At 53.5% G+C, this 115,343-nt stretch carries 93 protein-coding genes, 2 pseudogenes and 2 CRISPR repeat arrays (1 of these 97 running past the window's edge); of the genes and pseudogenes, 54 read left to right on the top strand and 41 right to left on the bottom strand.

Annotation, left to right across the window (positions count from 1 at the left end):
- Positions 1-164 (top strand): IS1 family transposase (locus BL249_RS00005; protein ID WP_241898819.1); only part of this gene is annotated, 164 nt, incomplete at its 5' end.
- Here the strand turns inward: BL249_RS00005 and BL249_RS00010 are convergent.
- The 6 genes from BL249_RS00010 to BL249_RS00040 all read right to left on the bottom strand — a co-directional run bounded on the left by BL249_RS00010 (position 161) and on the right by BL249_RS00040 (position 7,361).
- A complete protein-coding gene (locus BL249_RS00010) occupies positions 161-598 on the bottom strand; it encodes a hypothetical protein (protein ID WP_099706380.1) in 438 nt (145 codons plus the stop codon). The two genes, BL249_RS00005 and BL249_RS00010, sit on opposite strands and share 4 nt — an antisense overlap.
- The gene (gene fimD / locus BL249_RS00015) at positions 591-3,218 is read right to left on the bottom strand and encodes an outer membrane usher protein FimD (protein WP_099706381.1); all 2,628 of its coding nucleotides are present in this window, start codon (positions 3,216-3,218) and stop codon (positions 591-593) included. Before fimD ends, BL249_RS00010 begins: the two co-directional genes overlap by 8 nt.
- A 34-nt stretch (positions 3,219-3,252) precedes the next feature.
- Positions 3,253-3,945: a fimbria/pilus periplasmic chaperone gene (locus tag BL249_RS00020; RefSeq protein WP_099706382.1), complete on the bottom strand. Its 693-nt coding sequence runs from the start codon at positions 3,943-3,945 to the stop codon at positions 3,253-3,255.
- Between the two features lie 37 nt (positions 3,946-3,982).
- A complete protein-coding gene (locus BL249_RS00025) occupies positions 3,983-4,576 on the bottom strand; it encodes a fimbrial protein (protein WP_099706383.1) in 594 nt (197 codons plus the stop codon).
- A gap of 67 nt (positions 4,577-4,643) precedes the next feature.
- Positions 4,644-5,228, bottom strand: coding sequence for a type 1 fimbrial major subunit FimA (gene fimA, locus BL249_RS00030; protein WP_158233104.1), 585 nt, complete (start codon positions 5,226-5,228; stop codon positions 4,644-4,646).
- 1,791 nt (positions 5,229-7,019) lie between these two features.
- Complete coding sequence (locus tag BL249_RS00040) at positions 7,020-7,361, bottom strand: putative quinol monooxygenase (RefSeq protein WP_099706385.1); 342 nt, start codon at positions 7,359-7,361, stop codon at positions 7,020-7,022.
- A gap of 450 nt (positions 7,362-7,811) precedes the next feature.
- Between BL249_RS00040 and parC the strand changes: the two genes are divergently transcribed.
- The 3 genes from parC (at position 7,812) to ftsP (ending at position 12,480) form a co-directional block, all read left to right on the top strand.
- Positions 7,812-10,091: a DNA topoisomerase IV subunit A gene (parC, locus tag BL249_RS00045; protein WP_099706386.1), complete on the top strand. Its 2,280-nt coding sequence runs from the start codon at positions 7,812-7,814 to the stop codon at positions 10,089-10,091.
- Positions 10,092-10,217: 126 nt separating this feature from the next.
- Positions 10,218-10,955 carry a 1-acylglycerol-3-phosphate O-acyltransferase gene (locus BL249_RS00050; RefSeq protein ID WP_099706387.1) on the top strand — a complete coding sequence of 246 codons (738 nt, stop codon included), beginning with the start codon at positions 10,218-10,220 and terminating at the stop codon, positions 10,953-10,955.
- Positions 10,956-11,058: 103 nt separating this feature from the next.
- Positions 11,059-12,480, top strand: coding sequence for a cell division protein FtsP (gene ftsP / locus BL249_RS00055; protein WP_099706531.1), 1,422 nt, complete (start codon positions 11,059-11,061; stop codon positions 12,478-12,480).
- A 122-nt stretch (positions 12,481-12,602) separates the two neighbouring features.
- Here ftsP and dkgA read toward each other — a convergent pair whose 3' ends face one another.
- A complete protein-coding gene (gene dkgA / locus BL249_RS00060; protein WP_099706388.1) occupies positions 12,603-13,430 on the bottom strand; it encodes a 2,5-didehydrogluconate reductase DkgA in 828 nt (275 codons plus the stop codon).
- 223 nt (positions 13,431-13,653) lie between these two features.
- Here dkgA and BL249_RS00065 point away from each other — a divergent pair, with 223 nt between their 5' ends.
- Together BL249_RS00065 and folA are read left to right on the top strand one after the other, a co-directional pair.
- A complete protein-coding gene (locus BL249_RS00065; protein WP_099706389.1) occupies positions 13,654-14,565 on the top strand; it encodes an AraC family transcriptional regulator in 912 nt (303 codons plus the stop codon).
- Positions 14,566-14,688: 123 nt separating this feature from the next.
- Positions 14,689-15,171: a type 3 dihydrofolate reductase gene (folA, locus tag BL249_RS00070; RefSeq protein WP_099706390.1), complete on the top strand. Its 483-nt coding sequence runs from the start codon at positions 14,689-14,691 to the stop codon at positions 15,169-15,171.
- A 79-nt stretch (positions 15,172-15,250) separates the two neighbouring features.
- On the opposite strand, the gene apaH is transcribed toward folA, so the two are convergent.
- From apaH to lptD, 6 genes are read right to left on the bottom strand one after another with little or no spacing between them, the layout of a single operon-like run.
- Positions 15,251-16,081: a bis(5'-nucleosyl)-tetraphosphatase (symmetrical) ApaH gene (apaH, locus tag BL249_RS00075; RefSeq protein ID WP_099706391.1), complete on the bottom strand. Its 831-nt coding sequence runs from the start codon at positions 16,079-16,081 to the stop codon at positions 15,251-15,253.
- A 58-nt stretch (positions 16,082-16,139) separates the two neighbouring features.
- Entirely contained in the window at positions 16,140-16,517 is a 378-nt protein-coding gene (apaG, locus tag BL249_RS00080; RefSeq protein WP_099706392.1) for a Co2+/Mg2+ efflux protein ApaG, read from the bottom strand.
- Between the two features lie 4 nt (positions 16,518-16,521).
- The gene (rsmA, locus tag BL249_RS00085; RefSeq protein ID WP_099706393.1) at positions 16,522-17,340 is read right to left on the bottom strand and encodes a 16S rRNA (adenine(1518)-N(6)/adenine(1519)-N(6))-dimethyltransferase RsmA; all 819 of its coding nucleotides are present in this window, start codon (positions 17,338-17,340) and stop codon (positions 16,522-16,524) included.
- The gene (gene pdxA, locus BL249_RS00090) at positions 17,333-18,325 is read right to left on the bottom strand and encodes a 4-hydroxythreonine-4-phosphate dehydrogenase PdxA (protein ID WP_099706394.1); all 993 of its coding nucleotides are present in this window, start codon (positions 18,323-18,325) and stop codon (positions 17,333-17,335) included. Before pdxA ends, rsmA begins: the two co-directional genes overlap by 8 nt.
- Positions 18,315-19,610, bottom strand: a complete 1,296-nt coding sequence (gene surA / locus BL249_RS00095) for a peptidylprolyl isomerase SurA (RefSeq protein WP_099706395.1) — start codon at positions 19,608-19,610, stop codon at positions 18,315-18,317. Before surA ends, pdxA begins: the two co-directional genes overlap by 11 nt.
- A gap of 52 nt (positions 19,611-19,662) precedes the next feature.
- Positions 19,663-22,035: an LPS assembly protein LptD gene (lptD, locus tag BL249_RS00100; protein WP_099706396.1), complete on the bottom strand. Its 2,373-nt coding sequence runs from the start codon at positions 22,033-22,035 to the stop codon at positions 19,663-19,665.
- Between the two features lie 179 nt (positions 22,036-22,214).
- Here lptD and djlA point away from each other — a divergent pair, with 179 nt between their 5' ends.
- Positions 22,215-23,033 carry a co-chaperone DjlA gene (djlA, locus tag BL249_RS00105; RefSeq protein WP_099706397.1) on the top strand — a complete coding sequence of 273 codons (819 nt, stop codon included), beginning with the start codon at positions 22,215-22,217 and terminating at the stop codon, positions 23,031-23,033.
- Positions 23,034-23,051: 18 nt separating this feature from the next.
- Here djlA and rluA read toward each other — a convergent pair whose 3' ends face one another.
- From rluA to polB, 3 genes are all read right to left on the bottom strand, one after another.
- The gene (gene rluA / locus BL249_RS00110; RefSeq protein WP_446717706.1) at positions 23,052-23,705 is read right to left on the bottom strand and encodes a bifunctional tRNA pseudouridine(32) synthase/23S rRNA pseudouridine(746) synthase RluA; all 654 of its coding nucleotides are present in this window, start codon (positions 23,703-23,705) and stop codon (positions 23,052-23,054) included.
- A gap of 110 nt (positions 23,706-23,815) precedes the next feature.
- Positions 23,816-26,722, bottom strand: a complete 2,907-nt coding sequence (gene rapA, locus BL249_RS00115; protein ID WP_099706399.1) for an RNA polymerase-associated protein RapA — start codon at positions 26,720-26,722, stop codon at positions 23,816-23,818.
- Between the two features lie 140 nt (positions 26,723-26,862).
- Complete coding sequence (gene polB, locus BL249_RS00120; RefSeq protein ID WP_099706400.1) at positions 26,863-29,223, bottom strand: DNA polymerase II; 2,361 nt, start codon at positions 29,221-29,223, stop codon at positions 26,863-26,865.
- Between the two features lie 194 nt (positions 29,224-29,417).
- On the opposite strand from polB, the gene BL249_RS00125 reads away from it, so the two are divergent.
- Entirely contained in the window at positions 29,418-30,185 is a 768-nt protein-coding gene (locus tag BL249_RS00125; protein WP_099706401.1) for a DedA family protein, read from the top strand.
- Here the strand turns inward: BL249_RS00125 and thiQ are convergent.
- The 8 genes and pseudogenes from thiQ to leuA all read right to left on the bottom strand — a co-directional run bounded on the left by thiQ (position 30,172) and on the right by leuA (position 40,335).
- Positions 30,172-30,873, bottom strand: coding sequence for a thiamine ABC transporter ATP-binding protein ThiQ (gene thiQ, locus BL249_RS00130; protein ID WP_099706402.1), 702 nt, complete (start codon positions 30,871-30,873; stop codon positions 30,172-30,174). The genes BL249_RS00125 and thiQ overlap by 14 nt on opposite strands.
- Positions 30,857-32,467 (bottom strand): thiamine/thiamine pyrophosphate ABC transporter permease ThiP, encoded by a 1,611-nt coding sequence (thiP, locus tag BL249_RS00135; protein WP_099706403.1) that lies wholly within the window; start codon positions 32,465-32,467, stop codon positions 30,857-30,859. The genes thiQ and thiP overlap by 17 nt, the downstream gene beginning before the upstream one ends.
- Entirely contained in the window at positions 32,443-33,429 is a 987-nt protein-coding gene (gene thiB, locus BL249_RS00140; protein WP_446717707.1) for a thiamine ABC transporter substrate binding subunit, read from the bottom strand. The genes thiP and thiB overlap by 25 nt, the downstream gene beginning before the upstream one ends.
- Before the next feature lie 337 nt (positions 33,430-33,766).
- Positions 33,767-35,428 (bottom strand): annotated as a pseudogene (sgrR, locus tag BL249_RS00145) (HTH-type transcriptional regulator SgrR).
- Positions 35,429-35,654: 226 nt separating this feature from the next.
- Complete coding sequence (gene leuD / locus BL249_RS00150) at positions 35,655-36,260, bottom strand: 3-isopropylmalate dehydratase small subunit (RefSeq protein ID WP_099706404.1); 606 nt, start codon at positions 36,258-36,260, stop codon at positions 35,655-35,657.
- Positions 36,261-36,270: 10 nt separating this feature from the next.
- The gene (gene leuC / locus BL249_RS00155; RefSeq protein WP_099706405.1) at positions 36,271-37,671 is read right to left on the bottom strand and encodes a 3-isopropylmalate dehydratase large subunit; all 1,401 of its coding nucleotides are present in this window, start codon (positions 37,669-37,671) and stop codon (positions 36,271-36,273) included.
- Positions 37,672-37,675: 4 nt separating this feature from the next.
- On the bottom strand, positions 37,676-38,767 hold the full coding sequence (gene leuB / locus BL249_RS00160) for a 3-isopropylmalate dehydrogenase (RefSeq protein ID WP_099706406.1): 1,092 nt from the start codon (positions 38,765-38,767) through the stop codon (positions 37,676-37,678).
- Positions 38,767-40,335, bottom strand: coding sequence for a 2-isopropylmalate synthase (leuA, locus tag BL249_RS00165; protein WP_099706407.1), 1,569 nt, complete (start codon positions 40,333-40,335; stop codon positions 38,767-38,769). Before leuA ends, leuB begins: the two co-directional genes overlap by 1 nt.
- 894 nt (positions 40,336-41,229) lie before the next feature.
- Here leuA and ilvI point away from each other — a divergent pair.
- The 19 genes from ilvI (at position 41,230) to lpxC (ending at position 63,038) form a co-directional block, all read left to right on the top strand.
- The gene (gene ilvI, locus BL249_RS00170; protein WP_099706408.1) at positions 41,230-42,954 is read left to right on the top strand and encodes an acetolactate synthase 3 large subunit; all 1,725 of its coding nucleotides are present in this window, start codon (positions 41,230-41,232) and stop codon (positions 42,952-42,954) included.
- 2 nt (positions 42,955-42,956) lie between these two features.
- The gene (ilvN, locus tag BL249_RS00175) at positions 42,957-43,448 is read left to right on the top strand and encodes an acetolactate synthase small subunit (protein ID WP_099706409.1); all 492 of its coding nucleotides are present in this window, start codon (positions 42,957-42,959) and stop codon (positions 43,446-43,448) included.
- A 185-nt stretch (positions 43,449-43,633) separates the two neighbouring features.
- Complete coding sequence (gene cra, locus BL249_RS00180) at positions 43,634-44,644, top strand: catabolite repressor/activator (RefSeq protein ID WP_099706410.1); 1,011 nt, start codon at positions 43,634-43,636, stop codon at positions 44,642-44,644.
- A 572-nt stretch (positions 44,645-45,216) separates the two neighbouring features.
- The gene (gene mraZ / locus BL249_RS00185) at positions 45,217-45,675 is read left to right on the top strand and encodes a division/cell wall cluster transcriptional repressor MraZ (protein ID WP_099706411.1); all 459 of its coding nucleotides are present in this window, start codon (positions 45,217-45,219) and stop codon (positions 45,673-45,675) included.
- A gap of 2 nt (positions 45,676-45,677) precedes the next feature.
- Positions 45,678-46,619, top strand: a complete 942-nt coding sequence (gene rsmH / locus BL249_RS00190; protein WP_099706412.1) for a 16S rRNA (cytosine(1402)-N(4))-methyltransferase RsmH — start codon at positions 45,678-45,680, stop codon at positions 46,617-46,619.
- Complete coding sequence (ftsL, locus tag BL249_RS00195; RefSeq protein WP_099706413.1) at positions 46,619-46,936, top strand: cell division protein FtsL; 318 nt, start codon at positions 46,619-46,621, stop codon at positions 46,934-46,936. Before rsmH ends, ftsL begins: the two co-directional genes overlap by 1 nt.
- 15 nt (positions 46,937-46,951) lie before the next feature.
- Entirely contained in the window at positions 46,952-48,712 is a 1,761-nt protein-coding gene (locus tag BL249_RS00200) for a peptidoglycan glycosyltransferase FtsI (RefSeq protein ID WP_099706414.1), read from the top strand.
- A complete protein-coding gene (gene murE, locus BL249_RS00205) occupies positions 48,699-50,186 on the top strand; it encodes a UDP-N-acetylmuramoyl-L-alanyl-D-glutamate--2,6-diaminopimelate ligase (RefSeq protein WP_099706415.1) in 1,488 nt (495 codons plus the stop codon). Before BL249_RS00200 ends, murE begins: the two co-directional genes overlap by 14 nt.
- Positions 50,183-51,544, top strand: a complete 1,362-nt coding sequence (gene murF / locus BL249_RS00210; protein WP_099706416.1) for a UDP-N-acetylmuramoyl-tripeptide--D-alanyl-D-alanine ligase — start codon at positions 50,183-50,185, stop codon at positions 51,542-51,544. The genes murE and murF overlap by 4 nt, the downstream gene beginning before the upstream one ends.
- On the top strand, positions 51,538-52,620 hold the full coding sequence (gene mraY, locus BL249_RS00215; protein ID WP_099706417.1) for a phospho-N-acetylmuramoyl-pentapeptide-transferase: 1,083 nt from the start codon (positions 51,538-51,540) through the stop codon (positions 52,618-52,620). The genes murF and mraY overlap by 7 nt, the downstream gene beginning before the upstream one ends.
- A 2-nt stretch (positions 52,621-52,622) precedes the next feature.
- Positions 52,623-53,939 (top strand): UDP-N-acetylmuramoyl-L-alanine--D-glutamate ligase, encoded by a 1,317-nt coding sequence (gene murD, locus BL249_RS00220; protein ID WP_099706418.1) that lies wholly within the window; start codon positions 52,623-52,625, stop codon positions 53,937-53,939.
- On the top strand, positions 53,939-55,159 hold the full coding sequence (gene ftsW / locus BL249_RS00225; RefSeq protein WP_099706419.1) for a cell division protein FtsW: 1,221 nt from the start codon (positions 53,939-53,941) through the stop codon (positions 55,157-55,159). The genes murD and ftsW overlap by 1 nt, the downstream gene beginning before the upstream one ends.
- Before the next feature lie 3 nt (positions 55,160-55,162).
- Complete coding sequence (murG, locus tag BL249_RS00230) at positions 55,163-56,221, top strand: undecaprenyldiphospho-muramoylpentapeptide beta-N-acetylglucosaminyltransferase (protein ID WP_099706533.1); 1,059 nt, start codon at positions 55,163-55,165, stop codon at positions 56,219-56,221.
- A gap of 80 nt (positions 56,222-56,301) precedes the next feature.
- Positions 56,302-57,780, top strand: coding sequence for a UDP-N-acetylmuramate--L-alanine ligase (gene murC / locus BL249_RS00235; RefSeq protein WP_099706534.1), 1,479 nt, complete (start codon positions 56,302-56,304; stop codon positions 57,778-57,780).
- Positions 57,770-58,690, top strand: coding sequence for a D-alanine--D-alanine ligase (locus tag BL249_RS00240; RefSeq protein ID WP_099706420.1), 921 nt, complete (start codon positions 57,770-57,772; stop codon positions 58,688-58,690). The genes murC and BL249_RS00240 overlap by 11 nt, the downstream gene beginning before the upstream one ends.
- A gap of 1 nt (position 58,691) precedes the next feature.
- The gene (gene ftsQ / locus BL249_RS00245; protein ID WP_099706421.1) at positions 58,692-59,531 is read left to right on the top strand and encodes a cell division protein FtsQ; all 840 of its coding nucleotides are present in this window, start codon (positions 58,692-58,694) and stop codon (positions 59,529-59,531) included.
- Positions 59,528-60,784: a cell division protein FtsA gene (gene ftsA, locus BL249_RS00250; RefSeq protein WP_099706422.1), complete on the top strand. Its 1,257-nt coding sequence runs from the start codon at positions 59,528-59,530 to the stop codon at positions 60,782-60,784. Before ftsQ ends, ftsA begins: the two co-directional genes overlap by 4 nt.
- A gap of 77 nt (positions 60,785-60,861) precedes the next feature.
- Positions 60,862-62,019, top strand: a complete 1,158-nt coding sequence (ftsZ, locus tag BL249_RS00255) for a cell division protein FtsZ (RefSeq protein ID WP_099706423.1) — start codon at positions 60,862-60,864, stop codon at positions 62,017-62,019.
- A gap of 101 nt (positions 62,020-62,120) precedes the next feature.
- Positions 62,121-63,038: a UDP-3-O-acyl-N-acetylglucosamine deacetylase gene (gene lpxC / locus BL249_RS00260; protein ID WP_099706424.1), complete on the top strand. Its 918-nt coding sequence runs from the start codon at positions 62,121-62,123 to the stop codon at positions 63,036-63,038.
- A 13-nt stretch (positions 63,039-63,051) separates the two neighbouring features.
- Here lpxC and BL249_RS00265 read toward each other — a convergent pair whose 3' ends face one another.
- Positions 63,052-63,570: a DUF721 domain-containing protein gene (locus BL249_RS00265; protein ID WP_099706425.1), complete on the bottom strand. Its 519-nt coding sequence runs from the start codon at positions 63,568-63,570 to the stop codon at positions 63,052-63,054.
- Positions 63,571-63,591: 21 nt separating this feature from the next.
- Between BL249_RS00265 and secM the strand changes: the two genes are divergently transcribed.
- The 3 genes from secM to mutT are packed head-to-tail and all read left to right on the top strand — an operon-like array spanning position 63,592 to position 67,318.
- A complete protein-coding gene (secM, locus tag BL249_RS00270; RefSeq protein ID WP_099706426.1) occupies positions 63,592-64,098 on the top strand; it encodes a secA translation cis-regulator SecM in 507 nt (168 codons plus the stop codon).
- A 60-nt stretch (positions 64,099-64,158) separates the two neighbouring features.
- The gene (secA, locus tag BL249_RS00275; RefSeq protein WP_099706427.1) at positions 64,159-66,864 is read left to right on the top strand and encodes a preprotein translocase subunit SecA; all 2,706 of its coding nucleotides are present in this window, start codon (positions 64,159-64,161) and stop codon (positions 66,862-66,864) included.
- 55 nt (positions 66,865-66,919) lie between these two features.
- Positions 66,920-67,318 carry an 8-oxo-dGTP diphosphatase MutT gene (mutT, locus tag BL249_RS00280; RefSeq protein WP_099706428.1) on the top strand — a complete coding sequence of 133 codons (399 nt, stop codon included), beginning with the start codon at positions 66,920-66,922 and terminating at the stop codon, positions 67,316-67,318.
- Positions 67,319-67,341: 23 nt separating this feature from the next.
- On the opposite strand, the gene yacG is transcribed toward mutT, so the two are convergent.
- From yacG to coaE, 3 genes are read right to left on the bottom strand one after another with little or no spacing between them, the layout of a single operon-like run.
- Positions 67,342-67,548, bottom strand: a complete 207-nt coding sequence (gene yacG, locus BL249_RS00285) for a DNA gyrase inhibitor YacG (RefSeq protein ID WP_099706429.1) — start codon at positions 67,546-67,548, stop codon at positions 67,342-67,344.
- A gap of 8 nt (positions 67,549-67,556) precedes the next feature.
- A complete protein-coding gene (gene zapD / locus BL249_RS00290) occupies positions 67,557-68,300 on the bottom strand; it encodes a cell division protein ZapD (RefSeq protein ID WP_099706430.1) in 744 nt (247 codons plus the stop codon).
- Complete coding sequence (gene coaE, locus BL249_RS00295) at positions 68,293-68,916, bottom strand: dephospho-CoA kinase (RefSeq protein ID WP_099706431.1); 624 nt, start codon at positions 68,914-68,916, stop codon at positions 68,293-68,295. Before coaE ends, zapD begins: the two co-directional genes overlap by 8 nt.
- A 224-nt stretch (positions 68,917-69,140) precedes the next feature.
- On the opposite strand from coaE, the gene BL249_RS00300 reads away from it, so the two are divergent.
- On the top strand, positions 69,141-70,181 hold the full coding sequence (locus BL249_RS00300; protein WP_099706432.1) for a GMP reductase: 1,041 nt from the start codon (positions 69,141-69,143) through the stop codon (positions 70,179-70,181).
- Between the two features lie 29 nt (positions 70,182-70,210).
- On the opposite strand, the gene hofC is transcribed toward BL249_RS00300, so the two are convergent.
- The 4 genes and pseudogenes from hofC to nadC all read right to left on the bottom strand — a co-directional run bounded on the left by hofC (position 70,211) and on the right by nadC (position 74,333).
- Positions 70,211-71,407 carry a protein transport protein HofC gene (gene hofC, locus BL249_RS00305; protein WP_099706433.1) on the bottom strand — a complete coding sequence of 399 codons (1,197 nt, stop codon included), beginning with the start codon at positions 71,405-71,407 and terminating at the stop codon, positions 70,211-70,213.
- Positions 71,400-72,794: a type II secretion system protein GspE gene (gene gspE, locus BL249_RS00310; RefSeq protein ID WP_099706434.1), complete on the bottom strand. Its 1,395-nt coding sequence runs from the start codon at positions 72,792-72,794 to the stop codon at positions 71,400-71,402. The genes hofC and gspE overlap by 8 nt, the downstream gene beginning before the upstream one ends.
- Positions 72,791-73,237: pseudogene (gene ppdD, locus BL249_RS00315) on the bottom strand (prepilin peptidase-dependent pilin). Before ppdD ends, gspE begins: the two are co-directional and overlap by 4 nt.
- Positions 73,238-73,442: 205 nt before the next feature.
- A complete protein-coding gene (gene nadC, locus BL249_RS00320; protein ID WP_099706435.1) occupies positions 73,443-74,333 on the bottom strand; it encodes a carboxylating nicotinate-nucleotide diphosphorylase in 891 nt (296 codons plus the stop codon).
- Positions 74,334-74,502: 169 nt separating this feature from the next.
- Between nadC and ampD the strand changes: the two genes are divergently transcribed.
- Both ampD and ampE read left to right on the top strand, forming a co-directional pair.
- The gene (gene ampD / locus BL249_RS00325; RefSeq protein WP_099706436.1) at positions 74,503-75,072 is read left to right on the top strand and encodes a 1,6-anhydro-N-acetylmuramyl-L-alanine amidase AmpD; all 570 of its coding nucleotides are present in this window, start codon (positions 74,503-74,505) and stop codon (positions 75,070-75,072) included.
- Positions 75,069-75,923, top strand: a complete 855-nt coding sequence (gene ampE, locus BL249_RS00330; RefSeq protein ID WP_099706437.1) for a beta-lactamase regulator AmpE — start codon at positions 75,069-75,071, stop codon at positions 75,921-75,923. Before ampD ends, ampE begins: the two co-directional genes overlap by 4 nt.
- 69 nt (positions 75,924-75,992) lie before the next feature.
- On the opposite strand, the gene aroP is transcribed toward ampE, so the two are convergent.
- Positions 75,993-77,351, bottom strand: a complete 1,359-nt coding sequence (gene aroP / locus BL249_RS00335; RefSeq protein WP_099706438.1) for an aromatic amino acid transporter AroP — start codon at positions 77,349-77,351, stop codon at positions 75,993-75,995.
- A gap of 500 nt (positions 77,352-77,851) precedes the next feature.
- Between aroP and pdhR the strand changes: the two genes are divergently transcribed.
- From pdhR to yacL, 16 genes are all read left to right on the top strand, one after another.
- Positions 77,852-78,616, top strand: coding sequence for a pyruvate dehydrogenase complex transcriptional repressor PdhR (gene pdhR / locus BL249_RS00340; protein WP_099706535.1), 765 nt, complete (start codon positions 77,852-77,854; stop codon positions 78,614-78,616).
- Positions 78,617-78,847: 231 nt separating this feature from the next.
- Positions 78,848-81,511, top strand: coding sequence for a pyruvate dehydrogenase (acetyl-transferring), homodimeric type (aceE, locus tag BL249_RS00345; protein WP_099706439.1), 2,664 nt, complete (start codon positions 78,848-78,850; stop codon positions 81,509-81,511).
- 14 nt (positions 81,512-81,525) lie between these two features.
- A complete protein-coding gene (aceF, locus tag BL249_RS00350; protein WP_099706440.1) occupies positions 81,526-83,406 on the top strand; it encodes a pyruvate dehydrogenase complex dihydrolipoyllysine-residue acetyltransferase in 1,881 nt (626 codons plus the stop codon).
- A gap of 296 nt (positions 83,407-83,702) precedes the next feature.
- A complete protein-coding gene (gene lpdA, locus BL249_RS00355) occupies positions 83,703-85,127 on the top strand; it encodes a dihydrolipoyl dehydrogenase (protein ID WP_099706536.1) in 1,425 nt (474 codons plus the stop codon).
- A gap of 226 nt (positions 85,128-85,353) precedes the next feature.
- A complete protein-coding gene (gene cas3 / locus BL249_RS00360) occupies positions 85,354-88,008 on the top strand; it encodes a CRISPR-associated helicase/endonuclease Cas3 (protein WP_099706441.1) in 2,655 nt (884 codons plus the stop codon).
- 183 nt (positions 88,009-88,191) lie between these two features.
- A complete protein-coding gene (casA, locus tag BL249_RS00365; RefSeq protein WP_099706442.1) occupies positions 88,192-89,730 on the top strand; it encodes a type I-E CRISPR-associated protein Cse1/CasA in 1,539 nt (512 codons plus the stop codon).
- Positions 89,702-90,175: a type I-E CRISPR-associated protein Cse2/CasB gene (gene casB, locus BL249_RS00370; protein ID WP_241898818.1), complete on the top strand. Its 474-nt coding sequence runs from the start codon at positions 89,702-89,704 to the stop codon at positions 90,173-90,175. The genes casA and casB overlap by 29 nt, the downstream gene beginning before the upstream one ends.
- Before the next feature lie 16 nt (positions 90,176-90,191).
- The gene (gene cas7e / locus BL249_RS00375; RefSeq protein WP_099706443.1) at positions 90,192-91,292 is read left to right on the top strand and encodes a type I-E CRISPR-associated protein Cas7/Cse4/CasC; all 1,101 of its coding nucleotides are present in this window, start codon (positions 90,192-90,194) and stop codon (positions 91,290-91,292) included.
- A 1-nt stretch (position 91,293) separates the two neighbouring features.
- Positions 91,294-91,959: a type I-E CRISPR-associated protein Cas5/CasD gene (gene cas5e / locus BL249_RS00380; protein WP_099706444.1), complete on the top strand. Its 666-nt coding sequence runs from the start codon at positions 91,294-91,296 to the stop codon at positions 91,957-91,959.
- Positions 91,950-92,552 (top strand): type I-E CRISPR-associated protein Cas6/Cse3/CasE, encoded by a 603-nt coding sequence (gene cas6e, locus BL249_RS00385; protein WP_099706445.1) that lies wholly within the window; start codon positions 91,950-91,952, stop codon positions 92,550-92,552. Before cas5e ends, cas6e begins: the two co-directional genes overlap by 10 nt.
- A gap of 29 nt (positions 92,553-92,581) precedes the next feature.
- Positions 92,582-93,496 (top strand): type I-E CRISPR-associated endonuclease Cas1e, encoded by a 915-nt coding sequence (cas1e, locus tag BL249_RS00390; protein ID WP_099706446.1) that lies wholly within the window; start codon positions 92,582-92,584, stop codon positions 93,494-93,496.
- A 5-nt stretch (positions 93,497-93,501) separates the two neighbouring features.
- Entirely contained in the window at positions 93,502-93,795 is a 294-nt protein-coding gene (cas2e, locus tag BL249_RS00395) for a type I-E CRISPR-associated endoribonuclease Cas2e (protein WP_099706447.1), read from the top strand.
- Between the two features lie 84 nt (positions 93,796-93,879).
- A CRISPR array of direct repeats spans positions 93,880-96,531; the repeat unit is 29 nt; unit sequence GTGTTCCCCACATGCGTGGGGATAAACCG.
- 629 nt (positions 96,532-97,160) lie between these two features.
- On the top strand, positions 97,161-97,919 hold the full coding sequence (locus tag BL249_RS00400; protein WP_099706448.1) for a helix-turn-helix transcriptional regulator: 759 nt from the start codon (positions 97,161-97,163) through the stop codon (positions 97,917-97,919).
- Between the two features lie 357 nt (positions 97,920-98,276).
- A complete protein-coding gene (locus BL249_RS00405; protein ID WP_099706449.1) occupies positions 98,277-98,966 on the top strand; it encodes a thermonuclease family protein in 690 nt (229 codons plus the stop codon).
- A gap of 360 nt (positions 98,967-99,326) precedes the next feature.
- The gene (acnB, locus tag BL249_RS00410; RefSeq protein WP_099706450.1) at positions 99,327-101,924 is read left to right on the top strand and encodes a bifunctional aconitate hydratase 2/2-methylisocitrate dehydratase; all 2,598 of its coding nucleotides are present in this window, start codon (positions 99,327-99,329) and stop codon (positions 101,922-101,924) included.
- A 401-nt stretch (positions 101,925-102,325) separates the two neighbouring features.
- Positions 102,326-103,330: a CRISPR direct-repeat array (repeat unit 29 nt; unit sequence GTGTTCCCCACATACGTGGGGATAAACCG).
- Between the two features lie 279 nt (positions 103,331-103,609).
- On the top strand, positions 103,610-103,984 hold the full coding sequence (yacL, locus tag BL249_RS00415; protein WP_099706451.1) for a protein YacL: 375 nt from the start codon (positions 103,610-103,612) through the stop codon (positions 103,982-103,984).
- Between the two features lie 53 nt (positions 103,985-104,037).
- On the opposite strand, the gene speD is transcribed toward yacL, so the two are convergent.
- The 3 genes from speD to BL249_RS00430 form a co-directional block, all read right to left on the bottom strand.
- Positions 104,038-104,847 carry an adenosylmethionine decarboxylase gene (gene speD / locus BL249_RS00420; RefSeq protein WP_099706452.1) on the bottom strand — a complete coding sequence of 270 codons (810 nt, stop codon included), beginning with the start codon at positions 104,845-104,847 and terminating at the stop codon, positions 104,038-104,040.
- Between the two features lie 26 nt (positions 104,848-104,873).
- The gene (gene speE, locus BL249_RS00425; protein WP_099706453.1) at positions 104,874-105,731 is read right to left on the bottom strand and encodes a polyamine aminopropyltransferase; all 858 of its coding nucleotides are present in this window, start codon (positions 105,729-105,731) and stop codon (positions 104,874-104,876) included.
- 96 nt (positions 105,732-105,827) lie between these two features.
- Positions 105,828-106,175 (bottom strand): YacC family pilotin-like protein, encoded by a 348-nt coding sequence (locus BL249_RS00430; protein ID WP_099706454.1) that lies wholly within the window; start codon positions 106,173-106,175, stop codon positions 105,828-105,830.
- A 162-nt stretch (positions 106,176-106,337) separates the two neighbouring features.
- On the opposite strand from BL249_RS00430, the gene cueO reads away from it, so the two are divergent.
- From cueO to BL249_RS00455, 5 genes are all read left to right on the top strand, one after another.
- On the top strand, positions 106,338-107,963 hold the full coding sequence (gene cueO, locus BL249_RS00435; protein ID WP_099706455.1) for a multicopper oxidase CueO: 1,626 nt from the start codon (positions 106,338-106,340) through the stop codon (positions 107,961-107,963).
- A gap of 185 nt (positions 107,964-108,148) precedes the next feature.
- On the top strand, positions 108,149-108,685 hold the full coding sequence (gene hpt, locus BL249_RS00440; protein WP_099706538.1) for a hypoxanthine phosphoribosyltransferase: 537 nt from the start codon (positions 108,149-108,151) through the stop codon (positions 108,683-108,685).
- A 153-nt stretch (positions 108,686-108,838) separates the two neighbouring features.
- Positions 108,839-109,765 (top strand): ABC transporter ATP-binding protein, encoded by a 927-nt coding sequence (locus BL249_RS00445; protein ID WP_099706456.1) that lies wholly within the window; start codon positions 108,839-108,841, stop codon positions 109,763-109,765.
- The gene (locus BL249_RS00450) at positions 109,762-110,532 is read left to right on the top strand and encodes an ABC transporter permease (RefSeq protein WP_099706457.1); all 771 of its coding nucleotides are present in this window, start codon (positions 109,762-109,764) and stop codon (positions 110,530-110,532) included. Before BL249_RS00445 ends, BL249_RS00450 begins: the two co-directional genes overlap by 4 nt.
- A 394-nt stretch (positions 110,533-110,926) precedes the next feature.
- Positions 110,927-111,937 carry an acyltransferase family protein gene (locus BL249_RS00455; RefSeq protein ID WP_099706458.1) on the top strand — a complete coding sequence of 337 codons (1,011 nt, stop codon included), beginning with the start codon at positions 110,927-110,929 and terminating at the stop codon, positions 111,935-111,937.
- A 53-nt stretch (positions 111,938-111,990) separates the two neighbouring features.
- Here the strand turns inward: BL249_RS00455 and panD are convergent, their stop codons facing one another.
- The 5 genes from panD to pcnB all read right to left on the bottom strand — a co-directional run.
- The gene (gene panD, locus BL249_RS00460; protein WP_099706459.1) at positions 111,991-112,371 is read right to left on the bottom strand and encodes an aspartate 1-decarboxylase; all 381 of its coding nucleotides are present in this window, start codon (positions 112,369-112,371) and stop codon (positions 111,991-111,993) included.
- A 100-nt stretch (positions 112,372-112,471) separates the two neighbouring features.
- Positions 112,472-113,326 (bottom strand): pantoate--beta-alanine ligase, encoded by an 855-nt coding sequence (gene panC, locus BL249_RS00465; protein ID WP_099706460.1) that lies wholly within the window; start codon positions 113,324-113,326, stop codon positions 112,472-112,474.
- A gap of 16 nt (positions 113,327-113,342) precedes the next feature.
- Complete coding sequence (panB, locus tag BL249_RS00470) at positions 113,343-114,137, bottom strand: 3-methyl-2-oxobutanoate hydroxymethyltransferase (protein ID WP_099706461.1); 795 nt, start codon at positions 114,135-114,137, stop codon at positions 113,343-113,345.
- 45 nt (positions 114,138-114,182) lie between these two features.
- Entirely contained in the window at positions 114,183-114,662 is a 480-nt protein-coding gene (gene folK / locus BL249_RS00475) for a 2-amino-4-hydroxy-6-hydroxymethyldihydropteridine diphosphokinase (RefSeq protein ID WP_099706462.1), read from the bottom strand.
- Positions 114,659-115,343, bottom strand: the 3' portion of a protein-coding gene (gene pcnB / locus BL249_RS00480) for a polynucleotide adenylyltransferase PcnB (protein ID WP_206746961.1). The gene runs 710 nt beyond the window's last position; only the last 685 of its 1,395 coding nucleotides appear in the window; its start codon lies off the right edge, out of view; its stop codon occupies positions 114,659-114,661. Before pcnB ends, folK begins: the two co-directional genes overlap by 4 nt.

A 115,343-nucleotide genomic window follows, 5' to 3' on the forward strand; every position in this document is an offset into this window, starting at 1 on the left:
AGCATCTGACGGGCAAAATTTTCACCCAACGCATTGAACGTAATAACCTGACGCTCCGCACCCGCATTAAACGGTTGGCTCGTAAAACAATCTGCTTTTCGCGCTCAGTTGAGATCCACGAAAAAGTCATTGGAGCGTTTATCGAGAAACACATGTTCTACTAATTGGAGGCATCACCCCCGCAGTTATCCTGTTCTTTTATTGCCACCGAAATATAATCATCGACTTTATTGAATTGCCAGGTGGAAGGTATAGTGCCGGCTGCTGGAATTGACTGGCCAGGATAGATAAACCATTCCTCACCACCATGATAGATTCCCTGGCGATAGTTTATGGTAATATAGTTTCCTATAATTTCCTGACTATTGATCTGATAGCCAGTTTTATTCTCTTCATGGGTTAAATTTGCGGTAATTTGCGTACTTAAAGGACCACACCCCTTGACGCAATAGCCTCCGCTTGTCCCCCTGGCAGAAGGTATTGCGCTAAAAAGCGTGACGATAGCCGTTAAAAGCAGAGCGCTTATTTTTATTGCAGTGTTGTGGCAGGAAAGAGCAGTAATACGCCTGAGCAATAGCATATCTTTTTCCTTATTCATTAATTGTCATCTGCGCGACCGCTTTTTTTTCACTGCCGGCAGGCAGCTGGTAGGTCATGTTACATCGCTCTGCAGGACCTTGGCCCCACACTACCTCCAGCTGGCCAGACAGAGCGATGCCAGTAAGATAGACCTGGCCGGATTCGTTGACTATCCCGCTGGCACCGGATGGTTTTTCGGTGACGACGGCGCCGAAAGGTAGCGGACGACCATGATGTAAGAGCGTCAGCAGGGCGCGTACGCCGGTATGCGTCCCGTATACCACGCGCACCAGTGCACCCAGTGTCGGTACCACGCTTTTTACGTTGTCATCCACTTCGGTGTGCATATCCAGGGAGTTGACATCCAGCGCCACCCGATTACGGCGGTACATCATGGCATAAGGCAGCACGGTGTAGCCTCGCCAGTCGGTTTTCACGCCGTTGGCATTTTCTACCCGCACGTCTTTAGCACCAGGCGCTTTAATCAGAACGTTGGTATCACCGAGTTCCTGGCTAAAGGTCAGTCCGTTGGCATGGGCCACTATGCCCCCCGAGAGACTCCAGTTTATATGGTGGTTATGACGGCTGTAACTGTAGGCTGCACTGCCCTGGCCGTAGCCGCCTCGCAGTGAAGCACTGGCAGTGCCACTGTTACCCGTCCTGTTACTGTGTTCCTGCATCACGCTGTAATTAAGGTTATGCGACTTTAACAATGAACCGCTTACCCCGGTCTGCATGCGTGTGACGCCATCCTGATCGCGGGTGGTTTGTGCCGTTGCGTACATGCTGTCCATTGCCCCATGTTCAGAACTATCCGGGAAGAGGAAATGGTTCAGCGGGATCGAGAGGTTGATCGAGAGCAGACGACTGTTTTCGGCCAGCCCGGTGCTGTGACTCACCGCATAGGAAAGGTTATAACTGATGCCGTGCCAGTCACTGGAGAAACCCGCCTGATACCATTGGTCTTTTCCAGCGTAATTCCAGTAGGTTTGTTGACTGCCCGACAGGTACAGCGACCCCAGTTTGCCAAGCTGCTGGGAAATGTTTACCTGAAAGCGGCCTTTCCGGCTACGGCGCAGATTGTGGTAACTCTGTGGGGCATAGTTATAGCCTTCATCGTCCTCTTTCCAGGCATACTGATAACCTTCCATTGCATTCCAGGCGACTTCATCAAGGGTGTAAAATCCGCGGGTGGAGTAGCGATAGCCCAGTAACTGGAAGTTGGTACCGAGGCTATTCAGGGATTTGTTATACAGAAAACGCAGCGATTGTCCCTGATGGCGGCTGTTATCGGCCAGTCTGCTCCAGGCGCTGGTCAGGTCGGCGGAAACCGCGCCCCAGTTACCGAGATTCTGCCCGATACCGGCGACAAGCGACTGGTAACGATTGGCCTGTTGCGTGCCGCCATACAGGGTATAACCCCCGCTGAAACCCCGTGCCAGGGTACCCTGCAGGAATACCGGTGCGTTTTTGCCCTGTGCGCCACTGCGGTAGCGTCCGGCAATCAGCTCGTATTTAATCCGTCCCTCACGCTGCAGCAACGGGACCGTGGAGTAGGGCACCGTATAGTGCTGGACGTCACCGGCGTCGCTTTCTACCGTGACATCGAGGTCACCGCTCGCGGAAGTGGGATTGAGATCGCTGATTTCAAAGGCGCCGGCCTGCACCGTGTCCTGATAAATGACATAGCCATTCTGGCGGATAGTGACTTTTGAGCGGCCGGAGGCGACGCCTCTGACAGTCGGCGCGTAACCCTGCTGGCTATCGGGATACATCGGGTCGGAGGTAAAAAGCCGCACACCGCGAAAGCCGAGGCTGTCAAAAATCGCGCCGTCACTGTTGCTATCGCCTATCACCAGCTCGCTTTTCAACGGCACCACCGCCCGCTGAATAAAAGTGGAAATATTCTGCCATCTGTTGCTGCGATGGCCCTGGTAATCTGAGTAGCTCCAGGAAGCGTTGTGGCGCAGGCGCCATGGGCCGAGGTTCAGTCCGCCGTTAAGATTGAGAAAATAATTTTTACCGCCAGTTCCCTGGTCGCCGTTCAGGGTGTAGTTCAGCAGCGCGGCGTTAATCCCCTCATCCCATTCTGCGGGAGGAATGTAACCTTCTACGCTATTGCGGATAACTGCCTGAGGAAATGACAGATTAAGACGCTGAGTGGAAAAATCGTAGTAGGATTGTGCACCGGGAAACAGCGTTCTGAAGTCGAGACACTGTGGATCATCGTCGTGCAGATTTTGTAATGCCGCCACCTGCTGGCTGTTTATTCCCAGTCGTTTCAGCCATTTTAGTGTCAGACAGGGCACCAGTCCGGTATTATCGCCGTTGGCTTTTGTTTTTTCCTGGCTGGTTTTCTCCGACGCGAGCGGCGGTTTTTCTGCCTCAAAGCGAACGCTGTGGGTGGTGATAAACCGATCGTTTAGCCACACATCCACCCGGTATACCCCCGGTGCCTGGCCGGCCCCGCTTTCAAAACGTGACAGATCGGCGACTTCCTGTCCGTTTCCCGACAGGAAGGCCGGGTTGAACCAGTCAGCGCCCTGGGCACATCCGGCGATAATCGCCAGCGCAAGCGCGGACAAGCGACAGCGCGAATTAACGCGTCTGACTCTGTCATGTACGGCGGAATGGTTCACTGCTGATTACTCCGGATGGCCGTTTCAGGCCGCGTTATGGCTGGCCAATTTGCGGGCTGGTCAGTGCGCCATAATCGTTGACGCTCTGAAAGCGAACGCTGCCTGTCGTACCGGCTGGTAGCGTCAGCGTTTTCTGTGACCGGGGCGAGACCATGGTATTTGGCAATTTTTTACCCGCGACCGTTAAATTGACCAGGGTTTCGTAGTAAGGCGTCGGATTGGTGATGGTCAGCCGGCCAGCGCTTTGCTGAAAACGCAAATGCCGGGAGGCTTCTGTTTTACTCATTGCCAGCTTGTCCGGGCGCATAAACAGTTTGATGCGTGACAAAATTGCCAGTTGCAGCGTGTTCTTTCCTTTAATGGCTTCTTTGTCGATGGCCGGTATCGCCTTAACGCTCATCCAGTAGACTTTTTCCCGGTCCTGTGGCAGCGGGCTGCTGGTGTACAGGATACGCAGGGTGTTTTCGCTTTTCGGCGCAGAGGCAAACAACGGTGGCGTAACGATAAAGTCACGAACTTTATTACCTTGCTGGTCTTCAACCCAGGTCTGAATAAGATAACGTTCGTGTGGGTCGCTGTTGGTCACCGACAGTGATGCCTGGTTGGCTGATTCCGGGTAGATCACCCGCGTTGCGCCAAGGCCAATGCCGCCGGCAAAGGCGCTGCTGACGCCAGCCAGACTGACGGTAATCAGTGCCAGAAAAATAACGCTTGTAGTGAACCTCATGATGTTGATACCTGTAAAATAGAATAACGGCTGACCGTCAGGGATAAACCAGCCTGAACCAGACTTCGCTGCGCAATTCACCAGGCCGTGGGTGACGGGCTGTTGCCTGGTAGCGGGCAGTGAAATGCATAATGGTGTTGCCGGCGAGGGGTAACAGAGACATCCCCGCAGTGTGATTTGGGATGATCGGGTCGCCGGCGCTGTCGGATAGCTGCAGACCCAGTCCACTGTCATGGGTGCTGTCACTCAGTCCAGCTGCGTTTCCGTCGTCAGAGGTCACCAGAAACAGATCCGGCGACCTGGGCGCGGTTGCGCCGTAAAAGCTGACGCTGATGTTTCCTGCCAACGGCTGATTACAGGCGGTCAGATGAATATCAAACGGGATCCTCACTGCGGACAAACTTCCAACGCCGGTAAAATCATCAGTACGGTAACGGCCCATATCTATTTGCATATCCCGGCGTTCTGCTGATATCACGCAGGTGCCTTCGGTCAGTGAGCCGCGCAGATGCAGTTCGCCACCTTTGATGGTTACCACGTGGTGACGGATATGACGGCCAGCTGCATTGCCCGTCATTGCTATCAGACTTAACAACACAGCCAGCATGCAGCCAGCATGACAGGGACGCATGGATCACCTCGCCTGAACGCCCCGGCCGGAAAAACATCGACCGGGGACACGCCTTGGTTGCAGCAATTTACTGATACTGCATGATAAAAGTCGCGTCAGCGTTGGCTTCACCTGCCGTCGGCGTTGCGCTGGTGGAAACGTACTGAGCGGAGAAACTCAGGATGTTCATACCATCAATCAGCTTGTGTGGCGTTGAGAAGGTGGCACCATCGGGGGTCAGTGCTTTGGATGATTCATCCAGAATCTGAATAGCGACTCCGGTAGCGGTTGAGGTATTACCCGAACCGGTATCGATAGCCAGCAGATCTTTTTTGACCGAATCCTGCTGTCCGATAAAAGCCATTGCCGCCGTGCTGGCGACGGTGCTGTCACAATCTTCCAGCTTAATTTTGAAGGGAACAGAACCGGATTTATCACCAATTTTCTTGAAATGGTGCAGGGTGTACTGGCCCATTGTGACAATTTGATCGGAGGAGTCAGAGCTGACCGCACAGGCCGCATCCACCAGGCTACCGCGGAAGTGTACGGTTCCACCGCTGACCGTCGTGGTTTTTTTATCGCCACCTCCGCCATCACCGTCTGCGGCGTGCGCGATCCCGGCGGACATTATCATCATGGTGCCAAAAATAACGGCCACTTTATTCAGTTTCATTGTGTATTCCCGTATTAATAAATACATTCCATTAAAAATCCTATTTCGTCCGGCCTGTACCGACGCGAAATAGCCTGAACATCCTGTCAAACAGCCAGCTAACCTTGTCCATAAGGTCAGCAAACAGAAACTGTCGATAGCGGTGAACAACAACAGGGTTATTTCATATTTTTCTTTTTGTGCGATGACGGCGCTAATGCTGCTGACGTGGTAAAACGTATTTGCACCCGTGACAGGCGATAAAACAGGCAGCACTTTCCCCTTAAAATAAAGGTAAAAGATAATGCTCAGTATAAATATACGCACTTCAGCAACGGGAAGCCTGAACAGGTATCCGCTTTATCCTTGAACGATAAATTTATTTTGTCCAGCAGGCCGGGCGCGAAAATTAACGGGGGATACGTGCTGTCATAAATTTACCCCGTAAAAAAAACAACGGCATTACCCAGAGCATGTGCGAAGAAAATCAGTCAGTGTAAAGTATCATTTATGCATCCCGCAGAATGGTCTGTCGGCTCTGTCCATAAAGCCGGTGATATAAATATAGTTAATCATAAGTGCCGCGCTGATGAACTACATCTTTATTTCATGCCTGCCTGATCAGGCATGAAATAAAGGCCTGCGCTGGAAAGGTACAACATTACCATTACCTTTTTTAGTCATTCACCCGGTAATTAACCCGCCGGATGTAACTTCTTATAATACAGTCAAGTTCCGTTGCAAGTTCCCGCAGCGGAATAAAAAAACTGCTTTTATTGTCATGCAAAGACAGGCATAAACCCAACTTGCTTCTGATATAGAGATAGTCACTGTCGTCCGGTTGACTGTGACACACTAACTTGAGAAAAATAAGAATATCATCAATCTCATCAAAATCATAGTTCTGCTTATTCAACCTTTCCGTTATCTGATTACGTGTCAAAATGTAACATGCTGAGGAGTCTTTTGTCACAGTCAAATTACCCCTCCCTGAACGATAACAATCCCTATTCGCCGCGATTTTAGCCTGTAATTAAGAAAAGTACATGCGTCTCAAAATATTGTTAATAACTCAAACTAATAGCTTGCACCCATTAAAATTGACATTTTGAATGTTTTTCTCTTTCAAGTTTTATCGCTCAGCTATTTATAACTATTTGATTGAAATAGATTAATATCAAACCTTTATTTATATGAATATTTCAAAAATTCTGATTTTACAGCCGGCAGATATCTTAGAAATAGAGAAAATTTATGTGATTTGTTTATGTTTTGTTCTTGTTTTTGTGAGAGAAAAGCGTTTTAAGCAAACAAATGATCAACAAGGTTTCCCGTCAGCATAGTTACCTGCTTTTACTGGCAGGTGGCTGTGAATATGAAATAAAGTGAGATGAAAAACTAAAAAATAAGAGGGTTGTATTATTTTACATTGCGTGGGTTATTTATTCAGCGGCGTAACACGCTTATTGAGTCGGCAATATTTTGCCGAGCTGATTGCGTTGATGACTGTTTAAAATTATTTTAGTTTTTTTGTTTTTCGTGGCGTATTCCAGGTCGGATTGTTGCCAGTACTTGGTTTTTTTTGTTTATTACCGGCCCGCGACAGGCATGCATATATTTTTTTATCCTGTTAACTTTTTTCATCAATTAAGTGCAATATTGCAGGTGGTTATGCCGGTGGCGGGTATAACCAGCTGAATGCGCATGTGGCGGGTATTGGCTTTTTTATTGCGCTCAGCTATGTGAAAAGCAAGCTGGGGCCTTCTCTGATGCAGCGTAGCAAACGCTGCATCAGATTGACTGAATTAGTGTTTATCCGCCGGCGACGTGGCTCGCTGGCTCCTGGCCATTCACCGGCTGCAACACGAAAATTTTCACCGCTATCACATCATCTTTGATATTTGCGCGATGGGCTTCCATATGGGGAGCCTGCTGGTGTTTTTCCAGATGGCGCAGTGATTCCCAGTGCTCCAGCATAAAAATGGAATGTGGAGAGTGTTGTTTCCAGGGGACCTGGGAAACGTGGTCTACCAGGAGCTGGTATTTGCTGCAACCTTCTTCATTCAATACCGTCGGCGTAATGTGTTCGATGGCCTGTATTACCCGGGCGCGCTGACCGGGATGAACACAGATTTCGGCAATAACGGTTAACATGGTGAGGCCTCCACGATTGGTTCTGTTTTATTTAAACAAAAATCAGTCTGAGATGAGTCTGATAACGTCAATATCACGTGCCTAGTCCGGTGGTTTGATCTCATCATTGCAGATGAATACTGGCAGAGCGGTCATGGCTGGAAACTGGCGGGCGTTATGAAAGTGCTGATAGACGCCACCAACACCCCTCCCCTGAATACACCGCCGGGGTTTGGTAAAGGCGTCTGACGGGCGCTCCAGCAGAGGAATAGCCTATAATTTTTTGTCGTCTGACCGGGCGCCTGAGCAATAATAACCCCGCTCAGGGTTGCGCCGGTGACCCGCTACGGGTACGAGGATTGTCCCACCGGCGCTGCGGGTAGTTTGTGACTAAGTGCGTCAGATAAGGTACTATCCTCGTCAAATCTGCCAGCGTCGCGCAACCAGCGTTTTGCCGAGGATAAAACAGTAATGAGTGAATTGACGCATGATGGGGGAGAGCGTCTCGCCCTGCATAAGTTTACTGAAAAAGCGTATCTGGATTATTCCATGTACGTCATTATGGACCGGGCGCTTCCCTATATTGGTGATGGCCTGAAACCGGTTCAGCGCCGTATTGTCTATGCCATGTCTGAACTGGGACTGAACGCCAGCGCAAAATATAAAAAGTCAGCGCGTACCGTCGGCGATGTATTAGGTAAATATCATCCGCATGGCGACAGTGCCTGTTATGAAGCCATGGTGCTGATGGCGCAGCCTTTTTCTTATCGCTATCCGCTGGTGGATGGTCAGGGTAACTGGGGGGCTCCGGACGATCCTAAATCGTTTGCGGCCATGCGTTATACCGAATCGCGGTTATCGAAATATGCTGAAGTGCTGCTGGGTGAGCTCGGCCAGGGCACGGTCGACTATGTGGCTAACTTTGACGGTACCATGGACGAACCCCGCATGCTGCCGGCACGCTTGCCTAATATTCTGCTTAATGGCACAACCGGCATTGCGGTGGGGATGGCGACCGATATTCCGCCACATAACCTGCGTGAGATTGCTGCTGCCACAATACAGCTGATTGACCGCCCGGAAACCAGTCTCGAAGCGCTGCTGGATATCGTTCATGGCCCCGATTTTCCAACTGAAGCCGAAATTATTACGCCGCGCGAGGAGATTCGAAAGATCTATCAGAGTGGTCGTGGTTCAGTACGTCAGCGCGCGGTATGGAAAAAAGAGGACGGTGCCATCGTCATTACCGCGCTGCCGCACCAGGTGTCCGGCGCACGCGTGCTGGAGCAGATTGCCAGCCAGATGCGTAATAAAAAGCTGCCCATGGTTGAAGATTTACGGGACGAATCCGATCACGAAAATCCGACGCGGCTGGTGCTGGTACCCCGTTCTAACCGGGTTGATATGGAACCGGTGATGAATCACCTGTTTGCCACTACCGATCTGGAAAAAAGTTATCGCATTAACCTCAATATGATTGGGCTGGATAATCGTCCGTCGGTAAAAAACCTGCTGGAAATTCTGCGTGAATGGCTGGTTTTTCGCCGTGATACGGTGCGCCGGCGTCTCAATTATCGTCTGGATAAAGTGCTGCGGCGTTTGCATATCCTTGATGGTTTACTGGTGGCCTTTCTCAATATTGACGAGGTTATCCATATTATTCGCACTGAGGATGAACCGAAACCGGTGCTGATGGCGCGTTTTGCCATCACCGAAACTCAGGCGGAAGCCATCCTTGAGCTGAAACTACGTCATCTGGCGAAGCTGGAAGAGATGAAAATCCGCGCCGAGCAGGCTGAGCTGGAAAAAGAGCGTGACAGTATCCAGGCAGTACTGGCCTCTGAACGGAAAATGGACGCACTGCTGAAAAAAGAGTTGCAGGCAGACAGCGAGAAATACGGGGACGATCGTCGTTCCCCGCTGCGTGAGCGTGGTGAGGCAAAAGCTATCAGTGAAGCCGAACTGGTGCCTTCAGAACCGGTGACCATTGTTCTTTCGCAAATGGGCTGGGTACGCAGTGCCAAAGGGCATGATATTGACCCGCAAGGGCTGAGTTATAAAGCCGGCGACAGTTTCCGTGCGGCGGCAAGAGGAAAAAGCAATCAGCCGGTGGTATTTATCGATTCAACCGGACGTAGTTATGCCCTTGATCCGGTCACGTTGCCTTCGGCACGCGGCCAGGGTGAGCCGTTAACCGGCAAACTCACGCCGCCGCCCGGCGCCGTTGTCGAACAGGTGTTAATGGAGGCGGAACAGCAGAAACTGCTGATGGCCTCCGACGCAGGCTATGGTTTTGTCTGTACGTTCAGCGACCTGATTTCACGTAACCGCGCCGGTAAAGCGTTACTGACTTTACCTCAGAATGCGAAAGTGATGCCGCCGGTGGCCATTGCCAGTGAGGATATTTTGCTGCTGGCGATCACCAAAGCCGGCCGCATGCTGACGTTCCCGGTGAATGAATTGCCACAGCTGGCGAAAGGGAAAGGCAATAAAATTATCTCTATTCCTTCCGCCCAGGCCGCCTCCGGTGAAGACGGCCTTGCCTGGCTGTTGCTGCTTGCGCCACACAGCGCCATTACGCTGCACGTTGGCAAGCGCAAGCTGACGCTGAAAGCGGAAGATCTGGCGAAGTTCCGGGCTGAGCGCGGCCGTCGGGGTACTCTGCTGCCACGCGGTCTGCAGCGTATTGATCGGGTGGATGTTGAAGATCCGGGACAGCCGGCTGAAATAACCGGTGATGATGCCGGATAACGTCGTGCGTCGGGCAGGGGGGGCTGTGCTCGCCCGCCCGGCAGGGTGGCGTTGATAGCCTGATGCCGTTGGGCAGTCTCTCTGCCCGTCGGCGCCTCCGGATAGCAATAAAAATTGAGGGTTGGAATGCTGGCACTTTTCCGTATTGTCGTCGTGGTTATCTATTCAATTCTGGTGTGCGTTTTTGGTTGTATCTGGTGCTTATTTACACCACGACAGCCTAACCATGTGGCGCGTTTTGGCCGGATGTTTGGCCGGCTGTCGCCGCTGTTTGGTGTGAAGGTGGAAACCCGTTTACCTCCCGGTGCAGGCCATTTTCCTAACGCAATTTATATCGCTAATCATCAGAATAATTACGATATGATTACCGCGGCTAATATTGTGCAACCGAACACCGTCACTGTGGGTAAAAAGAGCCTGTTGTGGATCCCTTTTTTTGGTCAGCTTTACTGGCTGACCGGCAATTTGCTTATCGACCGCGATAACCGTGCCAAAGCGCACACTACTATTACTCAGGTGGTAGAGCAGTTTAAAAAGAAAACTATCTCGTTCTGGATGTTCCCTGAAGGAACCCGCAGTCGCGGACGCGGGCTGTTACCTTTTAAAACCGGGGCTTTTCATGCAGCACTTGCCGCCGGGGTGCCGATTATTCCGGTGGTGGTGACTAATACGCACGAAAAAATAAAGCTGAATCGCCGGCGTAACGGCCTGGTTATTGTTGAAATGATGCCTCCCATCGACACCCGGGCGTTTGAAAAAGAGTCGGTGCGTAAACTTGCCACTCATTGCCGCGAGTTAATGTCTGCCAGACTGGATGCGCTGAACGCTGAAGTCGCCGAGCGTGAAGCCAGTGGTAATATATAAGCGACAGGCGCTTGCTGTGGATTCGTAATAACGCCCAGCTCAGCTTTACTATCTTAGAAAATGGAAGCAGCGCCTGATGGCGCTGTGGCAGTATGGAGTACTTATGTCTCTTAGTCGACGTCAGTTTATTCAGGCATCCGGCACGGCACTGTGTGCCTCGCTGCTGCCTGTTTCCGCGCGCGCCAGTGCCGGGGGCAACCCTTTACCGGTCCCGCCGCTGATTGAGTCGCGCCGCGGACAGCCAATATTTCTGACGTTGCAGCGCAGTCACTGGTCTTTTTCCGGCAGTCACGGCAATAAAACTCTGGTCTGGGGAATTAACGGCCAGTATCTTGGACCGACGGTACGGGTCTGGAGCGGCGATGACGTGAAGTTGGTCTGGAGCAATCGCCTGCCGGAACCGGTCGCCATGAGCGTCAGCGGCCTGCAGGTTCCCGGCGCGCTGGCAGGAGGCGCGCCGCGTCAGATGTCAACCGGTGCGGACTGGGCGCCGGTGATACCGGTGAGTCAGCCGGCAGCGACCTGCTGGTACCACGCCACCACGCCAAATCGTATGGCGCCCCATGTCTACAATGGCCTGGCCGGTATGTGGCTGGTAGAGGATGAGATGAGCCGCGCCCTGCAGCTGCCTAATCACTATGGTGTTGATGATTTTCCGCTGATTATTCAGGATAAGCGACTGGATAGTTTTGGTGCGGCGCTGTATAACCCGCCGTCTGACGGTGGATTTGCCGGTGATACTCTGCTGGTAAATGGCATACAAAATCCTTATGTTGAAGTTTCCCGCGGCTGGGTGCGCCTGCGCCTGCTAAATGCCTCAAATGCCCGCCGTTTTGAACTGACAATGAGTGACAACCGCCCCTTCACCGTGATCACCAGCGATCAGGGCTATCTGCCGGCACCGCTTAACATCCAGCAGCTTCCGCTGGCACCCGGTGAGCGGCGGGATATTCTGGTGGATATGAGTCAGGGTAATGAGGTGTCAATTACCGCCGGAGAGGCGCCCGGGTTGATGGAGCGCCTGCGCGGTTTCTTTCAGCCTTCCACCAGCCTGATGAATACCCTGGTGCTGACCCTGCGTCCGACCGGTTTACTGCCGCTGGTTACCAGCAATCTGCCGATGCGCTTGCTGGCGGACCAGTTGCTGGAAGGGGCGATTAGCCGTACCCGTGAGTTTCGGCTTGGCGATCGCCAGCCCGGCATAAACGGTGCGTTATGGGACATGCGGCGCACAGACGTGCAGACGCAACAAGGGGTTTTTGAACGCTGGATCATCCATGCCGATCTGCCACAGTCTTTTCATATACAAGGGGTCCGTTTCCTGGTGAAAAGCGTGAATGGCGCACCGGCGCTGGCTGAGGACAGCGGCTGGAAAGACACGGTGTGGGTGGACGGTGATGTGGAACTGCTGGTTGCGTTTGATCAGCCTTCGTCAGAGCATTTACCCTTTCTTTATTACAGCCAGACGCTGGAAATGGCCGATCGTGGTTCGGCAGGGCAGCTGCTGGTGATCCCGACGCCCTGAGCCGGCCTGTTGCCGGCAAAAGGTGAGCGGGGAGATCAGACAGCCTGTCGGCAGTCGCTCTGGAAAAAGCATAGCCCAGGACGAAATTGCCGGTCACCGTATTCTGACGCCCGCTCAGCGAATTAATTGAACTCTTCCGGATCGGGGCCGAGGCGTTTGTTGCTGTCGAGGGTGGTTATCTGGCCGATCTCGGTTTTTTCCAGACGGAAATCAAATACCGCAAAATTCTCTTCAATACGCGCCGGCGTTACCGATTTGGGTATTACCACCAGACCACTGTCGAGATGCCAGCGAATCACAATTTGTGCTGGCGTTTTGCCATATTTTTTCGCCAGATTTTTAATCACTGGCTGATCAAACACCCCTTTGCCACCCTGTGCCAGCGGACTCCAGGATTCAGTCTGGATCTGGTGCATGGCATTCCAGGCGTGCAACGTGCGCTGTTGTAACATCGGGTGCAGTTCGACCTGATTAATCACCGGCACCACGCCGGTTTCATCAATCAGGCGTTTGATATGTGACTCATTGAAGTTACAGACACCGATGCTTTTAGTCAGCCCCTGTTTTTGCAGGTCAATGAGCTGCTTCCAGGCGGAGACATACTTATCTTTGCCCGGACAGGGCCAGTGCAACAGGTAGAGATCAACCTGCTCAAGTTGCAGCTTTTTCAGGCTGGTTTCCAGAGCGGCAGGCGCATTGTGCTGATCGTCATTCCATAGCTTAGTGGTAATGAAAATATCTTCCCGTGGCAGGCAGGTCTCCTGTAATGCCTGACCGATACCTTCTTCGTTCTTATAGAAGGTCGCGGTATCTATTGAACGGTAACCGACATCCAGTGCTTTCAGTGCCGCATTTTTTGCCTGTTCAATGCTGGCCTGCCAGACGCCCAGGCCAAGCTGCGGCATCATGCTGCCATCATGCAGTTTGATCATTGGTTGTTCTGTCGTCATTGTCACTCCTTTTTCTGTCATCCGCCCGGCGCATGGCGCCCTGTTATAGCTGAATTAAGTTTAGCTGTGAAATATCCGCCTGTTGGAGAGAACTTTGTTGCGGCGTGTGAACAGTCAGTTTTTGCGATTATTTTGGCCAATAATATTGCCTGATCCTGCTAAGTAAAGCAGAATCAAGAATAGTGATATGATAAGGTTCCAGCCACTGAACAGAGGAACGCGAATGGACAGATCGGAAATTTGCCACCGGCTGGCGCAGCAGGTGGGCAGGCTGATGACACCGTGCCGGCAATCACAGGCGGCGGTGCCGGATGTTACGCTGATCTATGCCGACAGTCCCAGCGCGCGCACTCCGGTGATGTATCAGCAGGGAATTGTCATTCTGTTCCGTGGCCGCAAAACCGGTTATCTCGGTGATACCGTCTTCCATTACAATGCTACGCGCTATCTGATGCTGACGGTGCCGCTGCCGTTTGAATGCGAAACCTTTGCTTCGCCACAGGAGCCCCTGGCCGGTATTTTTTTACGGGTCGATAACCTGAAACTGCAGGATTTGCTGATGGACATTGGCGATGACAGCAGCTTTCATCCACAGCCCTTGTCGCGCGGTATCCATTCTGCCGATTTGACCGAAGAGATGCTGTGTGCCGCCGAACGTCTGCTGGACGTCATGTTTCATCCGCTGGATGCCAGAGTTCTCGGGCCGCAGCTGGTACGGGAAATGCTTTACTATGTCTTACTGGGCCCTTGCGGTGGGGCGCTGCTGGCGATGGTCAGCCGTCAGACTCAGTTCAGCCAGATTGCTCGCGCACTGCGGCGCATTGAAAGTCACTATGCTGATAATCTTAGCGTTGAGCTGCTGGCGTCAGAAGTGAATATGAGCGTGTCGGCATTTCACCATAACTTTAAAGCGGTCACCAGCACGTCGCCGTTACAGTATCTGAAAAGTTATCGTCTCCATCAGGCGCGCACATTGATGTTGCATGAGGGGTTAAAAGCCAGCGCGGCGGCGATGCGGGTTGGCTATGAAAGCGCTTCGCAGTTTTCCCGTGAATTTAAGCGTTATTTCGGTATTACGCCGGGAGAAGAGAGGCTAAGAGCCAGGCAGTCGGGCGAGCTGATGTCTGTGAGGTAGCCACACCATTTTTTGCGCAAAGACAGGTCGCCGCCGCCGGCGGTGTTATCCTCGTACTGGCTATCGACGGCGCTTTCACCTTTGCGTATCATGGCGCGAATTTTTCACCTTGTGAGCTGACGGATGATAATAAGTCTGATTGCCGCGATGGCGGCGGATCGTGTAATAGGTCTGGACAATGCCATGCCATGGCATCTGCCGGCGGATCTGGCCTGGTTTAAAAAACAGACCCTGAATAAACCTGTGATTATGGGGCGACGCACCTGGCAGTCGCTTGGCCGCCCGCTACCAGGCAGAACCAACATTGTTATCAGTCGCCAGCCCGGTGATGACAGTCGGGCGATCTGGGTCCGCTCGCTGCATGATGCGCTGGTGGCTGCAGGAGAGGTGGATGAGGTGATGATTATCGGCGGCGGGGATATTTACCGCCAGTTTCTCGATAAGGCCAGCCGGCTCTACCTGACGCATATTGATGTCGACGTGCAGGGCGATACCCACTTTCCTGATTACAATCCCAACGAGTGGCAGGCTGTTTTTAGCGAATTTCATGATGCCGATGAAAAGAACAGTCATGCATACTGCTGGGAAATTCTGCAACGTCGCTGAAGGCCCGCCTGCGGTGGAGTACCGCAGGCGATTGCGACAGTGAAATAACCCGCCGCCAGAGTTTGTGTCAGCCAGCCAGTTACATATCCATGGCGTCCTGGCGATGAGAAGGCTGGCTGAAATAAGTGCGATCTTCCCAGCGCAGCATGGTGAGCGGCCCGCCCCAGCAGCAGCCGGTATCCAGCCCGATGACACCCGGCGGAGTGCCTTTACCTTCCAGCGATGCCCAGTGACCGAAAATCACAGTATATTCCGGGCTGACCTGGCCGGGGATGGTAAACCACGGTTTCAGTGGCGGTGTTTCCATTCCGGGCGGTTCTTTGCAAATCATATCCAGCTGACCATTAGGAAAGCAGTAGCGCATCCGCGTCAGGGCATTGCTGATAAAGCGCAGGCGTGACAGGCCGGTTAGCTCTTCCGACCAGTTATTCGGCATGTCGCCATACATTGCGCCAAGAAACAGGGGGTAGCTGTCACTGGCCAGCACTTTTTCCACTTCGCTGGCACAGCGTATGGCGGTGGCAATATCCCATTGTGGCGTAATACCGGCGTGCGACATCACCAGTTTTTTTTCATCATCAACCTGCAGCAGCGGCTGGCGGCGCAGCCAGTTGATTAACTGATCGGCATCGCCGGCTTCCAGCAGCAGATTGAGGCGATCCTTGGGTTTATTACGGGTAATGCCCGCGTATACGGCCAGCAAATGCAAGTCATGGTTGCCGAGAACCAGCCTGACGGCTGCTCCCAGTGACCTGACGTAGCGCAGCACGTCAAGGGAGGCGGGGCCGCGCGCTACCAAATCTCCCGTCAGCCACAGCGTATCCTGCTGTGGATTAAAACTTACCTGCTGCAGCAACGATTGCAGTTCATCAAAGCAACCGTGTATATCCCCGATTAAATAAGTACTCATGCGCAAATCCCAATGCGGCAGCGGCGGTCGCTGTACGATGAAAGAAACAGGTTATCTGTTAATGAATGCAGGACGCAATCGCAAGGCGAAATACCGGGATCTCTACCTTGAAGCGCTGGCCCTGCATGTCCTGCATTTCATAATAACCCTGCATAGTGCCGATAGGCGTTTCCAGCACCGCTCCACTGGTGTACTGAAACTCGCTGCCGGCGGCGATATGCGGTTGTTCACCAATCACCCCTTCGCCCTGGACTTCGGTTTCCCGGCCGTTGCCGTTGGTGATAAGCCAGTAGCGGTTAAGCAGCTGAACATCATCGTGCCCGAGGTTGCGCAGGGTAATCGTATAGGCGAATACATAACGCTCTTCGTCTGGTAGCGACTGTGAGGCAACATAAACGCTCTGAACCTGAACACAAATACGGGAGGACTCATTCATGCTGTTATTCTCCTGCCGCCTGGTGGCTGCTTAGCCAGTTTGCTAACTGACAGTATTGCGCGACGCTGAGATTTTCCGCCCGTAAGGTGGCATCGATATTCAGCGCATCCAGCGCGTCAGCACTGAACAGTGTCGCCAGTGAATTACGCAGCGTTTTACGCCGCTGACCAAAGGCCGTCGTGGTAATATGACTCAGCTTACGGATATCCTCGACCGGGTGCGCGAGCGTTGCATGGGGAACCAGGCGTACCACCGCTGAGTCCACTTTTGGCGCCGGTGTAAACGACTCTGGCGGGACTTCAAGTACCGGAATCACCTGACAGTAATACTGGGCCATTACGCTCAGGCGGCCATAAGCTTTGCTGCCAGGTCCGGCCACCAGACGGTTTACCACCTCTTTTTGTAGCATAAAATGCATGTCCTGAATGGCACCAGCATAGCTGAAAAGGTGAAACATCAGCGGCGTTGAAATGTTGTAAGGCAGATTGCCGAATACCCGCAACGATTGCCCTTTTTCACGGGCATAGGCCGCGAAGTCAAAATCCATCGCATCCTGCTGAAAGATGGTTAGTTTAGGCCCGAGAAACGGATGAGTTTGCAGGCGTGCAGCCAGGTCGCGGTCAAGTTCAATGACCGTGAGCGCATCGAGTTTTTCGCCGACCGGTTCGGTCAGGGCGCCGAGGCCGGGACCAATTTCCACCATTGCCTGCTGTTTTTGTGGCTGAATGGCAGCGACGATGCTGTCAATAATATAGCTATCGTTCAGAAAATTCTGACCAAAGCGTTTACGGGCCAGATGGCCCTGATGAACACGATTATTCATGACCGGTTTTTATCATACTGATGGCGAGGTTAAGCGCCGTAATAAAGCTACCCGCGTCTGCTTCGCCCTTAGCGGCCAGCTCAAGCGCTGTACCGTGGTCGACCGAGGTGCGGATAAATGGCAGACCAAGCGTGATATTCACCGCCCGGCCGAATCCCTGATATTTTAGCACTGGCAGGCCCTGATCGTGATACATCGCCAGCACTGCATCAGCATTTTTCAGGTATTTAGGCTGAAACAGCGTATCTGCTGGCAGCGGGCCCGTCAGCTGCATTCCCTGCTGCCGGAGTTCGTTTAACACCGGAATAAGGGTATCGATCTCTTCCCGGCCCATATGCCCCCCCTCGCCGGCATGGGGGTTAAGGCCACACACCAGAATATGGGGCTGGGTTTTAGCAAACTTCACTTGCAAATCGTGATGCAGGATATGAATCACTTCATGCAGCGTCTGCCGGGTAATGGCGGCCGAAACGTCTTTCAGCGGCAAATGAGTGGTTGCCAGCGCCACGCGCAGCTGGCCGCTGGCCAGCATCATGACGACACGTGAGCAGCCAGCACGTTGTTGAAGAAATTCGGTATGGCCGCTAAAAGCAATGCCGGCGTCGTTAATCACGCCCTTATGAACCGGGCCGGTTATCAGGGCGGCAAATTCCCCGGTAAGACAGCCATCGCAGGCGCGCGTTAGCGTGGCCAGCACGTAATGGCTGTTAGCCACGCACAGTTCCCCGGCAACAACCGGACAGGGTAGCTCAACCGGCAGTATCGTCAGGGTACCAGCCTGCTGAGGACGTGGGGCATGTGCAGGCTGATACTCTCGCAGTGTAATGGGAAGGTTCAGCTGTTTTGCCCGCTGACGCAGCAGCTCGGGGGAGGCACAGACTACCAGCTCTACCGGCCAGTCACGCTGCGCGAGTTGCAGCGTCAGGTCGGGGCCAATCCCGGCGGGTTCGCCGGGCGTGATGACTACCCGCGCGTTATTGCGCATTCGGGTCGAGAATTTTCACGTAAGCCCCGGCACGCTGCTCCTGCATCCAGGTTTGCGCTTCTTCGGCAAACTTACGGTTAAACAGCAGGCGGTAGGCACGTTCTTTTTGCGCCGCATCGGTCTTATCAACGCGACGGGTGTCAAGCAGCTGAATCAGGTGCCAGCCGTAAGAAGAGTGTACCGGCGCGCTTAGCTCGCCTTTTTTCAGCTTCAGCAGCGCATCACGGAAGGCCGGATCAAACATTTCCGGTGAACTCCAGCCGAGATCGCCACCCTGATTGGCAGAGCCAGGATCCTGTGAATATTCGCGGGCAGCGTTGGCAAAATCCAGCTTGTGACTGTGAATATCAGCAATGATCTGTTCCAGTTTGGCCCGTGCCTGATCGTCATTCATGACCGGTGAAGTTCGCAGCAGAATGTGTCGGGCATGCACTTCGGTAACCGACAGGCTTTTGCTGTTGTTGCGGATGTCGTTGACTTTAAGAATGTGAAAACCGACGCCGGAACGAATCGGACCGATAATGTCGCCTTTTTTCGCAGTAATCAGCGCCTGAGCAAACAGTGAAGGAATTTCCTGTAAGCGCCCCCAGCCCATGTTGCCGCCTTTAAGCGCTGCCGGGTCAGCAGAATAAGTGATGGCCAGCTTGCCAAAATCGTCACCTTTTTTGGCTTCACCTACCAGCTGGCGAGCCAGCTTTTCCTGATCGTCAACCTGCTGCTGGTTCGGGTTTTCCGGCAGAGGTAGCAGAATCTGGCTCAGGTTAAATTCGGCACCGGCATCGTTCTGGTCGGAAACCTGCTTTGCCAGGGCATCCACTTCCTGTGGCAAAATAGTGATGCGACGGCGAACTTCGTTGTTACGAATTTCGGCAATCGCCATCTCTTTGCGGATTTGCTCGCGGTAGGTGTTGTAATTCATGCCATCGTAAGCCAGCCGGCTACGCAGCTGATCCATTGACATGTGATTTTGTCCGGCGATGTTGGCAATCGCCTGGTCCACCTGGGCATCACCGATTTGAACACCGGCCTGTTTTGCCATCTGTAGCAGAATCTGGTCGATCACCAGCTTTTCCAGGATCTGATGACGCAGCGTACGATCGTCCGGAAGCTGTTGACCTGCTTCACGCGCCTGATTTTTCACTGACTGCATCATGCCGTCAACGTCACTTTCCAATACCACACCGTTATTTACCACGGCGGCAACTTTATCAACTACTTGTGGGGCTGCTAACGCGACGTTAGCGCTAAGCGCCAGGCCGAGAATCAACATTCTCCAGATCTTCATACATTTTCCATTCGTTTGTCTGCACTGCAGGTTAACGGGTCAATCATCACAATCAGAACGCGGGCTGGTAAGGCAGAATGCCCTGACGCAGCATCTTATCCGTGCCCAGACTGTAGTCAGGGCTCAGGCCGCGAAGTTCAATGTTGAACGATATTTTATTGTCATACTTACTTTCATTCCTGGTGTAATCCCAATTGGTGATCTTACGTTCGTAACCGATGCGAATAGCGTAACAGCAGGAGCTGTACTGTATGCCGAGCAGCTGATCGGCAGGTTGCCTTGCTTTCGTGTCATAATACCAGGCACCCACCACCGACCAGGCGTCAGCAATGGGCCAGCTGGCGGTAGTGCCGACCTGCGAAATACCCTGTTGATAGCCCGGGTTCTGGATATTGGGCAACGTCGCCTGAATATATTTCGGGCTGGTATATCGGTAGTTCAGCTGTATCATTCGATCGGCATCGCGACGATACTCCAGCACCGCGTTACCGGTGGTGACGGTACTCAGCCGATCGTCATACTGTAAGCCCCCGCGCGTTGACCAGAAATCACTGATCTTCCAGTAGCTATCACCTGCCCAGACAACGCTGCCAGTGTTGTCTTTGTTGGCATCGTAGTAGCTGTTGCTCACGCCGGTACGCGATGGCGTGAACGAATAGATTTGACCAATGGAAGCGTTAAAACGTTCAACCAGATTGTCATCATAAATTCGGGTGGTGACGCCGCTGGTGAGCTGATTGGCCGAGGCAATGCGATCCAGCCCGCTGTAGGTGCGGTCGCGGAACAGGCCGCTGTAGTCGCTTTGCAGCAGGGTGGAGTCGTAAATATTGATGTTGCTCTGGTTACGATAAGGGATATAGAGATACTGCAAACGCGGTTCCAGCGTTTGAGTGTAGCCCGGTGACCAGTTCATATCGCGGTCAAAAACCAGCTTACCGTCAGTCTTAAATTGTGGCATGACGCGGTTAACCGTGCCACGCAGCTGGTTATTGCTGTCGGTCTGGCTATTGTACCAGTCAATGTCATTCTGCTGATAGTGAGTTGCCATCAGCCGGGTTTCGGTATTCAGGCTTGCCCAGCCATTGGACAGCGGCAGATTTAATGACGGTTCAATATGCAGGCGAGTAGCGTCCGGATAATCACCATTGACGTTGGTGAATTTGACTGCCTGGGCGTAAATATGGCTATCGAACGGCCCGATATTGTTTTTGTAGTAGTTCAGATCAAGCTGAGGTTCGGCACGGTAAACGTTATTGGGGCTGTTAATCTGAAAAACCTGAAATTGCTTGCTGGATAAGGTTGCGTCCCAGTTAGTATCGGCGTAGCCGAGGCTGAATTTTTGCGTGGCATAACCGTCGGTGGAGTTACCGTAGGTTGAGTCCAGATCGCTGAAATAGTAGGGATCGCTGACCCGGGTGTAGTCAACATTCAGCCGCCAGTGTTTGTCGTACACGCCGTTATGCAGCCAGTAGAACATCCAGCGTTTACTGCTGTCGGGATTTCCGGCGTACTGGCCGCTGTTAATGTTGTCGCGATAAACCTTATCCGTTCCCATGTAATCGAATTCCATCAGGCCGGTGCCAAGGCCGGTGAGATAACGGAATTCGTTTTGCAGCTGGAAACCGCGTTTTTCAATATAGTGCGGCGTAATGGTTGCGTCGGCCTGCGGGGCAATATTCCAGTAATAGGGCAAGGCAAATTCAAAACCGCTGGTATTGCCGAACTTGATATTAGGAATTAAAAAGCCCGAGCGACGGCGATCGCCAACCGGCAGCTGCAGGTAGGGACTGTAAAATACCGGGACAGAACCGATTTTAAAGCGGGCATTCCAGATTTCTGCCAGCTGCTCTTCACGGTCGTGAATGATCTCCGAACCCACGACGCTCCAGCTATTGCTGCCAGGCAGACAGGTGGTGAAGCTGCCGTTTTCGAGGATGGTATAGCGATTGTTACCGCGTAGCTTCATCTGATCGCCGTCACCGCGTCCCTGACGACCGACCATCTGGTATTTGCCGTTCCAGACGTTGGTATCTTTGGTGTTCAGATTAGACCAGGCTTTCGGTCCGCGCAGGATCACCTGATTATCGTCGTAATGAACATGGCCCAGCGCATCCACGGTTCGCACCGGCGTGGTCTGGCCAGGCTGCGTTTTCTGATGCAGCTGAATTTCATCGGACTGCAGGCGGCTGTTGCCCTGCTGAACGTCAACGTTGCCATTGAAGACGGCATTATCCGGATAGTTACCGTCGGCTTTGTCAGACTTAATCGTCACCGGCAGGTTATTGGTATCACCCTGCACCAGGGGACGGGTGTATTCCGGAACGCCAAGCATGCACTGTGACATCAGGTCATCGGCAAGTCCGTACTGGCTGTAGATTGCAGAGCCAATCAGCGTGGCCAGCAGGGTAGGTAAACGTTTTTTCATACGCGGTATCAAAATTCCGTGATAACTGGCTTCGGGCCGACAAACGGTCAGAGACTAACTCACTCAACAGCGTTGCGCTAGTGTTAATCCTTGCTTTCCACGTTGCCGTTAGGCACTGCGATAAATGACAGGTATGATAAAGCAATTTTTAGCCGGTTTCATGGCGAATTGAGGAGTTTATGCGCTACTGGGGAAAAGTCATTGGTTTAGTCCTGGGTTCACTCAGCGGAGGCGGTTTCTGGGCAGTGGTGGTCGGGATAGCCATCGGGCATTTTATTGATAAAGCGCTGTCGGGGCCGCGGCAGGGCTATTTTTCCAGCAATCAGACGCGGCAGTCGCTGTTTTTTCGCACCACCTTTCAGGTAATGGGGCATCTGACGAAAGCGAAAGGCCGCGTGACGGACGTCGATATTCAGATGGCGACGCTGCAAATGGATCGCATGCAGTTACATGGTGAGGCACGTACCGCCGCACAGCAGGCCTTTCGCGAAGGTAAACAAAGCGATTTTCCTTTGCGCGAAAAGCTGCGCGAATTAAAAAGCGTCTGTTTTGGTCGTTTTGACCTGATACGTATGTTTCTGGAAATTCAGATTCAGGCGGCCTTTGCTGATGGTCAGCTGCATCCTAATGAACGCCAGGTTCTTTTCGTTATTGCGGAAGAGCTGGGAATTTCACGGCTGCAGTTTGAGCAGTTCCTGCGCATGATGACCAGTGGCCAGCATTTTGGCGCAGGCGGTCAGCAGCAGGGGCATCAGGGCCGCTATCAGCAGTCGTCACAAGGCCCCACGCTGCAGGATGCCTGCAGTGTGCTCGGCGTCAAACCGGATGATGACAATACCACCGTTAAACGCGCCTACCGGAAACTGATGAGTGAACATCATCCGGATAAGCTGGTGGCAAAAGGGCTGCCGCCGCAAATGATGGAAATGGCCAAACAAAAAGCGCAGAAAATTCAGGCTGCCTACGATCTTATCCGCAGAGAACGCGGGCTGAAATAAACCGGCGCTGCCAGCGGATTAAAAGGGCGCGGGCTGACGAAAAGTCATTGGCGTGCCATAGTGGGGATGGGTAATCGTCAGTGATTCTGCGTGCAGCTGCAGGCTGGATGCCATCGCCAGGGCCTGTGGCGGTGCGTAAAAACCGTCACCGAGAATCGGATGACCAATCGCCAGCATATGCACACGTAGCTGATGAGAACGGCCGGTAATCGGTTTCAGCCTGATGCGGGCACTGTTGTCATTATCCCGCGCCAGCAGTAACCATTCAGTCTGGGCAGGCTTGCCGGTTTCAAAACACACTTTCTGTTTTGGCCGGTTTGGCCAGTCGCATATCAGGGGTAAATCAACCTGTCCTTGTTCTGCCTGTGGGTGACCCCAGATTCGTGCAACATAGGTTTTTTGCGGTTCGCGTTCACGGAACTGGCGCTTAAGTTCACGTTCTGCCGCTTTTGTTAATGCGACGACCAGCACTCCGCTGGTGGCCATATCGAGACGGTGAACCGACTCTGCCTGTGGAAAATCCCGCTGGATGCGCGTCATGATACTGTCACTGTGTTCGGCAAGACGGCCGGGGACTGACAGCAAACCGCCAGGTTTATTGACCACCATAATATGCTGATCCTGATAGAGGATGTGTAGCCAGGGATCCTGTGGCGGCCGGTAAGGCTGCATTGTTATTCTCTCTCATTAGTGATGCCGGCTCCCCGCAGGGAGCCGGCATCAGCGTTAATCGCCTGACTGGCGACAGTGCATACGTCTATTTTGCCTGGCAGACCGCCGCGCTACTGGTGGGTCACCACCACCAGCCGCAGTGCGTCCAGTCGCCAGCTGGCTTCACTCAGGCTGGCAAGTACCTGCTGACGATTGGTTTCCAGCGCGGCAACTTCGTCATCACGGATATTCGGGTTAACCGCCCTGAGGGCTTCCAGCCGGTTAAGTTCGGCGCTGAGGGTTTCATCCGCCTCACGACTGGCCTCGTCAATTATGGTCTGCGCGGCGCTGGCTATCCGGCTTTCCCCTTGCGTCAGAATCTGATGAACCTGCTGCTGTAGCGCATTCACCAGCTTGCTGCCGGTATGACGATTAACCGGATTCAGCTGACGGTTGAAGCTTTCAAATTCGACTTTGGCCGCAAGATCGTTGCCGTTGCTATCAAGCAGCAGGCGCACCGGGGTTGGCGGCAGAAACCGTGTCAGCTGTAGCTGCCTCGGTGCCTGGGCTTCTACCACGTAGATCAGTTCGACCAGCAGGGTGCCGACCGGTAACGCTTTATTTTTTAGCAGTGACAGGGCGCAGCTACCGGTTTCGCCAGCGAGGATCAGATCCAGCCCGTTCAGGATCAGCGGATGTTCCCAGCTGATATATTGCGCATCTTCACGACTGAGTGCCTGATTGCGATCGAAGGTTATCGTACAACCTTCTTCCGGTAATCCGGGAAAATCCGGCACCAGCATGTGGTCGGACGGGGTCAGAACCAGCAGATTATCGCTGCGGTCTTCCTGATTGATACCAACAATATCAAACAGATTGAGTGCAAAGTTCACCAGTTCAATATGGTTGTCCTGCTGCGCAATTTGCATGGCCAGTTGCTGGGCCTGTTCGCCGCCGTTTGAATGCAGTTCCAGCAAACGGTCGCGTCCTTGTTCCAGCTGTTGCCTTAACTGATTATGCTGCTGGCGGCAGGTCTGAATAAAGGTATCCAGCCCGGCGTCGTTCTGCGGATCTGCCAGGAAGCCGATCAGTGAGTCATAGACCTGATCGTAGAGGGTACGCCCGCCAGGACAGGTATGTTCAAAGGCATCCAGCCCTTCGTGGTACCAGCGCAGTAACACCGCCTGAGCAGTTTTTTCCAGATAAGGCACCTGGATCTGGATGTCATGTGCCTGTCCGATGCGATCCAGCCGGCCGATGCGCTGTTCCAGCAGGTCGGGATTAAAGGGTAAATCAAACATCACCATCTGACTGGCAAACTGAAAATTGCGGCCTTCCGAGCCAATTTCTGAACATAACAGTACCTGGGCGCCTTCTTCTTCGGCAGCAAACCAGGCGGCCGCGCGATCGCGTTCAATAATAGACAGACCTTCATGGAATACTGCCGCGCGAATACCTTCCCGTTCACGCAGGACTTGTTCAAGCTGAAGTGCCGTTTCCGCCCGGGCACAAATGACCAGAACTTTTTGCTGACGGTTACTGGTAAGAAAACCCATCAGCCAGTCAACGCGGGGATCGAAGTGCCACCAGGTGGCGTTTTCTTTTTCCAGTGCCTGGTATATTTGCTCCGGATAGAGCATATCGCGCGCGCGTTGCTGAAGGTTTTGCGTACCATGCATAATGCCTGAGACGTTCATTGCCGTCTGATACTGGCTGGGCAGCGGCAGCCGGATGGCATGCAGCTGACGGTGTGGAAACCCCTTCACGCCGCTGCGGGTATTGCGAAACAGGACCCGGCTGGTGCCATGGCGATCCATCAGCATGGCAATCAGTTCACGCCGCGCCGCCGTTTTGCCTTCACCTTGTCCATTGGCAACCTGAAGCAGCGGTTCAATGTCCTGCTCGCCGACCAGATCGTTGAGACGGTTGAGTGCCTGCTGATCGAGGGTTTTATCCGCCAGCAGGTCGGCGACGGCATCCGCCACCGGACGGTAATTTTTCTGCTCGGCAATAAACTGCTGAAAATCATGAAAACGATCCGGATCGAGCAGACGCAGGCGGGCAAAATGGCTCTCCATACCGAGCTGTTCCGGGGTGGCGGTTAGCAGCAGAACGCCGGGGATTTGCTGCGCTAGCTGTTCAATTACCTGATATTCCGCACTGGGATTATTGCCTTCCCAGGCCAGATGATGGGCTTCATCCACCACCATTAAGTCCCAGTCTGCGTGGCTTAATAGCGCAAGACGTTGCTGGTTTTCTTTGACGAAATCCAGCGAGCAGATGATCAGCTGTTCGGTATCGAAGGGATTGGCACTGTCCTGCTGCGCTTCGGCGTAACGTTCATTGTCAAACAGCGCAAAGCGCAGATTAAAACGGCGCAGCATCTCCACCAGCCACTGATGCTGTAAGGTTTCCGGGACGATAATCACTACCCGGCTGGCGCGTCCTGCCAGCAGCTGCTGGTGGATTATCATGCCAGCTTCAATGGTTTTGCCCAGACCCACTTCGTCTGCCAGTAATACACGGGGAGCATGGCGACGACCAACATCATGCGCAATATGCAGCTGATGGGGGATCAGACTGGTACGCATACCGCGCAGTCCGCTAATATTCAGCCTGTACTGCTGGCTCTGATAGCGGCGGGCGCGGTAACGCAGGGCAAAGCGTTCCATTCTGTCGAGTTGTCCGGCGAACAACCTGTCCTGTGGCTTGTTAAACATCAACTTGCTGTCGAGCATGACCTCGCGCAATGTCACATGCTGTTCACCGCTATCGCAGCGGGTGCCGAGGTAGGTGAGCACGCCATCTTCCTCTTTGACTTCTTCAACCTCCAGCTGCCAGCCTTCATGGCTGGTAATGGTATCGCCAGGATTGAACATCACGCGGGTCACCGGGGAGTCTTTTCGCGCATACAGCCGGCTTTCGCCGGTGGCGGGAAACAGCAGGGTTACCATGCGCGTATCGACGGCAACTACCGTCCCTAATCCCAGTTCGCTTTCCGTGTCGCTAATCCAGCGCTGACCAAGTGTAAATGGCATAAATAATTAACTCAGTTCTCGTTTTGTCGGTGCAGGCAACGGCCTGAACGCCTGGCATCATTGCCGGCTGATGTGAAAGATGGGGTTATCCGTTGCAGGAAGGGCGCTATGGTACTGGAAGGCAGCGCGTTCGTCACCTGTCAAAAAAGCCCCAACTGACCGGTAATCAGTGTAGCAAAATCTTCGTTTAAGAACGGCAGGATACCGTCAGCAACCGGTTGTAACTGACGGGTCAGATAATGATCATAGTCAATCGGCGTGCTGCGGCGTTCCAGCGGTTCCGGCCCGCTGGTACACATCAGATAGCGGATGCGTCCGCCGTTCTGATACCGCAGCGGCCGCCCCAGCCGCTGATTTTCGTCATCGGCAATGCGGGCGGCGCGAACGTGAGGCGGGACATTACGCTGATATTCGCTCAGCGGGCGACGCAGACGTTTGCTGTATACCAGCCGATCGTCAAGCTTACCGGCAAGTAAATCCTGAACGGTGCTGAGCAGATACGCCTGCCACGGCTCACCGCGAAAAATACGCTGGTACAGGGTCTGCTGGAACTGTTGTGCCAGCGGCGTCCAGTCGGTACGTACACTTTCCAGTCCTTTAAATACCATGCGCTCTTCACCCTGGCGGCGAATCAGGCCGGCATAGCGTTTTTTACTGCCTTGTTCGGCGCCGCGAATCGTGGGCATCAGAAAGCGGCAATAATGGGTTTCATACTCCAGCTCCAGCGCGCTGGTCAGATTCAGCGTCTGGTGCAGATGCTGCTGCCACCACTGGTTAACATGGCTCACCAGCTGCTGGCCGATGGCATCGGCGGCCGCTTCATCGTGTGCCGATTTCAGCCAGACGAAGGTCGAGTCGGTATCGCCATAGATGACGTCAAAACCCTGCTGTTCAATCAGCTTGCGCGTCTGCTGCATGATTTCGTGGCCTCGCAGGGTAATTGATGAGGCAAGACGCGGGTCAAAGAAGCGACAGGCGCTGGTACCGAGTACCCCATAAAAGGCGTTCATAATGATCTTCAGCGCCTGCGACAGAGGTTTATTGCCCTGTTTTTTTGCCTGTTCGCGTCCCTGCCAGATTTGACTGACGATTGCCGGCAGACAGTGATGCTGACGCGAAAAACGGGCGCCACGGAAGCCGGCAACCGAATGGCTGTCGTCAGGCTGGGCCAGCCCTTCGGTTAAGCCGACCGGATCGATAAGAAAAGTGCGAATGATCGCCGGATAAAGGCTTTTATAATCCAGCACCAGCACCGATTCGTAGAGTCCGGGGCGCGAATCCATTACGTAGCCGCCGGGGCTGGCTTGCGGGGCGATTTCACCCAGATTCGGTGCCACGAAACCGCTGCGATGCATGCGCGGCAGATAAAGATGACTGAAGGCCGCAACAGAGCCGCCGTGGCGGTCAGCTGGCAGCCCGTTGACGCTGGCCCGTTCCAGTAAAAAAGGAATAAGCTCAGTCTGCTGAAAAATGCGGGTAACCAGCTCACAGTCTTTCAGGTTATAACGTGCCAGCGCTGGCTTGTCTTCGGCGAAACGGCGATCAATTTCTTCCATACGTTGCCAGGGATTATCAATTGCCTTGCCTTCGCCCAGCAAGGCCTGCGCCACACTTTCCAGACTGAAGGATTCGAAATTCCAGAAGGCCGATCTTAGCCCTTCGATACCGTCAATGACCAGACGTCCTGCGGCCTGTGCAAAAAATACGCCGGGTTTAAAACCGTGTTCACGCCACGCCAGCGGCTGGCCATCGCGGCCTAAATTCAGCGTCACGCCATAGCGGTCAGCCTGTTTTTGTAGCACCCGCAGGTCAAACTGCACCAGATTCCAGCCGATAATTACATCGGGATCGTGGCGAATAAACCAGTCATTCAGTGCGGCCAGCAGTGCCGGACGGCTGGGATAAAAAGTCAGGTTAATTTCACTGTTGCTGTTGCTGCCGTTTGCCGGCCCCAGCATCAACACATCACGCTGTCCGCAGCCTTGCAGACCAATACAGTACAGCTCGCCGTGACGGCTGGTTTCGATATCCAGTGACACCCATTTTAGCGCTGGCCGGTAGTCTGCATTGGCTTTTAGCTGCACTGCGATGCTGCCATCTGCCTGACGTCGCTGGCTGACTGAAACCGGCGCAGTGATAAAACGCTCCATCAGATAGCGATCGGGCGGCCGGATATCCGCTTCATAGACCGTCACACCGGCTTGCCGCAGCTGCTTTTCCAGTCTGAGTAACTGGCGGTACTGGGAGCAGTAAAGCCCGACGACCGGCCTGTGATGAAAATCTTTTAGCTGTAGCGGCGCAAAATGAAAATGGTGTTCATGTTGCAGACATTTTTGCGCTAGCGCCTGCTGGCTGGCGGGAATAAACGCAACGGATTGCTGACCGGGCAGAACCAGCCGTTGTGCACCCTGATCGGTTGCCAGCCAGAACGTCACTTCGGTCCCCGCTGGCGTGTCACGCCAGTGGCGGGTTAGCACAAACCCAGCGAAATCTTGCGTCATGAAAAGGTCATTACACTGTGGATAGATATGGTCTGTTTATTTATACAGTATTATTCGCCGTTGGCAAAGTGGCATCAGGTTACCGCTGACGGCTGGACGATAATCCCACTGACGGGGTTTCTCAGAGTAAGACGGCTTGACCGCCGGACGGCTAGCCGTGACAATTGCGTCCTTATTTTTTGGGGTATGATGTGATGGAAGCCTGGCTCGAACATTTAATTACGCAGTCTGCTGGCTGGGCACTGTTTGCTATTGCGCTGGTGGTTTTTTTCGAATCATTGGCGCTACTGGGGTTGCTGATGCCGGGCACGGTGCTGATGGCCACGTTTGGCGCACTAATTGGCAGTGATAAGCTCGCGCTTTATCCAGCCTGGCTGGTGGCGACCCTGGCCTGTATGGCCGGTGACTGGGTTTCCTGGTTGATCGGTCAGCGCTTTAAAGGGCCACTGCATCGCTGCTCGTTAATCCAGCGCTATCGCCATTTGATGGATAAAGCAGAACAGGCATTGCATCAGCACAGCCTGTTTACCATTATTATCGGGCGATTTGTCGGCCCGACCAGGGCGGTTATTCCGCTGGTGGCAGGGATGCTTGAGCTGCCGGCCTCCCGATTTGTGTTGCCGAATCTGGTGGCCTGCCTGTTCTGGCCGCCGCTCTATTTTATGCCGGGTATTCTGGCGGGCGTGGCGATCGATATCCCTTCTGACGCACAGAGTGGTCTGTTTAAGTGGTTGCTGTTGGTGGTGGCATTACTGGTCTGGCTGGCGCTCTGGTTGTGCTGGCGCTGGCTGCGTGGCGAAAAACAGGCTGACTGGGCCAGCGGCTGGCTTTGTCGCTCGCGCCTGCGCTGGCTTGCACCGCTGATGCTGCTGGTGGCCACCCTTGCGCTGATCGCCGGGGCGTTTCATCCGCTGACCCCGACTTTTTTGCATCTGCTGCGCCAGGTTTTTATCGGCGGCTGATTCCCAGCACGCGCGCGGCATCGCTGTCGGTGCGCAGCAGTTGCTCGCTCGCGCCATCCCAGGCAATACGCCCATCGGCCACCAGCAAGGAACGCGGGGCAATGCGCAGCGCATCATCAATATTATGAGACACCATCAGTAATGTGATGTCGCGCTGCTGACAAACGGTTTCAACCAGCTGCAACATTTCCTGACGCAGCGCCGGATCCAGTGCTGAAAACGGTTCATCCAGTAACAGAATCGGTTGCTGGCGTACCAGACAGCGCGCCAGCGCGGCGCGCTGACGCTGACCGCCGGACAGCTGGCCCGGCAGGCGATCAAGCAGGCCCGCCATACCGATTTGTCCGGCGATATCCGTCACCGTTTGCTTTTGTGCCGGGGTTAATTTCAGCCCCGGATGCAGCCCAAGCCCAATGTTTTCCGCCACACTGAGATGCGGGAAAAGATTATGTTCCTGAAACAGCATTGAAACCGGCCGTTGGGCTGGGGGCGTGTGGGTATGGCGCTGGCCGTTTAGCTGAAGCTGACCCTGGCTTACCGTCAGAAAGCCGGCAATCAGGGATAGCAGGGTGCTTTTCCCCGCCCCGCTGGGGCCGAGTATCGCCACCCGTTCACCCGCGGCCAGATGAAAACTGAAGCGCATCGGTAAATGGTGGTACAGATAAGTTAAATCAGTCAGCGTCAGCATGGCGTTCCGGCAGTTTTTCAATCAGGGTAAATAATAAAAAGCAAATCGCCAGCAGAATAAGGGCGGTGACGGCCGCATCGCTACCGCGATAGGCGCCCATTTGCTGATAGAGGTAAAAAGGCAGAGTACGAAAATCATCGTTGCCAAACAGCGCCACGATGCCAAAGTCGCCGATGGACATGACGCAGGCAAACGCCATCGCTTGTGCTAAGGGGCGGCGCAAGGCGCGCAGTTCAATCAGTCGTAGCCGGTTTATGCCGCTAATATTTAGCGACTGACACAGGCGGTCGTAGCGTGTTGCCAGATCACGCATGGGGTGGTCCAGCACTTTCATTGCATAGGGGATGGCCATCAGCGCATTGGTAAACATCACCAGCGGGGCGGCAGACTGCGGTAAGCCGATAGTGGCATTCAGTAATAAGAACGCACCGGTTGCCAGCACAATCCCCGGCATGGCGAGGATCAGCATACCGCTGGTTTCCAGCAGCTGTCCGGCCAGCAGATAATGACGCAGTCGTAAGCCGCGGCTGCTCCACAGCAGCATCATTGTCAAAATGACGCTCAGTACGCCGGCACCGCCGGCAATACGCAACGAGGTAAAGATGGCCTGCCACAGGGCCGTCTGTTGCATCACCGCGCTAACGCCATGGTGCAGGCCATTGATAATCACTGCCAGTAGCGGCGGCAATAGCAGTAACAGCGCCAGCAGGATAATCAGCGTATCGGCCAGGCGCTGTCCGCAGCTGTCTTCGCGACTGCGCCAGGCTTGCCCCTGGCTTTCTCCGGCGGGGATTGCCTTGCTAAGACGCTGGCTGAGTAGCAATAATCCAAGACAAAAAATAAGCTGTAACAGCCCGAGTAACGCCGCGCGGCCGGTGTCATAGTCAAAGCTCAGTGCCTGATAAATTGCCAGTTCAAGGGTGGTGGCTTTGGGGCCGCCACCCAGCATCAGTACCGTGGCAAAGCTGGCAAAACAGAGCATAAAGATCAACGCGCCGATGGGCAGAATCTGGCGGCGCAGCCACGGCCATTCAACCAGTCGAAAATGATGGATCCCCCGCATACCCAGCTGTGCCGCCAGCTGCCGCTGCTCTCCGGGAATTTGCTCCAGTGCCTGTAGCAGCAGGCGGGTTGCCAGCGGCAGATTGAAAAAAACGTGTGCCAGTAAAATCCCCGGTAATCCATAGGGCGAAAAGTGCCAGGGAATGCCGAGGATGCCGGCCAGCTGTGCCAGCCAGCCTTCGCGGCCATAGACGCTGAGAATACCAAACACGGCGACCAGCGGCGGCAGAACCAGCGTCATGGCACACAGGCGAAGCAGTTTTTGCCGGCCAGGAAAACGGCGCTGGTAAAGCGCCCGTGCCAGCGGTATAGCCGGCAGCAGTGACAGCAGTGCGGAGAGAAATGCCTGTAAAAAGGAGAAACGCACCACGTGCCACAGGTAGCTATCCTGCCAGACGGCCCTGAACGCGCCTGACGGGCTTTGCCCCCAGAGCGCGCCGAGGGTCGTCCCCGCCACAGAGACCAGCAACAGCGCCGCCAGTCCGCCAGGCATCAGCCAGCGGGCAATCAGTGGCTGACGGCGCGTTGCCATGCCGAGACCCATGCTGAACGCTGATTAGCAATCTGCTGTGAACTGTATTGCAGTGCCACATCCGGTTTAATCAGGCGGGTAAAGTCCGCCGGCAGTGCCACCGGGACCACCGGGTACATCCAGTTACCGGTTGGGATGGTTTGCTGGAAGTCGGGTGAGAGTACGAACTGCATAAACCGCTGGGCCAGCGCAGGCTGCTTGCTGGATTTTAGCTGTGCTGCCACTTCCACCTGCAGATAATGGCCTTCGCTGAAGCTGGCTGCCACATAGTTAACTTTTTTCTCTTCAATCATGTGATAGGCCGGTGAAGTGGTATAACTGAGCACCATATCAGCTTCCCCTTTCAGAAACAGCCCATAAGCTTCGCTCCAGCCTTTGGTGACCGTCACGGTTTTTTTCGCCAGCTGTTGCCAGGCCTGTGGAGTTTTGTCACCAAAGACTTTTTGCATCCATAACAGTAGCCCCAGTCCCGGCGTGCTGGTGCGTGGATCTTCATACACCACTTTAATCGGCGCGGAGCCTTCCACCAGCTCTTTCAGGCTCTTAGGGGGGGAAGGCAGCCGGTTTTTGTCATATACAAAGGCGAAATAACCGTAATCAAAAGGGATAAAGGTGTTGTCATGCCAGCCACCGGGCACCTGCAGATTGGTGGTGTTAACGCCGGCAGGAGCAAAAAGCCCGCTGTTACTGGCGGCGGCCAGCAAATTATTATCGAGACCGATAACCACGTCGGCATGGCTGTTTTTGCCCTCCATGCGCAGGCGGTTGAGCAGCGAAACGCCATCTTCCAGCGTGACATACTTCAGCTGGCAGTCACACTGTTTTTCAAACGCTTTTTTAACGGCGGGACCGGGGCCCCAGTCGGCGGAGAAGGCGCTGTAGGTGTAAACCGTCAGAACAGGTTTTGCGGCAAATGCCGGGGCGGATAAAAGAATAGCAGCAGACAGGATATATTTTAACACTTTGCGCTCCATAGTCAGGATATAAAGAGGTCGCAAAGGACTTGAGTAAACAAACTGAGTCTCAAATCCCTACGCCGGTGTTGACCGGATCAGGTTCGACGGGTTTTTTCTCAGCCTGGTTTTAAACTTGCTGCGCGGTATTGATCCGGCGTCGGGCAGTGCGCGCAATCCTCACATACCCTCGTATGCTGTGGTTGCTGTGCGCTGTCCTTCCCCGGCTGAATACCTGCTCGCGACGTTTATATTTTGCTGCGCGGTATTGAACCGACAGTTTTATATTCCAGGCACCCCGTTGAGAACGTCTGATTGTAATCGTTCCGGCGCCCGGCCGAAAGCATTATGGTTGCGGTGGGGCAAACCAGGCAGATTTAAAATCAAACCAGCCCAGTGAATTCATATTGATGCCGCGCATGCTGCGCTGACCCTGTAGTAACAGCCAGTGGTGAAACAGGGGGTGCAGATAGCCCTGTTCAATCAGCTGCTGGCACCACTCCGCCAGCGGCAGACGGCGTTCGCGCCAGCGCTGGACGTCTTCTTCCCAGGGCAAATCAATACAGTGACGCAGCAACGGAATGTCGTAAAGTGAACTGAACAAGGAATAGGTCAACGGTGGCGTGAAGTTAATGCAGCCGAGCCAGAGGTCGCTGGCGACTTCTCCGTGATACCACTGTGAATATTCAACCTGCTGGGTGTGCAGGGTGATCCCTTCAGCCGCCAGCAGCGGGGCCAGCAGGTCAGCAATGGCCTGATGTTCAACATGGTCACGATACCAGGTCAGGGTCAGGCTGTTCAGGTGATCTGGTTTTGTATCATTGCCTATCTGACGGCGATGGTGCCAGCGCGGCAGCAGGCCATAAGCCGGCGACCAGTAGCGCTGATAGTTTATGCCGCTTTGATTAAGAATGGTTATTGGGGTAAAGCGGCTGCTTAGCCAGCGCCGGAGCCGGGCATCACGGCCTTTTTCCGAGCGCTGGTCAAAGAGTAAAAAGTAGCAGCCCTCTTCCAGGCGGCTCTCTTCATCCGTTTTGTCATCCTGTTCACCTTGCAGCGTCACGCCGGCATAAACCAGCTCGTTGCTGATGTCCGGGAGCACCCAGATATTGACCTCATCGAGCAGCGCCCGGTAGCCAAAGTAGTCATCAAACGCGTCGATACGCAGCTGCGTCGCCTGATTACGTACCACCCTATACGGGCCGGTGCCCACCGGCTGACGGGCGAAATTTTCCTGTAAATGCCAGTCGCGGGGCAGGATCAGGGCGCCGACGCTTCCCAGCAGCCAGGGCAACCATTCATCCGGCTGGCTAAGATGAATATCCAGTGTCCAGGGGCCGGGGGAAATCAGCTGATCAATATGGGCCATCAGGGGTTGATTGCGCGCCCTTTGCAGCGTGGCAATGACATCGGCCATTTCCAGTTCTTTTCCCGAATGGAAATGGATGGCCGGACGCAAAAAAAAGCGCCAGTGTAATGGGGATATTTTCTGCCAGTGATGGGCAATATCGGATTCGACTTCCCCGTTTTCCTCATTTATTTGCGTCAGACCGCTAAATATCTGACGAGCCAGATGGGTTTCTGAGCGGCGCAGCGGTGTGCCGGGAAGCAGGTTTAGCAGCGGGCGGTAGTAAAGCACCCGCATAATATGTTTTCCCTGGCGGAAGCTGCGGCCGAGGTGTGACAGCAGCATCTGGCGCACCGCTTGCCGGTCACCAACAAGCTGCACCAGCTGGTCGATGCGATCCTGATCGAGCAGGTCTTCAGCCCGCTGCTGTTGCAGGGCCAGGCCAGTATAGAGAAAACGCAGATGCGAACGTTTGCCACGGCCAGCTTCCGCCTGCCATTCCAGCCAGCCTTCGGTCTGCATTGCGCTAAGCAGATTACGCATGTGCCGGCGCTAACAGTTGAGCTGTTGGGCCAGTTCACTGAGCGTGGTCTCCTGCGCCATGCCGTGACAATATTGCCACAGGCGGATAAATTGCTGCTGCAAACGGGAAGAGGACATAAATAGGGAACCTCGTCACCTAAGTCATCTGTTTTTTATGCCCTATATTACGCTGATAATTAACCGTGATGAAAGGGCCGGCGTTTTTGTCGCCTGGCCTGGACATTCATTAACTGAAAGGGACTTTCCCGATCAGCGTGGACCCTGGTCTGCGCTGGTTTTTTTTATGCTGCAGCTGGCGGATGGGTTGCCAGTACAGCCCGCCGTCACGGCGGGCCAGGCGATATTACTGCAGAAAGGCCGGCTGGTTAGCTTCGTAGCGGGAAATGGCCTCTTCGTGTTGCAGCGTCAGACCAATGCTGTCCAGGCCATTGAGCATACAGTGGCGACGGAAACTGTCGAGATCGAAAGGGTAATGTTTGTCGCCGGCAATGACCTCTTTGTTCTCCAGATCGACGGTAAAACGGATGCCGGGTTGCGCCCCGACCAGGCTGAACAGTTCGTCGACCTGCTGTTCACTCAGAATCACCGGTAACAGCTGGTTATTAAACGCATTGCCATAGAAGATATCGGCAAAACCCGGCGCAATAACCACGTGAAAACCGAAGTCGGTCAGCGCCCAGGGCGCATGTTCGCGCGACGATCCGCAGCCGAAGTTTTCACGTGCCAGCAAAATACTCGCGCCTTTAAATGCCGGTTTGTTCAGAACAAACTGCGGATTGGGCTGCTGGCCGGCATCGTCAAGATAGCGCCAGTCATTAAATAAATGAATACCAAAGCCGGTACGCGTCACTTTCTGCAGAAACTGTTTGGGAATAATTGCGTCGGTATCCACATTTGCGGCATCCAGCGGGGCAACAATCCCGGTGTGCTGCGTAAATTTTTTCGCCATGATTTTTTCCTCAGTTCAGTTGACGAATATCGGCAAAATGGCCGGTAACGGCGGCGGCGGCGGCCATGGCCGGGCTAACCAGATGCGTACGGCCGCCGCGTCCCTGACGACCTTCAAAGTTACGGTTGCTGGTGGAAGCACAGCGTTCACCAGGTGCCAGCCTGTCGTTATTCATTGCCAGACACATGGAACAGCCCGGCAGACGCCATTCAAAACCTGCCTCAAGGAAAATCTTGTCCAGACCTTCGGCTTCCGCTTGTGCTTTCACCGGCCCGGAGCCCGGGACTACCATGGCCAGTACGCCAGGGGCGACTTTACGGCCTTTGGCAATCGCGGCGGCGGCGCGCAGATCCTCAATACGTGAATTGGTGCAGGAGCCGATAAACACTTTGTCGATTTTTATCCCGGTCAGACAGATCCCCGGCTGTAAGTCCATATATGCCAGCGCTTTTTCAGCAGAGGCCCGTTCTACCGGGTCGGCATAGCTCGCCGGATTAGGGATCAGCTGATCAACGGCAATCACCTGACCTGGATTGGTTCCCCAGGTTACCTGTGGGGCGATATCCGCCGCGTTCAGCGTTACTACGCTATCAAATCTGGCCTGTGGATCGGACCTGAGAGTACGCCAGTATTCCACGGCGCGCTGCCAGTTTTCCCCTTTAGGGGCAAACTGACGGCCCTGCAGATAGGCAAAGGTCGTGTCATCCGGTGCCACCAGACCGGCTTTAGCGCCCATTTCAATTGCCATGTTACACAGGGTCATACGGCCTTCCATGCTCAGGGCTTCGATAGCGCTGCCGCAAAATTCCACCACGTGGCTGGTGCCGCCGGCGCTGCCGGTTTTACCGATGATAGCCAGCACGATGTCTTTGGCGGTAATGCCCGGGGCAACCTGACCATTGACCTCAATTTTCATGGTTTTAGCCCGGCCTTGTTTCAGCGTCTGGGTGGCCAGTACATGTTCCACTTCCGAGGTGCCAATACCAAACGCCAGCGCGCCGAAAGCGCCGTGGGTAGCGGTATGCGAGTCGCCGCAGACGATGGTCATACCGGGCAGCGTCATGCCTTGTTCCGGGCCAATGACATGCACAATGCCCTGGAATGGGTGGTTAAGATCGTAAAGCTGAACGCCAAATTCATGGCAGTTTTTGATCAGCTCCTGCATCTGGATACGCGCCATTTCACCGCTGGCGTTAATGTCCCGCGTCTGGGTGGAGACATTGTGATCCATGGTGGCAAAGGTTTTCCCTGGCTGGCGTACCGGACGCCCCTGGGCGCGCAGCCCGTCAAATGCCTGGGGCGAGGTAACCTCGTGTACCAGGTGGCGGTCTATATATAACAGCGGCGTTTCCTGAGGGGCTTCGTAAACGACATGTGCATCAAACAGCTTCTGGTATAAAGTTTTGCTCATTTTTTTATTTTTCCTCGGCAACGAAACGGGCGATGATGCTGCCCATTTCATCGGTACTGACAGACTGACCGCCGCCAGCCAAATCGCTGGTACGGTGACCTTGTTCCAGGGCAAAGTTAATGGCGCGCTCAATCGCATCAGCCGCCGGATCGGCATTCAGGCTGAAACGCAGCAGCAGCGCCAGCGACAGAATTTGCGCCACCGGATTAGCAATATTTTTGCCGGCGATATCCGGCGCCGAGCCGCCAGCTGGCTCATATAACCCAAAGCCATCGGCGTTCAGGCTGGCAGAGGGCAGCATCCCCATCGAGCCGGTTATCATGGCGCATTCGTCAGAAAGAATGTCGCCGAACAGGTTAGAACAGAGCAGCACATCAAACTGGGCTGGATCTTTAATCAGCTGCATGGTGGCATTGTCAATGTACATATGACTCAGCGTTACGTCCGGATAGTCTCTGGCGATTTCATTAACCACCTCTCGCCACATCACCGAGGTTTGCAGCACGTTGGCTTTATCGATTGAGGTGACCACATGGCGTCGCTTACGTGCCGATTCAAAGGCAATGCGGGCAATGCGTTCAATTTCAAAGCGGTGATAAACTTCGGTATCAAAAGCGCGTTCATGTGGCCCGCTGCCGTCACGGCCCTTTGGCTGGCCAAAATAGATGCCGCCGGTCAGCTCACGGACACATAAAATGTCAAAGCCTCTGGCCGCAATATCGCTGCGCAGCGGACAGAAGGCTTCAAGGCCTTTGTAGAGACTGGCCGGACGCAGATTGCTGAATAATCTGAAGTGCTTACGTAATGGCAGTAAAGCGCCGCGTTCAGGTTGCTGAGCCGGTGGCAGGTGTTCCCACTTCGGCCCGCCGACGGAACCAAACAGGATGGCGTCGGCCTGCTCACAGCCTGCTACCGTTGCTGCAGGCAGCGGTTCGCCATGGCGATCGATGGCAATGCCGCCCACGTCGTATTCACTGGTGGTAATACGCATACCGAACCGCTGGCGCACGGCCTCAAGGACTTTCATCGCCTGACTCATTACTTCCGGGCCGATGCCGTCACCAGGTAATACTGCGATATGGTAATTGTTTGACATTACACCGTTTCCTTATGGTTTTTGTTGACTGATTTACGCTGCAGTTCCTGTTCAACCTGACGGGCACGCCAGATACTATTCAGCGCGCTGACCATCGCTTTTGCTGAGGATTCAACAATGTCGGTGGCCAGTCCGATGCCGTGAAACTTGCGGTCATTGTAGTTCACCACAATATCGACCTGGCCCAGCGCATCTTTGCCCTGTCCTTTGGCGGTCAGTTGATAAGTGACCAGAGTGGCATCGTAGCCGGTAATACGGTTAATCGCCTGATAGACCGCATCGACCGGGCCGTTGCCATTGGCGGCTTCCGCCTTGATTTCGCCACCACATTTCAGCTGAACTGATCCGGTAGCGAGGATGGCCGAACCGGACTGGACGCTAAAGCTTTCCAGCTGAAAAAACTCCGGTTCTTCCTGCTGTTTATTAATAAATGCCAGTGCTTCCAGGTCGTAGTCGAACACCTGACCTTTCTTATCTGCCAGCGCTTTAAAGGCGTCATACAGCGTATCGAGATTATATTCTGTTTCCTGGTAGCCCATTTCATCCATGCGATGTTTTACTGCAGCACGGCCGGAACGTGAGGTCAGATTGAGCTGTACCTGCTTCATGCCGATTGATTCCGGCGTCAGGATTTCATAATTTTCCCGGTTTTTCAGCACGCCGTCCTGATGAATACCGGAAGAGTGGGCAAAGGCATTGGCACCAATAATGGCTTTCTGCGCCGGAACCGGCATATTGCAAATCTGGCTGACGGTCTGGCAGGTGCGGTAAAGTTCCTGATGATGGATATTGGTGTGTACATTCATCATCTGGCTGCGGGTTTTAATTGCCATAATCACTTCTTCCAGCGAACAGTTGCCGGCACGCTCTCCCAGTCCGTTCATAGCACCTTCCACCTGGCGTGCGCCGGCCATCACCGCTGCCAGCGAGTTACCCACCGCCATACCTAAATCGTCATGGGTGTGTACTGACAGAATCGCCTTATCAATATTTGGTACGCGCTGACGCACCTGAGTGAAAATATTGGCATATTCATGGGGCAGGGTGTAACCGACGGTGTCGGGAATATTGATAGTGGTCGCCCCGGCATCAATGGCCGCTTCGATAATGCGACACAGGTCATCGATGGGGGTTCGTCCGCCATCTTCACAAGAGAACTCCACGTCATCGGTGTAGTTACGTGCACGTTTGACCATATGCACTGCCCGTTCAATCACCTCCGGCAGCGTACTGCGCAGTTTGGTGGTAATGTGCATGGGTGATGTGGCAATAAAGGTATGAATACGAAATGCTTGTGCCACCCGCAGCGCTTCATAGGCGGCGTCGATATCTTTTTCAACGCAACGCGCCAGCCCGCAAACCCGGCTATTTTTGATTTGCCGGGCAATGGTCTGAACGGATTCAAAATCGCCAGGAGAAGAGACCGGAAAACCGACTTCCATCACATCCACGCCCAGCCGCTCCAGCGCCAGTGCGATCTGCAGTTTTTCTTTAACACTCAGGCTGGCCTGTAATGCCTGTTCGCCATCGCGCAGCGTGGTATCGAAAATAATGACTTGTTGGCTCATTGAATTGTTCCTTGTCGTTTATGTCACCCGTGCAACGAGCATAAAAAAACCCGCGCACTGGCGCGGGTTCTTATAGTGTCTGCAGGTTGAGGATTACCCCGTAAAACCACCCACAAATCTACCGCGCGCAGTGAAGGCGTGTAGTAGTAGATTTGATAGACGGCGGGTAAAACGCATGACCGGCAAACCTTAATTAATTAATGATGGTTAATTGGTACTTGATTTACCGGGTAATGTCAACCACCGCTAAGCGCGGTTCACTGGCTGCGGTTAGCGGAATATGCTGGCAATGCAGGCAAAGAAAAAGTGCCAGGGGTAATTTATTTAACTGATTGATTGATAGTTATTTTAATAATATTCATTGTGAATACTGAGACCATGAAAGTCTGGTGTGCCCTGTAATAGTCTCACGCAGGTAATCAGTATATTTTAAGGGGTTATGGCCGGTTATATGGTGAATTATTTTGTCCCTGTCAGCAGAAGTGGCAGTTCAGACTTTCTTTAGCCAGGAGAATGAAACTACCCAGGCGTAATCCTCCACGCTTATTTCAAAGACAAAATATAATCACTAAATAAATTTTATATTTCGAAATAATTCACTAAAGTCTGCCGGTTTTATTTTCCTGTTGTCCGGTTTTCCACGTGTTCCCCGGAAAAGCCTGCCGGCAAATAAACATCAATTCGCCACGGCAGCGTTTGCCTGCCAGCCCGACAGCGGTTAAGGTAATTCGTCAGGCATTTTCTCATCACGCAGCGTGACTACCCGGTAGCCGGCGTGGAAATGAATTCCGTGCTTATCAATTAAAGATGTCGACCTTGCCAGGCTGCTTTTATCAGCGGTGTGTCATCGTCATTGCAGGTTAGTTCAGTATTCCTAAAAGCCTGGAGGCAAAAATGGAGATGTTGTCAGGAGCGGAGATGGTCGTCCGGTCATTGATTGACCAGGGCGTCAGACATGTGTTCGGTTACCCCGGCGGCGCCGTGCTGGATATTTATGACGCACTGCAAACTGTCGGCGGCGTCGATCATATTTTAGTGCGCCATGAGCAGGGTGCGGTGCATATGGCCGATGGTTATGCGCGTTCTACCGGCGATGTCGGCGTGGTGCTGGTCACCTCCGGCCCGGGGGCGACCAACGCAATTACCGGTATCGCCACTGCCTATATGGACTCTGTTCCGCTGGTTATTCTGTCCGGCCAGGTGCCTTCCACGCTGATTGGCTACGATGCATTCCAGGAGTGTGACATGGTGGGTATCTCCCGCCCGGTGGTTAAACACAGCTTCCTGGTGAAACAGACTGAAGACATTCCCGGAGTACTGAAAAAAGCATTCTGGCTGGCTGCCAGCGGCCGCCCGGGGCCGGTGGTTATCGATTTGCCAAAAGACATTCTGAATCCGGCAAATAAGTTGCCTTACGTCTGGCCTGAAACGGTCAGTATGCGTTCTTATAACCCGACCACCCAGGGCCATAAAGGTCAGATACGCCGCGCGTTACAAACGCTGTTACAGGCACAGCGCCCGGTGCTGTACGCCGGCGGCGGGGTGATCACCTCCGGCAGTGAAAGCGTGTTAGCGCAGCTGGTGGAAAAGCTCAATTTACCGGTCACCACGTCGTTAATGGGACTGGGCGGCTTTCCCGGCACGCACCGGCAGAGCCTTGGTATGCTGGGTATGCACGGTACCTATGAAGCAAATATGGCCATGCATCACGCTGACCTGATTTTTGCCGTTGGCGTACGTTTTGACGATCGTACCACCAATAATCTGGCTAAATATTGCCCGGATGCCACGATACTGCATATTGATATTGACCCGACGTCAATTTCCAAAACCGTTGAGGCGGACATCCCCATCGTCGGTGATGCTTTGCAGGTGCTGGAGCAGATGCTTGAACAGCTACCCCAGAGCGAGGTGACGCAAAATTTCGACAGCCTGCGTGACTGGTGGCAGCAGATTGAGCACTGGCGCAGCCGTCAGTGCCTTGAATTCGATCGTCACAGTGAGACGATTAAACCACAGGCAGTGATTGAAACCATCTGGCGGCTCACCGGCGGCAATGCTTTTGTTGCTTCCGACGTCGGCCAGCATCAGATGTTTGCCGCGCTTTACTACCGCTTTGATAAGCCACGCCGCTGGATTAATTCAGGCGGCCTCGGCACGATGGGTTTTGGCCTGCCAGCAGCATTGGGCGTAAAGCTGGCGCTGCCTGATGAAACCGTCATCTGTGTGACCGGTGACGGCAGTATTCAGATGAATATTCAGGAACTCTCCACCGCGTTACAGTATGACCTGCCGGTACTGGTGCTCAATCTTAACAATCGTTATCTCGGCATGGTAAAGCAATGGCAGGATATGATTTATTCAGGACGCCACTCTCAGTCATATATGGCCTCACTGCCCGACTTTGTGCGCCTTGCTGAAGCCTATGGTCACGTGGGTATTGCGATTGAAAAACCGGAGCAACTGGAAAGCAAGCTGACAGAAGCGCTGGCTCAGCTGGCTAATGGCCGTCTGGTGTTTGTTGATGTGGTGGTGGATGGCAGTGAGCACGTATACCCGATGCATATTCGTGGCGGGGGAATGGATGAAATGTGGTTAAGCAAAACGGAGAGGACCTGATTATGCGTCGAATTTTATCGGTTTTACTGGAAAATGAGTCCGGCGCTTTGTCCCGTGTTGTTGGCCTGTTTTCACAGCGTGGCTATAACATTGAAAGCCTCACGGTGGCGCCGACTGACGATCCGACGCTTTCGCGCATGACTATCCAGACCGTTGGTGATGAAAAAGTACTGGAACAGATTGAAAAACAGCTGCACAAGCTGGTGGATGTTCTGCGCGTCAGCGAGCTGGGGCAGGGGAGCTATGTTGAACGTGAAATCATGCTGGTTAAGTTGCAGGCGACAGGGTACGGCCGCGAAGAGGTCAAGCGCAGCGCGGAAATTTTTCGCGGGCAGATTATTGATGTGACGCCATCGCTTTATACCGTGCAGCTGGCCGGCACCAGTGACAAACTTGATGCTTTCCTCAATACCGTGCGCGAAGTGGCAGAGATTGTGGAAGTTGCCCGTTCCGGCGTCGTTGGCGTGGCGCGTGGTGACAGGATTATGCGCTGACCCGCTGGCAAGGGTGCTGAACCCGGCTATAGCCGGGTTTTTTATGCGCTTTTACGCCAGCCGGCTGCTGACAAAAGCGGTTGCTCATCTGCGCAATCTGCTGTTGAATGTTAACATTGAGTTATCCATAGTTATGCTATGGCTATTGATGGCCTGGGTATACGGGCGAACCATGTGGGGTTAGTGTGAAACTGGATGAAATTGCACGTCTCGCCGGCGTGTCGCGTACCACGGCCAGCTATGTCATTAACGGTAAGGCCAGGCAGTATCGTGTCAGCGAAAAAACCGTTGAAAAAGTGATGGCGGTGGTGCGTGAGCATAATTATCACCCGAATGCGGTAGCAGCGGGTTTGCGTGCCGGACGCACGCGCTCGATTGGCCTGGTTATCCCCGACCTCGAAAATACCAGCTATACCCGGATTGCTAATTATCTGGAGCGCCAGGCGCGCCAGCGCGGCTACCAGTTGTTGATCGCCTGTTCTGAAGACTTACCCGATAACGAAATGCGCTGTGTTGAGCATCTGCTGCAGCGTCAGGTGGATGCCATTATCGTTTCCACCTCATTGCCGCCGGAACATCCTTTTTATCAGCGCTGGGTCAAGGATCCGCTGCCCATTATTGCGCTGGATAGGGCGCTGGACCGTGAGCATTTCACCAGTGTGGTTGGCGCCGATCAGGATGATGCGGAAACCCTGGCGGCGGAACTGCGCAAATTGCCGGTTAATAACGTTCTTTTTCTGGGGGCGTTGCCGGAACTGTCGGTCAGTTTTTTGCGGGAAATTGGATTTCGCCAGGCCTGGCGGGAAGATCCGCGGCCGGTTGAATATCTTTATGCCAACAGTTTTGAGCGCGGTGCGGCTGCCAGCCTGTTTGAGCAATACTTACAGGATAAACCGATGCCGGAGGCATTATTCACCACCTCTTTTGGTTTACTGCAAGGAGTGATGGATACCACCCTGAAGCGCGAAGGTCATCTGCCGAAAAACCTCGCCATTGCCACCTTCGGCGATCACGAACTGCTGGATTTCCTCGAATGCCCGGTGCTGGCAGTGGGTCAGCGCCATCGTGATGTTGCCGAACGGGTACTTGAGCTGGTGCTTGCCAGTCTGGACGAGCCGCGTAAACCAAAACCTGGCCTCACCCGTATCCGGCGCAATTTGTTTCATCGCGGCCTGCTTAATCGCAGATCGCTGTAGATTTTTTTCATCAGTAATACAGATCGCTGTGCAGAGCCGATCCGTTAACCTGTTGTCAGGCTGGCGGTTAAAAAAGGATGCCGGCTCTGCGGTTAATTTTTTTAATCAGTCAGGTTTGAAGAGTTTGATAAAAATGGCCTCAGCAAGCGATTATTTAAAAAAGTAATTAAAAGTTATTGCCTGTCGCCCGGTTTTTCCGTTACCCGCTTGCCTGCCTGAGCACGGTTTTTAACCCCTTGTTGTCGTTTTTGTGCTGGGAAGCGATTCGGAAATGGCTTAAAATGTCGTTGCGATCGCAAACTGAATGTTTTTATTATTTTTCCAGTTATGTCAGAACCGATTCCCATTCTGCTGAGCAATTTCAGAAATTTTTGTCATTATTCATCAGGTTAATTTCCATTTTACCCCGGACAGATCTCATCTCCCAATTTTTACCGTTTAATTCCCCAAATAAATAATCCGGTTTGGCGCCCACTGCGGCTTGACAATGTTTTCCTTCGCTCCGTAAACTCTTTTAGTGGGAATTTGTGGGTTAAAGTGGTGATAAAGGGTAACTGAGGGGTGAGACTGGCATGTTCCGTGGAGCTACGTTAGTCAATCTCGACGGCAAAGGACGACTGGCGGTACCAACGCGCTATCGTGAATTGCTGATCGGGGAATCACAGGGGCAAATGGTGTGTACCATTGACCTCCATCAGCCATGCCTGTTGCTTTATACCCTGCCGGAATGGGAAATAATCGAACAAAAACTGTCACGTTTGTCGAGCATGAATCCGGCGGAACGACGCGTTCAGCGTTTGTTACTGGGTCATGCCAGCGAATGTCAGATGGACAATGCCGGCCGTTTACTGCTGGCAAATACGCTGCGTCAGCATGCCAGCCTGACTAAAGAAGTCATGCTGGTCGGGCAGTTCAATAAATTTGAACTCTGGGATGAGAAAGCCTGGTATCAGCAAGTCAGGGAGGATATTGACGCGGAACAATTGACGCAGACCCCGATGTCTGATCGTTTGCAGGATTTATCGCTTTAGCTATGCAGGATACGTTTAAACACACCACCGTGCTGCTGGATGAGGCCGTGAACGGCCTTAATATTCAATCCGACGGCATTTATATCGATGGCACCTTTGGACGAGGTGGGCATTCGCAACGCATCCTCTCCCAGCTTGGTGAGAGCGGGAAACTGTATGCCATCGATCGCGATCCGCAAGCTATTGCCGCCGCCGCGGCGATAACCGATCCGCGCTTTACCATTATTCACGGCCCTTTTTCGGCGCTGGCTGACTACGTGGAAGAGCGTGGACTTACCGGAAAAATTAACGGCGTGTTGCTCGATCTTGGTGTTTCATCGCCACAGCTTGATGATGCCGACCGCGGGTTTTCGTTTATGCGCGACGGTCCGCTGGATATGCGTATGGACCCCAGCCGTGGGATGTCGGCGTCGGACTGGCTGCGGCAGGCGGAAGAACAAGATATTGCTTTTGTACTGAAAACCTTCGGCGAGGAGCGGTTTGCTAAACGTATCGCCCGGGCAATTGTCGCGCGTAACCGCATTGAACCTATCGTTCGCACGAAAGATTTAGCCGCGGTAATTGATAGCGCCACGCCGGTAAAAGACAAATTTAAACACCCGGCGACCCGCAGTTTTCAGGCTATTCGCATCTGGGTAAACAGTGAACTGGAAGAAATTGACCAGGTGCTGAAAGGTACGCTGAAGGTGCTGGCGCCCCATGGACGCCTGTCGGTTATCAGTTTCCATTCACTGGAAGACCGTATTGTAAAACGTTTCATGCGCGAACAAAGCCGCGGACCACAGGTCCCGGCGGGTTTACCGCTTACCGAGGAACAGCTGCGTCATCGCGGCGGTTTTCGCCTCAAAAGCCTTGGCAAAATGATGCCTGGCGAACAGGAAGTGGCGAGTAACCCGCGGGCACGCAGTTCGGTATTGCGTATTGCCGAAAGGAGCGCCAGCTAATGGCCGGCGAACGCCATAGTCTGCCGGGTGCCATTGCGGGTGACATTCTGCGTCACGGTAAATTTGCGCTGATGTTGCTGGTTGCCGTGCTGGTGACCGCGTTGATGGTGGTTACCACAGCCCATAAAACCCGTTTGCTGACGGCGCAGCGTGAACAACTGGTACTTGAGCGGGATGCGCTCGACATTGAATGGCGCAATCTGATTCTGGAAGAGAATGCGTTGGGAGACCACAGCCGGGTGGAGCGAATCGCGACGGAGAAACTGCAATTGCAGCATGTTGATCCTTCGCAGGAAAATATTGTCGTACAGCCATAAGGAACGACGGACTCTATGAGAGCCGCAAATGCCCTGAAAAAGAAAAAGCAGGAACTGCAGGCCAGCTTCGTGAGCTGGCGTTTTGCGTTGCTGTGCGGCGGCATTTTGCTTGCACTCGGGGGATTGCTGGCTCGAGTGGCATGGTTGCAGGTCATCAATCCGGAAGAGCTGGTGCGCGCTGGCGATATGCGTTCGCTGCGCGTTCAGTCGGTGCCGGCTGCGCGTGGCATGATTAGCGATCGCGCCGGGCGGCCTCTGGCGGTCAGCGTACCGGTGAATGCCATCTGGGCCGATCCTAAAGAGCTAAATGAACACGGCGGGGTGAGCGTTGACAGTCGCTGGAAGGCGTTGTCAGATGCGCTCTCTCTCCCGCTTGACCAGATCGCCACGCGGATAAACAGCAATCCGAAAGGGCGTTTTGTTTATCTGGCGCGTCAGGTGAATCCGGCCATTGGTGATTACATTAAAAAGCTTAAACTGCCGGGGATTTATCTGCGTGAAGAGTCACGTCGTTACTATCCTGCAGGCCAGGTGACTTCGCATCTGATTGGCTTTACCAATATTGACGGCCAGGGCATTGAGGGCGTTGAAAAAAGCTTTGATAAATGGCTGACCGGCCAGCCAGGCGAACGTACCGTACGTAAAGATCGCTTCGGCCGCGTCATTGAGGATATCTCCTCTGTCGACAGTCAGGCCGCGCATAACCTGGTGCTCAGCATTGATGAACGCTTGCAGGCGCTGGTTTACCGTGAACTGAATAATGCAGTTTCGTTCAATAAGGCGGAGTCTGGCACGGCGGTGCTGGTGGATGTCAGTACGGGTGAAGTGCTGGCGATGGTTAACAGTCCGGCATATAACCCGAATAACCTGAGTAATACGCCAAAAGATGTCATGCGTAACCGGGCTATTACCGATATTTTTGAGCCGGGTTCAACGGTGAAGCCGATGGTAGTGATGACCGCCCTGCAACGTGGCGTTGTGCGGGAAAACAGTGTGCTAAATACCGTGCCTTATACCATTAACGGCCATCCGATTAAGGACGTTGCCCGTTATAACGAATTAACCCTGACCGGGGTATTACAGAAGTCGAGTAACGTGGGCGTCTCGCGTCTGGCGTTAGCGATGCCATCCTCAGCGTTAGTAGACACTTACTCTCGTTTTGGACTGGGTAAAGCGACCAATTTGGGGTTGGTCGGAGAAAGCAGTGGCTTATATCCTCAAAAACAACGGTGGTCTGACATAGAGAGGGCCACCTTTTCTTTTGGCTACGGGCTAATGGTAACACCGTTACAGTTAGCGCGGGTCTATGCAACTATCGGCAGTTTTGGCATTTACCGTCCGTTGTCTATTACCAAAGTGGATCCGCCGGTCGCCGGACAGCGCGCCTTTCCTGAAGCGCTGGTGAAAACCGTGGTGCATATGATGGAAAGCGTGGCTTTACCGGGCGGTGGCGGGGTGAAAGCGGCAATTAAAGGTTATCGCATTGCTATCAAAACCGGGACGGCGAAAAAAGTCGGCCCCGATGGCCATTACATCAATAAATATATCGCTTATACCGCCGGTGTAGCCCCTGCCAGTAACCCCCGTTTTGCGCTGGTGGTGGTGATTAACGACCCGCAGGCCGGCAAATATTATGGCGGCGCGGTTTCTGCGCCGGTATTTGGCGCCATCATGGGGGGCGTATTGCGTACCATGAACATTGAACCGGATGCGTTGCCAACCGGAGAAAACGACATTGTGATTAACAGAAAAGAGGGCGCCGGTGACAGATCGTAATTTACGTGCACTGCTGGCCCCCTGGGTGCCTGCAGCACCGGAGCGTCCGCTCCGGGACATGACACTGGACAGCCGCGTTGCGGCTGCCGGCGATCTGTTTGTGGCGGTTAAAGGTCATATGGCGGACGGCCGCCGCTTTATTCCCCAGGCGATTGCCCAGGGCGTTGCGGCCATTATTGCTGAAGCCCAGGGCGTCGCGACCGACGGACAGGTGAGCGAAATGCACGGGGTTCCGGTGATATACCTGGCTGACCTTTCACAACGCCTGTCGGCACTGGCCGGGCGTTTTTACGCTAATCCGGCGGAAAAACTGACGCTGATTGGCGTCACCGGCACCAACGGCAAAACTACCACTACGCAGTTACTGGCGCAGTGGGCAACCCTGCTGGGGGAAACCAGCGCGGTGATGGGAACCGTAGGTAACGGCCTCTATGGTCAGCTGGTTGCCGCGGAAAACACCACGGGGTCGGCAGTGGATGTCCAGCATACCCTGTATGGATTACAGCAGCAGGGAGCCACGCTGGCGGCGATGGAGGTCTCTTCACACGGTCTGGTACAGCATCGGGTTGCTGCGCTGCCTTTTGCTGCCGCCGTTTTCACCAACCTCAGCCGTGACCATCTCGATTACCACGGGGATATGGCCAGTTATGAAGCCGCCAAATGGTTGTTGTTTTCTGAACACCAGGTCGGTGTGGCAATTATCAATGCCGATGATGAAGTCGGCTGCCGCTGGCTGGAAAATTTACCGGATGCTGTCGCGGTAAGCCTGGAACGAAATCTGCAGCCGGGGCAGCGAGGCCGCTGGCTGCAGGCCAGTGGCGTCGACTATCACGATAACGGCGCGCGCATTACCTTTGATTCAAGCTGGGGCGGCGGCACGCTCGATAGCCGCCTGATGGGGGCATTTAACGTCAGTAATCTGTTGCTGGCGCTGGCGACGCTGCTGGCACTGGGATTTCCGCTCAGCGCGCTGGTCAGTAGCGGCCATCGGCTGCTGCCGGTATGCGGGCGCATGGAAGTATTTACTGCGCCTGGTAAACCGACGGTCGTGGTGGATTACGCCCATACTCCGGACGCCCTGGAAAAAGCGCTGGCTGCCGCACGGCTACATTGTCAGGGGAAACTCTGGTGCGTCTTTGGTTGTGGCGGCGATCGCGATAAAGGTAAGCGCCCACTTATGGGAGCGATTGCCGAGCAGTTTGCTGACATTGTGGTGGTGACCGATGATAACCCCCGCAGTGAAGATCCGCAGGCAATCATTAGCGATATTCTGAGCGGCATGCTGGACGCGGGACGTGCCCGGGCAGTAAGCGGCCGGGCAGAAGCGGTTACCCACAGCATTATGCAGGCGACTGAGAACGATATTGTGCTGGTTGCCGGCAAAGGCCACGAGGATTACCAGATAATTGGTAACCGCCGGCTGGACTACTCAGACCGTACCACGGTGGCAAGGTTGCTGGGGGGGATAGCATGATTAGCCTGACTCTGCAGCAACTGGCCGCCGCTGTTGACGGGCGGCTAATTGGTAGCAACCTGACCATCGACCGTGTCACTACCGATACCCGCAAGGTTGAAGCTGGCGCACTGTTTATTGCGCTGCAGGGCGAACGCTTTGATGCCCATGATTTTGTTGGCGATGCGATCGGCGCCGGAGCGGCGGCTTTACTTGTGAGTAAGCACTTACAGGTGGCCGTACCTCAGGTTGTCGTAGCCGATACCCGTATTGCGCTTGGCCGGCTGGCGGGCTGGGTACGCCAGCAGAGCAGTGCCAGGGTGGTAGCACTGACCGGATCTTCAGGTAAAACCTCGGTTAAAGAGATGACTGCGGCGATCCTGCGCTGCTGTGGTGACACCCTGTATACCGCCGGCAATCTGAATAATGACATTGGCGTACCGCTGACGTTACTGCGTCTGACGCAACAACATCGCTATGCAGTGATTGAGCTGGGTGCCAATCACCAGGGTGAAATCGCGTATACCACCCAACTGGTTCGTCCTGAAAGTGCGCTGGTCAATAACCTGGCGGCTGCACATCTGGAAGGCTTTGGTTCACTGGCAGGGGTTGCCAGGGCAAAAGGGGAAATATTTTCCGGACTGAGCGCGACAGGCACCGCAATTTTTAACGCTGACAGCCATGACTGGCACAACTGGCAGCGTGATTTGCAGGTCAGCCGCGTCTGGCGCTTTTCTGCCACACAGGACGCAGACAGTGAATTTTACGCCAGCGACCTGCGTATTAGCGCTGGTGGTACTGCATTCATGCTGCACACGCCGGAGGGAGACATGGCGATACAGCTACCCCTACCCGGCCGGCATAACATCGCCAATGCGCTGGCGGCGGCGGCGCTGGCTTTATCGGTGGGTGCACCGTTAACGGCCATTCAGCAAGGGTTAAAAACCTTGCAGGCGGTGCCGGGGCGCCTGTTCCCGATAGTGTTAAGTGACAGCAAGCTACTGCTGGATGACAGCTATAACGCCAACGTCGGATCAATGATGGCCGCGGTGCAAACGCTGGCGGACATGCCGGGTTACCGGGTGATGATCGTCGGGGATATGGCTGAATTGGGTGAAGAAGCGGAAAGCTGTCATCGTCAGGTAGGTGAAGCGGCACGGCGGGCGGGGATAGATAAAGTTCTGAGCACCGGCCAGCTAAGCCATTTTATTACACAGGCCAGCGGGGTAGGGGAGCATTTTACTGACAGACTTACGCTGGCAGTAAGAGCGCTGGCCTTGTTACATGCAAATCCGCAGGTGACGCTGTTGGTAAAAGGTTCACGTAGTGCTGCCATGGAGCAGGTGGTGCATTACATACAGGAGAATGGATCATGTTAGTCTGGCTGGCCGAGCATATGGTCACTCTTTATTCCGGCTTTAACGTCTTTTCGTACCTGACGTTTCGCGCCATTGTCAGCCTGCTGACCGCTCTGTTCCTTTCACTGTGGATGGGGCCGCGACTGATTGCCCGCCTGCAAAAAATGTCTTTTGGTCAGGTGGTACGCAACGACGGACCGGAATCACACTTCAGCAAACGCGGGACGCCAACCATGGGCGGTCTGATGATTCTGACCTCCATTACGGTTTCTGTATTGATGTGGGCGTATCCGTCAAACCCTTATGTCTGGTGCGTACTGGTGGTGCTGGTGGGCTACGGCGTAGTGGGTTTTGTTGATGATTATCGCAAGGTGGTGCGCAAAGACACCAGGGGCCTGATTGCCCGCTGGAAATATTTCTGGCAGTCGCTGATTGCCCTCGGCGTGGCGTTTACCATGTATGTCGTCGGCAAAGATACGCCGGCGACCGAGCTGGTGGTGCCCTTTTTTAAAGACATTATGCCGCAACTTGGCTTGCTCTATGTTCTGCTGGCCTATTTCGTCATTGTCGGGACCAGCAATGCCGTCAATCTGACGGACGGCCTTGATGGCCTGGCCATTATGCCAACGGTATTTGTTGCTGCCGGGTTCGCGCTGGTGGCCTGGGCGACGGGTAATATGAATTTTGCCAACTACCTGCATATTCCCTATCTGCGCCATGCCGGTGAACTGGTTATTGTGTGTACCGCCATTGTGGGTGCCGGCCTTGGTTTCCTCTGGTTTAACACCTATCCGGCACAGGTATTTATGGGCGATGTTGGCTCGCTGGCGTTGGGGGGCGCGCTGGGCACCATTGCGGTGTTATTACGTCAGGAGTTCCTGCTGGTGATCATGGGAGGGGTTTTTGTTGTCGAAACACTCTCGGTGATTTTACAGGTGGGTTCTTTCAAACTGCGCGGCCAGCGCATTTTTCGTATGGCGCCGATTCATCATCATTATGAACTGAAGGGCTGGCCGGAACCGCGCGTTATCGTGCGCTTCTGGATTATTTCGCTGATGCTGGTGCTGATTGGCCTGGCTACGCTGAAGGTACGGTAATTATGGCTGACTATCTGGGTAAAAAAGTCGTCATTATCGGGTTAGGGGCCAGCGGCCTCTCCTGCGTCGATTTTTTCGTTGCCCGCGGTGTAACCCCGCGGGTAATGGATACCCGTGTCGTTCCGCCAGACATAACCAGATTACCGAAAAATGTCGAGCGCTGGCTCGGCTCCCTGAATCAGGACTGGCTGCTTAACGCTGATTTGATTGTCGTCAGCCCCGGCGTGGCATTGTCCACCCCCGAACTGTCGCTGGCACAGGAAGCCGGTGTGGAAATTGTCGGCGATATTGAACTGTTCTGCCGCGAAGCGCAGGCACCGATTGTGGCAATCACCGGTTCAAACGGCAAAAGTACCGTGACGACACTGGTGGGTGAAATGGCCAAAACCGCCGGCTGGAGCGTTGGCATTGGCGGTAATATTGGCCTGCCAGCCTTGCTGCTGCTTGAGCATCCGGCCCAGCTGTATGTGCTGGAGCTTTCCAGTTTTCAGCTGGAAACCACCAATAGCCTGCATGCGGCGGCGGCAACCATCCTCAACGTGACTGAAGACCACATGGATCGCTATCCGCTGGGTATGCAGCAGTATCGCGCTGCCAAGCTGCGAATTTATGAAAATGCGCAGGTCTGCGTGGTTAATGCCGACGATGCCATGACCATGCCGGTACGCGGTGCCGACCAGCGCTGTGTCAGCTTTGGTATTGATGTCGGGGATTATCACCTTAATCGCCAGCAGGGCAGCGTATGGCTGCGTATCAGAGGCGATAAAGTGCTGGATACCGCTGAAATGAAACTGAGCGGACAGCATAACTATACCAACGCGCTGGCCGCGTTGGCTCTGGCGGATGCCGTTGGTTTGCCGCGCAGCTCCAGTCTGTCTGCTCTGACCCGGTTTAGTGGCCTTGCCCACCGTTTCCAGCTGGCGCATCAGCACAATGGCGTTCGCTGGATTAACGACTCGAAAGCAACCAATGTTGGCAGTACGGAAGCGGCGCTGAATGGCTTACAGGTTGAAGGTACCCTCTGGTTACTACTGGGTGGTGACGGTAAGTCAGCGGATTTTGAACCGCTCAAAGCGCATTTGCAGGGCGACAGGTTACGTCTGTTCTGTTTTGGCCGCGATCGTGCCGAGCTGGCCGCGCTGCGCCCAGAGATTACCACCCAGACTGAAACGCTGGCGCAGGCCATGACACAGATAGCCGCACAGGTTAAAGCCGGCGATATGGTGCTGCTGTCACCGGCCTGCGCCAGTCTCGATCAGTTTAAGAACTTTGAACAGCGTGGTGAAGTTTTCACCCAGCTTGCCAGGGAGCTCGGATAATGCGTATTCCTGGAATGGTACTGGCCGGCGCCCTGACGGGCGGAATCGCCAATCGTCTGAAAGACTGGGTTATGGGGTCGAAGGAGAGCGACGCCAACGTCATTGTTCTTTATGATCGTACCCTGCTGTGGCTCACCTTTGGCCTGGCGGTGATGGGATTTGTGATGGTGACCTCCGCCTCGATGCCGGTAGGACAGCGTATGTCCAATGACCCGTTCTTTTTTGCCCGGCGTGATGCCTTTTATCTGGCTCTGGCGTTCGGACTGGCACTGATAACACTGCGTATCCCGATGGCGATCTGGCAGCGTTACAGCAACGTTATGCTGATGGTATCCCTCGTCATGCTACTGATTGTTCTGGTGGTAGGGAGCTCGGTAAACGGCGCCTCACGCTGGATTGCGCTGGGGCCATTACGCATTCAGCCTGCTGAGCTCTCCAAGCTGTCGCTGTTTTGTTACCTCGCCAGCTACCTGGTGCGCAAGGTTGAAGAGGTGCGCAATAACTTTTGGGGCTTTTGTAAGCCGATGGGCGTGATGGTGCTGCTGGCGGTGCTGCTGCTGGCGCAGCCAGATTTAGGCACCGTGGTGGTACTGTTTGTCACCACGCTGGCCATGCTGTTCCTGGCCGGCGCCAAACTGTGGCAATTCCTTGCCATCATCGGTTCCGGCATCTTTGCCGTGGTGTTATTGATTATTGCCGAACCCTATCGTATGCGCCGCGTGACGTCTTTCTGGAATCCGTGGGAAGACCCTTTCGGTAGCGGCTACCAGCTGACTCAGTCGCTGATGGCATTTGGGCGCGGTGAACTGTGGGGTCAGGGGCTAGGCAATTCAGTGCAGAAGCTGGAGTACCTGCCGGAAGCGCATACTGACTTTATCTTCTCCATTATTGGTGAAGAGTTAGGTTATATCGGCGTGGTATTTACCTTGCTGATGGTGTTTTTTGTCTCTTTCCGCGCGATGTCGATTGGCCGGCGTGCGCTGGAAATTGATCAGCGTTTTTCTGGTTTCCTCGCCTGCTCCATCGGCGTGTGGTTTAGCTTTCAGGCCCTGGTCAACGTTGGGGCTGCTGCGGGAATGCTGCCGACCAAAGGGCTGACATTACCGCTTATCAGCTACGGTGGATCAAGCCTGCTGATTATGTCGACGGCCATTGTGCTGTTGTTACGGATAGATTTTGAAACACGTCTGGCGAAAGCGCAGGCGTTTTCAAGGGGTTAAATGATGAGCGCAAAACGGTTGATGGTGATGGCAGGCGGAACCGGGGGACATGTCTTCCCTGGGCTGGCCGTGGCGCACTATCTGATGGCGCAAGGCTGGCAGGTACGCTGGCTTGGCACCGCTGACCGTATGGAAGCGGATCTGGTCCCGAAAAACGGGATTGAGATTGATTTTATCCGTATCAGCGGCCTGCGTGGCAAAGGGATCAAAGCCCAGCTGCTGGCGCCACTGCGTATTATTAACGCCACCCGTCAGGCGCGCGCAATTATGCGCCGCTGGCAACCCGATGTGGTGCTGGGGATGGGCGGCTATGTTTCCGGCCCCGGCGGCGTCGCAGCATGGAGCCGTGGCATTCCGCTGATATTGCATGAACAAAACGGCATCGCCGGAATGACCAATAAATGGCTTTCGCGCATTGCTAAAAAGGTGATGCAGGCTTTTCCAGGCGCCTTTGCAAAGGCTGAGGTGGTGGGAAATCCGGTCCGTGAAGACGTGCTGGCACTGCCGCGCCCTGCTGAACGTATGGCAGGGCGTGAAGGGCCAATCAGGGTGCTGGTGATTGGCGGCAGCCAGGGGGCGCGGATACTGAATGAAACCATGCCGAAAGTGGCGGCAATACTGGCTGACAAGATTTCTGTATGGCATCAGGTTGGTAAGGGCGCGGGCGAAGGGGTAAGCCAGGCTTATTTGCAGGCAAACCTGACCCCGAACCGGGTGGTTGAGTTTATCGATGATATGGCGGCAGCTTATGCCTGGGCGGATGTGGTGGTTTGTCGTTCCGGCGCGCTGACGGTAAGCGAAGTGGCCGCCGCAGGATTACCGGCGATTTTTGTGCCTTTTCAGCATCAGGATCGCCAGCAGTACTGGAATGCGTTGCCGCTGGAAAAGGCCGGCGCCGCAAAAATTTTTGAGCAACCTCAGTTTACTGCTGAAGGGGTTGCCGGTACCCTGGCAGGCTGGGACAGAACCACCCTGCTGGCAATGGCGAATAAAGCCCGCGAAGTGGCGATTCCCGATGCTACCCGCCGGGTTGCTGATGCCGTTATTCAGGCTGCCAGTTAATGGCAGTCACTTTCTGACAGAACAGCATTTTTCTGTTCATAAATAGCGAGAGTAAAGCGGATTATCCGCTGAAAGAGATGATGAATACACAACAACTGGCGAAACTGCGTTTAATTGTGCCCGAGATGCGTCGCGTCAGGCACATTCACTTTGTCGGCATCGGTGGTGCTGGCATGGGCGGTATTGCCGAAGTGTTGGCTAATGAAGGCTATCAGATTAGCGGGTCGGATTTAGCACCGAACGCAGTCACGCAGCATCTCTCGGCGCTGGGTGCAACCATTTACTTTAATCACCGTGCGGAAAACGTCAGTGATGCCAGCGTGGTGGTGGTATCGACCGCGGTGGCCCAGGACAACCCAGAACTGGTTGCGGCGCGCGAAGCACGCATTCCGGTAATACGGCGCGCGGAAATGCTGGCGGAGCTGATGCGTTTTCGTCATGGCATTGCCATTGCCGGCACCCACGGTAAAACCACCACCACCGCCATGGTTGCCAGTATTTATGCTGAAGGTGGACTGGATCCGACCTTTGTTAATGGCGGGCTGGTAAAGGCCGCCGGGACCCATGCCCGACTGGGCAGCAGCCGTTACCTGATTGCAGAAGCAGACGAGAGCGATGCATCGTTTCTCCATCTGCAACCGATGGTGGCTATTGTCACCAATATTGAAGCCGACCATATGGATACCTACCAGGGCGACTTTGAAAATCTGAAACAGACGTTTATCAATTTTTTGCACAACCTGCCGTTTTATGGCCGCGCGGTGATGTGTGTGGATGATGCGGTGATCCGCGATCTGATCCCACGGGTCGGGCGTAAAGTCACGACCTACGGTTTTAGTGATGATGCCGATGTGCGTATCGACAGCTATGAACAGCACGGCGCGCAGGGACACTTTAGCCTGGTGCGGCAGGATAAGCCGGTGATGCAGGTGACGCTAAATGCCCCAGGGCGGCATAACGCCCTGAATGCCGCGGCGGCGGTGGCGGTGGCGACTGAGGAAGGGATTGAAGACCAGGACATTTTACGTGCGCTGGAAAGTTTTCAGGGCACCGGGCGCCGCTTTGATTTCCTTGGCGAATTTCCGGTGACCTCAGTCAGCGGGGCAGCGGGCAGCGCGATGCTGATTGACGATTACGGACATCACCCGACCGAAGTCGAGGCCACGATTCAGGCGGCGCGTGCAGGCTGGCCGGATAAACGTCTGGTGATGATTTTTCAGCCGCATCGCTACACGCGTACCCGCGATTTATATGACGATTTCGCCAATGTGCTGTCACAGGTAGACGTATTACTGATGCTGGATGTCTATCCGGCAGGTGAATCACCGATACCTGGCGCTGACAGCCGTTCTCTGTGCCGCACTATCCGTAGCCGGGGAAAAGTGGATCCGATTTTGGTTTCAGATCACGAATGGGTTGCCGATATGCTGGCGCCAGCGTTGAGTGGGAACGATCTGATTCTGGTACAGGGGGCCGGGAACGTAGGCCGTATTGCCCGCACGCTGGCGGAGCAGAAACTCAAGCCTAAACCCACTGAAGAGGAACACCATGGCGGATAAAGTCGCAGTATTACTGGGGGGAACCTCGGCGGAACGTGACGTTTCGTTGCTATCCGGTCAGGCCGTACTGGCGGGACTGCTGGAAGCCGGTATTGATGCGCACGCGGTCGATACCCGCGATGTTCCGGTGCTGAGCCTGAAAGAACGTGGGTTTAATAAGGCGTTTATCATCCTGCACGGCCGGGGGGGAGAAGATGGCCGGCTGCAGGCTGTGCTGGAGTTTCTCGACATCCCTTATACCGGTAGCGGTGTGATGGCGTCGGCGATTGGCATGGACAAACTGCGTTCCAGACTGGTCTGGCAGGGCGCGGGTCTGCCGGTGGCGCCCTATGTGGCACTGCAGCGCCGTGATCTGGCGCAGGGGCTGCCGGCGGCGCTGAAGGCACGTATTGATGCGCTGGGATTGCCGCTGTTTGTCAAGCCGGCTAATGAAGGTTCCAGCGTCGGAATTACCCGGGTTAACCAGGCTTCACAGCTGCAGGCGGCCATTGACGAAGCATTGCGTTTTGATGATGACGTGCTGGTGGAATCATTTCTCGCCGGCCCGGAATTAACCGTCAGCGTGCTGGGTGATGAGGTGCTGCCATCGATTCGTATTCAGCCTGCCGGTGAGTATTACGACTACGAGGCAAAATATATTTCTGATGACACGCAATATTTTTGTCCGAGCGGACTGAGTGCGCAACGGGAAGCAGAATTAGCTCAGATTGTGCTGAAAGCCTGGCGGGCACTGGGTTGCCATGGCTGGGGACGCGTGGATGTGATGATGGGTGCCGACGACCAGTTTTATCTGCTGGAAGTGAACACCGCGCCTGGCATGACCGGGCATAGCCTGACGCCGAAAGCGGCCAGGCAGGCGGGGATGAGTTTCTCACAGCTGGTGGTCCGTATTCTGGAGCTGGCGCGCTGATATGTCGCAGGCAGCGTTAAACGTCCGCAACAAGGAGCCGAAATCCCGAGTCCCTTCAGGACGCAGCAATGGTGCACGACTGGCAGGCATTATTTTTCTGTTGCTGGTGATAGCGGTGATGCTGGCTGCGGGCGTGGTGGTCGTAAAGTGGATGAATGATGCGTCACGGTTGCCGCTGTCGCGACTGGTGGTAACCGGTCAGACACACTACACCACCAACGACGATATTCGACAGGCCATTCTGTCGCTGGGGGCGCCGGGGACCTTCATGTCGCAGGACGTGAATGTGATTCAGCAGCAAATTGAACGCCTGCCCTGGATTAAACAGGTCAGCGTACGTAAGCAGTGGCCGGACGAATTAAAGATTCATCTGGTTGAATATGTACCGGTTGCACGCTGGAATGATCTGCATATGGTTGATGCAGAAGGAAAATCATTCAGCATTCCAGCCAGCCGCGTCGGCAAGGATACTTTGCCGATGTTGTACGGCCCGGAAGGCAGCGAGCAGGAAGTGCTTGAGGGATATCGTCAGATGCGTGATTTGCTTGCCGTCAGCAAATTTACGCTTAAAGCCGCTGCCATGACCGCGCGGCGCTCATGGCAACTGACCCTGAGTGATGATACGCGTCTGGAGTTGGGGCGTGATGACGCGAACAGGCGGATTAAACGTTTTATTGAGCTTTACCCGGTTCTGCAACAGCAGGCGCAGAGTCAGAACAAGCGGATAAGCTATGTGGATTTGCGCTATGACTCTGGCGCAGCCGTTGGTTGGACACCGGCTCCGGTTGAGTCTCAGGACAGTAAACAGCAACAGAATCAGGCACAGGCTAAACAACAATGATCAAGTCGACGGACAGAAAACTGGTAGTTGGACTCGAGATTGGCACCGCGAAGGTGGCAGCGCTCGTAGGCGAAGTTTTGCCTGATGGCATGGTGAATATTATTGGGGTAGGCAGCTGCCCTTCACGCGGCATGGATAAAGGCGGCGTTAACGATCTTGAATCGGTAGTGAAATGTGTCCAGCGGGCGATTGATCAAGCAGAACTGATGGCCGACTGTCAAATCTCCTCCGTTTATCTGGCGCTGTCAGGAAAGCACATTAGCTGCCAGAACGAAATTGGTATGGTGCCGATTTCAGAAGAGGAAGTGACCGCCGAAGACGTTGATAACGTGGTGCATACCGCCAAATCGGTGCGCGTGCGGGATGAACACCGTATCCTGCACGTTATACCGCAGGAATACGCCATCGATTATCAGGAAGGTATTAAAAACCCGGTGGGGCTGTCGGGGGTGCGGATGCAGGCAAAAGTGCATTTGATCACCTGTCACAACGACATGGCGAAAAATATTGTGAAAGCCGTTGAACGCTGTGGCCTGAAAGTTGACCAACTGATTTTTGCCGGACTGGCTTCCAGTTATGCGGTACTGACCGAGGATGAACGTGAACTGGGGGTTTGCGTGGTGGATGTCGGTGGCGGCACCATGGATATTGCGGTGTATACCGGTGGAGCGCTGCGTCATACCAAGGTTATTCCCTATGCCGGTAACGTGGTAACCAGCGACATTGCCTATGCGTTTGGCACGCCACCTACGGATGCCGAAGCGATTAAAGTCCGCCATGGCTGTGCCCTGGGTTCCATCGTCGGTAAAGACGAAAACGTGGAAGTGCCCAGTGTGGGAGGCCGTCCGCCACGCAGTCTGCAGCGTCAGACCCTGGCGGAGGTGATTGAGCCTCGTTATACCGAATTACTGAACCTGGTGAATGATGAAATTCTCCAGCTACAGGAGCAACTGCGTCAGCAGGGCGTGAAGCATCACCTGGCCGCCGGCATCGTGCTTACCGGTGGCGCAGCACAAATTGAAGGACTGGCGGCCTGTGCGCAGCGGGTGTTCCACACCCAGGTGCGTATCGGGCAGCCACTCAATATTACCGGATTAACGGATTACGCTCAGGAGCCTTACTACTCAACGGCGGTTGGCCTACTGCACTATGGAAAAGAGTCTCACCTGAGCGGTGAGGCAGAGATTGAAAAACGGGCCTCAGTTGGTAACTGGTTCAAACGGATCAACAGCTGGCTGAGAAAAGAGTTTTAATTTTTACAAAAGGAGATCATGCTAATAGTCATCAGCGATCTCCTGGCGACAGAACAGGCACATAACGGAGAGAAATTATGTTTGAACCAATGGAGTTAACCAATGACGCGGTGATTAAAGTCATCGGCGTCGGCGGGGGCGGTGGCAATGCCGTCGAACACATGGTGCGCGAGCGCATTGAAGGTGTGGAATTTTTTGCTGTCAACACCGATGCGCAGGCGTTACGTAAAACGGCCGTTGGCCAGACTATCCAGATTGGTAATAACATTACTAAAGGTCTGGGCGCTGGCGCTAATCCGGAAGTAGGCCGGACATCTGCTGAAGAAGATCGCGACGCCCTGCGCTCTGCGCTGGACGGTGCTGATATGGTGTTTATCGCCGCCGGTATGGGCGGTGGCACCGGTACTGGTGCCGCCCCGGTAGTGGCTGAAGTCGCGAAAGAACTGGGTATTCTTACCGTTGCGGTGGTGACTAAGCCTTTTAACTTTGAAGGCAAAAAACGCATGGCGTTTGCTGAGCAGGGTATCGCTGAGCTTTCCCGGCATGTTGATTCACTGATCACTATCCCGAATGACAAGCTGCTGAAAGTGCTGGGCCGCGGAATTTCACTGCTGGATGCGTTTGGTGCGGCAAATGACGTGTTAAAAGGCGCCGTGCAGGGTATCGCCGAGCTGATTACCCGTCCCGGGCTGATGAACGTCGACTTTGCTGACGTGCGCACTGTGATGTCAGAAATGGGCTATGCCATGATGGGCTCCGGTGTCGCTTGCGGCGAAGACCGTGCAGAAGAAGCGGCAGAAATGGCAATTTCCAGCCCGCTGCTGGAAGACATCGATCTGTCAGGTGCCCGTGGCGTGCTGGTTAACATCACCGCTGGCTTTGACCTGCGTCTGGATGAGTTTGAAACCGTGGGGAATACCATCCGTGCTTTCGCCTCAGATAACGCTACCGTGGTTATCGGAACCTCACTGGATCCGGAAATGAACGACGAGCTGCGTGTCACCGTGGTGGCCACCGGTATTGGTATGGACAAACGTCCTGAAATTACCCTGGTGACTAACAAGCAGCAGGCACAGCCGGTAATGGACCACCGCTACCAGCAGCATGGTATGTCACCGTTGCCACAGGAGCAGAAACCTGCGGCGAAAGTGGTGAATGACAACAGCGGTTCACAGCCGAATAAAGAGCCAGATTATCTTGATATTCCGGCATTTCTGCGTAAGCAGGCTGATTAGGAATGAACTGATAGTTAACATCTCCGCTCTTTGTGCTAAGATCTCCGACTGACAGTCAGTTAGACTGTCGGTCGGGTCAGTAATTTTTGCGAGATAATACGATGATCAAACAACGGACCATAAAACGTATCGTTCAGGCGACTGGTGTTGGTTTACATACCGGCAAGAAAGTCACGCTGACGCTGCGCCCTGCGCCGGCGAATACCGGGGTCATCTATCGTCGCACTGACTTGAATCCACCGGTTGATTTCCCGGCTGATGCAAAATACGTGCGCGATACCATGCTGAGTACCTGCCTGGTCAACGATGAAGGCGTACGCATCTCTACCGTAGAACACCTGAACGCCGCGCTGGCGGGTCTGGGCATCGACAACATCATTGTTGAAGTTGATGCACCGGAAGTGCCGATTATGGACGGTAGCGCCGCGCCTTTTGTTTATCTGCTGGTGGACGCTGGTGTCGATCAGCTTAACAGCGCTAAGCGTTTTGTCCGCGTTAAGCAGGCGGTACGTGTTGAAGATGGCGATAAATGGGCTGAGATTAAACCCTATAACGGTTTCTCGCTCGATTTTACTATCGATTTTCAGCATCCGGCTATTGATGCCAGCTCACAGCGCTATCAGCTGAATTTTTCAACCGACGCTTTTATGCGTGAAATCAGTCGCGCCCGTACTTTTGGTTTCATGCGTGAAATCGAATACCTGCAATCTAAGGGCCTGTGCCTGGGCGGTAGTCTGGATTGTGCTATCGGGTTAGACGATTTCCGCGTGCTGAATGAAGACGGTTTACGCTTTGAAGATGAATTTGTGCGTCACAAAATGCTCGACGCCATCGGTGACCTGTTTATGTGTGGTCATAACATCATCGGCGCATTCTCTGCATTCAAGTCGGGTCACGCTTTGAACAATAAGCTGTTGCAGGCGGTGCTGGCGAAACAGGAAGCCTGGGAATGGGCAACCTATGAGGACGAAGCCGAGCTGCCGTTAGCTTTCAGAGCGCCAAATCTGGTTTTAGCATAAAGAGTTAGTAACCTTACTTATCACGACTGGTTTTGCTGGTACCACTCTCTCCGGCCAGTGAAGCCAGTCGTTCTAATTTTTCCTTCAGTTTTTCCGGGCTGCGCGCGGCGACGTTGCGTAACGCAGCGGCACTCTCTGCACTGAGCTGACATCCCATATTATTTTCTTTGCTGGCTGCGGCTGGCGCGCTGTGCTGACTGGTCGGTGCAGTTTTCGCCGCTAGCGATGGATTAATACTGATGTCGATTGCGGCCAATGATGGTATTATCTGCGCTCGTAATGCAGAAAGAAGTGCGGGTTGTTCATAGCGTAACCGCATCATCCAGCTGGCATTGGCTACTTCAAGTACCAGTATTCCCTGGCGATAATTAGCAACTCTGAGCCAGGGGTGTAGCTGAGAAGGCAGCAGTGCGCGGACCGCTTTATTCAGTTTGTTCAGTGCAACAGCGCGTTGCTGAATTTGCTGTAACGTCCCTGAACTCTGTGTTTCATCGAAAAGTTTTTCAATAGATTGTGGGCGGCTGTCACGCATCGCAGGCTCCGGTGGAATAGTGTGATTAGTATTTTAAATCGTTGGCGACAATTTGGCAGACGTTATTTCTGGTCGCACCTCCTGTTGGGTGTGGTTGCGGCCGGTTTTGGCCTGCCTGGCGCCCATGCCGGCGGACAAAATAGCCTCACTGATAGTGCCACCTGCAGCCTGAATATTCGCACTATTCCACATCTTAATACCCTGGCGCTATGGCAGGAAACCCCGCGACGTCCCGGGTTGTCTGTCGATTACTGGCACCAGCATGCTATTCGCACGGTGATTCGCCACCTTTCTTTTACCCTGACGCCGACGGAAAACCTGGCCGCCGATGACGGTGTACTCCCGCTGCATGTTGAACGACTGGCGTTACTGGATACGCTCAACGCGCTGCTGACCCATGAAGCCCGGCCGGCGGGGATTATTCAGTTTAATCATACTTACCATTCGCCCGGCAGGCTGTCGCAGCAGACGGCTGGCTGGCTGGCGAGCGTGCTGGGTATTCGCGCCGGCCCCTCTCAGTTTGTCTGATTAAGATTTTTTCATTTTTTTTATAGCCGTCGGAGACGGTGCTGAGAGAATATTTTTATTATGCTGATTAAACTATTAACTAAAGTTTTTGGTAGTCGTAACGATCGTACACTGCGCCGCATGCGTAAAGAAGTGGATGCAATTAATCGCATGGAAGCTGAGTTCGAAGCGCTCAGTGATGATGAGCTGAAAGCGAAAACCGCAGAGTTTCGTGCCCGGCTGGAAAAAGGCGAGGCACTGGAAAATCTTATTCCTGCTGCATTTGCCACGGTGCGTGAGGCCAGTAAGCGGGTATTTGGCATGCGCCACTTTGACGTCCAGCTGCTGGGCGGTATGGTACTTAACGACCGTTGTATCGCAGAAATGCGCACCGGTGAAGGTAAAACCCTGACGGCGACGTTGCCGGCTTACCTGAATGCGCTAAGCGGCAAAGGGGTTCATATCGTTACCGTCAATGATTACCTGGCACAGCGTGACGCCGAAAACAACCGTCCGCTGTTTGAGTTTCTCGGTCTGACCGTTGGCATCAACCTGCCGGGCATGCCGGCACCAGCGAAGCGCGAAGCCTACGCGGCAGATATTACCTACGGCACCAATAACGAATATGGCTTTGACTACCTGCGCGATAACATGGCGTTCAGTCCCGAAGAGCGGGTTCAGCGCAAGCTGCACTATGCGCTGGTGGATGAAGTCGACTCGATTCTTATCGACGAAGCGCGCACCCCGCTGATTATCTCTGGCCCGGCCGAAGACAGCTCCGAACTCTATATCAAGGTAAATAAAATCATTCCCCACCTGCAGCGTCAGGAAAAAGAAGATTCTGATACCTTCAAAGGGGACGGCCACTTCTGGCTGGATGAAAAAGCGCGTCAGGTTCATCTGACCGAGCGCGGCCTTGAACTGATTGAAGAGTTACTGGTCAGTCAGAACATCATGGAAGAAGGTGAATCGCTGTATTCACCCAATAACATCATGATGATGCACCATGTCACCGCTGCGCTGCGCGCCCACGCGCTGTTTACCCGCGATGTGGACTACATCGTGAAAGACGGCGAAGTGATTATCGTCGACGAGCACACCGGGCGCACCATGCAGGGCCGCCGCTGGTCTGATGGCCTGCATCAGGCGGTCGAAGCAAAAGAAGGCGTTGAGATTCAGAATGAAAACCAGACGCTGGCTTCGATTACCTTCCAGAACTATTTCCGCTTATATGAAAAGCTTGCCGGGATGACGGGGACCGCCGATACCGAAGCTTTTGAGTTCAGCTCCATTTACAAGCTGGACACCATCGTGGTACCGACCAACCGGCCAATGGTGCGTAAGGACATGGCCGATCTGGTTTACATGACCGAAGCGGACAAGATTCAGGCCATTATTGACGATATTCGTGAACGCACCGCCAAAGGACAACCGGTGCTGGTGGGAACCATTTCGATTGAAAAGTCGGAAGTTATTTCAAACGCTCTGACGCGGGAAGGCATTAAACACAATGTGTTAAATGCCAAGTTCCATGCGCGCGAAGCTGAAATCGTGGCGCAGGCCGGTCAGGCGGGGGCTGTTACTATTGCCACCAATATGGCCGGTCGTGGTACCGATATTGTACTGGGCGGAAGCTGGCAGGTTGAAGTTGCTGAACTTGAGCAAGCGGATGAGGCGCAAATTGAAGCCATTAAAACCCAGTGGCAGGCGCGTCATAACCAGGTACTGGAAGCCGGTGGTTTGCATATTATCGGTACAGAACGTCACGAATCGCGACGTATTGATAACCAGTTGCGTGGCCGTGCCGGACGTCAGGGTGACCCCGGTTCATCGCGTTTTTATCTTTCAATGGAAGATGCTCTGATGCGCATTTTTGCTTCTGACCGTGTGGCAGGCATGATGCGTAAACTGGGTATGAAACCCGGTGAGGCGATTGAGCATCCCTGGGTTACCAAAGCGATTGCCAATGCGCAACGCAAGGTGGAAAGCCGTAACTTTGATATCCGTAAACAGCTGCTGGAATATGATGACGTGGCTAACGATCAGCGGCGTGCCATCTACAGCCAGCGTAATGAACTGCTGGATGTTTCTGACGTTAGCGACACCATTAACAGCATCCGTGAGGATGTGTTTAAAACTGTTATCGATAGCTACATTCCGCCGCAGTCGCTGGAAGAAATGTGGGATGTACCGGGCTTACAGGAACGGCTGAAAGCCGATTTCGATCTTGATCTGCCGGTAGCAAGCTGGCTGAATAAAGAACCAGAGCTGCATGAAGAAACGTTGCGCGAGCGCATCCTGGAAAATGCTACCTCTCATTACCAGAGTAAAGAACAGGTGGTCGGCGCTGAGATGATGCGTCACTTTGAAAAAGGGGTCATGTTGCAGACGCTGGATTCATTGTGGAAAGAGCACCTGGCCGCAATGGATTACCTGCGCCAGGGTATTCATCTGCGCGGTTATGCGCAAAAAGACCCGAAGCAGGAGTACAAGCGTGAATCTTTTGCCATGTTTGCCGCCATGCTGGAAGCGCTCAAATATGAGGTGATCAGCACCCTTAGCAAAGTTCAGGTGCGCATGCCGGAAGAGATCGAAGAGATGGAAGAGCAGCGTCGCCAGGAAGCAGAACGCCTGGCACAGCAGCAGCGACTCAGCCACGTGGATGACGATACCGAAGCCAGTATTGCGCTGGCGGCACAGAGCGGTGACCGTAAAGTCGGACGTAATGACCCTTGTCCTTGTGGTTCAGGTAAAAAGTATAAGCAATGTCACGGCCGGCTGGCCTGACGGCTTCAGTCTGTATGGCGCCCTGCGGGGCGCTTTTTTATCACCGGAGAAATCAATGAAACATCTGCAGGTTGCCGTTGGCATCATTCGCAACCCCCAGGGTGAGATTTTCCTCGCACGGCGTCCGGCCACTTCTCATATGGCGAATATGTGGGAATTTCCCGGTGGGAAAATCGAAGCAAACGAAACGGCGCAGCAAGCGCTGGTCCGTGAGCTGGAAGAAGAGACCGGCATTGAGGTGACTGACCTGACGCCTTATGATCTGGCCGACCACCATTACCCGGATGTGCGCGTAACTCTGCATTTTTTTATGGTGACAGGCTGGCGTGGTGAACCTTACGGACGCGAAGGACAACCGCATCGCTGGCTGGCGCAGAATCATCTGATCGCCAGTGAGTTCCCGCCGGCAAATCATGCCATTGTTGCGCGTCTGGTTGCCGAAGCGGGCGCCTGACGCCAGGCTGTCTGGCGATGGATTTACTCGCGCTCCAGCGGGTTTTCACTCCAGTCATCGCTGTCGGTCATTTCGGTGCTGCTGGGGATGCGCTTTTCCTCTGCCGCCCATTCGCCGAGATCAATCAGCTGACAGCGTTTGCTGCAAAATGGACGCCACGGGCTTAACGTACCCCAGATTACCTGCTTACCGCAGCCGGGACAGGTGACAAAAATAATCTCATCGCTCATGTTTTACCTCAGCAGCATGCCAGTTGAAAATCCAGTTGTGACGGTACTTCACCCGCGTCGCTGTCCAGGGGCAGGAAGCGGATGGCATAGCGGCTTTTATGGCCGGAAATCTGCGGATAAAGTGAATCGGCCAGCGTCAGTTTCAGCCGCAGCAGATCGGCTTCCCCTGCGTTACCCTGGTAAAAGCCGTTAACACTGCTCTGGTGGTGAAATGCGCCGGATTGACGAATCAGGTCCAGCAACAGCGTCAGTGAACTATGCAGTGGCTCCAGCGAAGCCAGCCAGCAGGCTATCTGGCTATCGCGCGTTTCCTGGGCCAGATGCAGCCACAGGTGGAGCGTGGGCAGGTCAAAACTACAGCAGCCGCCGGGGATACTCAGGCGCTGGCGCACCAGGCCAATCAGCCGATCCTCGCGCAGCTGCTGGCCAGGACGGGAGACCGCCATCAGACGGATATGCTGCTGTTTTAACTTATCTATTAATGTATAAACGATCTGGCTGTCGACCCCCGGCACGTTGATCCATGCCTGTAATTTTTGCTGCTGGCGATCCAGTTCTTTAAGGATATCGGTACGTAATTCGCCGCGCTCGAGTACATCGAGCAGATCGGCCAGGTTACGAAACAGCGTCAGGGCATTGAGCGTATTGCTGACGGCGTGGCACTGATGAAGCTGTTGTAACAAAAATTCAATGCGTAGCCAGGTGCGCATTTTTTCATTGAGCGGATGCTCAAAAAGTACCGAATTACTCATACTCTCCATCCTGCTGTGCGGCTGCAGCCAGCGCCAGATAGCGCTGATGCAAGCCGGCGACGCGGGGGCGTACTGATGCCGGTGTCCCGCTGTTATCAATAATATCGTCGGCGATAGCCAGGCGCGCTTCGCGCGACGCCTGGGCTGCCAGTATGCGTTCCGCCTGTTGCCGGGTCATGCCATCGCGCGCCATCGCGCGGGCCAGCTGTATTTCGCGCGGGACATCCACGACCAGCACGCGGTCAGCCTGATTTTGCAGCTGATTCTCAACCAGTAGCGGGACGACCCACAGGCGCCATGGTGAGGTCATTTTATCCAGCTGACGTTGTGTTTGCGCGTGGATAAGAGGGTGCAGCAGATGATTCAGCCATTGCTTACTGTTGGCATCAGCAAAGATATACTGACGCAGTGCACGGCGATCTAAACGGCCATCCGGCAGCAGAATGGTCGGGCCAAAGCGTTGAATAATCTTCTCCAGTGCCGGCGTGCCGGGTTCGACCACCTGACGGGCGATGTCGTCGGCATCAACCCATTCAACGCCCAGCGAAGCGAATGCCTGCGCAATGGTACTCTTACCGCTGCCGATGCCACCTGTCAGCGCGACGGTATACCCCATAAGCCCGGATTCCTTGTTTTGAATATTTGTGTGCCATATTGTCAATATCAGCGACGATCGTGGCGCAAATATGTGCGCAAGTTCACAATGAAACGGTGCAGATAAATTTACTGGATTGTAGCCTATCCGGGATTTTTTTCGCAGTCTTGCCGCGCTGATTTTAACGCGTATGATCGACAGGCATAATGCGATATGTCACCTCACCGCTACAGGAATTTTAAGCTATGCGTATTGAAGAAGATATTAAGCTCGGCTTTAAAGACGTGCTGATCCGTCCTAAACGTTCAACCCTGAAAAGCCGCTCAGAAGTTGAGCTGACGCGCAGTTTTAGCTTCAAGCATTCCCAGCTTAGCTGGTCTGGCGTACCGGTGATTGCGGCCAATATGGACACCGTGGGCACCTTTCGCATTGCGCAGGCACTGGCTGAGTTTGCTATTCTCACGGCGGTTCATAAACATTATAGCGTTGACGACTGGCGCGCATTTATTGCGCGCGTTCCGGAAAAAGTGCTGAACTATGTTATGGTTTCAACCGGAACCTCCGATGCGGATTTCAGCAAATTACAGCAAATCGTCGCGCTTTCACCGACACTGAATTTTATCTGTATTGATGTGGCTAACGGGTACTCGGAACATTTTGTCGAATTCTTACAGCGTGCCCGTCAGGCCTTTCCGGCAAAAACCATCTGTGCCGGCAATGTGGTGACCGGCGAAATGGTGGAAGAACTGATTCTTTCCGGCGCTGATATTGTTAAAGTCGGCATCGGTCCTGGCTCTGTGTGCACCACGCGGGTAAAAACCGGCGTCGGTTATCCGCAGCTGTCGGCCGTCATTGAGTGTGCCGATGCCGCTCACGGCCTTGGCGGTCAGATTGTCAGTGATGGCGGCTGTTCGGTGCCTGGGGACGTGGCAAAAGCTTTCGGTGGCGGGGCGGACTTTGTCATGCTCGGCGGGATGCTGGCCGCGCATGATGAATGTGAAGGAACGGTAGTGGAAGAGCAGGGCCGGAAGTTTATGCTTTTTTACGGTATGAGTTCAGAAACGGCGATGAAACGTCATGTGGGCAGTGTGGCAGGTTATCGGGCCGCTGAAGGAAAAACCGTTAAGTTACCACTGCGAGGCCCGGTTGAAGACACCGCGCGTGACATTCTGGGTGGCCTGCGTTCAGCCTGTACTTATGTCGGCGCCAGCCGGCTAAAAGAACTGACTAAACGTACGACCTTTATCCGCGTTGCCGAGCAGGAAAATCGCGTATATAACGCTTAATTTTTCTCTGGCGCCCGCCGGTCGGGCGCCTAACCCAGCGCTGCGCCAAGGTTGAATACCGGTAAATACATGGCAATTACCAGGGTACCAATAATCCCGCCGACAATAACCATCATTGCCGGTTCAAGCATGGCAGCCAGGTTTTCCGCTCGTTCCAGCGTCTGATTTTCATGCCACCCGGCCAGGCGACTCAGCATGTCGTCCAGCGCGCCGGCCTCTTCCCCCACCTTAATCAGCTGATAACAGAGCGATGTAAACAGCGGATGCTGCTGTAACGCCCGGTGAAGCGGCTGCCCGGCTTCAATATGTTGGATAAGGCCCTGCAATGCCTGTTGCCACACGCCGCCAGGCAAGGTTTGCGCCGTTGCTTTTAGCCCTTCCGCCAGCGGGATCCCCGCCTGCTGAGTCAGGCTTAGTGTGGTAAAAATCTGGCTGAGAATGCTGCCGCGCCACAATGTTGCCACCAGCGGCAGACGCAATATCAGGCGCTGCAGAAAAAGGCGCATAGCCGGTGAACGGCGTTGCTGATAGCGCCAGCCGGTGGGCAGACAGACCAAAGCCAGTATCAGCCAGAGTCCGTTCAGTTGTAACCATTCAGACAGCTGCATGACCGCGCGGGTAAAAGCCGGCAGGCGGGCATCAAAGTTGTCATAAATCGCAACAAATTCAGGCAGAACAAACAGCAGCATCGCAGCGCTGGTTGCCGCCGCTACCAGCAAAATGAACAGCGGATAACGCAGCGCTTTCTGGACTTTTTTGTGCAGTAACTGCTGACGTTCCTGTTGTGTCGCCAGTCGCTGGCAGCAGTTGTCCAGCTGGCCGGTCAGTTCGCCAATTTGTACCAGCGCCGGGAAAAGTGGGGGGAATATTACCGGCCACTGTCGCAGGGCCTGGGCAAAGGCGTTGCCCTGGCTAATCTGCTCCGCCAGCTGTCTGAGTAGTAAACACCAGCATTTATGCTGGCCATGACTCAGCATGTTAAGACTGGCTGCCAGCGGCATTCCGGCCTTAAGCAAGGTAGCAAGCTGGCGCATCAGCGTAATGCGTGCCGCCTTCTGCCAGCCGGCAGTAACATAGAGACCGCGCAGGCGGATACGTAACGGTGAAAGCTGGTTATCATTCAGATAGAGATACACCTGCTGGCGATTGAGTGCCAGGCGTTCACCTTGCTGCCAGCCGCCGCTGTTGTCGACAGCCTGCCAGTGAAAGAGCAGGGTTTTATTCATAATAGCTTCCGGTTACGCGTTTGAGTTCTTCCAGGGTGGTATCGCCACGGTTAACCGCTTGCAACCCTTCGCTAAATAGCCGGCTAAGATTTTGTTCTGCCACCAGCGACTGGAGCTGTTGCTGGCTGGCATCACTGGCAATAGCGGCCTGTAGTGGCTGGCTGATTGGCAAGACTTCAAACAACGCCAGACGGCCATAAAAACCGGAAAAACAGCGATCACAGCCTGTCGCCAGCCAGTTTTGTAAGGTGCCTGACCACAGCGTTGCCGGCAGATTATCCAGCCGTTCCCCCGTTTGCCGGCAATAAGGACATAAACGGCGTACCAGACGCTGGGCGATAACCATTTTTAATGCCGGGCCTAACTGATAACCAGGTAATCCCATTTGTCGCAGCCTTACCAGCGTTTCCAGCGTAGAGTTGGTGTGCAGCGTTGACAGCACCAGATGCCCGGTTTGTGCAGCGTTGACGGCAATGGCTGCGGTTTCGGCATCGCGAATTTCACCCAGCATAATAATATCCGGGTCCTGGCGTAGCAGGGCGCGTAACACCTGCCGGAAGCCGAGATCAATTTTGTGATTGACCTGGGTCTGGATAATGCCAGGTAACGGGATTTCGATCGGATCTTCGACGCTGCAGATATTGCGTTGTGGCTGATTGAGCCAGCTTAGCGCGCTGTACAGCGTGAGAGTTTTACCACTGCCGGTCGGGCCGGTTACCAGGATCATTCCCTGAGGCTGATTCAGTGCCTGCTGAAAATGCAGCAGTAGCGGGGCTGACATGCCGAGCCGGTTAAGGCTGTCAGTCTGTTCAGCATGCTGCTGCAAACGCAATACCGCCTTTTCACCATACTGTGTCGGCAAGGTTGATAGTCGAAAAGAAAGGTTTTGTCCTGTGTCGTGCTGCTGGCTGAACTGACCGTCCTGCGGAAAGCGTCGTTCGGCGATATCAAGGGCGGCCAGAACCTTCAGGCGAGCAACCAGCGCGTGGCCGCTGGCGAGGCTTAGCGTACTGGCAATTTGCAGCACGCCATCAATCCGCAGGCGGACGCGAAACCCGTCTGCTTGCGGTTCAAGATGAATATCTGAAGCCCGGTGTTGTAACGCCAGCTGCAGCAGACGTTCGAGTCTGGCGGCGGTAGCCAGATTTTCCTGGTCAAAAGGCGTCGGGTCGATCCGGTCGTTTTTATCGCGCCAGGCCGCAATTTGCCCGGGACTCCAGCTGAGGACTTCAATCCGCGCGTGGCAGACAAAACGCAGGGCTTCCATCAGATCATCCTGCGCCTGACCTGCAGTGGCGATAGTGACGCAGTCTGGATGATTTTCCAGTAAAACTGCCTGATAACGCTGACAAAGGGCATGCAGCATTGTGGCATCAGCCATGCTCATGAACTTTTGTCCTCGTCGTCAAAACGAAATACCGATTCGCAGGCGCTTTTAAGCGTGCTGGCACTGGTTTCACAGCGACGCTGCCAGCGCATAATCCCTTGCTGGGGGTTCCAGTCCGGGGTCAGTGTTACCGCCAGCCCCTGCAGATTATCCTGTCCAGTTAATGAAATAACGCCGGCGTTCACTGTGCTGCTGGCGATATAGCGTGATGGTGTTGCTGACGGAATACCGGCATTTCCTTCGCTGCAGTTACCGGTTGCACCCTGTTCAATCGCGCAGATTTCAACCGCCGTTTTAAGCGGCATGGTGCTTTGCAGCATGTCGGTTAAGGCTGCTTTTTGCAGATAGTTTTGTTAGGCCGGCAGGCCAATAGCACTGAGAATTGCCACAATGGCGATAACAATCATCAGTTCAATCAGGGTAAATCCTTGTTGTGCAGACATCGTGACTCCTGAATAGTGCGTGGAGTGACTATGCTGCGCAAATGGCCGGATGAAACCAGTGGCAGGAAAGGCGTTTTGATGCTGGCGCGCAGACAAACGCGCGGCTTTACATGATGTGGCAGGCCTGATGGAATCGCGCCCGCAAAACCAGCCGCGTCAGGCCTGACGGTATAACAATGCCAGACGGTATCCTGCGTGAGCCGCCTCAGCGAAAGCGCATGGAGAGATCGAGTGCGTGAATGTTTTTCGTCAGGGCGCCTACCGAAATGTAATCGACGCCAGTTTCTGCAATAGCGCGTAATGTTTCAAGGGTAACATTACCGGAAACTTCCAGTAATGCGCCTCCGGCGGTGATGTTCACCGCTTCGCGCATCTGTGCCAGCGTGAAGTTGTCCAGCATGACAATATCCGCACCGGCATTCAGCGCTTCGCTCAGTTCGCTAAGGGATTCCACTTCCACTTCAACCGGCAAATCTGGCTGAAGCCACAATGCTTTTTCCACCGCCTGACTGACTGAACCACTGGCAATAATATGATTTTCTTTAATCAGAAAAGCATCATACAGCCCCAGCCGGTGATTGCGGCCACCGCCGCAAAGTACGGCATATTTCAGCGCGGTTCGCAGGCCTGGAATAGTTTTTCGGGTATCCAGCAGCTGAGCCTGCGTGCCTTCCAGCAGGGCAACATAACGTCGAACCTCGCTGGCCACGCCGGACAACGTTTGCACAAAATTCAGCGCGGTGCGCTCGCCGGTGAGAATTAACGATGAAGGACCGCTGATTTCAAACAGGGCCTGGTTGGCGTGAATGCTATCGCCATCATTAACCAGCCAGCTGATTTCACAACGGTTACCCAGCTGAATATAGACCTCTTCAACCCAGCGTTTGCCGCAAAATATGCCGTCCTCACGGGTGATCACCTGTGCATGTGAGCGGGCATCGGCAGGGAGCAACGCCGCAGTAATGTCCTGGGAACTGTCGATACTGTGGCCCAGATCTTCCGTCAGGGCCTGGGCTACCGTTGCCGGGATGTCGTGTTCAATGCGTTCCATTAACGCGCCCCGGCGACTGTCAGGATCGTAACGGCGGCTGGTCATGAGAGATACTCCGGAAAACCATAACAAGTCTGAGCATGCTAGCCTGTTTAACCGGTTGTTACCAGTCATCAACCGCCACCATCTGGCAGGGAGATTGCTGGTTTGTCGCTGACGCCTGCGGTTATAATCCATGCTAACCTGATGACAGGTCTGTTAACGGGAGCAACAGATGCAATTAAAAGCCGGGAATATCGTGGGGGTGCGTCAGGTCGCGTCACCGCATTATGATTCCCGTCCGCAAGGAGAACAGCCTTCTTTATTGGTGATTCACAATATCAGCCTGCCGCCTGGAGAGTTTGGCGGGCCATGGATTGATGCGCTGTTTAGCGGCACTCTCGACCCGAATGCGCATCCGTATTTTGCCGGGATTGCGCCACTGCGGGTGTCGGCACACTGTCTGATCCGGCGTGACGGCGAAATTGTGCAGTACGTTGCTTTTCATCAACGCGCCTGGCATGCCGGCGTTTCCTGCTGGCAGGGCCGGGAAAACTGTAATGATTTCTCGGTGGGGATTGAACTGGAAGGCACCGATACCCTGCCTTATACCGACCAGCAGTATCTGGCGCTGGCGGCGGTGACACGATTATTAATGCTGCATTATCCGCTGACGCTGGAAAATATCACCGGGCACAGTGATATTGCGCCGCAGCGAAAAACCGATCCCGGCGTGGCATTTGACTGGACGCGTTATCGTCAGATGCTGGCCGGTACTGATTCTATGGAGGGGCCCGGCGCATGACGCTGTTTAGTTTGTTACTGGTTTTAGGCTGGGAACGCTTGTTTAAAATGGGGCAGCACTGGCAGATTGAACACCGGCTTGAACCGGTGATGCGCCAGCAGCAGCATTATTCGTTACCACGAACACTGTTGCTGACGCTAGCGTGTATGCTGCTGACCGCAGTCTGTATTGATCTGTTAAAAGGCTGGTTTTTTGGTTTTCCTCAGCTGATTTTCTGGATTCTGCTTGGGGTGCTCTGTATTGGTGCTGGCGGCGTCCGGCTGCACTATCACCGCTATCTGCAAGCGGCCAGCCGTGGTGACACGGAGGCACATCAGGCGATGGTGGAAGAGCTGACGCTGATCCATGGTGTGCCGCACGGTTGTGATGAGGCGAGCTCTTTGCGTGAACTACAAAACGCGCTGCTGTGGATCAACTACCGTTTTTATCTGGCCCCTATGCTGTGGTTTGTTGCCGGCGGTCAGTGGGGACCGGTATTGCTGATTGGCTATGCCACGCTGCGCGCCTGGCAAAGCTGGCTGGCACGCCATAAAACCCCGCTTGAGCGTGCGCAGTCCGGAGTGGACGGTATTTTGCATTGGGTGGATTGGCTGCCGGTGCGTCTGGTGGGCGTCGCTTATGCGTTGCTCGGTCATGGCGAACGGGCATTACCGGCTTGGTTTGCGTCGCTGGGCGACCGGCACAGTGCGCAATATCAGGTACTGACTCAGCTGGCACAATTCTCTCTGGCGCGCGATCCGCATCACGATAAAATAGCCACGCCGCAGGCGGCGGTCAGCCTGGCGAAACGCGTTTCCTGGATGATGGTGGTCGTGGTGGCATTACTGACGATTTACGGCACGCTGGTGTAGCGTTTTCAGCGAGCCGGCAGGGCGGTAAAAAAGGGAGCAGTGGCTCCCTTTTTTGAGGATGATAAGCGGTTAGCTTCGCTGCAGGCGGTTTTTTAACAGGTAACCAATAGCCAGGATAATCAGCCAGACCGGAATCAGCCAGACCGAAATTGCCATGCCGGGGGTAAGCAACATAATGACCAGAATACCGGCGAGAAACAGTAAGCACAGCCAGTTACCAAACGGATAGAGCAACGCTTTAAAACGCGTTTCAACGCCTTGCTGGTTTTTCTTTTTGCGGAATTTCAGATGAGCAAGGCTGATCATTGCCCAATTTATCACCAGCGCAGAAACCACCAGCGACATCAGCAGTCCGAAGGCTTCGCCAGGCATCAGATAGTTAATCAGGACGCAGATAGCGGTAGCCGCAGCAGAAACCAGAATGGTGGTGACCGGCACGCCGCGGCGGTCTACTTTGAGTAACGCTTTCGGCGCATTGCCTTGCTGCGCCAGGCCAAATAACATGCGGCTGTTGCAGTAAACGCAGCTGTTATAAACCGACAGTGCCGCCGTCAGAATAACCACGTTGAGCAGATTTGATACCGCTACGTCGCCAAGATTGTGGAAAATCAGCACAAAGGGGCTGGTGTCTTCAGTAACCTGAGTCCAGGGCAACAGTGACAGCAGCACGGCCAGCGATCCAATATAGAAAATCAGGATGCGCCAGATAACCTGATTAGTCGCTTTGGGAATACTCTTTTCCGGATCGTCGGCTTCGGCAGCCGTAATACCCACCAGCTCAAGACCGCCAAACGAAAACATGATGATCGCCATCATCATCACCATGCCGCTGATGCCATGAGGAAAAAAGCCTCCCTGTGACCAGAGGTTACTCACCGTTGCCTGTGGACCGGCCGAACCGCTGAATAACAGCACACCTCCGTAAATAATCATTCCAATAACGGCGATGACCTTGATGATGGCAAACCAGAATTCCATTTCGCCGTATATTTTGACGTTTGTCAGGTTAATGGCGTTGATCAGCACGAAGAACACCACCGCGGTGATCCAGCTGGGCATATCCGGCCACCAGAACTGAACATATTTCCCGACGGCGGTTAGTTCGGCCATGGCAACCAGGACATAAAGCACCCAGTAATTCCAGCCAGAGGCGAAACCAGCAAAATTGCCCCAGTATTTATAAGCAAAGTGGCTGAAACTGCCGGCAACCGGCTCTTCCACCACCATTTCCCCCAGCTGACGCATGATCAGGAAGGCAATAAAACCGGCGATGGCGTAGCCCAGTATCACGGCCGGTCCCGCCGACTTTATGACCGAGGCGCTGCCGAGAAACAGGCCGGTGCCGACTGCCCCTCCTAATGCGATAAGCTGAATGTGCCGGTTTTTAAGCGCACGTTTCAGCGTATCGTCGTTAACGTGACCATCCATTGTGTTTCCTCGTTTCAATGTGTTTCTTACCGCTGCGGTGCGTAATGTAAGTTTTTTTTTACAACTAACGTATTGAATACTTGACGCTAATATTTACTGTGATTTTTTATGCAGCTGGCGTCGCGACAAGAATAGTGATAAGCGCAGGGCTTTGCACGCCCTTTCGATGTTAGCCGGTAAGAAGATGTAAAAAATTGTCAGGCGCGCACATTTTAAGTCAATGCGGATTTTATCAACTTTAGGGGCAAACCTGCCATAGCGCTTACTTATTGCAACAACAGCTTAAGGCGCTATCACTGGTTTCAATGACACAAATGATTAACAAATAGATTATTTGCCAACTATCTGTTTTATATAAACAAAATAAAAAAGTTGTGTTTTTAAGACACATTTTGCGATGGGCAGGTATCTGGACATCCGATGAATACTTTGCTAGTTTAGCTGTTTAATCTGAGAATTGGTATTACCAATTTACTTTGAACAATGGACGCGCCGGGATGATGGCTTACAGTAAAATTCGTCAACCGAAACTTTCTGACGCAATCGAACAGCAGCTGGAATCACTGATCATGGAAGGAACGCTGCGGCCGGGTGAAAAATTACTGCCCGAGCGTGAGCTGGCCAAACAATTTGATGTTTCCCGCCCTTCTTTACGTGAAGCAATACAACGCCTGGAAGCAAAAGGTCTGCTGCTACGCCGCCAGGGGGGAGGTACGTTCGTTCACACAACGTTATGGAAAAGTATGAGCGACCCGCTGGTAGAATTGTTAGCATGCCACCCGGAATCACAGTTTGACTTACTGGAAACCCGTCACGCACTTGAGGGGATCGCAGCCTATTATGCGGCGTTGCGTGGGACGGAAGAAGACCTCAAGCGGATTAAAGATTGCCATATTCAGATTCAGACTGCCCAGCAAAGTGGCGATCTGAATGCGGAGGCCGATGCAGTGATGCAGTATCAGATCGCTGTCACAGAAGCCGCGCATAATGTCGTGTTGTTGCATTTGCTGCGTAGCATGAGCCCGATGCTCAAGCAAAACGTACATCAGAATTTTGAACTGCTCTATACGCGCCGGGAAATGCTGGCGAAAGTGAGCGAACACCGCGCCAGAATTTTTGCGGCGATTGTGGCTCGCGAGCCGGAAAAGGCCCGTGAAGCGTCGCATCGTCATCTGGCGTTTCTTGAGGAAATCCTGCTGGAGAGAAACCGCGAACAGACGCGACGTGAGCGTTCGTTGCGGCGATTACAGCAGCGTAAGGATTAATGCGTCAGCTAATAGACGCGGCAACAACACCCAGGACCTGCCTCTTAACTTAAACAGGTTTCCGGAAAACTTCGCATTACAGTGCGCGGGTGAGCGATAACATTCATCAGATAACAGAGGATGTGAGTAGCTGCATACACCGTCGCAGGTTGTACGAAACGGGAAGGAAAGAGATTCAGGATGCAGGCTCCGGACTTATTCAACGTATAGACAAAAATAAGGAATACACCCATGTCAGAACGGTTACATAATGACGTGGATCCGATCGAAACGCGTGACTGGTTACAGGCGATCGAATCGGTAATCCGTGAAGAAGGTGTTGAGCGTGCGCAGTATCTGATTGATCAGGTACTGGTGCAGGCTCGTAAAGGTGGCGTAAACGTTGCCGCAGGCACCGCAGTAAGCAACTATGTTAACTCTATTGCCGTTGAAGATGAGCCGGACTATCCGGGTGATACCTCGCTGGAACGCCGCATCCGTTCCGCGATTCGCTGGAACGCCATTATGTCGGTCCTGCGTGCTTCGAAAAAAGATCTGGAACTGGGTGGTCACATGTCCTCATTCCAGTCTTCCGCCACTATTTATGAAGTCTGTTTTAACCATTTCTTTCGCGCACAAAGCGAAAAGGATGGCGGGGATTTAGTCTATTTCCAGGGGCATATTTCCCCGGGGATTTACGCCCGCGCGTTTCTTGAAGGCCGTCTTAGCGAAGAACAGATGAACAACTTCCGCCAGGAAGTGCACGGTAATGGACTCTCTTCTTATCCTCATCCGAAACTGATGCCGGACTTCTGGCAGTTCCCTACCGTGTCCATGGGATTAGGCCCGCTGGCGGCAATTTATCAGGCAAAATTCCTTAAATACCTTGAGCATCGCGGGCTGAAAGATACCCGTGCCCAGACGGTTTACGCTTTCCTTGGCGACGGTGAAATGGATGAGCCAGAGTCAAAAGGGGCGATCACCATCGCGACGCGTGAAAAACTGGATAACCTGGTTTTCATTATTAACTGTAACCTGCAGCGTCTTGATGGGCCGGTAACCGGTAACGGCAAAATCATTAACGAACTGGAAGGCATTTTCGGTGGTGCCGGCTGGGAAGTGATCAAAGTCATCTGGGGTGGACGCTGGAATGAGCTGCTGCGTAAAGATACCAGCGGTAAGCTGGTTCAGCTGATGAATGAAACGGTAGATGGTGACTATCAGACCTTTAAATCGAAAGATGGCGCCTATGTTCGCGAGCACTTTTTTGGCAAATATCCGGAAACCGCAGCGCTGGTTAAAGAGTGGACTGATGCTGAAATCTGGTCACTGAACCGCGGGGGGCACGATCCGAAAAAAGTCTATGCGGCGCTGAAAAAAGCTCAGGACACCAAAGGCAAGCCGGTGGTGATTCTGGCGCATACCATCAAAGGTTATGGTATGGGTGACACCGCTGAAGGCAAAAACATTGCCCACCAGGTGAAAAAGATGAACATGGATGGCGTACGCTATATCCGCGATCGCTTCAATGTGCCGGTGGAAGACGATAAGATCGAATCGCTGCCTTACATTACTTTTGATAAAGACTCTGAAGAGTACAAGTATCTGCACGGTCAGCGTGAAAAGCTGGGCGGTTACCTGCCGAAACGACAGGCCACTTTCAGTGAAAAGCTGGAAATGCCTGCACTGGAAGAGTTCCAGCCGCTGCTGGAAGAGCAGAAAAAAGAGATCTCCACCACCATTGCGTTTGTGCGTGCGCTAAACGTGATGTTGAAAAACCAATCAATTAAAGATCGCCTGGTGCCAATTCTCGCCGATGAAGCCCGTACTTTTGGCATGGAAGGTCTGTTCCGTCAGATTGGTATTTACAGTCCTAACGGTCAGCAGTACACCCCGCAGGACCGTGAGCAGGTGGCATACTACAAAGAAGATGAAAAAGGACAGATCCTGCAGGAAGGGATCAACGAACTCGGCGCCGGGGCTTCCTGGCTGGCAGCTGCCACCTCTTACAGCACCAATAATCTGCCGATGATTCCGTTCTATATCTATTACTCTATGTTTGGTTTCCAGCGTATCGGTGACCTGTGCTGGGCGGCAGGTGACCAGCAGGCGCGTGGCTTCCTCGTCGGAGGAACCTCAGGCCGTACCACGCTGAACGGCGAAGGCTTGCAGCACGAAGATGGCCACAGCCACATTCAGTCGCTGACTATCCCGAACTGTATTTCCTACGATCCGGCTTATGCCTATGAAGTGGCGGTGATTATGCATGACGGCCTGGTGCGCATGTACGGTGAAGCGCAGGAAAACGTCTATTACTACATCACTACGCTCAACGAAAATTACCATATGCCTGCTATGCCGAAGGGCGTGGAAGAGGGTATCCGCAAGGGTATTTATAAACTGGAAACGCTGGCTGGCAATAAAGGTAAAGTGCAGCTGCTGGGGTCAGGCTCCATTCTGCGTCATGTGCGTGAAGCCGCGCAGATTCTGGCAAAAGAGTATGGCGTAGGTTCAGATGTTTACAGCGTAACTTCGTTTACCGAACTGGCGCGCGATGGCCAGGATTGCGAACGCTGGAATATGTTGCATCCGACCAAAAAACCGCGCGTGCCATATATTGCACAGGTGATGAATGAAGCACCGGCGGTGGCGTCAACGGATTATATGAAACTGTTCGCCGAGCAGGTTCGCAGCTATATCCCGGCCAGCGATTATCGCGTACTGGGCACCGACGGTTTCGGTCGTTCTGACAGTCGTGAAAATCTGCGTCATCACTTTGAAGTGGATGCGACATACGTAGTGATCGCAGCGCTGGGTGAACTGGCCAAACGTGGTGAAATCGATAAGAAAGTGGTTGCGCAGGCCATCACTAAATTCAATATCGATGCCGATAAAGTTAACCCGCGTCTGGCATAAGAGGTAAAAGCGTCATGGCGATTGAAATTAACGTTCCGGATATCGGGGCAGATGAAGTAGAAGTGACCGAAGTGCTGGTCAAGGTGGGTGACAAGGTTGAAGCCGAGCAGTCACTGATCGTAGTAGAAGGTGATAAGGCCTCGATGGAAGTCCCTTCTCCGCAGGCCGGTGTGGTGAAAGAACTGAAAGTTGCGGTAGGCGATAAAGTGGCTACCGGCAAACTTATTATGGTGTTTGACGCTGAGCAGGGCGCTCAGACGACTGCTGCAAAAGCGTCAGAGCCGCAAGAGAAAAAAGCGGCTGCACCTGCCGCTTCCCCGGCAGCGGCCGCTGAAAGCAAAGAAGTGAATGTACCGGACATTGGTGGCGATGAAGTGGAAGTCACCGAAGTGATGGTAAAAGTTGGCGACAGCGTAGCGGCAGAACAGTCGCTGATTACCGTTGAAGGTGATAAAGCCTCAATGGAAGTACCGGCGCCTTTTGCCGGTAAGGTGAAAGAAATCAAAATCAGCACCGGCGATAAAGTGTCGACTGGATCACTGATTATGGTGTTTGAGGTTGCCGGGGCGGGTGCGGCAGCGGCCGCGACAGACGGCACATCACAATCGGCTAAGGCACCGGCACCGGCGGCGGCTGGCAGTAAAGACGTCAATGTGCCGGACATCGGTGGCGATGAAGTGGAAGTCACCGAAGTGCTGGTAAAAGTTGGCGACAGCGTGGCAGCAGAGCAGTCGCTGATTACCGTTGAAGGTGATAAAGCCTCAATGGAAGTACCGGCGCCTTTTGCCGGTAAGGTAAAAGAGATCAAAATCAGTACCGGCGATAAAGTCAAAACCGGGTCGCCGATTATGGTATTTGAAGTCGAGGGTGCGGCGGCGCCGGCAGCGGCCTCATCGCCAACAGCGGCACCCAGTGAGCCGCAAGCTGCACCGGCACCCGCGAAAGCCGCAGAGAAAGCGGAGTTTGTTGAAAATGTGGCCTATGTGCATGCCACGCCACTTATTCGCCGGCTGGCGCGTGAGTTTGGCATTAACCTGGCGAAGGTAAAAGGTAGCGGGCGTAAAGGACGGGTGCTGAAAGAAGATATTCAGGCCTATGTCAAAGATGCGGTAAAACGTGCCGAATCAGCGCCAGCTGCCGGCGGTGGCCTGCCGGGTATGCTGCCCTGGCCGAAAGTCGATTTCAGCAAATTTGGTGAAATTGAAGAAGTTGAGCTGGGCCGTATTCAGAAAATTTCAGGTGCCAACCTGAGCCGTAACTGGGTGATGATCCCGCATGTTACCCATTTTGATAAAGCAGACATTACTGACCTTGAGGCATTCCGTAAGCAACAGAACGTGGAAGCCGAAAAGAAAAAGCTGGATGTGAAAATCACTCCGGTGGTGTTTATCATGAAAGCGGTCGCCGGGGCGCTGGAGCAGATGCCGCGCTTTAACAGTTCGCTGTCTGAAGATGCGCAGCGACTGACGCTGAAAAAATACATCAATATTGGCGTGGCGGTTGATACGCCGAATGGCCTGGTGGTGCCGGTGTTCAAGGATGTGAATAAGAAAGGCATTATTGAGCTGTCCCGTGAGCTGATGGCCACCTCGAAAAAGGCGCGCGATGGTAAACTGACGGCGGGTGACATGCAGGGGGGCTGTTTTACCATCTCCAGCCTCGGTGGACTCGGTACTACCGCCTTTGCGCCGATTGTCAACGCGCCGGAAGTGGCCATTCTTGGCGTTTCCAAATCCAGCATGGAACCGGTCTGGAATGGTAAAGAGTTTATACCACGCCTGATGCTGCCACTGTCACTCTCTTTTGACCATCGGGTGATTGATGGTGCGGACGGTGCACGTTTTATTACCATTATTAATAACCTGCTGTCGGATATACGTCGTCTGGTCATGTAATGATGGGTAAGTAAGGCCGGCGGGATAGCCGGCCTTGTTGTCAGTATTCAGTCACCGAAGCGCTTTGCAGTTTATTAACAATTCTGTAAACTCTTGCGGTGAAATTATCCCGGTTAAGAAAGGACTTAACGAGCCTGTTGTTTCAGGCGAGACTGGTGCAGTCAGTTTGTGAATTGCCCCGTATTAAGGACCCGGTGCGTACATGAAGTACGCAAGGCGTACCGCCTGGCAGGACGCAAAATGACCTTACCGGACAGGCTCAGTGTCTGACCACCGGCAATAAACAAGAGGTCATGATGAGTACAGAAATCAAAGCTCAGGTCGTGGTACTTGGAGCAGGCCCGGCAGGCTACTCTGCCGCTTTTCGTTGCGCTGATTTAGGTCTGGAAACCGTGCTGGTTGAACGTTACAACACGCTTGGCGGCGTTTGTCTTAACGTTGGTTGTATTCCCTCCAAGGCGCTGCTGCACGTCGCCAAAGTGATTGAAGAAGCAAAAGCACTTGAACAGCACGGCGTTGTTTTTGGTCAGCCTTCAACCGATATCAATAAAATTCGTATCTGGAAAGAAAAGGTCATTTCCCAGCTGACTGGCGGCCTGGCGGGCATGGCCAAAGGCCGTAAGGTGAAAGTAGTCAACGGTCTGGGTAAATTTACCGGTGCAAATACGCTGGTAGTACAGGGTGAAAAAGACGCCACCACCATTCAGTTTGACAATGCGATCATTGCGGCGGGTTCCCGTCCAATCGAACTGCCATTTATTCCTCATGATGACCCGCGTGTATGGGATTCCACCGATGCCCTGGAACTGAAAGAAGTGCCGGAACGCCTGCTGGTGATGGGCGGCGGAATTATCGGCCTGGAAATGGCAACCGTCTATAATGCGCTGGGTTCGCAGATTGACGTGGTGGAAATGTTTGATCAGGTGATCCCGGCGGCCGACAAAGACGTGGTGAAAGTGTTCACCAAACGTATCAGCAAACAGTTTAACCTGATGCTGGAAACCAAAGTGACGGCGGTTGAGGCGAAAAAAGACGGTATTTACGTCACGATGGAAGGTAAAAAAGCGCCGTCTGAACCCCAGCGTTACGATGCGGTGCTGGTTGCTATCGGACGTGTGCCAAACGGCAAGATGCTGGATGCCGGCCAGGCGGGCGTTACGGTGGATGACCGCGGCTTTATTCACGTTGATAAGCAAATGCGTACCAACGTCCCGCATATTTATGCCATTGGTGATATTGTCGGGCAGCCGATGCTGGCACATAAAGGCGTGCACGAAGGCCACGTGGCGGCTGAAGTTATCGCCGGTAAAAAGCACTACTTTGACCCGAAAGTGATTCCGTCTATTGCTTACACTGAGCCTGAAGTGGCATGGGTGGGTCTGACCGAGAAAGAAGCCAAAGAAAAAGGCATCAGCTACGAAACGTCCACCTTCCCGTGGGCCGCTTCCGGTCGTGCTATTGCATCCGATTGTTCAGACGGCATCACTAAGCTGATTTTCGATAAAGAAACGCACCGCATTATTGGCGGCGCGATCGTTGGCAGTAATGGCGGCGAGCTGTTGGGTGAAATTGGCCTGGCGATTGAAATGGGTTGTGACGCTGAGGACATTGCACTGACTATCCATGCCCATCCGACGCTGCATGAATCGGTCGGACTGGCGGCTGAGCTGTTTGAAGGCAGCATTACTGATCTGCCTAACCCGAAAGCAAAGAAAAAGTAACCGCCCTTATCACGCCCTCAAAGGCTCCCTGATGGGGGCCTTTTTTATGTGATGTCGCGCAAACAGCCGGAACAGCGGCCGCTGCGCCGATCAGGCTGACGGAATCGGAAAAAACAATCGGCGATCACATTTTGTCAGGTCTGATAAGACGGGTTAAATAATCTGCTCACATGTTTTGTCAGATAGCTTTATTATTAAGAATTATCTTAAGGCAATAGGGATATTTATGCTGGCCGTAACCGATGGGCTATATCGTTACTGGGGTAAGGCGGCAACAGGGGACAATGGGGCTGCCATTCGTTGCCATCTGCTGGTCTGGCATTCACTGGATGTGGCGGCAGTGGCCGCCTGCTGGTGGGATCGTGCGCCGGCATTACGTCAACTGCTGTGCGCGGGCAATCCGCCGGCCGCTTACCGTGCCTGGTTGCTGTTCTTTGTTGCCTTGCACGATTTTGGTAAATGGGACATTCGTTTTCAGGCGAAATGCTGGCCGGCATGGCGCGCACTGAATCCCGATGAATCCAGTAAAACGCCCCCATGGAACGGTCAATGGGACCATGGTGCTGGCGGATTGTACTGGCTGAAAGAGGATGAACGGACTGATGCCGGGCCGGCACAATACCATGATATGAGTGACTTTTTATTAAGTCTGCCGGTTGCGCACTGTCGTCAGGCCTGGTTTCCATGGATGGAAGCGGTAACCGGGCATCATGGTTATATCTATTCGCACCAGCAGATGACGGCGGCCGATAATCTGGCCTTAACCAGCGCTCTGACCCGGCGCGGCGCTGATGATAAACAAACGCGTCAGGCATGGTTAAAGGCGCTGGAAGCCCTGTTTTTACAACCGGCTGGCCTCAGTCTGAATGATCAGCCGCCGCCTTGTTCTCCGTTACTTGCGGGCTTCTGTTCAATTGCTGACTGGCTCGGTTCCTGGAGCAGTGAAGACACCTTTGTCTATCAGTCGGTTCGTCAGCCCCTGGCAGATTATTTTTCTCAGCGCTATCAAAATGATGCGCCTGTTGTGCTCGAACGCAGTGGACTGCTCAGCCAGATCAATGTCTGGCAAGGTATTGAAGCGTTGCTGGCACCGGGACAGTCAGCGCGCCAGCTGCAAACCTTAGTGAACAGGCTACCAGAACGGCCGGGGTTAACCATTATTGAGGCGCCGACCGGTTCGGGTAAAACGGAAACCGCACTGGCGTATGCATGGCGATTGTTAGCCAGTGGTAGTGCGGAAAGTATTGTGTTTGCTCTGCCGACCCAGGCAACGGCGAATGCGATGCTCGACCGGCTGGATAAGCTGGCTACCTGCCTGTTTAACGCGCCTAATCTGATTCTGGCACACGGAAACTCCCGCCTGAGCCGCGCCTTCCTGGCGGTTAAATCGCGGGCAGAAAACGTGCAGAAAGAAGATGGGGAGGCCTGGGCACAATGCTGTGAATGGCTGAGTCGCAGCCAGAAGCGTGCCTTTCTTGGCCAGATTGGTGTGTGTACGATTGATCAGGTGCTTATTTCGGTACTGCCGGTTAAACACCGGTTTATTCGTGGATTTGGTCTTGGACGCAGCGTGCTGCTGGTAGATGAAGTACATGCTTATGACACCTACATGCACAAATTGCTGGAGGAAGTATTACATCAGCAATATCTGGCAGGTCAGAGCGCGTTGTTGCTGTCGGCAACCTTACCGCCGGGTTTAAAGCAGCAGCTGCTGAAAACTTACGGCGGGAGCGCTGAAATACAACAGCATGCCGCGTACCCTCTTGTTACCTGGCAGCAAAAAAATCAGCGCATCTATTTTGATCTGAGTGCCACGCCGCAACAACTGCCGCCGTCGTTCAGTCTGACCATTGACCGCCGTTATCTGCCGGTGATGCAGCCGGATGAAGAACTGCTGGCCGCGATGATAGCAGCAGCACGAGCCGGGGCCCAGGTCTGCCTGATTTGTAATCTGGTTGATGTTGCACAACAGGTTTATCAACAGTTACGTCAGAGCAGTGAATGTAACGTTATGCTGTTTCACTCCCGCTTTACGCTAAATGACCGCAGCGAAAAAGAAGCCAGCACCCTGGCGTTCTTTGGTAAGTCCGGCGATCGTTGTGTTGGTCGCATTCTGGTGGCCACTCAGGTGGTTGAGCAGTCTCTCGATGTTGATTTTGACTGGTTAATTACGCAACTCTGTCCCGCCGACTTCCTGTTCCAGCGAGCCGGGCGTTTGCACCGCCACCACCGTGAAAAGCGTCCGCCAGGCTATCAGCAGCCGGTTCTGACGGTACTGCTGCCGGACACGGACGACTATGGCAACAGTAATTATATCTATAGCAATACGCGGGCGATGTGGCGTACGCAGCGCTTACTTGAACGTCTTAATACTGACGCACTGGTTTTTCCTTCCGCATACCGTCGCTGGATAGATGAGGTGTACCACACCGAACCCGTTGTTGACGAACCTGGCTGGGTGACATCAGGTATGCAGACGTTTGCGGATAAAGAGCAGTCGCGCCGTTATAACGCCCGGCTAATGCTGAACAGTGCACAAAACGTGAGGCCATTCGCGGATGATGACAGCCATGTGCGCGCGGTGACGCGCGACGGCGAAATGAGTTTGCCGTTACTGCCATTCATTAACACACCTGATGGCCGGCGGCTGCTGGACGGACAGATAATCGAAAGTCTCGGTGAATATTCTGTTGCTGAACAGCTGATGCTCAACCGGGTAAACGTGCCATATCACTGGCAGAAAAACGGGCTGCCGGAGCCGGACGAACATGGCGTGGTATGGATTGCCGGTCGGCAGCGGGATGGACAGTGGTTCGCTGATCTGGCCGGCGGACAGCTAGATTATTCGCCGGAAACCGGCATGTCGAAGACGGCAGTCTGAGGTGACGTTATTCTGCCGGGGAAGAGGGGGGTGCTTAAAATTCAACCATAATCACAAGGTTACATTAACGGCAGGTCATTAACTTTGTTTGTTGTGAAGCGTAAAACGTCATCATCACTTAACATTGACTGACGATTTTTTGCTGTAACCAGGCAATTAAAAAATAGTTATCACGGAGGAATAATGCGTCTGCTCATTGATCCATGGATTCCTGTCCGGCCAGCGGCAGGCGGGGCATCTGAACACATTACCTTGCAGCAGCTGCTGTGCGATCCGCAGCAGCGTTTGCTGAGCCTGCCGCGTGATGATATGGAACTGGCTGCCAGTCAGTTGCTTATCAGCATTGTGCAGATTCTTTGGCCTCCCGGCGATCTTAACCAGCTGGTTGCGCGTCTTGTTAAACCGCTTTCTCCGGAAGAGTTTCTGGCGGGCATTGAAGATTACATCGCAGATTTTGACCTTAGCCACCCGCATTATCCGTTTATGCAGGTAAAAGGCGTGATGGCTAAGGATGTCACCGGTATGGACAAACTGATGGTGGGATTGACCGGTTCCACCTGTTGTGCCTTCGTTAATCAGCCCGGGCAGGGCGAAGCGCTGTGTGCCGGTTGTAGCGCCATTGCGCTATTCAATCAGGCCAGTAACGCACCGGGATTTGGTGGCGGTTTCAAAAGTGGTCTGCGCGGCGGTACGCCGATTACGACCCTGGTGCAGCAGCCCTGCTTACGCACCACCGTCTGGGCAAATGTGCTGACTCAGCAGAACCTTGATAAACACTATCCGCAGTGGCAGACGCAGGATAAACATGACTTTACCTGGCGCCAGCCTATAACCAGTAACCAGCAGATATACGCACACCATATTGGCCTGGCGCGCGGACTGTTCTGGCAGCCGGCCCATATTGAACTGCTGGCGCCGGGGTCCGGCGGAACCTGCAGCGCCTGCGGTGGCGAAGTCACTCAGCGTTATCATGGTTTCCTTAAAGCTAAATTTAACTTTACCGTCACTGATTTCTGGCTTCACCCACATTCGCCATCGGTTATGCAGAGTAAAAAAGGGCAGACCGAACAGCGATATATTGGTTTTAGCACAGAAGCCCCTTGCTGGACCCAGATTGGCCGGCTACTTATCCGTCATCAGTTAGAACAAAAGCAAGAAGGCCGCAGGCCGGCGCTGGTGGTGGAACAGGCGCGCGAGCTGGTGGGGGATGCTAACCGGCTGTATTTAAGTATTGGCGGTTACCGCAACAATCAGGCGGCTATTCTGGAGCGACGCCATGAAGTCATGGTGTTTAATCAGGGCTGGGAACGTCATCTGAACGTGATTAACGAAATTGTTCAGGCTGGCGACAGCTACCGGCTGGCATTGCGTAAAGCGTTGTATATTTTTGCTGAAGGTATGCGGGAAAAGGGCATTAAAGGGGCCGGCGTGGCGGTGCATCTTAAAGCCGAGCCGCGCTATTACCGGCAAACTAATCTTATTATCACACCGCTGCTGGCGACAATAAATTATCAGCAACCACAGGCGGCACTTAATAAGCTGCACAGGCAGTTGTTTGAACTGTGCCAGCGACTGTTTGATGATGCGACTCTTCCTTATAGCCATCAACCGGAATTGATTCTGACGCTGGCGTTTACCCGACGAATTCTGAATAAAAACCTATTCGCTCTGAATGCGCAAGGAGAGCAAACTGATGATGTCATCAAGCAGACAATCAATTGATGCTATGGGGCTGTACCGTGACTGGCTGGCGCTCGATAAGGGTACCAGCGCAAAACTCAGACGGGCAACAACGCCGGAAGCGTTACTCGACATTCCTGCCTTTTACGCGCTGGTTTCACCCTATGGCTGGCCAGAGCAGCGCTACCCGCTATTGCGATGTGTTTTCTGTCTGACATCCGGTGCGATTACGCATTGTGATGATGACAGCCTGACGCTCGGGCGGGCGCTGGCCAGAAGTGAGAAAATTAATCTGTCGCGCGTGACGCATTTGATACGTCAGGATTCGCCGCAGGATATGGTGCAACTACGTCGAATACTTATTCATGCAGAACCCCGGTTGTACTGGCCGTCTCTGGCTGAGCAGCTAACGTGGTGGGGTAAATATGATCGCCGCACGCTGCTTGAACACTTCGTTCTCTCTTATTCCGCTAATTCCATCAAATAAGGTGTAAGGATACTCAATGAATAACTTTATTAATTTCCATGTTCTGATTTCTCACAGCCCCTCCTGTCTGAACCGTGATGACATGAATATGCAAAAAGATGCCGTGTTTGGCGGTAAGCGACGGGTGCGTATTTCCAGTCAAAGTCTGAAGCGGGCGATGCGCAAGGGGGAGTATTACCAGCAGCATATCGGCGAGTCGAGTATCCGCACCATTCATCTTGAATTGCTGCGTGACAAAGTGCATCAGCATTTCGCAACGCGATACTCCAGCGAAGTGCTCAATACTGCCCTGAGTTTGTTGAGCGGTAAAACTATCGATCAGTCTGCGGCCATTGATGGCGGCGCCGTCTCTCCCTGGGTGATGGATGAAATTGACTGGTTCTGTCAGCAACTCAGTCATCCGGACAATGCGTCATTGGGCAACGATGAAAAGAAATGGTCAAAATTGCTGAAAGAGCAGATTACCGGTCTGCGTTCAGCACTGAATAGCGCAGTGGATATTGCCCTGAGCGGACGTATGGCCACCAGTGGTTTGATGAGCGAACTGGGGAAAGTGGATGGGGCAATGTCGCTGGCGCACGCCATTACTACCCATGCGGTGGAATCAGATATCGACTGGTTTACTGCGGTAGACGATCTGAACGATAAAAGCGGGGCGGCGCATCTGGGCACTCAGGAGTTTTCGGCCGGCGTTTTCTATCGCTATGCCAGCCTGAATATTGCTCAGCTGCAGGAAAACCTCGGTGGGGCCACGCGTGCGCAGGCGTTAACTATTGCGGCGCATCTCGCGCATATGCTGGCAACCGAAATACCCGGAGCCAAACAGCACAGTTTTGCTGCATTTAACCCGGCGGATCTGGTGATGGTTAATTTTTCTGATTTACCGGTGTCGCTGGCAAATGCTTTTGAAAAACCGGTTGTGGCCAAAAAAGAGGGCTTCCTGCAGCCTTCGATTGAGGCGTTAAATGCGTACTGGGAACGTGTCGCCAGCGGCTATGCTCTCAATGGTCCGGCGGCACAATTTATTTTAGGTGACGACGTGGGTGCCGGGCAGGTGGTTCAGATGCCGGATCTTAATGCCCTGAAACAGTGGATTGTGAATAATAGCGAGGCATGAAATGCAGGATTATCTGGTCTTGCGGCTCACAGGCCCGATGCAAGCCTGGGGATTGCCGACATTTGAAGGAACACGGCCTTGTGCGACCTTTCCCGGGCGCAGTGGTTTACTGGGTTTGCTTGCCGCCTGCCTTGGCATTAAACGTAACGATCGCACCAGGCTAAAAATGCTCGCTGACAGCGTCAGGTTTGCCGTGCGCTGTGACAACCATCTGCCCTATCGGCCCACTTATCTGACCGACTTTCATACCGTGAAAGATGCCAGAGAAAAGGCCGGGGGCCTGAAAATGAATGACACCATTATCACCCGACGAGAGTATCTTTGTGATGCCAGCTTTAGCGTGGTGGTCTGGACACCTTCCGGCGAAGGGCAGGGTTTGACGCTGGACGTGTTGACGGCGGCAGTGCAGAAGCCGGTTTACACCCCGTATCTCGGGCGGCGTAGTTGCCCGTTGACGCATCCTTTATTTCACTGCGTCATTAACGCTGAAAATCCTGCCTGCGCGCTGGCGTCCGCCATACCAGGTAGTGGCGTGATTTATAGTGAAGAAGCGATCAGCGGCGATGAACGGCGTTTGCCGGTCCGTGATGAACCCATTTTTCATCTTCCTCGTCAGTTCACCAGCAGAACGTGGTTTGTTATTCAGCAGGAGGAAACATGTTTCTGAGCAAGGTTGCTATTGACTGGCGCTGGGCAAAGGACCCTTATCAGCTGCATCGTGCACTGTGGCAATTATTTCCTGACCGGCCGACGGCCCAGCGTGACTTTTTGTTTCGGGTGGAAGAGGGCGGTAATAGCCAGCAAGGTATACCGGTTTTATTACAATCGGTCAGTTCACCACAACAAAGTCAGGCAGCCATTGTGCTGGCAAGTAAATCCATTAACTATGCTTTGCCGCCAGGGGCGCTGCTCAATTTCCGGCTGCGTGCCAATCCGGTGAAGACAATTAAAGACAGCCAGGGGCGTACCAATCGCCATGGCCAAATAAAAAGTTGTCGCGTACCGTTAGTGACAGAGGAAGAGTGTCTGGCGTGGCTGGCGCGTAAACTGGCTTCAGCGGCATGCTTGCGCTCGGCCCGTATCATACGCGAACCGGCACTGCGCTTTGATAAAAAAGGCGTGGGTGGAAAAATTCAGCCGCTGTGTTTTGAAGGTGAGCTGGTGGTAGAGCAGCCGGCAAATTTACATGATCTGATAAGCCAGGGAATTGGTCCCGGCAAAAGTATGGGCTGTGGTTTACTGTCGCTGGCAAGGGCATAGCCTGGTAAAAAGGAAAACAGGAGGTTGCTATGTCCTTTGTGCCGCTGGTTGCTTTGCCGTTAAAAGACCGGATTTCACTAATATTTCTCCGGTTTGGTCAGGTTGATGTGCTGGATGGGGCATGTGTGCTTATCGACAGTAGTGGCGTCAGAACCCACATCCCTCTGGGAAACATCGCCTGTATTATGCTCGAACCCGGCACCCGGGTTTCTCATGCCGCAATAAAACTGGCGGCTATGGTGGGTACCCTGCTGGTCTGGGTAGGAGAAGCTGGGGTACGGCTTTATGCCAGCGGGCAACCTGGTGGAGCGCGTTCCGATAAATTGCTCTATCAGGCACGCCTGGCACTGGATGACAATCTGCGTCTGAAAGTTGTCAGAAAAATGTTTGAACGGCGATTTGCTGAAGAAGCGCCGGCACGACGCTCAGTGGAACAGCTGCGTGGTATTGAAGGTGTTCGGGTTAAAGGTATTTACCAGTTACTGGCAAAACAATACGGCATCAAATGGCAGGGGAGGCGCTACGACCCAAAAGACTGGGAAAAAGGCGATATTATCAATCAGTGTATCAGTGCCGCCACCGCCTGCCTGTATGGCATTAGCGAAGCGGCCATTCTTGCTGCCGGATATGCCCCTGCCATTGGTTTTATTCATAGCGGTAAACCGCTCTCTTTTGTTTATGACATCGCCGACATCATTAAATTTGATACGGTGGTGCCGCTGGCATTCGCGATTGCGGCTCGTCGCCCTGATGATCCGGAAAAGCAGGTCAGACTAGCCTGCCGTGACCAGTTTCGTTCAGAAAAAGTGCTTGGCCGGCTGATTCCCCTTATAGAAGACGTGCTTGCTGCCGGTGGTATTTCGCCGCCGCCGCCGCCCGCCGATATTCAACCGGTAGCCATTCCCGAACCGTTACCTTTTGGCGATAGTGGCCACCGGAGCTAATCAATATGAGCATGGTAACCGTTGTCACCGAAAATGTACCGCCGCGTTTACGTGGCCGTCTTGCTATCTGGCTTCTGGAGGTCCGGGCGGGAGTGTATGTGGGTGATTTATCGCGGCGAACCCGGGAAATGATATGGCAACAGATAACTCAGTTAGCCGAAAGCGGTAACGTTGTTATGGTCTGGGCGACAAATAATGAGTCGGGATTTGATTTTCAGACGCTGGGTGAAAACCGTCGCCTGCCGGTGGACATGGATGGATTGCGATTAGTCTCTTTTCACCCTGTTAATTATCAATGAGTTAGCGCTCTTTAACAAACTGAAAAAATCGGTAGAATAGCAGGGTGATGTAAAACTCTTTATATTCAATGGTATAAGCTAAGAGTGTTCCCCACATGCGTGGGGATAAACCGCAGTGCCGGGAGGTTGGACGGGAGCCACGGGAGTGTTCCCCACATGCGTGGGGATAAACCCAGTGCCGGGAGGTTGGACGGGAGCCACGGGACGTGTTCCCCACATGCGTGGGGATAAACCGGAAATTACCATGAGCACAGTAACCGCTGAAACGTGTTCCCCACATGCGTGGGGATAAACCGCAAAGGGGGGATTTGAAGGGAAAGGGGCAGAAGTGTTCCCCACATGCGTGGGGATAAACCGATGAACAAGCTACGTTATTTCCGGAGAAAGGTGTGTTCCCCACATGCGTGGGGATAAACCGAATGACCATGCATCCACTGAACTGCATACATAGTGTTCCCCACATGCGTGGGGATAAACCGGCGCGGAACGCTGTTACGAAACGGCAGCGTGGGTGTTCCCCACATGCGTGGGGATAAACCGGTTTTATCCAACGAGGTAAATTTACTGAATAAGTGTTCCCCACATGCGTGGGGATAAACCGCCAATCGAAGAACATTTACACCATCCATGTATGTGTTCCCCACATGCGTGGGGATAAACCGCTGTATTCAGAGTCGGATCTGGTTCACTTCGCGTGTTCCCCACATGCGTGGGGATAAACCGATTTTAGAACCCTTTGTGTACCCGGGAACTTGGTGTTCCCCACATGCGTGGGGATAAACCGGGGATGCTGCGCAAGATTGAGGCGCTGCTGGCGTGTTCCCCACATGCGTGGGGATAAACCGGTTATTTTCGAGTTTACTGATAGCGAGGCTGAGTGTTCCCCACATGCGTGGGGATAAACCGGCGAGAACGAGGTGATCGCCGCCCCGCGCGGCGTGTTCCCCACATGCGTGGGGATAAACCGGTGTCCTGACGCCTGAACATTTAATCAAACCCGTGTTCCCCACATGCGTGGGGATAAACCGCGCCCGGCACGGGCTTTTACCATGCCGCAGACGTGTTCCCCACATGCGTGGGGATAAACCGCCACGATTACTTTTGACTATGAGCATAAATTAGTGTTCCCCACATGCGTGGGGATAAACCGCAACGCCGGTTTTCACGTCACGATTAATCAGCGTGTTCCCCACATGCGTGGGGATAAACCGACTGTGGCATATATTTTGATGCCGCAGCGACCGTGTTCCCCACATGCGTGGGGATAAACCTTGCACTTCCGCCAGGCGTGTCTGCACAATATCGTGTTCCCCACATGCGTGGGGATAAACCGTCGATGCGGCGATGGCTTACATGAAAAACTCGGTGTTCCCCACATGCGTGGGGATAAACCGGTGGAAATTGAAAAATGACAACTAAACGCGGCGTGTTCCCCACATGCGTGGGGATAAACCGATTTTTGCTGATGATTTGCACACTCAATATCTGTGTTCCCCACATGCGTGGGGATAAACCGCGGCCTGCGTCAATGTGCTGGGCGTAAGGGGTGTGTTCCCCACATGCGTGGGGATAAACCGTATTAACTATGGAATATGCAAAAACACGCAAAGTGTTCCCCACATGCGTGGGGATAAACCGGCACGATCAACACCGTTAAATCCATTGATGAAGTGTTCCCCACATGCGTGGGGATAAACCGCTACACCATGTTATCAAGTCTGCAGTAGGTGCGTGTTCCCCACATGCGTGGGGATAAACCGATAATCGGCTAACCAAAATTAATTCAAGGGCTGTGTTCCCCACATGCGTGGGGATAAACCGCGGCTTGGAGATGACAAATGAACAGCAAACCGGTGTTCCCCACATGCGTGGGGATAAACCGAAAACCACAGTAGACGAACGTACCCCACTCCGGTGTTCCCCACATGCGTGGGGATAAACCGTTAACCCACTGATTAAAATGCAAGAAGTAGGCGTGTTCCCCACATGCGTGGGGATAAACCGCGTGAACTCGTGATTGTACTTTGACAGCGCTGGTGTTCCCCACATGCGTGGGGATAAACCGTATCTCGCTCAGCCAGCAAAACCACAGTAGACGTGTTCCCCACATGCGTGGGGATAAACCGAAAGCTGTACAGGCCAACTGAGCAGCAGAATGGTGTTCCCCACATGCGTGGGGATAAACCGACCCGAATAAGCTGTTTCCGGGAACAACGTGGGTGTTCCCCACATGCGTGGGGATAAACCGGGCTGGGTATGGATTTAAAGAGCGCGCCTCCTGTGTTCCCCACATGCGTGGGGATAAACCGCTGTTTACCGAGCAGCACCATGGTGCGCACGTGTGTTCCCCACATGCGTGGGGATAAACCGGTTGTGCCTGTGCCGGTAACTGTTGCCGACTGGTGTTCCCCACATGCGTGGGGATAAACCGCTACGTCAGAGATGATGGGCAACTGATAGCCAGTGTTCCCCACATGCGTGGGGATAAACCGAAAATAATCGGCTATTTTTTCTCCGGCAGCCCGTGTTCCCCACATGCGTGGGGATAAACCGGTGTAGACCTATTTGCAGCAATATTCGCTCTTGTGTTCCCCACATGCGTGGGGATAAACCTACTTCCGTTTTTTCGTCCTCATTTGAGGATACGTGTTCCCCACATGCGTGGGGATAAACCGCTTCATTCTGTGTTGCTGAACACTCATAGAGTGTGTTCCCCACATGCGTGGGGATAAACCGCCCGCAAAACAGTGCGTTTTGTCGGTAACTATGTGTTTCCCATCTGCGCGGAAATAAACCGAAAAAATCCACTAAATCTTTTCTCAACTTTACGCGCTCCCCACGTACATGGGGATAAACCGTTGGATAATCACCTGCCGTGGTGGTGATGAAAGGCATGTCCTGGTAACGAGGACATAAACCGCTAACTGATTTTGAAAAATAGCCGCGCTGAGGTTGTTGCCTGACTTGTGGCGATCAATCAGGGCGGAAATATACTGCTGATAACCATGACGCTGCAATGACGAAATAATCTGTTGTCAGAGGACGTCAGGGAAAATAGCGTATTGTGTTTGAGCTTGCGAAAAAACACCTGGTGATATTATCGCGGTGTTCGTCTGGCAATATGGCCGGGCAATTAAATCTATTTCCGGTCAGCAGTGATTTTATTGTCCGGGTGGCGTCTGAGCGGTTTTCCCTGGGGTTGGCTGTTTGAGTACTTTGTCACAAGGTCAGTTTTTTCTGCCTGCATAACCGGGGATGATGGTAACGAGTTAACGTTCATTCGTAAGCTGTACTTAAGTGTTGTGATGACTGTGCAGTAGTACTGGTGTTGACTTTTTAATGCATAAGAATTAACTGGAGTAAGAATGTTTGCATTTTTTTCTGCAAATTATACAGCGACTAATACACTGCGGAATTATATCGAGAGAAAACTTCAGCGATATGATTCACTGGAGTATGCCTATATTGTGGTAAACAAGAAAAATCCTGCAGACGCTCTTATTATCTCCAATTATCCGGATAAGTGGGTCCAGTTATATCGGGATAATAATTTTCAGCTCACCGACCCGGTTATTCTTTTCGCTTTTAAAAGAACTTCGCCTTTTGCGTGGGACGAAAATATTACATTATTGTCGGATATGCAGTTTAACAAAGTATTCACGCTTTCCCGGCAGTATAATATTGTTAATGGTTTTACATTTGTATTACATGATCACATGAATAATCTGGCGTTACTTTCGTTCATTATCAGAGCGGCACACCGCCAGGAGCTGGAACAGCATCTTGCTACTGAACAGGCCGAATTGCAGATGCAGCTGATTAATTTTAATGAGCAGATGTACCGACTAACTGGCTCTATTGCACAGAAGGAACAGGTACAAATTGCCGGCGAGAGCAATGCCATTTTTACCCTGAGGGAAAATGAAGTGCTTTACTGGGTGAGCATGGGGAAAACCTATGCGGAAACGGCTATTATTAGCGGCATATCGCTCAGCACAGTGAAATTTCACGTTAAAAATATTGTTGCTAAACTTGGTGTCAGTAACGTCCGGCAGGCAATTCGTCTCGGCGTTGAGCTTGATCTGATCAGACCGGCGCCCTCTGCAACAAGAACCAGGTTGTAAACAACGATCTCCGTTAACGGTTAATCGTCAGGGTTAGCTGTGTCTCTGTTTCTGAAGTCACCGCCTGTGGCGCAACGACCTATGCAGAAACCCACCGATAAATACTTTCGCTTCTGAGCGGTCTATTGGCCCTGGTGAGTCATCGGCTGCGGCGGCTAACGCTTGCCGTGACCGTGCTGCCATCTTGCTCCCTCTTCAGCGGGCAGAAAAGTCTTTGCTGACTTTGCGCAGGCAATATTCTTAATAATTGCTGCGAGCGCTGCCACAAATAGCCAGAAAAAAACAGGCTAACGCTGGCTGATTTTGCTAATAAACAGAGGCAGAACGGCATAACAATAAACCAGGGAGGGTGTCACCATGCAAAAAAACAGATCGCCGCGTGGTTATCCTGCGGCGGCAAAGGCAGGATTTAGCCATAAGGACACCTGCAATCTGCTGTTGCCGGCAAGTATCACCGTGCCGGTCAGGGGAAAGCCGGATGCGCTGTGCTGTTTGTCCGCTCTGACCTGCTGCCTGCTGGTACTGTGTTTAGCGTTAATGCCGGTAACTCCGGCGCGCGCCGCCATCCGCGGGCAGGTGGTCCGGGTGCTGGACGGGGATACGGTGGAGGTTAATAGTGCTCATCGCCGGCTGCGTGTGCGGCTGGCAGGTATTGATGCCCCCGAAATGGGCCAGACTTATGGCCGGCGTTCTTGTCAGGCGCTGCGGGCGCTGATTGACGGGAGAACGGTGACACTTGTCGGTCATCAACGCGATCACTATCACCGTCTTCTGGCGGTTATCTGGCTAAATGGAGAGGACATTAATGCCCGGCAGGTAGCAACCGGCATGGCCTGGGCCTACCGTTTTCACCAGCGGGCCGAAAACGCGGCTTATCTCAGACTGGAACGTCAGGCCCGTAAAACACACGTCGGCCTCTGGCAGCGTGCCCGCCCCATGGAGCCATGGCGCTGGCGCGCCGGGATGAAAGGGCGATCGCACCCTGCAGAGCCTGGCCGCTGGCTGGCGTATTCCCGCTGTGAAAATCCTCGTTTGGCTAACCAATAAAGGGACTATGGTTTAAACAACGCCCGGTAATATTCAGCCCGAGGCCAGAGGCGTTGCGCGCACGGGTTTTTTCCGGCTACCGGCAAGATTGAGGTTATTAAACTCAATCAACCTATAGCCACAGGTAATACCGCAGCAGTGATCGAGGGGCATTGATGCCTGCGACAGCCGGTTTTCCAGTGCGCTTAATTGTGCTAACGGGCATGTTGCTTTTTTGTAAACGGATTAACACCGGAGGCAAATTCTGCTATGCTGGCCCACGCGGAACCGGGCGTCCTACCCTACACATGGATCGTTATCACTAGCGGTGAGCAGCTGGTAACCCGGTAAGCCCAATACAATGAGAGCGAGGAGAACGTCGTGCTAAAAGAATACCGAGAGCACGTTGCAGAACGTGCTGCCCAGGGCATTGTCCCTAAACCCTTAGACGCTTCCCAGATGGCCGCGCTGGTTGAACTGCTGAAAAACCCACCTGCTGGCGAAGAAGCATTCCTGACCGACCTGTTAGTTAATCGTGTACCGCCCGGCGTGGATGAAGCCGCTTACGTCAAAGCCGGTTTCCTCGCTGCCATTGCCAAAGGCGAAGCCACTTCTCCTCTGATTAGCGCTGAAAAAGCCATTGCGCTACTGGGCACCATGCAGGGTGGGTATAACATCCATCCGCTTATTGATGCGCTGGATAACGATAAACTGGCACCGATCGCAGCGGAGGCGCTCTCCCATACGCTGCTGATGTTCGACAGCTTTTATGACGTGGAAGAGAAAGCCAAAGCCGGCAATACTCACGCACAAAAAGTGCTGCAATCCTGGGCCGATGCAGAATGGTATCTTAAACGCCCGGAACTGGCAGAAAAAATCACGGTCACCGTGTTCAAAGTAACCGGTGAAACCAATACGGATGACCTTTCTCCGGCACCGGATGCCTGGTCGCGTCCGGATATTCCGCTGCATGCACTGGCCATGCTGAAAAATGCGCGTGACGGCATAGAGCCTGATGAACCGGGCAATATTGGGCCGGTGAAGCAGATTGAAGCGTTGCAGGCAAAAGGGTATCCGCTGGCTTACGTCGGGGACGTGGTGGGCACCGGTTCTTCACGTAAATCTGCCACCAACTCAGTACTGTGGTTTATGGGTGAAGATATCCCCAATGTGCCGAATAAAAAAGGCGGCGGCGTGGTGCTGGGCGGTAAAATTGCCCCCATTTTCTTTAATACTATGGAAGACGCGGGCGCCCTGCCAATTGAAGTTGACGTTAGCGACCTGAATATGGGCGATGTTATTGACATCTATCCCTACAAAGGTGAAGTGCGTAACCATCAGACCGGCGACCTGCTGGCCACCTTTACGTTAAAAACGGAAGTACTGATCGATGAAGTGCGCGCGGGTGGCCGTATTCCCCTGATTATCGGCCGGGGCCTGACGACCAAAGCACGTGAATCACTGGGGCTGCCACACAGTGACGTCTTCCGTAAAGCAAAAGACGTTGCAGAAAGTAATCGTGGCTACTCGCTGGCACAGAAAATGGTTGGTCGTGCCTGCGGCGTGGTAGGTATTCGTCCCGGGGCTTACTGTGAACCTAAAATGACTTCGGTGGGCTCGCAGGATACTACCGGGCCGATGACCCGTGATGAGCTGAAAGACCTTGCCTGCCTGGGTTTTTCTGCCGATCTGGTGATGCAGTCATTCTGTCATACGGCGGCTTATCCTAAGCCTGTTGATGTCACCACTCACCATACGTTACCCGACTTCATTATGAATCGTGGGGGCGTTTCTTTGCGCCCTGGTGATGGCGTTATTCACAGCTGGCTGAACCGGATGTTACTGCCGGATACCGTTGGTACCGGCGGCGACTCGCATACCCGCTTCCCTATTGGTATCTCTTTCCCGGCAGGGTCCGGGCTGGTTGCTTTTGCCGCTGCCACCGGCGTTATGCCGCTTGATATGCCTGAATCGGTACTGGTGCGCTTTAAAGGTGAAATGCAGCCGGGCATCACGCTGCGCGATCTGGTGCATGCAATCCCTCTGTATGCCATTAAGCAGGGCCTGCTGACCGTTGAGAAAAAAGGAAAGAAAAATATTTTCTCTGGCCGTATCCTGGAAATTGAAGGACTGCCGAAGCTGAAAGTTGAGCAGGCTTTTGAGCTGACCGACGCATCGGCGGAACGTTCGGCGGCAGGCTGCACCATCAAGCTGGATCAGGAGCCGATCATTGAGTATCTCAACTCGAATATTGTGTTGCTCAAGTGGATGATTGCTGAAGGATATGGCGATCGTCGCACGCTTGAACGGCGTATTCAGGGCATGGAAAAATGGCTGGCCGACCCGCAGCTGCTGGCCGGTGATGATGACGCCGAATATGCGGCGGTGATTGATATCGATCTTAATGAAATCAAAGAGCCGATTCTGTGTGCACCGAACGATCCGGATGATGCCCGTCTGCTGTCTGATGTGCAGGGCGAGAAAATCGACGAAGTGTTTATCGGTTCCTGTATGACCAACATCGGCCATTTCCGCGCCGCCGGGAAGCTGCTCGACAGCCATAAGGGCCAGCTGCCGACCCGCCTTTGGGTTGCGCCCCCCACCAAAATGGATGCGGCTCAGCTTACCGAAGAGGGTTATTACAGCGTGTTTGGTAAGAGCGGGGCCCGTATTGAAATTCCAGGCTGTTCACTGTGCATGGGTAACCAGGCGCGGGTAGCTGACGGGGCAACGGTGGTCTCTACTTCCACTCGTAACTTCCCTAACCGTCTTGGCACCGGGGCCAATGTTTACCTGGCCTCTGCTGAACTGGCGGCCGTGGCATCGTTGCTGGGTAAACTGCCGACCCCGGATGAGTACCAGCAGTTTATGACTCAGGTTGATAAAACGGCCAGCGACACCTATCGCTATCTCAACTTTGACCGGCTGTCACAGTACACCGAAAAAGCAGACGGCGTGATTTTTCAGACTGCGGTCTGAGAAACGCAGCGTGTTGCTGCCACCTTACTGATGACTGAAACGGCCTGAGGAGACTCAGGCCGTTGTTTTATATAGTCAGATTGCAGGGTGACGATAACCTATTCTTTCTCCGGATATGGTACATAATTAACCCGCCCGGCAAGATCACCGTTTTTCATTATGTTGCCACTTGCGCAAATCATGCTGAACGATGGTTTGTCCAGTCATTATCGTCAGTTGCTGAAAGCGGAGGAAAGCTGTATTAACAGCAGAGGATGTCTCTTTCCCTGCGTTGCCGTTGCAATTTATGGAAGGATTTATAACCTTCTCCACTATGCCGCTTAACAACCAAAAAATGGGAAAAAAATCGGTAGATTTTTTTTAATAAAAAAAGCATTGTAAATCAGTTGATTATTCTTAGAGTGTTCCCCACATACGTGGGGATAAACCGAGATAGTTTCAGAGTTGGCAAAGCTTGATACTGTGTTCCCCACATACGTGGGGATAAACCGCACAGGCTGAGTTTACCAGAGCGGCGAATATGGTGTTCCCCACATACGTGGGGATAAACCGGATGGGCCGCACTTTCAGTTGCCATTTGCGCCGTGTTCCCCACATACGTGGGGATAAACCGACCGCCGCCAGGGCGTTCTACACCCGTCACGAGTGTTCCCCACATACGTGGGGATAAACCGCCCGTCGCCTGCGCCTTGATAACCACGTTCATGTGTTCCCCACATACGTGGGGATAAACCGTTACTTAACAGGCTCTTTAACAATATGGATATGTGTTCCCCACATACGTGGGGATAAACCGCCCGCAACGCTATGCCTGTTATCGATCCGATGGTGTTCCCCACATACGTGGGGATAAACCGGACAGGCTGCGCAACACTCCAGGCTTGCGACAGTGTTCCCCACATACGTGGGGATAAACCGCGCTTTTGCCAGTTTGTTTACCAACAATCAGTGTGTTCCCCACATACGTGGGGATAAACCGACAATAAAAATCCTTCCCGTACCAATAGGAAGGTGTTCCCCACATACGTGGGGATAAACCGTTAGGTGTCAGGCCAGGCGGGGGATCGCGATAGTGTTCCCCACATACGTGGGGATAAACCGGTAGTTGGCAATGCGCCACCAGAACATAAAGCGTGTTCCCCACATACGTGGCGATAAACCGCAACATTTCGTTGTATTTTTCATAGGCTTTTGGTGTTCCCCACATACGTGGGGATAAACCGACAATATTGGCCTCACTGAGTTTGAGATGTCCGTGTTCCCCACATACGTGGGGATAAACCGACCTGGATGGAACAGTTGATGGTTCGAAGGCCGTGTTCCCCACATACGTGGGGATAAACCGACCTGGATGGAACAGTTGATGGTTCGAAGGCCGTGTTCCCCACATACGTAGGGATAAACCGCAGGTGAATCAAAAGAAGGCGCTTGCTGGCTGGCAATCGGCTCATGTCGTTGGTGCGCGACATGTCCCCTCGTCGGGTCTGGCAATGACGCGCGCATTAACCCTCTTTTTTACTCCTGCGGGTATCGCTCTGCTGCGTTGCTTGTATGCGATATTGTTCGCCGCTGAATGTGTTAGCAAACGCTGTTTTTTTACCGCCGGACTGCAATAATTAACCGGTCAATAATAATGTGTTCGCCGAAAGGGACGCTTGTGCGACAGAGGGTAGGAGGGCAGCGCTATGGAATATGAGTTATTACGCGATGTCACCGGTCAGCTGAAAATGCGGATGTCGATGGGGCATGAGGCGGTTGGCCACTGGTTCAATGAAGAAGTCAAACAGAACCTGGCGCTGTTGTCGGAGGTGGAGCAGGCTGCTGCCAGCCTTCGGGGTAGTGAGCGACAGTGGCAACGGGTGGGTCATGAATATACCCTGTGGATGGATGAAGAAGAGGTAATTATCCGCGCCAATCAGCTAAGCTTTGCCAGCGATCAGCTGGAAGAAGGGATGAGTTATTACGATGAAGAGAGCCTGGCTTTTTGTGGCGTGGAGGATTTTCTGCGCGTGATTGCCGCCTGGCGTGAGTTTGTTGGTCAGTATGGTCGCCGCGATTAAAAAGGCGGAGTGACGGGGAAAAAGCGGCCTTGCACGGCCGCTTTTTTCAGAGATTATAATGTCTTTAGTCCCATGGCCGGAATGTTACGACCGTAGTAGATTTCGCGCATTTCCTTCCATAGCAGATCGGTAATGCGTTTATGTTCTTCGGCTGAAAGGTCTTCCGGGCGGGTATTAAACAGGTAGTGTTTGAGGTCGAACTCTTTCAGCAGCATCTTGGTATGGAAGATGTTTTCCTGATAGACGCTGACATCTACCATGTCATACATCGATTTCATATCTTCCGCCATAAAGTTCTGAATGGAATTGATCTCGTGGTCAATAAAGTGTTTTACCCCATTAACGTCGCGGGTAAAGCCCCGCACGCGGTAGTCAACGGTGACTATATCGGATTCCAGCTGGTGGATCAGGTAGTTCAGGGCTTTCAGAGGCGAAATCACGCCGCATGTTGATACTTCAATGTCGGCGCGGAAAGTGCAGAGTCCGCCTTCAGGATGGCTTTCCGGGTAGGTATGTACACAAATGTGGCTTTTATCCAGGTGCGCCACCACCGTATTGGGAAGTGGGCCGGGGTTTTCGGAAGTATCAATGTCGCGTGGGTCAACTGGCTCTTCACTCACCAGGATCGTGACGCTGGCACCCTGTGGGTCATAATCCTGGCGGGCAATATTCAGTATGTTGGCGCCAATAATCGAGCAGGTTTCACTCAGGATCTCGGTCAGCCGGTTGGCGTTGTACTGTTCATCAATGTAGGCGATATAGCCGTCACGTTCTGCTTCAGTATTGGCATAGCAGATGTCGTAGATACAAAAACTCAGGCTTTTGGTCAGATTATTGAAACCGTGTAGTTTCAGCTTTTGCAATTTGGTTCACCCCCTTAAATGTCTGCTTAGCGCTGCAGTGCATTCAACAGATATTGTGGCAAAGCAAAGCTCCCTGCATGGATTGCCGGATTGTAATAACGACAGTTCAGGCCCGCGGCGTCATAACGTGCCTGGATGGTGGCAACATCTGACTGGCGCAGTGCCGGATTGTTGCTGGCCCAGGCAAAGGTCATTATCCCGCCGTAATAAGTGGGTACCGCCGCCTGATAAAAGCTGACATCCGTGAAATAGTTGCTCAGTTTACGGTGGCTGTTAACCGCTTCATCCTGCTGCAGGAAACAAACCCCGTTCTGGGCAACGAATATTCCCCCTTCATTGAGGGCGTTATAGCACCCCTGATAAAAATCAGAGGTAAACAGACTTTCGCCCGGGCCGATAGGGTCGGTACAGTCAGAAATGATCACGTCAAACTGCTGCTGGCAGTGGCGGACATAGTTCACGCCATCGTCAATGACCAGCGTAAAACGCGGGTCATCATAGGCGCCAGCGCTGTGATTTGGCAGATACTGCTTACAAAAATCCACCACTGCGGCGTCAATTTCCACCATGGTTATTTGCTCAACGCTTTGATGCCGGGCGACTTCCCGCAGCATTGCCCCGTCACCGCCGCCAATAATCAACACGCGTTTGGCATTGCCATGCGCCAGCAGCGGTACGTTGGTCAGCATTTCATGATAGATAAACTCATCGCGCTCGGTGGTTTGCACCACGCCATCAAGCGCCATCACCCGACCCAGCGCGGTGTTTTCGAAGATAATCAGATCCTGGTGGTCGGTCTGATTATGATACAGCACGTTGTCAACGCTGAAGTATTGCCCGAAACCATCATGCAGCGTTTCGAACCAGGTCTTTTTCTCAGTCATAGCTGGATTCTCCTTATCTTCGCCATCAAAAAAAGGCGCAGTATGATAGCTGACTCTGGCCCACGTTGCACAGGCGCCGTTGCGCCAGTTATAGGATTACTTCACATAGGCAAGCAGGCTGAGGGAGTCACGCGCCAGTTTTTTGCATTTCATCTCATTGGTAATGGCGATACCACTCAGATCGTGATAGCTGTCTTCGCCCAGTGCTTTCATATTGAAGCTGTTGTAATTGCTGAGATCCCAGCGGTTTTGCTGGGCAAAAAATACTAGCGCGCGTCGTATCTGGTTGTCCGGCAAATACTGGTAACCACAATCATTCTTCAGATAGACAAAAACGGCGGTCAGGTCGGCCATGTCTTCGGCTTCTGATTCGTTCAGCGCATAGCTGCTGGTAGAAAATCCCAGTATTGCCAGCAGCAACACTGCCTGAATACATCGCTTCATGACAATTCTCTTCTATTCAACCAGCGTTGAAGTTAGCACAGTTAGCAGGCATTAATGAGACAATTTTGCGCTGTCACTGGCGTTTTTATTGCTCAGCCGGTTGACCTTCCGTCAGGGGGAGGGTTTAGGCTGAAACTCAACGGTGATAAAAGGAGTTTGTACATGCAACGACGCGATTTCCTGCGCTATAGCGCACTGTTTGGTCTTGCCTGTGGTTTACCTTACTGGCGGAATGTTGCGGCAACATTGCCGCCGCGGATTTCGTTGCCGGTGCCGGATTTACTGACGGCGGATGCCCGCGGAGAGCTTACCCTGGTTGCTCAAACCGGTAGCAGCAGCTGGCACGGGCGTACAGCGGCCAGCTGGGGCTATAACGGCAGTCTGCTCGGGCCGGCGATTCAGCTACAGCGCGGGGTGCCGGTTACCATTAATCTGTTAAACGCCTTGCCGCAAGCGACCACTGTTCACTGGCATGGATTGTTGATCCCGGGTAGCGCCGACGGCGGGCCACATGCACCGCTGGCGCCGGGGGAAGCGCGGAAGGTGCAGTTTACCCTCGACCAGCCGGCAGCCACCTGCTGGTACCATCCTCATCTGCACGGTCGTACCGGTTACCAGGTGGCTCAGGGACTGGCCGGGCTGTTAATAATTAAAGATGAGGTGAGCGGGCAGATCAATCTGCCACAGCAGTGGGGATCGGATGATATTCCGCTGATATTTCAGGATAAGCGGTTAAATGCTCAGGGAGAGATTGATTATCAGCTCGATGAAATGGCGGCGGCGGTGGGCTGGTTTGGTGAGCTACCGCTAACTAACGGCGTGGTTTACCCGCATCTGGCGGTACCCCGCGGCTGGCTGCGTTTTCGTTTACTGAACGGCAGCAATGCCCGCATGCTGGAATTGCGCGCTTCCGATCAGCGACCGCTATACGTTATTGCCAGTGATGGCGGCCTGCTGGCTGAACCGGTTAAAGTTGACACCCTGGCAATGTTACCCGGCGAGCGTTTCGAGGTGATGATTGATGCGCATGACGGTAAAACCTTTGATCTGGAAACGCTACCGGTGCAGCAGATAGGTATGACGCTGGCCCCCTGGGACCAACCGCTGCCGCGGGTGACTATTCAGCCACTGCAAATTATGGCTAGCGGCACCCTGCCTGACCGGCTAGCCAGCCTGCCGGCGGTCACAGATAGCCAGCAACTTACTCAGCGCCGGCTGCAGCTCTCGATGGACCCGCAACTCGATAGTCGCGGGATGGCGGCACTGCTGGCACGTTACGGTCATCAGGCAATGGCCGGCATGGAGATGTCGCACGCTGATAGTGGCATGGAGATGTCGCACGCTGATGGCGGCATGAAGATGTCGCACGCTGCTGGCGACATGAAGATGTCGCACGATGATGGCGACATGACCGCCTCGCCGCCAAAAAAGACGCCTTATGATTATCATCAGGGCAACAAAATAAACGGGCAGGCGTTCGATATGCACAAAACGGCTTTCAGCGTGCCGCTGGGGCGTGAGGAAAAATGGATCATTTCTGCGGAAGGCGACATGATGCGCCATCCTTTCCATATTCACGGCACACAGTTTCGTATTTTATCGGAAAATGGTAAACCGCCCGCGGCGCACCGTCAGGGCTGGAAAGATATTGTTGACGTAAACGGCGGGCGTAGCGAGGTGCTGGTCCGTTTCAATTATCGCGCCGATGCTCGCAATCCCTATATGGCACACTGTCATCTGCTGGAGCATGAAGACACCGGCATGATGCTAGGCTTTACCGTGGTCTGAGCGCGTTTAGCGACAAATCGCGCGACTTTTCCCACCTGTTTGCGGTTACTTGATATAATCCGGCGCTTACCTTGTTCACCGGCGGCCTGTGGCCAGCGCCGCCGGTGAATTTCTGGCCTTCAGCGCCAGGCAATATGCATGTTAAACAGGAATGAGCTGATTACTGTCAGTGAGACGTATTGATGATGAAACACACCGTTGATGTGATGATCTCCGAACGGGAGATTGCAACCCGCGTTGCTGAACTGGGCAAACAAATTACTGCAGATTACCGCGATAGCGGCACGGAAATGGTGCTGGTAGGACTGCTGCGTGGCTCCTTTATTTTTATGGCCGATCTGTGCCGGGCGATAAAAGTCACTCATGAAGTGGATTTTATGACCGCCTCCAGCTATGGCAGCGGCATGTCGTCAACGCGCGATGTAAAAATCCTGAAAGATCTGGAGGAAGATATTCGCGGCAAAGACGTGCTGATCGTGGAAGATATTATTGACTCTGGCAATACGTTAAGCAAAGTTGGCGAAATTTTGCGCTTGCGCGAGCCGAAGTCACTGGCGATTTGTACCCTGCTGGACAAACCGGAGCGCCGTGAGGTTGATGTTACGGTGAAATATGTTGGCTTCACCATTCCCGATGAATTTGTGGTGGGCTATGGCATTGATTATGCTCAGCATTACCGCCATTTACCTTATATTGGCAAAGTTATCCCGCTGGACGAATAAGGTAGCACGAACGATTAAGGCCGGGGTTCCCGGCCTGCGTTATGATAGGCATTGATACAACATCTGAATAACGTTGCGTTTTCGCGCAATGCATCTGAAACGTGTTTTTGTTGTTCCCTCCTGACCATACAAATAACAGGGTTTTACTGACTTATGACTTATGCTCTTGAGCTGGAAAAGCTCTCTAAAACCTACGCTGGTGGCGTTCAGGCGTTGAAACAGCTCGACCTGACGGTTGAGGCCGGCGATTTTTATGCACTTCTGGGACCGAATGGCGCCGGCAAATCTACCACTATTGGTATTATCAGTTCGCTGGTTAATAAAAGCGGTGGCAGCGTCAAAGTGTTTGGCTATGACCTGAGCAAAGACATTGTTAATGCTAAACGTCAGCTGGGCCTGGTCCCGCAGGAATTTAACTTTAATCCGTTTGAAACGGTTTATCAGATTGTGGTGAATCAGGCCGGTTACTACGGCGTGGATAAAAAAGAAGCCCGCATCCGTGCTGAAAAATATCTCTCTCAGCTCGACCTGTGGCAAAAGCGGAATGAGCGTGCACGCATGTTGTCTGGTGGTATGAAGCGGCGGCTGATGATTGCCCGGGCGCTGATGCATCAGCCGAGGCTGTTGATTCTTGATGAACCTACCGCCGGGGTGGACATTGAATTGCGCCGCTCAATGTGGACCTTTTTAAAACAACTTAATGCGCAGGGCACCACGATTATTCTTACCACGCATTATCTGGAAGAGGCGGAAATGCTTTGTCGCCACATTGGCATTATTCAGCACGGTGAGCTGGTGGAAAACACGACGATGAAAGATCTGCTGGCCAAGCTGAAATCAGAAACCTTTATTCTTGATCTGGCACCTGGCAGCCCTTTGCCGCAGCTCGAGGGCTACCACTACCGGCTGGTGGATGCTTCCACCCTGGAAGTGGAAGTGCTGCGCGAGCAGGGAATTAACAGCGTGTTCAGTCAGCTGAGCGGCCAGGGTATTCAGGTGTTGAGTATGCGTAATAAGGCTAATCGCCTCGAAGAACTGTTTGTCGATCTGGTGCAGGGCCACGCAGGAGTCGCCTCATGAATCAGTTATATTGGGTAGCGCTGAAAAGCATCTGGGATAAAGAGATTAACCGTTTTGCCCGTATCTGGGTGCAGACCCTGGTGCCTCCGGTGATCACCATGACGCTCTATTTTATTATTTTCGGTAATCTGATTGGTTCCCGTATTGGCCTGATGCATGGTTTTAGCTATATGCAGTTTATTGTGCCGGGACTGATTATGATGGCGGTAATTACCAATGCCTATGCCAACGTCTCCTCCTCATTTTTCAGCGCTAAATTTCAGCGCAATATTGAAGAGCTGCTGGTGGCGCCAGTACCGACGCACGTTATTATCTGGGGATACATTGGCGGTGGCGTGGCGCGTGGGGTTTGTGTGGGTATCCTGGTGACCATCGTTTCACTGTTCTTTGTTCCTTTTCATGTTCACAGCTGGCTGATGGTTGCCTTGACCCTGCTGCTGACGGCCATTCTTTTCTCGCTGGCCGGCATGCTGAATGCTGTTTTTGCCCGCACCTTTGACGATATCAGCCTGATACCAACCTTCGTGTTGACACCGCTGACCTATCTGGGCGGCGTCTTTTATTCACTGACGCTGCTGCCGGAATTCTGGCAACATGTTTCAAAACTCAATCCTATCGTCTATATGATAAGCGGCTTTCGCTATGGCTTCCTCGGCGTGAGTGATGTGTCGCTGACGCTGACTATTTCGGTACTGGTTGCTTTTATTCTGGTATTTTATCTGCTGGTCTGGCGTCTGATTGAACGCGGGTGTGGTCTTCGCACCTGACAACAGCGTTTATTTATACCCGCACTGAATCGGTGCGGGTTTATTATTTCCGCCTGATTATTACAGTTATTATCTTTTTATATTACCGTTATTACCGTTATTACCGGTAACTCTAGTAATATTCCAGATTTTTCCGAATTCATCCCCCCATTGCTGTGGTCGTTCTGCTGGTTGCCAACCGTTGAAAAAATCTGAAGATCCCGGTTATCACTGGCCTTTCTCCGGTTAAGCATTATCTTAATTTTCCATGCGCCTGTTTTCTTTTTTCTGGAATGCTTTACTATCGCCAGGTGATGGTGTTTACCTTTTAACCAATGACATTAATTGTTTGGCTCAGGATGAGCAGGTTTATATTTCCTTGTTACGGTAGTTTCTGGATAAACGGGCAAAAATTATGAACAGAATGACGTGGGTCGATAACCTCCGCGGTATGAGTATTATTGCCGTTATTTTTCTGCACAGTACTATCGCTGTGGCTGGCAATGCCGGGCATCTGACCGGCGTGACTCAGGCTGTGAATCAATTGCTGGAGCCTATTCGCTTGGGACTGATGTTTTTCGTTTCGGGTTTGTTTGTGGAAAGTGGATTAAATAAAGGGAAAGAGCTTTTTCTGCGTAATAAAGTAAAAAGTATTCTTTATCCTTTTGTTATCTGGGTAGTCATTTACGGCGGGCTTAAACTACTTTTTAATTCCCGATCAAATAACCCTCAGTCACCATTGAATATCCTGCTTTCTCATTTGAGTGGTGGTGGTGATATCACGTGGTTTTTGCATTCTTTATTCATTTTCTTTCTGATTATTCCCTTAGTCCGGCGTATTCCGATATATCTGGTGATTCCCACTGCACTGGCGCTCAGTTCGTTACTGCCGGAAATTCCGTCTGACAGTATATTTGCCGGGTTTGATAACAGCCATGTTAATAAGTCGCTCTATCTGTTCCCATTTTTTTATCTCGCCGACTGGCTGGTCCGTCGTAAAATGAGCGTGCTTGATGTATCTGTTACGCCGCGGATTTTACTTACTTCGCTGCTGGCTTTTGTGGTTTTGTCCTGCATTGACCTGTTTATCGGGGCGCCGGATCGCGCATGGCAGGCCCCGCTGGCGCTGCTTTCTGTCCCTTTTTTCGTCTGGCTTGCCGCATACAGTAATATTGCGCTGATCACCTTTATTGGCGCAAATTCCATTGTGTTTTATCTGTCACATTATCTGGCTATTCAGGCCTTCGCCAAGCTAATCAAATTTCGCAGTGAATCGCTCTGGTTCCATGATGCACTGTTCCTGGCGGCATTCGCGACAGCGCTGGCGCTCCCTGGCGTTATCTGCCTGGTGCGCCGGTTTGGCATGCTTAACTTTTTGTTTACCATGAAGAAAAAAGCGCCTGAAAACCGGCCGGTGACGCCATAAGTCAGGCTGACATATAGCCAAAAGGGCGAGCGATGTCGCCCTTTTGTTTGCTTTCAGGCAACCTGTACCGGAATGGCTTTTGCCTGGCGCTTCATCTGGTTATCGCCTTCAAAATAGGCCACCTTAGGCTGCCACTGACGCGCCTGTTCATCTGCTATCTGTATGTAGCTGCAGATAATCAGGATGTCGCCCTGGCAGGCACAGCGGGCGGCCGCGCCGTTAACTGAGATAATGCCGGAGCCACGTTCAGCAGCAATAGCATAGGTGGAAAAGCGCTGACCGTTAGTCACGTTATAAATATCAATGGCTTCATATTCCAGAATGCCAGCCGCATCGAGGAAGTTCTGATCAATGGCACAGGAGCCTTCGTAATTCAGATCGGCCTGAGTGACCTTTACCCGATGAAGCTTGCCCTGTAGCATGGTGCGGATCATACGGTTACCTTCGTCATTAATTTGCCTTCTGCAGGTGGGTAATCAGCGGAAGCCGCTGCGCCAACCGAGGGGCAGTATTGTCAGAATTGATGTAAAAAGTCTACTGGGTTAACGCTACCTGCTGATTGTCGATCAGGCGCGCGTTCCCCAGCCAGGCTGCCATCAGTACCACCGCTCGCTGGCTGCTGGCGCTAAGGGGCAACAAGCTATCGCCGTCGCAGATGGCGATACCATCCGGCCGGAAACCTTGCTCTTCCAGTGCTTGCTCAGCCGCACGGATAATCGATTCGCTATGGCGCTCTCCGTCAGCCAGCCTGGCGGCCATTGACTGCATCACCTGTCGCAGAATCGGGGCCTTTTTACGCTCTTCCTTTGTCAGATAACCATTGCGTGAACTGAGCGCCAGGCCATCTTTTGCCCGTACCGTGGCAACGCCAATCACCTCGATATCATAGCCCATATCCGCGACCATTTTGCGGATCAGCGCCAGCTGTTGATAGTCTTTTTCGCCAAAACAGGCAATGTCTGGCTGAACCAGATTAAACAGTTTGCTGACAATGGTGGTTACGCCGCGAAAATGGCCGGGGCGACTGGCACCTTCAAGGCGTGAAGACAGACCCGGCACGTCAACAAAAGTTTGTTCGCCGGCGCCCTGAGGATAGATTTCTGCAGCGGAGGGCGCAAAGACCAGATCCACGCCGCGCTTATTTAGTTTTTCACAGTCATCCTGCAGGGTGCGGGGATAGCGGGAAAGATCATCGGCATGTTCAAACTGCATCGGGTTAACAAATATCGATGTCACGACAATATCTGCTCGTTCACGGGCCTCATCCACCAGCGCCATGTGGCCTGCATGCAGATTGCCCATGGTTGGCACCAGCGCAATGCGTTTACCTTCCAGACGCCAGCGCCGGATTTCATGGCGCAATATGGGCAGAGTTTCAATAATCAGCACGGGTGACTCTCCTCGTTTACTGGAAACTGTGTTCTGCGGCGGGATAGGCACCCCTTTCCACTTCCGCAATATACTGGCGCACGGCAGCGCGCATATCCCCGGTTTCTGCCAGGAAATTTTTAGCAAATTTCGGGATATGGCCGCCGGTAATACCAAAGGCATCGTGCATCACCAGGATTTGTCCGTCGGTCTGGTTACCGGCACCGATGCCAATCACCGGAATAGCCAGCGCTGCGCTGACCCGTTGTGCCAGCGCTGTAGGCACGCATTCCAGGACCATTAGCTGTGCACCGGCTGCTTCCAGCGCCAGTGCATCCGCCAGCAGACGATCGGCGGCCTGGCTATCTCGTCCCTGTACTTTATAACCGCCAAAAATATTCACTGATTGCGGCGTCAGGCCGAGATGACCGCACACCGGTACCGCACGTTCTGTCAGGCCACGGACGGTATCGGTAAGCCATTCTCCGCCCTCTAATTTGACCATGTTGGCACCGGCACGCATTAGCGCCGCTGCATTTTGCCAGCTCTGTTCCGGGGTGGCATAAGCCATAAAAGGCAGGTCGGACATCAGCAGACTCTGCGGCGCACCGCGCCGTACTGCCTGGGTATGGTAGACAATATCGTCGACGGTGACCGGCAGCGTTGAGTCATGGCCCTGAACCGTCATCCCCAGGGAATCTCCTACCAGTAGCAGGGGTATTCCTTCTTCGGCGAAAAGCCGGGCAAAACTGAAGTCGTAAGCGGTGATGGCAGCAAATTTCTTTCCCTGCTGTTTTAACTGACGGAGCTGGGTGATGGTCATCGGTTTCATAACGCCCTCTGCGTAAATTCGGGTGCGGCGTTATATTAAAGGAAGTTACCAGTAGCGGATAGTGCTGGCGTCGAGTCTGGCAAGCAACTCTGTCGCTTTTGTCCCATCCGGTAGTGTGATTTCTGGTGCAATTTCAATTAATGGCAGCAGCATAAAAGCACGGTTATGCATATCGTAGTGGGGCAGGGTCAGACGGGGAGTATTGAGCTGCAGATTACCGAATAACAGCAGGTCGAGATCAAGCGTACGCGGTCCCCAGCGCTCGGCTTTGCGTTCGCGCCCCTGCTGCTGCTCAATGTGCTGGGTATGTTCCAGCAGTGCCAGCGGCGTCAGCGTGGTATCCAGTGCCACCACCGCATTGAGAAAATCCGGCTGATCCGGCGGCCCGTAAGGCGGGGTGCGGTAAAAAGAGGAGGTGGCACTGCGCTGTGTGTGCGGCAGCCTGTCCAGCGCGCGTAACGCCGCCTGCACCTGATTCAGCGGCTCGGCCAGGTTGCTGCCAAGCGCCAGATAGACCCGGGTCATGGATTGGCGTCGCGGCGAGGCGCCCGTTTACGCGGTCGCCGCGCCCGGCGGTGAGTTGTCGGATCATCACCAAGATGATTAAGCATCTCTTTTTGATGCGGTGGGGCTGCCGCCTGAAATTCGCCCCACCATTCGGCAAGCCGTTTCATTTCGCTGTTATTTTCCGCGTCGGCGCGCAGGACCAGCAGGTCGTAAGCGGCGCGGAATTTGGGATGTTCCATCAGTTTCCAGGCGCGTTTACCCTGACGGCGCGATATGCGCAGCTGCAGTTGCCAGATATCGCGCACCAGGGAGGTGAGCCTTTTCGGGATCGCCAGCGCCCGGCAGGCTTCATCCAGCACGTCATTAGCTGCCAGTGCGAAGGCGTCAAACCATGCCAGCCCGCCTTCCTGTGAGATCCGCTGGGCGGTTTCAATCAGCGGGTACCAGAACATGGCAGCAAATAAAAATGCCGGGTTGACCCGCATGTCGTTATGAATTCGCGTATCGGTATTTTTCAGCACCTGTACCAGAATGCGTTCCATCGGGGTGTTGCCCGCCTCGGTAAAAAAGCGGTTGATAAGCGGAAACAGCGGCTGAAACAGCTGATATTCCCGCAGCTGCAGGTAGGTGGCATAACCATGGCCGGCCTGTAATAACTTGAGTGCTTCTTCAAACAGACGTGCCGGTGGCACATCGTTA

This window comes from Erwinia sp. OLFS4 (genome assembly GCF_002752165.1).
In the GTDB taxonomy this organism is placed as follows: Bacteria; Pseudomonadota; Gammaproteobacteria; order Enterobacterales; family Enterobacteriaceae; genus Izhakiella.

Coding starts and splice junctions, on each gene's coding strand:
- BL249_RS00010 (WP_099706380.1), bottom strand. CDS start 598: ATGAATAAGGAAAAAGATATGCTATTGCTCAGGCGTATTACTGCTCTT.
- BL249_RS00020 (WP_099706382.1), bottom strand. CDS start 3,945: ATGAGGTTCACTACAAGCGTTATTTTTCTGGCACTGATTACCGTCAGT.
- BL249_RS00025 (WP_099706383.1), bottom strand. CDS start 4,576: ATGCGTCCCTGTCATGCTGGCTGCATGCTGGCTGTGTTGTTAAGTCTG.
- fimA (WP_158233104.1), bottom strand. CDS start 5,228: ATGAAACTGAATAAAGTGGCCGTTATTTTTGGCACCATGATGATAATG.
- BL249_RS00040 (WP_099706385.1), bottom strand. CDS start 7,361: ATGTTAACCGTTATTGCCGAAATCTGTGTTCATCCCGGTCAGCGCGCC.
- parC (WP_099706386.1), top strand. CDS start 7,812: ATGAGTGAATTGACGCATGATGGGGGAGAGCGTCTCGCCCTGCATAAG.
- BL249_RS00050 (WP_099706387.1), top strand. CDS start 10,218: ATGCTGGCACTTTTCCGTATTGTCGTCGTGGTTATCTATTCAATTCTG.
- ftsP (WP_099706531.1), top strand. CDS start 11,059: ATGTCTCTTAGTCGACGTCAGTTTATTCAGGCATCCGGCACGGCACTG.
- dkgA (WP_099706388.1), bottom strand. CDS start 13,430: ATGACGACAGAACAACCAATGATCAAACTGCATGATGGCAGCATGATG.
- BL249_RS00065 (WP_099706389.1), top strand. CDS start 13,654: ATGGACAGATCGGAAATTTGCCACCGGCTGGCGCAGCAGGTGGGCAGG.
- folA (WP_099706390.1), top strand. CDS start 14,689: ATGATAATAAGTCTGATTGCCGCGATGGCGGCGGATCGTGTAATAGGT.
- apaH (WP_099706391.1), bottom strand. CDS start 16,081: ATGAGTACTTATTTAATCGGGGATATACACGGTTGCTTTGATGAACTG.
- apaG (WP_099706392.1), bottom strand. CDS start 16,517: ATGAATGAGTCCTCCCGTATTTGTGTTCAGGTTCAGAGCGTTTATGTT.
- rsmA (WP_099706393.1), bottom strand. CDS start 17,340: ATGAATAATCGTGTTCATCAGGGCCATCTGGCCCGTAAACGCTTTGGT.
- pdxA (WP_099706394.1), bottom strand. CDS start 18,325: ATGCGCAATAACGCGCGGGTAGTCATCACGCCCGGCGAACCCGCCGGG.
- surA (WP_099706395.1), bottom strand. CDS start 19,610: ATGAAGATCTGGAGAATGTTGATTCTCGGCCTGGCGCTTAGCGCTAAC.
- lptD (WP_099706396.1), bottom strand. CDS start 22,035: ATGAAAAAACGTTTACCTACCCTGCTGGCCACGCTGATTGGCTCTGCA.
- djlA (WP_099706397.1), top strand. CDS start 22,215: ATGCGCTACTGGGGAAAAGTCATTGGTTTAGTCCTGGGTTCACTCAGC.
- rluA (WP_446717706.1), bottom strand. CDS start 23,705: ATGCAGCCTTACCGGCCGCCACAGGATCCCTGGCTACACATCCTCTAT.
- rapA (WP_099706399.1), bottom strand. CDS start 26,722: ATGCCATTTACACTTGGTCAGCGCTGGATTAGCGACACGGAAAGCGAA.
- polB (WP_099706400.1), bottom strand. CDS start 29,223: ATGACGCAAGATTTCGCTGGGTTTGTGCTAACCCGCCACTGGCGTGAC.
- BL249_RS00125 (WP_099706401.1), top strand. CDS start 29,418: ATGGAAGCCTGGCTCGAACATTTAATTACGCAGTCTGCTGGCTGGGCA.
- thiQ (WP_099706402.1), bottom strand. CDS start 30,873: ATGCTGACGCTGACTGATTTAACTTATCTGTACCACCATTTACCGATG.
- thiP (WP_099706403.1), bottom strand. CDS start 32,467: ATGGCAACGCGCCGTCAGCCACTGATTGCCCGCTGGCTGATGCCTGGC.
- leuD (WP_099706404.1), bottom strand. CDS start 36,260: ATGGCGAAAAAATTTACGCAGCACACCGGGATTGTTGCCCCGCTGGAT.
- leuC (WP_099706405.1), bottom strand. CDS start 37,671: ATGAGCAAAACTTTATACCAGAAGCTGTTTGATGCACATGTCGTTTAC.
- leuB (WP_099706406.1), bottom strand. CDS start 38,767: ATGTCAAACAATTACCATATCGCAGTATTACCTGGTGACGGCATCGGC.
- leuA (WP_099706407.1), bottom strand. CDS start 40,335: ATGAGCCAACAAGTCATTATTTTCGATACCACGCTGCGCGATGGCGAA.
- ilvI (WP_099706408.1), top strand. CDS start 41,230: ATGGAGATGTTGTCAGGAGCGGAGATGGTCGTCCGGTCATTGATTGAC.
- ilvN (WP_099706409.1), top strand. CDS start 42,957: ATGCGTCGAATTTTATCGGTTTTACTGGAAAATGAGTCCGGCGCTTTG.
- mraZ (WP_099706411.1), top strand. CDS start 45,217: ATGTTCCGTGGAGCTACGTTAGTCAATCTCGACGGCAAAGGACGACTG.
- rsmH (WP_099706412.1), top strand. CDS start 45,678: ATGCAGGATACGTTTAAACACACCACCGTGCTGCTGGATGAGGCCGTG.
- ftsL (WP_099706413.1), top strand. CDS start 46,619: ATGGCCGGCGAACGCCATAGTCTGCCGGGTGCCATTGCGGGTGACATT.
- BL249_RS00200 (WP_099706414.1), top strand. CDS start 46,952: ATGAGAGCCGCAAATGCCCTGAAAAAGAAAAAGCAGGAACTGCAGGCC.
- murF (WP_099706416.1), top strand. CDS start 50,183: ATGATTAGCCTGACTCTGCAGCAACTGGCCGCCGCTGTTGACGGGCGG.
- mraY (WP_099706417.1), top strand. CDS start 51,538: ATGTTAGTCTGGCTGGCCGAGCATATGGTCACTCTTTATTCCGGCTTT.
- murD (WP_099706418.1), top strand. CDS start 52,623: ATGGCTGACTATCTGGGTAAAAAAGTCGTCATTATCGGGTTAGGGGCC.
- ftsW (WP_099706419.1), top strand. CDS start 53,939: ATGCGTATTCCTGGAATGGTACTGGCCGGCGCCCTGACGGGCGGAATC.
- murG (WP_099706533.1), top strand. CDS start 55,163: ATGAGCGCAAAACGGTTGATGGTGATGGCAGGCGGAACCGGGGGACAT.
- murC (WP_099706534.1), top strand. CDS start 56,302: ATGAATACACAACAACTGGCGAAACTGCGTTTAATTGTGCCCGAGATG.
- BL249_RS00240 (WP_099706420.1), top strand. CDS start 57,770: ATGGCGGATAAAGTCGCAGTATTACTGGGGGGAACCTCGGCGGAACGT.
- ftsQ (WP_099706421.1), top strand. CDS start 58,692: ATGTCGCAGGCAGCGTTAAACGTCCGCAACAAGGAGCCGAAATCCCGA.
- ftsA (WP_099706422.1), top strand. CDS start 59,528: ATGATCAAGTCGACGGACAGAAAACTGGTAGTTGGACTCGAGATTGGC.
- ftsZ (WP_099706423.1), top strand. CDS start 60,862: ATGTTTGAACCAATGGAGTTAACCAATGACGCGGTGATTAAAGTCATC.
- lpxC (WP_099706424.1), top strand. CDS start 62,121: ATGATCAAACAACGGACCATAAAACGTATCGTTCAGGCGACTGGTGTT.
- BL249_RS00265 (WP_099706425.1), bottom strand. CDS start 63,570: ATGCGTGACAGCCGCCCACAATCTATTGAAAAACTTTTCGATGAAACA.
- secA (WP_099706427.1), top strand. CDS start 64,159: ATGCTGATTAAACTATTAACTAAAGTTTTTGGTAGTCGTAACGATCGT.
- mutT (WP_099706428.1), top strand. CDS start 66,920: ATGAAACATCTGCAGGTTGCCGTTGGCATCATTCGCAACCCCCAGGGT.
- yacG (WP_099706429.1), bottom strand. CDS start 67,548: ATGAGCGATGAGATTATTTTTGTCACCTGTCCCGGCTGCGGTAAGCAG.
- zapD (WP_099706430.1), bottom strand. CDS start 68,300: ATGAGTAATTCGGTACTTTTTGAGCATCCGCTCAATGAAAAAATGCGC.
- coaE (WP_099706431.1), bottom strand. CDS start 68,916: ATGGGGTATACCGTCGCGCTGACAGGTGGCATCGGCAGCGGTAAGAGT.
- BL249_RS00300 (WP_099706432.1), top strand. CDS start 69,141: ATGCGTATTGAAGAAGATATTAAGCTCGGCTTTAAAGACGTGCTGATC.
- hofC (WP_099706433.1), bottom strand. CDS start 71,407: ATGAATAAAACCCTGCTCTTTCACTGGCAGGCTGTCGACAACAGCGGC.
- gspE (WP_099706434.1), bottom strand. CDS start 72,794: ATGAGCATGGCTGATGCCACAATGCTGCATGCCCTTTGTCAGCGTTAT.
- nadC (WP_099706435.1), bottom strand. CDS start 74,333: ATGACCAGCCGCCGTTACGATCCTGACAGTCGCCGGGGCGCGTTAATG.
- ampD (WP_099706436.1), top strand. CDS start 74,503: ATGCAATTAAAAGCCGGGAATATCGTGGGGGTGCGTCAGGTCGCGTCA.
- ampE (WP_099706437.1), top strand. CDS start 75,069: ATGACGCTGTTTAGTTTGTTACTGGTTTTAGGCTGGGAACGCTTGTTT.
- aroP (WP_099706438.1), bottom strand. CDS start 77,351: ATGGATGGTCACGTTAACGACGATACGCTGAAACGTGCGCTTAAAAAC.
- pdhR (WP_099706535.1), top strand. CDS start 77,852: ATGGCTTACAGTAAAATTCGTCAACCGAAACTTTCTGACGCAATCGAA.
- aceE (WP_099706439.1), top strand. CDS start 78,848: ATGTCAGAACGGTTACATAATGACGTGGATCCGATCGAAACGCGTGAC.
- aceF (WP_099706440.1), top strand. CDS start 81,526: ATGGCGATTGAAATTAACGTTCCGGATATCGGGGCAGATGAAGTAGAA.
- lpdA (WP_099706536.1), top strand. CDS start 83,703: ATGAGTACAGAAATCAAAGCTCAGGTCGTGGTACTTGGAGCAGGCCCG.
- cas3 (WP_099706441.1), top strand. CDS start 85,354: ATGCTGGCCGTAACCGATGGGCTATATCGTTACTGGGGTAAGGCGGCA.
- casA (WP_099706442.1), top strand. CDS start 88,192: ATGCGTCTGCTCATTGATCCATGGATTCCTGTCCGGCCAGCGGCAGGC.
- casB (WP_241898818.1), top strand. CDS start 89,702: ATGATGTCATCAAGCAGACAATCAATTGATGCTATGGGGCTGTACCGT.
- cas7e (WP_099706443.1), top strand. CDS start 90,192: ATGAATAACTTTATTAATTTCCATGTTCTGATTTCTCACAGCCCCTCC.
- cas5e (WP_099706444.1), top strand. CDS start 91,294: ATGCAGGATTATCTGGTCTTGCGGCTCACAGGCCCGATGCAAGCCTGG.
- cas6e (WP_099706445.1), top strand. CDS start 91,950: ATGTTTCTGAGCAAGGTTGCTATTGACTGGCGCTGGGCAAAGGACCCT.
- cas1e (WP_099706446.1), top strand. CDS start 92,582: ATGTCCTTTGTGCCGCTGGTTGCTTTGCCGTTAAAAGACCGGATTTCA.
- cas2e (WP_099706447.1), top strand. CDS start 93,502: ATGAGCATGGTAACCGTTGTCACCGAAAATGTACCGCCGCGTTTACGT.
- BL249_RS00400 (WP_099706448.1), top strand. CDS start 97,161: ATGTTTGCATTTTTTTCTGCAAATTATACAGCGACTAATACACTGCGG.
- BL249_RS00405 (WP_099706449.1), top strand. CDS start 98,277: ATGCAAAAAAACAGATCGCCGCGTGGTTATCCTGCGGCGGCAAAGGCA.
- yacL (WP_099706451.1), top strand. CDS start 103,610: ATGGAATATGAGTTATTACGCGATGTCACCGGTCAGCTGAAAATGCGG.
- speE (WP_099706453.1), bottom strand. CDS start 105,731: ATGACTGAGAAAAAGACCTGGTTCGAAACGCTGCATGATGGTTTCGGG.
- BL249_RS00430 (WP_099706454.1), bottom strand. CDS start 106,175: ATGAAGCGATGTATTCAGGCAGTGTTGCTGCTGGCAATACTGGGATTT.
- cueO (WP_099706455.1), top strand. CDS start 106,338: ATGCAACGACGCGATTTCCTGCGCTATAGCGCACTGTTTGGTCTTGCC.
- hpt (WP_099706538.1), top strand. CDS start 108,149: ATGAAACACACCGTTGATGTGATGATCTCCGAACGGGAGATTGCAACC.
- BL249_RS00445 (WP_099706456.1), top strand. CDS start 108,839: ATGACTTATGCTCTTGAGCTGGAAAAGCTCTCTAAAACCTACGCTGGT.
- BL249_RS00450 (WP_099706457.1), top strand. CDS start 109,762: ATGAATCAGTTATATTGGGTAGCGCTGAAAAGCATCTGGGATAAAGAG.
- BL249_RS00455 (WP_099706458.1), top strand. CDS start 110,927: ATGAACAGAATGACGTGGGTCGATAACCTCCGCGGTATGAGTATTATT.
- panD (WP_099706459.1), bottom strand. CDS start 112,371: ATGATCCGCACCATGCTACAGGGCAAGCTTCATCGGGTAAAGGTCACT.
- panB (WP_099706461.1), bottom strand. CDS start 114,137: ATGAAACCGATGACCATCACCCAGCTCCGTCAGTTAAAACAGCAGGGA.
- folK (WP_099706462.1), bottom strand. CDS start 114,662: ATGACCCGGGTCTATCTGGCGCTTGGCAGCAACCTGGCCGAGCCGCTG.